The organism is Hyphomonas beringensis (assembly GCF_000682755.1).
Classification (GTDB): domain Bacteria; phylum Pseudomonadota; class Alphaproteobacteria; order Caulobacterales; family Hyphomonadaceae; genus Hyphomonas; species Hyphomonas beringensis.
In genome coordinates, this window is sequence record NZ_AWFF01000031.1 from 1 (window position 1) to 86814 (window position 86814).

General features: G+C 60.1%; 93 protein-coding genes, 1 tRNA gene and 1 other RNA gene. 40 read left to right on the forward strand and 55 right to left on the reverse strand.

Translation table 11 applies throughout. The annotated features are described in order from the left end of the window. The 6 genes from HY29_RS06300 to HY29_RS06325 form a co-directional block, all read left to right on the forward strand. Positions 1-1048 (forward strand): toprim domain-containing protein (locus tag HY29_RS06300; protein ID WP_034794330.1); only part of this gene is annotated, 1048 nt, incomplete at its 5' end. 169 nt (positions 1049-1217) lie between these two features. Beyond that, positions 1218-1502, forward strand: a complete 285-nt coding sequence (locus HY29_RS06305; protein ID WP_034794332.1) for a GIY-YIG nuclease family protein — start codon at positions 1218-1220, stop codon at positions 1500-1502. 63 nt (positions 1503-1565) lie between these two features. Next, positions 1566-1751 (forward strand): DUF3008 family protein, encoded by a 186-nt coding sequence (locus tag HY29_RS06310; RefSeq protein ID WP_034794333.1) that lies wholly within the window; start codon positions 1566-1568, stop codon positions 1749-1751. Between the two features lie 3 nt (positions 1752-1754). After that, positions 1755-2099 carry a DUF4440 domain-containing protein gene (locus tag HY29_RS06315; protein WP_034794335.1) on the forward strand — a complete coding sequence of 115 codons (345 nt, stop codon included), beginning with the start codon at positions 1755-1757 and terminating at the stop codon, positions 2097-2099. Continuing rightward, positions 2096-2308, forward strand: coding sequence for a hypervirulence associated TUDOR domain-containing protein (locus HY29_RS06320; RefSeq protein ID WP_034794336.1), 213 nt, complete (start codon positions 2096-2098; stop codon positions 2306-2308). Before HY29_RS06315 ends, HY29_RS06320 begins: the two co-directional genes overlap by 4 nt. Positions 2309-2481: 173 nt before the next feature. Then, the gene (locus HY29_RS06325) at positions 2482-3171 is read left to right on the forward strand and encodes a hypothetical protein (RefSeq protein ID WP_034794337.1); all 690 of its coding nucleotides are present in this window, start codon (positions 2482-2484) and stop codon (positions 3169-3171) included. A gap of 72 nt (positions 3172-3243) precedes the next feature. Here HY29_RS06325 and HY29_RS06330 read toward each other — a convergent pair whose 3' ends face one another. Then, the gene (locus HY29_RS06330; protein WP_034794339.1) at positions 3244-3963 is read right to left on the reverse strand and encodes a VOC family protein; all 720 of its coding nucleotides are present in this window, start codon (positions 3961-3963) and stop codon (positions 3244-3246) included. Positions 3964-4071: 108 nt separating this feature from the next. Between HY29_RS06330 and HY29_RS06335 the strand changes: the two genes are divergently transcribed. The 6 genes from HY29_RS06335 (at position 4072) to HY29_RS06360 (ending at position 10542) form a co-directional block, all read left to right on the forward strand. Further along, complete coding sequence (locus HY29_RS06335; RefSeq protein ID WP_081811260.1) at positions 4072-5076, forward strand: cation diffusion facilitator family transporter; 1005 nt, start codon at positions 4072-4074, stop codon at positions 5074-5076. Positions 5077-5164: 88 nt separating this feature from the next. Then, entirely contained in the window at positions 5165-6133 is a 969-nt protein-coding gene (gene trxB, locus HY29_RS06340; protein WP_034794346.1) for a thioredoxin-disulfide reductase, read from the forward strand. A 448-nt stretch (positions 6134-6581) separates the two neighbouring features. Beyond that, on the forward strand, positions 6582-7046 hold the full coding sequence (locus HY29_RS06345; RefSeq protein ID WP_051601206.1) for a Csu type fimbrial protein: 465 nt from the start codon (positions 6582-6584) through the stop codon (positions 7044-7046). A 12-nt stretch (positions 7047-7058) separates the two neighbouring features. Then, on the forward strand, positions 7059-7757 hold the full coding sequence (locus HY29_RS06350; protein ID WP_034794349.1) for a fimbrial biogenesis chaperone: 699 nt from the start codon (positions 7059-7061) through the stop codon (positions 7755-7757). Further along, positions 7757-10060, forward strand: coding sequence for a fimbria/pilus outer membrane usher protein (locus tag HY29_RS06355; protein WP_034794352.1), 2304 nt, complete (start codon positions 7757-7759; stop codon positions 10058-10060). The genes HY29_RS06350 and HY29_RS06355 overlap by 1 nt, the downstream gene beginning before the upstream one ends. Beyond that, entirely contained in the window at positions 10057-10542 is a 486-nt protein-coding gene (locus HY29_RS06360; protein ID WP_034794355.1) for a Csu type fimbrial protein, read from the forward strand. The genes HY29_RS06355 and HY29_RS06360 overlap by 4 nt, the downstream gene beginning before the upstream one ends. A gap of 10 nt (positions 10543-10552) precedes the next feature. On the opposite strand, the gene HY29_RS06365 is transcribed toward HY29_RS06360, so the two are convergent. Then, positions 10553-11302, reverse strand: coding sequence for a tetratricopeptide repeat protein (locus HY29_RS06365; RefSeq protein ID WP_155838227.1), 750 nt, complete (start codon positions 11300-11302; stop codon positions 10553-10555). Positions 11303-11409: 107 nt separating this feature from the next. Between HY29_RS06365 and HY29_RS06370 the strand changes: the two genes are divergently transcribed. Then, positions 11410-12138, forward strand: a complete 729-nt coding sequence (locus tag HY29_RS06370; RefSeq protein WP_051601208.1) for an endonuclease/exonuclease/phosphatase family protein — start codon at positions 11410-11412, stop codon at positions 12136-12138. 53 nt (positions 12139-12191) lie between these two features. Here the strand turns inward: HY29_RS06370 and HY29_RS06375 are convergent. The 5 genes from HY29_RS06375 to recQ form a co-directional block, all read right to left on the reverse strand. Then, positions 12192-12268: transfer RNA gene (locus HY29_RS06375), tRNA-Met, on the reverse strand. 176 nt (positions 12269-12444) lie between these two features. Further along, entirely contained in the window at positions 12445-12813 is a 369-nt protein-coding gene (locus HY29_RS06380; protein ID WP_034794373.1) for a DUF983 domain-containing protein, read from the reverse strand. An 86-nt stretch (positions 12814-12899) separates the two neighbouring features. Next, positions 12900-14534, reverse strand: a complete 1635-nt coding sequence (locus HY29_RS06385; RefSeq protein ID WP_051601209.1) for an ATP-binding protein — start codon at positions 14532-14534, stop codon at positions 12900-12902. A gap of 162 nt (positions 14535-14696) precedes the next feature. Beyond that, positions 14697-15296: an ATP-dependent Clp protease proteolytic subunit gene (locus tag HY29_RS06390; protein ID WP_034794376.1), complete on the reverse strand. Its 600-nt coding sequence runs from the start codon at positions 15294-15296 to the stop codon at positions 14697-14699. Between the two features lie 195 nt (positions 15297-15491). Next, positions 15492-17327, reverse strand: coding sequence for a DNA helicase RecQ (gene recQ / locus HY29_RS06400; RefSeq protein ID WP_034794383.1), 1836 nt, complete (start codon positions 17325-17327; stop codon positions 15492-15494). Positions 17328-17501: 174 nt separating this feature from the next. Between recQ and HY29_RS06405 the strand changes: the two genes are divergently transcribed. Beyond that, positions 17502-18041: a hypothetical protein gene (locus tag HY29_RS06405; RefSeq protein ID WP_155838228.1), complete on the forward strand. Its 540-nt coding sequence runs from the start codon at positions 17502-17504 to the stop codon at positions 18039-18041. Here HY29_RS06405 and HY29_RS06410 read toward each other — a convergent pair. After that, the gene (locus HY29_RS06410; protein ID WP_034794389.1) at positions 17931-18821 is read right to left on the reverse strand and encodes a histone deacetylase family protein; all 891 of its coding nucleotides are present in this window, start codon (positions 18819-18821) and stop codon (positions 17931-17933) included. The two genes, HY29_RS06405 and HY29_RS06410, sit on opposite strands and share 111 nt — an antisense overlap. A 136-nt stretch (positions 18822-18957) precedes the next feature. Between HY29_RS06410 and HY29_RS06415 the strand changes: the two genes are divergently transcribed. Continuing rightward, positions 18958-19653: a pirin family protein gene (locus HY29_RS06415; protein WP_034794393.1), complete on the forward strand. Its 696-nt coding sequence runs from the start codon at positions 18958-18960 to the stop codon at positions 19651-19653. A gap of 79 nt (positions 19654-19732) precedes the next feature. Further along, a complete protein-coding gene (locus HY29_RS06420) occupies positions 19733-20221 on the forward strand; it encodes a hypothetical protein (protein WP_034794396.1) in 489 nt (162 codons plus the stop codon). Positions 20222-20292: 71 nt separating this feature from the next. Here the strand turns inward: HY29_RS06420 and HY29_RS06425 are convergent, their stop codons facing one another. Next, positions 20293-20712, reverse strand: coding sequence for a 6-carboxytetrahydropterin synthase (locus HY29_RS06425; RefSeq protein WP_051601210.1), 420 nt, complete (start codon positions 20710-20712; stop codon positions 20293-20295). Between the two features lie 135 nt (positions 20713-20847). Next, entirely contained in the window at positions 20848-21555 is a 708-nt protein-coding gene (gene queC, locus HY29_RS06430) for a 7-cyano-7-deazaguanine synthase QueC (RefSeq protein WP_034794400.1), read from the reverse strand. 214 nt (positions 21556-21769) lie between these two features. On the opposite strand from queC, the gene HY29_RS06435 reads away from it, so the two are divergent. Next, entirely contained in the window at positions 21770-24739 is a 2970-nt protein-coding gene (locus tag HY29_RS06435; RefSeq protein ID WP_034794403.1) for a TonB-dependent receptor, read from the forward strand. Between the two features lie 125 nt (positions 24740-24864). After that, on the forward strand, positions 24865-26019 hold the full coding sequence (locus HY29_RS06440) for a PQQ-dependent sugar dehydrogenase (protein ID WP_034794405.1): 1155 nt from the start codon (positions 24865-24867) through the stop codon (positions 26017-26019). 27 nt (positions 26020-26046) lie between these two features. On the opposite strand, the gene recR is transcribed toward HY29_RS06440, so the two are convergent. From recR to HY29_RS06510, 14 genes are all read right to left on the reverse strand, one after another. Further along, a complete protein-coding gene (gene recR / locus HY29_RS06445) occupies positions 26047-26652 on the reverse strand; it encodes a recombination mediator RecR (protein WP_034794407.1) in 606 nt (201 codons plus the stop codon). Between the two features lie 109 nt (positions 26653-26761). After that, positions 26762-27475: a response regulator transcription factor CtrA gene (ctrA, locus tag HY29_RS06450; protein ID WP_034794409.1), complete on the reverse strand. Its 714-nt coding sequence runs from the start codon at positions 27473-27475 to the stop codon at positions 26762-26764. 136 nt (positions 27476-27611) lie between these two features. Further along, the gene (locus HY29_RS06455; RefSeq protein ID WP_034794411.1) at positions 27612-28451 is read right to left on the reverse strand and encodes a nucleotide-binding protein; all 840 of its coding nucleotides are present in this window, start codon (positions 28449-28451) and stop codon (positions 27612-27614) included. A 4-nt stretch (positions 28452-28455) separates the two neighbouring features. Continuing rightward, a complete protein-coding gene (locus HY29_RS06460; RefSeq protein WP_034794413.1) occupies positions 28456-29463 on the reverse strand; it encodes a flagellar biosynthesis protein FlhF in 1008 nt (335 codons plus the stop codon). 164 nt (positions 29464-29627) lie between these two features. After that, positions 29628-29894, reverse strand: a complete 267-nt coding sequence (fliN, locus tag HY29_RS06465) for a flagellar motor switch protein FliN (RefSeq protein ID WP_051594943.1) — start codon at positions 29892-29894, stop codon at positions 29628-29630. Between the two features lie 14 nt (positions 29895-29908). Then, entirely contained in the window at positions 29909-30310 is a 402-nt protein-coding gene (locus HY29_RS06470) for a hypothetical protein (protein WP_034794418.1), read from the reverse strand. After that, on the reverse strand, positions 30310-31251 hold the full coding sequence (locus HY29_RS06475) for a flagellar motor switch protein FliG (RefSeq protein ID WP_034794421.1): 942 nt from the start codon (positions 31249-31251) through the stop codon (positions 30310-30312). The genes HY29_RS06470 and HY29_RS06475 overlap by 1 nt, the downstream gene beginning before the upstream one ends. Then, positions 31248-31922 (reverse strand): hypothetical protein, encoded by a 675-nt coding sequence (locus HY29_RS06480; protein WP_034794423.1) that lies wholly within the window; start codon positions 31920-31922, stop codon positions 31248-31250. Before HY29_RS06480 ends, HY29_RS06475 begins: the two co-directional genes overlap by 4 nt. A gap of 107 nt (positions 31923-32029) precedes the next feature. Beyond that, positions 32030-32302, reverse strand: a complete 273-nt coding sequence (gene sciP, locus HY29_RS06485; protein WP_034794425.1) for a CtrA inhibitor SciP — start codon at positions 32300-32302, stop codon at positions 32030-32032. Positions 32303-32513: 211 nt separating this feature from the next. Continuing rightward, positions 32514-33596 (reverse strand): oxidoreductase family protein, encoded by a 1083-nt coding sequence (locus HY29_RS06490; RefSeq protein ID WP_051601211.1) that lies wholly within the window; start codon positions 33594-33596, stop codon positions 32514-32516. Between the two features lie 20 nt (positions 33597-33616). Then, entirely contained in the window at positions 33617-34273 is a 657-nt protein-coding gene (locus HY29_RS06495) for a hypothetical protein (RefSeq protein ID WP_034794428.1), read from the reverse strand. Positions 34274-34284: 11 nt separating this feature from the next. Continuing rightward, positions 34285-35094, reverse strand: a complete 810-nt coding sequence (proC, locus tag HY29_RS06500; RefSeq protein WP_034794431.1) for a pyrroline-5-carboxylate reductase — start codon at positions 35092-35094, stop codon at positions 34285-34287. A gap of 22 nt (positions 35095-35116) precedes the next feature. Then, complete coding sequence (locus HY29_RS06505; RefSeq protein WP_034794437.1) at positions 35117-35620, reverse strand: type III secretion system chaperone family protein; 504 nt, start codon at positions 35618-35620, stop codon at positions 35117-35119. 132 nt (positions 35621-35752) lie between these two features. Further along, positions 35753-36004: an accessory factor UbiK family protein gene (locus HY29_RS06510; protein WP_034794439.1), complete on the reverse strand. Its 252-nt coding sequence runs from the start codon at positions 36002-36004 to the stop codon at positions 35753-35755. An 81-nt stretch (positions 36005-36085) separates the two neighbouring features. Between HY29_RS06510 and lgt the strand changes: the two genes are divergently transcribed. Both lgt and HY29_RS06520 read left to right on the forward strand, forming a co-directional pair. After that, complete coding sequence (gene lgt / locus HY29_RS06515) at positions 36086-37042, forward strand: prolipoprotein diacylglyceryl transferase (RefSeq protein WP_241765151.1); 957 nt, start codon at positions 36086-36088, stop codon at positions 37040-37042. Then, on the forward strand, positions 37042-38097 hold the full coding sequence (locus tag HY29_RS06520) for a class I SAM-dependent methyltransferase (RefSeq protein WP_034794441.1): 1056 nt from the start codon (positions 37042-37044) through the stop codon (positions 38095-38097). Before lgt ends, HY29_RS06520 begins: the two co-directional genes overlap by 1 nt. A 32-nt stretch (positions 38098-38129) precedes the next feature. Here the strand turns inward: HY29_RS06520 and HY29_RS06525 are convergent, their stop codons facing one another. Next, positions 38130-39965: an alpha/beta hydrolase family protein gene (locus HY29_RS06525; protein WP_051601212.1), complete on the reverse strand. Its 1836-nt coding sequence runs from the start codon at positions 39963-39965 to the stop codon at positions 38130-38132. Positions 39966-40278: 313 nt separating this feature from the next. On the opposite strand from HY29_RS06525, the gene HY29_RS06530 reads away from it, so the two are divergent. Beyond that, entirely contained in the window at positions 40279-41274 is a 996-nt protein-coding gene (locus tag HY29_RS06530) for an LLM class flavin-dependent oxidoreductase (RefSeq protein ID WP_034794445.1), read from the forward strand. Here the strand turns inward: HY29_RS06530 and HY29_RS06535 are convergent, their stop codons facing one another. After that, entirely contained in the window at positions 41275-43224 is a 1950-nt protein-coding gene (locus tag HY29_RS06535; protein WP_034794446.1) for an alpha/beta hydrolase family protein, read from the reverse strand. A 94-nt stretch (positions 43225-43318) separates the two neighbouring features. After that, positions 43319-43675, reverse strand: a complete 357-nt coding sequence (gene panD / locus HY29_RS06540; RefSeq protein WP_034794544.1) for an aspartate 1-decarboxylase — start codon at positions 43673-43675, stop codon at positions 43319-43321. 266 nt (positions 43676-43941) lie between these two features. Here panD and HY29_RS06545 point away from each other — a divergent pair, with 266 nt between their 5' ends. Both HY29_RS06545 and HY29_RS06550 read left to right on the forward strand, forming a co-directional pair. Continuing rightward, complete coding sequence (locus HY29_RS06545; protein WP_155838229.1) at positions 43942-45279, forward strand: hypothetical protein; 1338 nt, start codon at positions 43942-43944, stop codon at positions 45277-45279. Between the two features lie 74 nt (positions 45280-45353). Further along, positions 45354-46019, forward strand: coding sequence for a ferredoxin reductase domain-containing protein (locus HY29_RS06550; protein WP_034794452.1), 666 nt, complete (start codon positions 45354-45356; stop codon positions 46017-46019). Positions 46020-46024: 5 nt separating this feature from the next. On the opposite strand, the gene HY29_RS06555 is transcribed toward HY29_RS06550, so the two are convergent. Then, the gene (locus HY29_RS06555; protein WP_034794547.1) at positions 46025-46444 is read right to left on the reverse strand and encodes a secondary thiamine-phosphate synthase enzyme YjbQ; all 420 of its coding nucleotides are present in this window, start codon (positions 46442-46444) and stop codon (positions 46025-46027) included. A 171-nt stretch (positions 46445-46615) separates the two neighbouring features. On the opposite strand from HY29_RS06555, the gene ypfJ reads away from it, so the two are divergent. After that, the gene (gene ypfJ, locus HY29_RS06560; protein ID WP_034794453.1) at positions 46616-47464 is read left to right on the forward strand and encodes a KPN_02809 family neutral zinc metallopeptidase; all 849 of its coding nucleotides are present in this window, start codon (positions 46616-46618) and stop codon (positions 47462-47464) included. A gap of 48 nt (positions 47465-47512) precedes the next feature. Then, the gene (locus HY29_RS06565; RefSeq protein WP_051601213.1) at positions 47513-48802 is read left to right on the forward strand and encodes an O-acetylhomoserine aminocarboxypropyltransferase/cysteine synthase family protein; all 1290 of its coding nucleotides are present in this window, start codon (positions 47513-47515) and stop codon (positions 48800-48802) included. 46 nt (positions 48803-48848) lie between these two features. On the opposite strand, the gene HY29_RS06570 is transcribed toward HY29_RS06565, so the two are convergent. The 7 genes from HY29_RS06570 to HY29_RS06600 form a co-directional block, all read right to left on the reverse strand. Then, positions 48849-49667, reverse strand: coding sequence for a transglutaminase-like domain-containing protein (locus HY29_RS06570; RefSeq protein ID WP_034794455.1), 819 nt, complete (start codon positions 49665-49667; stop codon positions 48849-48851). 129 nt (positions 49668-49796) lie between these two features. Beyond that, on the reverse strand, positions 49797-50180 hold the full coding sequence (locus HY29_RS06575) for a hypothetical protein (protein WP_199285822.1): 384 nt from the start codon (positions 50178-50180) through the stop codon (positions 49797-49799). Between the two features lie 73 nt (positions 50181-50253). Continuing rightward, entirely contained in the window at positions 50254-50991 is a 738-nt protein-coding gene (locus HY29_RS06580) for a DUF72 domain-containing protein (protein WP_034794460.1), read from the reverse strand. 61 nt (positions 50992-51052) lie between these two features. Further along, a complete protein-coding gene (gene rpoD / locus HY29_RS06585; RefSeq protein ID WP_034794462.1) occupies positions 51053-53008 on the reverse strand; it encodes an RNA polymerase sigma factor RpoD in 1956 nt (651 codons plus the stop codon). Between the two features lie 413 nt (positions 53009-53421). After that, positions 53422-55329 (reverse strand): DNA primase, encoded by a 1908-nt coding sequence (gene dnaG, locus HY29_RS06590; RefSeq protein WP_081811263.1) that lies wholly within the window; start codon positions 55327-55329, stop codon positions 53422-53424. Positions 55330-55455: 126 nt separating this feature from the next. Beyond that, positions 55456-56220: a PRC-barrel domain-containing protein gene (locus tag HY29_RS06595; RefSeq protein WP_034794465.1), complete on the reverse strand. Its 765-nt coding sequence runs from the start codon at positions 56218-56220 to the stop codon at positions 55456-55458. A gap of 76 nt (positions 56221-56296) precedes the next feature. Then, complete coding sequence (locus HY29_RS06600) at positions 56297-56779, reverse strand: GatB/YqeY domain-containing protein (protein WP_034794556.1); 483 nt, start codon at positions 56777-56779, stop codon at positions 56297-56299. Positions 56780-56937: 158 nt separating this feature from the next. On the opposite strand from HY29_RS06600, the gene carA reads away from it, so the two are divergent. Continuing rightward, a complete protein-coding gene (gene carA, locus HY29_RS06605; RefSeq protein ID WP_034794467.1) occupies positions 56938-58119 on the forward strand; it encodes a glutamine-hydrolyzing carbamoyl-phosphate synthase small subunit in 1182 nt (393 codons plus the stop codon). 34 nt (positions 58120-58153) lie between these two features. Then, positions 58154-58816: a 2OG-Fe(II) oxygenase gene (locus HY29_RS06610; RefSeq protein WP_034794470.1), complete on the forward strand. Its 663-nt coding sequence runs from the start codon at positions 58154-58156 to the stop codon at positions 58814-58816. A gap of 2 nt (positions 58817-58818) precedes the next feature. On the opposite strand, the gene HY29_RS18335 is transcribed toward HY29_RS06610, so the two are convergent. The 6 genes from HY29_RS18335 to HY29_RS06640 form a co-directional block, all read right to left on the reverse strand. Further along, positions 58819-59406 (reverse strand): TetR/AcrR family transcriptional regulator, encoded by a 588-nt coding sequence (locus HY29_RS18335; protein ID WP_051601214.1) that lies wholly within the window; start codon positions 59404-59406, stop codon positions 58819-58821. A 376-nt stretch (positions 59407-59782) separates the two neighbouring features. Further along, entirely contained in the window at positions 59783-62509 is a 2727-nt protein-coding gene (locus HY29_RS06620) for a glycoside hydrolase family 3 C-terminal domain-containing protein (protein ID WP_034794472.1), read from the reverse strand. Between the two features lie 141 nt (positions 62510-62650). Continuing rightward, on the reverse strand, positions 62651-63088 hold the full coding sequence (locus HY29_RS06625) for an EVE domain-containing protein (protein WP_034794483.1): 438 nt from the start codon (positions 63086-63088) through the stop codon (positions 62651-62653). 10 nt (positions 63089-63098) lie between these two features. Further along, positions 63099-63956 (reverse strand): heme-dependent oxidative N-demethylase family protein, encoded by an 858-nt coding sequence (locus tag HY29_RS18340; protein WP_051601215.1) that lies wholly within the window; start codon positions 63954-63956, stop codon positions 63099-63101. An 8-nt stretch (positions 63957-63964) separates the two neighbouring features. Further along, positions 63965-64591, reverse strand: a complete 627-nt coding sequence (locus HY29_RS06635) for a class I SAM-dependent methyltransferase (protein ID WP_034794487.1) — start codon at positions 64589-64591, stop codon at positions 63965-63967. Next, positions 64588-65352 carry a hypothetical protein gene (locus HY29_RS06640; protein WP_034794490.1) on the reverse strand — a complete coding sequence of 255 codons (765 nt, stop codon included), beginning with the start codon at positions 65350-65352 and terminating at the stop codon, positions 64588-64590. Before HY29_RS06640 ends, HY29_RS06635 begins: the two co-directional genes overlap by 4 nt. Positions 65353-65601: 249 nt before the next feature. Here HY29_RS06640 and HY29_RS06645 point away from each other — a divergent pair, with 249 nt between their 5' ends. Next, positions 65602-66486, forward strand: coding sequence for a DMT family transporter (locus tag HY29_RS06645; RefSeq protein WP_241765152.1), 885 nt, complete (start codon positions 65602-65604; stop codon positions 66484-66486). Beyond that, complete coding sequence (locus HY29_RS06650) at positions 66486-67253, forward strand: peptidoglycan recognition protein family protein (protein WP_034794495.1); 768 nt, start codon at positions 66486-66488, stop codon at positions 67251-67253. The genes HY29_RS06645 and HY29_RS06650 overlap by 1 nt, the downstream gene beginning before the upstream one ends. Here HY29_RS06650 and HY29_RS06655 read toward each other — a convergent pair. Continuing rightward, positions 67211-68170: a YihY/virulence factor BrkB family protein gene (locus tag HY29_RS06655; protein WP_081811265.1), complete on the reverse strand. Its 960-nt coding sequence runs from the start codon at positions 68168-68170 to the stop codon at positions 67211-67213. The genes HY29_RS06650 and HY29_RS06655 overlap by 43 nt on opposite strands. Positions 68171-68335: 165 nt before the next feature. Between HY29_RS06655 and HY29_RS19680 the strand changes: the two genes are divergently transcribed. Further along, positions 68336-68872: a low molecular weight protein tyrosine phosphatase family protein gene (locus tag HY29_RS19680; RefSeq protein WP_241765153.1), complete on the forward strand. Its 537-nt coding sequence runs from the start codon at positions 68336-68338 to the stop codon at positions 68870-68872. A gap of 18 nt (positions 68873-68890) precedes the next feature. Here the strand turns inward: HY29_RS19680 and HY29_RS06665 are convergent, their stop codons facing one another. After that, complete coding sequence (locus HY29_RS06665; RefSeq protein WP_034794497.1) at positions 68891-69442, reverse strand: hypothetical protein; 552 nt, start codon at positions 69440-69442, stop codon at positions 68891-68893. 47 nt (positions 69443-69489) lie between these two features. Continuing rightward, entirely contained in the window at positions 69490-71010 is a 1521-nt protein-coding gene (locus HY29_RS06670; RefSeq protein WP_051601216.1) for an amidohydrolase family protein, read from the reverse strand. Positions 71011-71096: 86 nt separating this feature from the next. Between HY29_RS06670 and HY29_RS06675 the strand changes: the two genes are divergently transcribed. The 3 genes from HY29_RS06675 (at position 71097) to HY29_RS06680 (ending at position 72740) form a co-directional block, all read left to right on the forward strand. Further along, a complete protein-coding gene (locus HY29_RS06675; protein ID WP_034794570.1) occupies positions 71097-71735 on the forward strand; it encodes a TetR/AcrR family transcriptional regulator in 639 nt (212 codons plus the stop codon). Positions 71736-71793: 58 nt separating this feature from the next. Further along, an RNA gene (gene rnpB / locus HY29_RS18345) (RNase P RNA component class A) lies at positions 71794-72164 on the forward strand. Positions 72165-72431: 267 nt separating this feature from the next. Then, the gene (locus HY29_RS06680) at positions 72432-72740 is read left to right on the forward strand and encodes a hypothetical protein (protein WP_034794499.1); all 309 of its coding nucleotides are present in this window, start codon (positions 72432-72434) and stop codon (positions 72738-72740) included. 33 nt (positions 72741-72773) lie between these two features. On the opposite strand, the gene HY29_RS06685 is transcribed toward HY29_RS06680, so the two are convergent. Continuing rightward, positions 72774-73121 (reverse strand): DUF1428 domain-containing protein, encoded by a 348-nt coding sequence (locus HY29_RS06685; protein ID WP_034794572.1) that lies wholly within the window; start codon positions 73119-73121, stop codon positions 72774-72776. 63 nt (positions 73122-73184) lie between these two features. Here HY29_RS06685 and HY29_RS06690 point away from each other — a divergent pair, with 63 nt between their 5' ends. Both HY29_RS06690 and HY29_RS06695 read left to right on the forward strand, forming a co-directional pair. Continuing rightward, on the forward strand, positions 73185-73730 hold the full coding sequence (locus tag HY29_RS06690; RefSeq protein ID WP_034794575.1) for an AAA family ATPase: 546 nt from the start codon (positions 73185-73187) through the stop codon (positions 73728-73730). 101 nt (positions 73731-73831) lie between these two features. Next, positions 73832-74263 carry a hypothetical protein gene (locus HY29_RS06695; RefSeq protein WP_034794502.1) on the forward strand — a complete coding sequence of 144 codons (432 nt, stop codon included), beginning with the start codon at positions 73832-73834 and terminating at the stop codon, positions 74261-74263. Positions 74264-74339: 76 nt separating this feature from the next. On the opposite strand, the gene HY29_RS06700 is transcribed toward HY29_RS06695, so the two are convergent. The 5 genes from HY29_RS06700 to HY29_RS19810 all read right to left on the reverse strand — a co-directional run bounded on the left by HY29_RS06700 (position 74340) and on the right by HY29_RS19810 (position 78047). Beyond that, positions 74340-75002: a DUF2959 domain-containing protein gene (locus tag HY29_RS06700; RefSeq protein WP_051601217.1), complete on the reverse strand. Its 663-nt coding sequence runs from the start codon at positions 75000-75002 to the stop codon at positions 74340-74342. Between the two features lie 133 nt (positions 75003-75135). Next, entirely contained in the window at positions 75136-76158 is a 1023-nt protein-coding gene (locus HY29_RS06705) for a threonine aldolase family protein (RefSeq protein WP_034794504.1), read from the reverse strand. Further along, positions 76159-76911 carry an SDR family oxidoreductase gene (locus tag HY29_RS06710; RefSeq protein WP_034794506.1) on the reverse strand — a complete coding sequence of 251 codons (753 nt, stop codon included), beginning with the start codon at positions 76909-76911 and terminating at the stop codon, positions 76159-76161. After that, positions 76908-77897: a calcium/sodium antiporter gene (locus tag HY29_RS06715; RefSeq protein ID WP_034794507.1), complete on the reverse strand. Its 990-nt coding sequence runs from the start codon at positions 77895-77897 to the stop codon at positions 76908-76910. The genes HY29_RS06710 and HY29_RS06715 overlap by 4 nt, the downstream gene beginning before the upstream one ends. Positions 77898-77912: 15 nt before the next feature. After that, the gene (locus tag HY29_RS19810) at positions 77913-78047 is read right to left on the reverse strand and encodes a hypothetical protein (protein ID WP_277813013.1); all 135 of its coding nucleotides are present in this window, start codon (positions 78045-78047) and stop codon (positions 77913-77915) included. A 112-nt stretch (positions 78048-78159) separates the two neighbouring features. Here HY29_RS19810 and HY29_RS06720 point away from each other — a divergent pair, with 112 nt between their 5' ends. Continuing rightward, entirely contained in the window at positions 78160-78633 is a 474-nt protein-coding gene (locus tag HY29_RS06720; RefSeq protein WP_034794508.1) for an NUDIX domain-containing protein, read from the forward strand. Positions 78634-78635: 2 nt separating this feature from the next. On the opposite strand, the gene HY29_RS19165 is transcribed toward HY29_RS06720, so the two are convergent. Next, entirely contained in the window at positions 78636-78794 is a 159-nt protein-coding gene (locus tag HY29_RS19165; RefSeq protein WP_155838231.1) for a hypothetical protein, read from the reverse strand. A gap of 231 nt (positions 78795-79025) precedes the next feature. Then, a complete protein-coding gene (locus HY29_RS06725) occupies positions 79026-79679 on the reverse strand; it encodes a CDP-alcohol phosphatidyltransferase family protein (protein WP_034794510.1) in 654 nt (217 codons plus the stop codon). Positions 79680-79916: 237 nt separating this feature from the next. Here HY29_RS06725 and HY29_RS06730 point away from each other — a divergent pair, with 237 nt between their 5' ends. Continuing rightward, positions 79917-80876: an ankyrin repeat domain-containing protein gene (locus HY29_RS06730; RefSeq protein ID WP_034794512.1), complete on the forward strand. Its 960-nt coding sequence runs from the start codon at positions 79917-79919 to the stop codon at positions 80874-80876. Positions 80877-80953: 77 nt separating this feature from the next. Here HY29_RS06730 and HY29_RS06735 read toward each other — a convergent pair whose 3' ends face one another. After that, entirely contained in the window at positions 80954-81892 is a 939-nt protein-coding gene (locus HY29_RS06735) for an Hsp33 family molecular chaperone HslO (protein WP_034794514.1), read from the reverse strand. 79 nt (positions 81893-81971) lie between these two features. Next, positions 81972-82907 carry a radical SAM protein gene (locus HY29_RS06740; protein WP_034794580.1) on the reverse strand — a complete coding sequence of 312 codons (936 nt, stop codon included), beginning with the start codon at positions 82905-82907 and terminating at the stop codon, positions 81972-81974. Positions 82908-83011: 104 nt separating this feature from the next. Here HY29_RS06740 and HY29_RS06745 point away from each other — a divergent pair, with 104 nt between their 5' ends. Beyond that, positions 83012-84325, forward strand: a complete 1314-nt coding sequence (locus HY29_RS06745; RefSeq protein WP_034794516.1) for an MFS transporter — start codon at positions 83012-83014, stop codon at positions 84323-84325. Between the two features lie 3 nt (positions 84326-84328). Here the strand turns inward: HY29_RS06745 and argF are convergent, their stop codons facing one another. Continuing rightward, positions 84329-85267, reverse strand: coding sequence for an ornithine carbamoyltransferase (gene argF / locus HY29_RS06750; protein WP_034794518.1), 939 nt, complete (start codon positions 85265-85267; stop codon positions 84329-84331). A gap of 220 nt (positions 85268-85487) precedes the next feature. Here argF and HY29_RS06755 point away from each other — a divergent pair, with 220 nt between their 5' ends. Both HY29_RS06755 and HY29_RS06760 read left to right on the forward strand, forming a co-directional pair. Then, positions 85488-85679, forward strand: coding sequence for a hypothetical protein (locus HY29_RS06755; protein ID WP_155838233.1), 192 nt, complete (start codon positions 85488-85490; stop codon positions 85677-85679). Between the two features lie 162 nt (positions 85680-85841). Further along, positions 85842-86814: saccharopine dehydrogenase family protein (locus HY29_RS06760; RefSeq protein ID WP_034794522.1), on the forward strand; the 973-nt coding region annotated here is incomplete at its 3' end.

Below are 86814 nucleotides of genomic sequence, written 5' to 3' on the forward strand. Positions count from 1 at the left end.
GCCCCTGCGCGGCAAGATCCTGAACGTCGAACGCGCCCGCTTTGACAAGATGCTGTCCTCGGATCAGGTCGGTACGCTGATCATGGCGCTGGGCGCCGGCATTGGCCGCGATGAGTTCGACATCAACAAGCTGCGCTATCACAAGATCATCATCATGACCGATGCTGACGTGGACGGCGCGCACATCCGGACGCTGCTGCTCACCTTCTTCTATCGTCAGATGCCGGAGATTATCGAGAAGGGCTATCTCTACATTGCCCAGCCGCCCCTCTACAAAGTGTCGCGTGGCAAGTCCGAACGCTATGTGAAGGACGTGCCGGAACTGGATGCCTACCTGATCGAGGAAGGCACGACCGGCGAAGCGCTGATCCTGCCGGATGGCAGCCAGATTGCGGGCGAAGATCTGCGTGACCGCGTGCGTCAGGCCTCCAACTTCAAGGCCAATCTGGCCCGCCTCGCCCTGCGCGCGCCGGCAGATCTGATCGAACAGGCCGCCATGGCCGGGGCGATGGCTGCAGGCGCCGGAGAGACCGAAGCCCAGCTGACGGCAGAGCGCATGAACCGCTTTGCCGAAGAGGGCGAAGACACCTGGGAAGGCCGCTTTGTCGAAGGCGCCCTGGTGCTGCAGCGTACCGTGCGCGGCGTGGACGAAACCTCTGTGCTGCCCGCCCCCCTGCTGGCCAGCCAGGATGCCGTCCGCCTGGCCGAGCGCGCCAACTCGCTGCGGGATATGTATGAACAGCCGCTGATCCTGCGCCGCGACAAGGGCGGGGAAATCACCGTTCACGGACCATGTTCCCTGTTCGCGGCCGTTCTGGAAGCAGGCCGCGACGGCATCAAGATCCAGCGCTATAAGGGTCTGGGGGAGATGAACGCAGACCAGCTCTGGGAAACCACGCTGGACGCCAATGCCCGCACCCTGCTGCAGGTGCGCGTCGACCATGCCGACGAGGCCGACGAAATGTTCACCAAACTGATGGGCGACGTCGTGGAACCCCGCCGGGAGTTCATCGAAGAGAACGCGCTGGATGCTGAGGTAGACGTCTAGCATCCACACGCCGCATCCCCGGGCTTGCCCCGGGGCCTTCTGCGGGCGGCTCCCCGCGCGTGCCGCAAAAGACTCCGGCATGCGCCGGAGATACGGACAAGAGGCAAGCCAACAGGCTTGACGCATGGCGCGCAGTATTCCCCTATCTTCTTGAAGGGGGGAATATGGCATGGCGTTTTACGTCTACATCATGACGAACAAACCGCGCGGAACCCTCTATTGCGGCCAGACAGACGACATAAACCGCAGAGCCTGGGAGCACCGCAACCGGCTCATCAAAGGGTTCACTTACAAATACAATTGCCAGATGCTGGTCTGGTATGCGGGCTTTGATACACGCGAGGCCGCTATTGATCGTGAGCGCCAGATCAAAAACTGGACACGCGCGTGGAAGATAGATCTTGTTGAGAAGACAAATCCAGAGTGGCGCGATCTCGCCACCGCGCTCATCTGACACGCGACGGAACCCCCGCCCGTTCCCCACGTTTCTTTCATTGAGATGAAAGGAACACCGCTTATGAAAGCCAAGTCCGAAGCCCAGCAGAAGGCCGCCGGCGCGGCGCTGGCCGCCAAGCGTGGGGACATGCCGAAATCGAAACTCCAGGGCGCCTCCAAGGAGATGTATGAGACCATGACCGAGGACGAGCTCGACGACATGGCCTCCACCTCTCACGACAATCTGCCCGAAAAGAAGGAGGCCTAGTACATGGACCGCAAGCAAGTCTGGGATACTGAAAAAAGCTTCTGGCTCGAAGGGCCGGATTTCTACCGTGACCGGATGGTGTCTGACGCCTTCATGGTCTATCCCGCGCCGACCGGCATCCTGATCGGGGCCGACATTCTGCACGCGCTGGAACAGGCGCCGCGCTGGGAAACGATCGACATCAAGAATCAGCAACAGCTGGATACAGGCGACACGACCGTTCTGGCCTACACGGCCACGGCAACCGTCGATGGCGCAAAGCCCTATCAGGCCCTCTGCTCCAGCACATATGTCTGCATTGATGGCCGCTGGAAACTAATGTCCCACCAGCAGACGCCCGTGTCATGAGCTACGCCAAAGGCACGCAGGTAGAGTGGGACTGGGGCAAGGGCACCGGCCAGGGCAAGGTGACAGAGGTGTTCACCGATACGGTTGAGCGCACGCTCAAGGGCGCCAGCGTGAAACGCAATGCGACAGAAGACGACCCCGCCTATCTGATCGAGCAGGAAGATGGCGACGAAGTGCTGAAAAGCCATACCGAGCTGCGCAAGGCCTGAGACCTGGGGTGCAAGAATGTCTGTAAACGTCTGAAATAAAACCCGCTTTCCGGGGGATAGGCGGCGGCCCGAATGGGCCATACCCCCCGCAACGCCGCCCCATTCCGCCCCGCGCGCCATGGGGATATCCCGCGCCCAATCCTGCGCAATGCAAGGCATGACAGGGTTGGCGCATGACGTATAAGAGCCCCGATTTCCTTATCCATGCCGGCCGGTTTACCGTGCAATGGCTGGACCATGCCACCGCCGGCTTCCGGCGCGCGCTGGGGCTCACCCTACTGCCGGCCCTGCCCTTTCTGCCACGTTGGCAATTGCAGCAGCTGACCCGCTTCCTCTCCCATGCCGAGCCGGTGATGCGCCGTATCCTGTATCTGATGGCGGCTGAGCTTGGCGCCCTTCCCGTCCGGGAACGGACATCCCCCTCTGTCCCGACAGGCGCGCCCTCCCCGGCCCGGCCTGCAAAGACACCCCGCCCGCTTTTCCCTCAGCCGCGCTTTCGCCTGACCGAACCGGAAGACCGCCCGGAGGCGACGCGCCCCCCGCCGCCGAAACGCTTTCGCACCGGCCCGCGCATCCGCCGCTTCGATGTGGAAACCCCTGTCGACCTGTCGGAATATCCGGCGCAGCCTGACGATCTTCTGCCCTCGGCGCGTCAGGTGCGCCGCCTGCTGGCGCTGGAAGATGTGTTTGAGAACATGTCGCGCTATGTCACCGCCCTGCGGCGCCTGATCGGCAAGGCACAGCCCATCTTGCGCCGCGCCCTGCCGCCCGCCTTCCGGCGTAGGCCCCTGACACCACAGCAGCAGCAAACGGCCTGTGACTTCCACGCCGAAGCCGCACGCTTGGCCTTCAATACATCCTGATACGTCTCTTGAAATCAGATGCCTTGCCGGACGGGCCCTGCCCCGCACCGGCCCTTTGTGCTGCGTGAAACATCACCCCACCAGACTCAGCCCCACGCCGGCAAAGCGGATTTCAAATCCATCCACATCCAGCCCCAGCTCCCTTGCCCGCGCCAGCACGGCGTCGCGATTGTCCACCTGTATTCCGAATGCCGCCAGCCGCTCCACCGCCCCCTTGCGGAAGATCAGGGCGCCATCCTCAACATACAGCGTCGGGCCATCCACGATCAGGCCCAGCGCCAACGCCCAGCGGCCTGCCAGGCTAAGCGGGTCCGGCGTCTCGATGGCCAGGCTGACCAGCCTTCCGGGTACAGACCGCTCCCGCCAGTCCGGACCGCCCCATCGCCAGCTGCCAGAGGGGCGCGGCTCATCAACCGAGACAATGCCCCCGCCAATATCGGCCGGATGCAGATGGCTGGCAGAAATGTCCGGCAAATCAATATTCCACACTCGGCGGATGCCCAGACTGTCCACCCGTGCGCGCAGGGATTTCAAATTCCCGGTCTGGAAGATGGCCATATAAGCGCCCTCCCCATAGCGCGTGAGGAAACGCTGCGCGGGGGCATCGTCTTTCACGGGAACAACGACTTCCAGAAACTGGTCGCCTATCGCATAGACGCGGTTTTCCAGGCCAAACTCAGCGACGCCCGGATCGACAAAAGACTCCCCCAGGCCCAGCAACTCCCCCAGCTGGTCTGCCGTCTCCAGAGTCTTCGCGGCGATCACCAATTGCCGTATGCGTGGTACCGGCATGCCATTTCCCCTATAGTTTTTTCTTTGTTAGCGGACACAATAGCATAACAAACGCAACGCTATCACACCTGAATTGACCCTTTAGCAAAGACACGCCACCAAGGGCCAATGAACGATCACACGCACGATTCCTCCGACCACGATCACGAGCATGGGCACGACCATGGCGATCATGGCCACTCCCACGGGCACAGCCACGCACATGGCCATGGCCACAGCCATTCCCATGATGCGGACATGACGACAGCGGATTCGCGCCGCCGCGTTGCCCTGGCGGCCATGCTGACGGCGGCCTTCATGGGGGCGGAGATTGCCGGCGGCCTGATCTCCGGCTCCCTCGCCTTGCTGGCGGATGCCGCGCATATGCTGACCGATGCGGGCTCGCTGGCCCTCGCCTGGATCGGCTACAAGCTGGCCGAGCGCCCGGCAGACCCGCAGCGCTCCTATGGCTTTGCGCGGACGAAAATCCTCGCCGCCTTCACCAATGGCATCCTGTTGATATTGCTGTCGATCTGGATCGTGTGGGAGGCCATTCACCGCCTGATGGAGCCGGTGGAGGTGATGGGCAATGTGCTGATGCTCGTCGCCGTCGGCGGTCTGCTCGTCAACATCATTGCCTTTGCGATCCTGCATGGTGGCAGCAAGGAAGACCTGAACCTTCAGGGCGCGCTATGGCATGTGCTGGGCGATCTGCTCGGCTCGGTCGCGGCGATTGTGGCGGCGATCATCATCATGACGACCAGCTGGATGGCGGCAGACCCGATTCTCTCTGTCCTGGTGGCGATTCTGGTTCTGGTGGCCGGTGTGCGCATTGCCCGCCAGTCAGGGCACATCCTGCTGGAAGGCACGCCGGAGGGCCTGTCCCCGGCGGAAATCCGCGCGGATCTGGTGGAAGAGATTGAAGGTGTCGCCGAAGTCACGCACATCCACGCCTGGGCGCTGACTGAGCACAAACCCCTGATTACGCTGGAGGTTTCCGCCGCCCCCGGCACGGATCTGGATCTCTTGCGCCAGCAGGTCAAAGCCCGCCTGGCAGACCGGTTTGACGTCTCCCATGCCACGGTGGAGATCGTTTCCGCCACCGCCGAGCCCAGCGGGCAGTGTTCACATTGATATGAGCGCGATAGCGCTTTAAGGCTCATGCAGCAGTCCCTATATGCGGGGCCGAGAGAACACGAAAACAAGATGGCGGAGCCTTTCCATGGCTGAGACGAAACATACCGAAATCCTCATCATCGGCTCTGGCCCCGCGGGCTGGACCGCAGCGGTGTATGGCGCGCGCGCCATGCGCGAGGTGACGGTGGTGACGGGCATCCAGCCGGGCGGCCAGCTGACCATCACGACCGAAGTGGAAAACTATCCCGGCTTCACAGAGATTCAGGGCCCGGACCTGATGGTGAAGATGCAGGAACATGCCGAGGCCATGGGCGCCAAAGTGCTGAATGATCACATCGCAGAGGTGGATTTCGACTCCCGCCCCTTCCGTGCGGTGGGTGAGAGCGGCACGGTCTACACCGCCGATTCCGTCATCATCGCGACCGGCGCGCAGGCCAAATGGCTCGGCCTGCCCAGCGAGGAGAAGTATAAGGGCTTTGGCGTTTCTGCCTGCGCCACCTGTGACGGCTTCTTCTATCGCGGCAAGGAAGTGCTGGTTGTCGGCGGCGGCAATACGGCCGTTGAAGAGGCCCTGTTCCTGACCAATTTCGCCTCCAAGGTCACCGTCGTGCATCGCCGCGACGGCTTCCGCGCCGAGAAGATCCTGCAGGATCGCTTGTTCAAGAACCCGAAGGTGGAGATCATCTGGAACAGCGTTCTGGATGAAGTGCTGGGCGAAGGCGACCCGGCCGGCGTCACCGGCGCACGCATCAAGAATGTCGAGACTGGCGAAACAACCGACATTCCTGTCCACGGCGTCTTCATCGCCATTGGCCACGCGCCCTCAACCGAGCTGTTCAAAGGCAAGCTGGAGATGAAGGACAATGGCTACCTCATCACCGCGCCGGATTCGACCGCGACCGGCATTCCCGGCGTGTTCGCGGCGGGCGATGTGACGGACGAGACCTATCGCCAGGCCGTCACGGCGGCCGGCATGGGCTGCATGGCCGCGCTGGAAGCCGAACGCTTCATGACGGAGCAGGAAGCCCACGCGGAGTCAGTTGCTGCGGAATAAAGTCTAGCGCCTGACAGGCTATGCGCGAATGCGATAGTCACACATGACCATTATGTTGGAACGCATACAATTATCGCGGCAAACATCACGCATTTCCGTTACACGCTAATCACTGTGTCCCTTGATGACACCTCAAAAAGCCACTCTTTGGCATGAGAGTGGCTTTTTTCATGCTTTACACGGCGTTTTTCCAGACAGGTTCCTAACCGCTCCGAAACGGAGTGATTTTCTGAGCCGGTCCCATTCAACCTGTAGGACGTACTGCACAGTCGCATAAGTTAACAGCAAATAAAGGCTGCGCACGGATCATCCTTAACGCCAAAAGCGTAATATGGGTTACGTAGAACTACCTATAATTGCTAACCTCCAAGTAACCTGTTTGCGCTCTCATAGCCTCATGTTCAAAAGCTTCCCATGGGGAGCGTTTTCGTTTACGGAGACGGAATTCATGTTGAGAAAAGTCGTCCTTGGCACGGCCTTGATACTCTGTACCCCAACCGCTCTGGCAGATACCGCTACAGGCAATCTTCAGGTTCAGGCCGTTGTGCTGAACACCTGCGCCGTGGCGACTCTGCCGGTTGTGTTTGCAGATGTCGGCCTGACCTCCACCACCGCGAATGGCACCATTACGGTGACATGCACCAATACGGGCGGTTTCACAGTGGCCCTGAATGGCGGAGGCTCTGGTGACATAGCCGCCCGTGAATTGAGCCACCTGACTGAAACCTCCAGTTTTGAATACCAGCTCTACACCGATGCCGGCTTCAGCACGGTCTGGGGAGATGACTCCACAGGCTCCACCGTATCCGGAACCGGCCCGCTGGATGTTCTGACCGTGTACGGCCAGACCACGAGCACGCCTGAGATAGCCGGTTCTTACAGCGACAGCGTTCAGGTCACAGTGACTTTCTAACAGGAGGCTCACATGTGGCGAACAGGTCTTGCGGCTTTCTTCGCCCTGATCCTGACGGGCCCTGCCCTGGCGCAGGGCCTGACAGTGTCACCGATCCGGATTGAGTCTCCGCCACAGGGTGGGCCGAACTCCATCCTGATCGGTTCCCAGCTGGAACAGCCGATCACCGTACAAGTAAGGGCCTTCAGATGGACCCAGACGGACGGCGAGGATCACCTTGCCCCGGATCCGGACCTGCGTCTGGCACCTGAGATCTTCACGGTTTCACCAGGCAAGGCCCAGACCATCCGCATGCTTGTGCCGAATACGGAAGGCACAGGTAATTGGCGGCTGGTAATTGACGAATTGCCCACCCCTTCTTCTGCAGGCCCTGTTCCGGCCAATGGCCCGACGCAGCTGAACATCCGCATCCGCTATGTGCTGCCCATGTTCAGCAGCACCGCTGCTCCCGCCGATGCGCTCAGCATCCGCCGGGAGGAGGATGGCATCACCCTGACCAATCACGGCAAGGGCTATCTGCGCCTTCATGATATGGCGCTGACACATGCTGGCGGCGAACGGGTCCCGACCAGCCCGCCGCTGGTCTATATCCTGCCTGGCGCCAGCATATCCGTGCGCGATGGCAATGGCAGCCCGGATGCGGAGATGACCGCCCTGCACTTCCGGATAGATGGCAATGCGCACACGCGGGACCTGAAGCCGGACCCGTGATGCGTCTGGGCCTTGTCTCTTCTTCCAGCGTGCTGGTCAGCCTGGCCGCCAGTGCCGTGGAGATTCCTGATACGCCAAACGCCGGAGCGCCTTCGGCCTCCCCTTACCTGCTGGTGGAAATGAAGGTGAACGGACAGACCAGCCAGAGCGTGGTGGAGATTGTGAAAGTCTCCGCGGCCTGTGACCAGATCGCAGTGCGCTACCTGAACCTGGCCGGGCTTTACAATGCGCCGGAGACCGCAGTCTGCCTGCAGGATGTGCCCGGCATAGACTACCGGATCGACACAGCGACCGCGACGCTGGAAATCTTCACGCGCGCCGAACCGGAATTGCTGGCCGCACCGCACCATGCTCGCCCCACTTTCTTGCGCCCCACACCCGGCCTGCTGGGAAGTTACAGCCTGTCCGGCCAGCGCGTGGAAACGGAGAATGATACGGACTGGAACAGCTTCGGCAGCCTGTCCCTCGGCTTCTATGCCCCGGCCGGGCGGCTGGAGAATGAAGTCATCGCCAGCGTCACGGAGGATCGCTCCAATGTCCAGCGTATCCGGACGGTCTACCAGAAGGACTTCCCGGACAGTCTGACGACGCTGAGCCTGGGCGATAGCTTCACCCGCGCGCCCCGCTGGGGCCGTGTCACCGCCTTTGCCGGGTTGCAGATCGGCACGGATTTCTCGATGGACCCTGAAGGCAATTACATGCCCTTCCAGATGTTGAAAGCCCTGCTGCGCGACCAGTCCGAAGTCAACATTCGCATCAATGGCGTCACGCGCCGGCATGTCGGGGTAGATCCCGGCATGACCGAATTCGATATCGCCCCCCAGACCGGCCTCAATGAAGTGGAGATGGTGATCCGGGAGGAGACCGGCCTCACCCGGATTGAGAATTTCAGCTTTTTCAATTCCCGCACGGCCCTTGCGAAAGGGCGCACGGACTATTCGGTCAGCCTGGGCGTGCCACGCCGCTATGTCGGGGCCGAGGCCGCCTATCTGGACCGGGTGATCGGCAATGCCTATCTGCGCCGCGGCCTCAGCAATGAGGTGACAGGCGAAGTCTATCTGGAAGCCAGTAATGAAGGCATGCTCGCAGGCACTGGCGCACAGCTGACCACAAGACATATCGGTGTGCTGAATGTCTCGGCTGCGCTCAGCGAGTCTGATGAGAGCGGCACCGGCGGCCTCTTCGCCGTCGGCTTTGAGCGCATCACCCGGCGCACCTCGCTGCAGCTGGAAGCGCGGTTTGCCGGCGATGCCTATCGCGATAGCGTGTCGGCCAATGGCGTGCCCTTCCCTGACCGGACAGTCCGCGCCAGTGTCGGTGTCGCCACCGGGCTTGGCTCTTTGCGGGCGTCCTATCAGGAAGAAGAGGATATTGATCTGCGCGACCGGCGCTTTGCCGCCCTGTCCTGGGAGCGCCCTTTTGAAAGCCAGAGGATCTCTGCCTTTGCCAGCGCCTATCACGATATGGAACAGGATGAGAGCGGCCTCAGCCTCGGCCTGCGCGTCCGGTTTGGCAACAACAAGACCGCCAGCCTCAGCCGCACACAATTGGACGATGACTATGCCAATGTCCTGCAGGTAAACGGCTCTTCGGGAAAGAATGACAGACTGCAATGGTCTGCTCAGGCCACGGATGGCAACCGCACCGACAGCGTTCAGGCCTATGGCACCCTTCAGGGTCGCCAGGCCGAAATGTTCGCCAATGTCGGCCTTTACGAGTCCATGAACCAGGCCTCAGCCGGCATTCGCGGAGGCTTTGCCATGGCGGGCGGCATGCTTGCGCTGCGCCGCTATGCCGGCACATCCGCCGCGCTGGTGAATGCGGACGGACTGGTGAATGTGGACGTGTTCCATGATGGCCGCCCGGCCGGGCAGACCAATAATGACGGGCGCATCCTGATCATGGATCTGCGGGCACATGAGGCCAACAAGCTGAGCCTGGAGCCGGAAGACCTGTCTCTGGACTATGCCGTCGAGACATATGAAAAATCCGTACGCCCCATGCGCGGCATCGTGCAGGTGGACTTCAAGGCCCGCCGCGCCCTGTCGCTGGCCTTCACCATTATCCAGCGTGATGGCAGCCCCCTGCCCGTCGGCAGCACGGTGCGCATCCTTGATACCGGCGAACTCTGCCCGGTCGGCTATGACGGCCGGGCCTGGTGTGAGCACATTCTGGATGACCAGACCGTGGAGGTTGTCACCCCCGAAGGGCGCTTTACGCAGAGGGCCGACCAATTGAGAGAGGAAGGCGTGATGAGACTGATCGATGCCCCTTCCCTGCGCATGGCGAGTACGGACAGATGATGAAGCGCCTTTTCTCTCTCGCGCTGGCTCTATGGCTGGCCCATGCGCCGCCATCCGAGGCGCAGCTGGGCACAGGCGCCACCTGTTCCGTCTCTGCATCGCCGATGCAGTTCATTTCCTATAATGCCTTTCTGGATCTTCCGAGCGATACGGTCTCTACCGTGACGGTCACCTGCTATGGCCTGCTGAACGTCAACATTCCCTACCAGCTGCGCCTGTCCTCGGGCCAGTCCGGCGACATCAATGCCCGCCATATGACCAGTTCCGGAAGTTCGGACCAGCTGTCCTATCAGATCTACACAAACCTGCTGCGCACCAATGTCTGGGGCAATGGCACTCAAGGCAGCCAGATCAATGGCACGATGCTGGTGCAACTCATCGCCACGTCTTCCCTGCATACGGTGTATGGCCGCGTGCCCGCCGGTCAGGTCGTGCAGTCAGGCACGTATGATGACTCGCTGCTGGTCACAGTCGTCTTCTAGGCCCGCCCGCCTACAGCATACGGGCCGCCAGCGCCTCGGCCTCTGCATTGCCCCGCTGCAGCTCTGCCTTCAGCGTGGCGGCGCGGGCCTGCATCACCTCCTGAAGTACGCTATGCGTCGGCACGGTCAGCGCCGCTTCAAGTGCGGCGGCAATTTCGTCATGATATTTGCGGCAATTGAGCGCCGCCAGCGCGCGCGCCCATTGCCAGTGGAGGGCGGCGTCTTCCGGATCGGTGGCAATCGCGGCCTCATAATGCGCGCGGCCATCCTTGACGCTGGCGCCCATGATCATCGCGCCAATGCGCCCGCCGCGGCGCACCACTTCAACATTCCAGACAGACAGGAAACCATGGGCGTAGACATTGCCGGGATCATCTTCCAGCACGCTGCGCGCCAGATCCCGCGCCTCCTCGCCCCAGCCTGTCTTGCGCGCGGCACGCGTCGACATGGGCCGCAGGATCAGTGACAGGGCAATCGCCCGCTGCAGGCGGCCTTCCACATGTTTGGGGTCTATGGCGAGCGCGGCATCGGCCTTGTCCAGCGCGGCATGCAACAGGGCTTCGGGCGGATCGGATGGTCCGGACATCGCCTCCGCCAGCAGGGCCCGCGCGCTGAAGGCCAACTCATCAGGGTCGGTCGTGTCAGACGCCTCCGCCAGGGCGGCCTGATACTCCCCCGCCGCAAACGAAGCCTCCGCCGCCCCCAGCTCCGCCGTCGCCGCCCCGGTAAATACCAGCGCGAACGCCGCAAGAAATGCCAAAAGCTTCTGTCTCATTCCCAAGAGGATAGAGCGCCTATGCCAGACTGGTAAGCCCTTGCCGCAAGTTTTAAGGTGAAAGGCCTTCTTCCTAAAAAGAGAGTCTACCCATGACACTTGCCCGTATCGCCTGCTGGAATGTGGCCTGGCATGGACAAACCAGCAAGCGCGGAAAGCTGGCCAATGCGCACCTGGAATCCACAGAATTTGATGTTGCAGTCATCTCCGAAACCAATTCCGGGAATGATCTGGGCTGCCATATGATCAGTGGCGGCGCGTCATGGGGCTACCCCATTTCTGTTGCGAGTCGCCGCAAGATCGCCCTCCTCTCGCGCAACCCCTGGAAGGACACAGTCTGCCTGGAAGGCGCACGCCCTCTTGCTGGCCGCTATGCCTCCGGAACAACCACGACGCCCGCTGGGGAGGTACGGGTAGTTGGCGTTTGCATTCCCTGGTTCGCCTGTCACGTTTCCACCGGCGCGCGAGACCGCAAGAATTGGGAAGAGTATGAAAGCTTTCTGAAGGCCGTTGAACCGCAATTGCGCGCCGAGCGCGACACCGCCCTGCCCCTGATTGTGGCGGGCGATTTCAACATGCCGATCCCACACCATTCAGGGCAGCCGCCGCAGGCGTATCATCAATTGCTTGAGCTGCTTGGAAGGGTCGGTCTTGAGGTCGTCACGTCTGCACAGGCAGTGCCCAGCGGGAAGCCGCGATTACTCAATCATATCTCAGTTCATGATCTGCAGACTCATTCTGTGACCACATGGTCCAATGTGCTGAACGATATGGAACTCACAGACCATGCCGGCGCCCTGGCCGAATTGGCCCGGCCTTGAGCCGCTTTAACCAAGCGTCCCAATCCCAACATGAATGCATTCCAGAGGATGAATGGTGGTTCGGGGGAGACTTGAACTCCCGACCTCGCGATTATGAGTCGCGCGCTCTAACCAGCTGAGCTACCGAACCGATCGCTGATGCGAAGGGCGCCTCATACACGCGGTTTCGCCGCCCTGCAAGCACCTGTCCTGCACTCGATGCAGACATTTCGCGTACATTGGCCGATGCGTCGCAGGGGCCGATGCGTCGCAGGCACGCGCGGCAGGGCCTGGCCACAGCACTGGCACGGGGGGGCCCTGCCCCGGTCAGTCCCGATTGCTGACCAGCAGCACGGCAATCACCAGAGCCTTGATCCGTGGCAGCCAGGCCAGAACCGCCCCGATCACCATGCCCGCCGAGATAGGCAACGTGACCCACATTGGCCAGCCGGACATCGAAATGAACAGGGTGAGCGCCACCAGCACAGGGCCGAGCGTCAGCACGGTGAGCCAGGCCGGGCCATCCTCGGCCGGGATCTCTCCAATAGGCTCCCCACAAACCTCGCAGGTGTCGACCTGTTTCAGATAGGCGCGGAAGATATGCCCCTTGCCACACACCGGACAGCGAAAGCGCAGGCCGCGCCAGATGGCGGTGCGCAGTCGGGGCGTCGGATAGGCATGGGCAGGCTGGGTCATGCGGCCAGCTGTGCGCCTGCCCGCGAGCCAAGGCAAGACGGTGTGAGCGCGCACCTGAACATGTCAGGAGGGCGCAGCAGAAAGGCTCAGGCGAGCTGGCGGATGTCCCGCCCGGCTTCGGCCTCGGCCTCCTTGTCGGCGATCAGGATGTCCGCCAGCGTGGCGACAAGGGCGCGCGGACGGATCGGCTTTTCGATCATCGTGGTAAAACCGGCGCGCTGGCAGGCCAGCCGACGTTCCGGGCTGACATCAGCGGTGACGGCGATGATCGGCGCGGCGGCATTCGGACCGTCTGAGGCGCGCAAGGCTTTCAGCACCTCTTCCCCTTCCGTACCGGGCAGGTGAATGTCTGTTAGAATGGCCTGATAGGGGGTAATGAGGGCGCGGTCGATGGCGCCTTCGCCCGTCTTCACGGCGTCGACCTCCCAGCCCGCTGCAGAGAGGGCGCGCGTAATGACCAGCGCGCTGACGGCGTGATCCTCTGCCAGCAGGATGCGGCCTAGATCGAACGCCCGCATGCGGGGCTTTGCCGGAAGGCTGGAAACGGCCAGGCGGGGCCCGGCCTTCTGAACCGGCAGCGTGACCGTGAAGATGGAGCCGCCCTGCGGATTGTCTGCCAGGGTGATCTCTCCGCCGAGACGGCGGGCAAGGCCCTTGGCGATGGACAGGCCCAGGCCAGAGCCACCATGCGTCTTCGCGGTTGATGGCGCGGCCTGTTCAAAGGCCTCGAACAGGCGGGCCTTGTTGGCATCACTGATGCCACAGCCGGTATCTTCCACGGTCATGCGCAGCTTGAGACTGCCAGCCGCCTCGAAGGTGGACAGCTCCACGCCGATATAGCCGCGCTCGGTAAATTTCAGCGCATTGCTCATCAGATTGAACAGGATCTGGCGGATGCGCATCGCATCGGATTCAAGACGCGGGACGGCATCGCCCGCCACCTTGATACGCAGATCCAGCCGCTTGCCCGCCATGCGCGATTGCCACAGATCGCGCGCATCACTGGCGAAGTCCCGCAGGTCAAACGGTGCCTGACTGACCGACAATTTGCCGGCCTCAAGACGGGAGAGGTCCAGGAGGTCATTCAGCAGGCGGTCCAGATGGCTGCCGCTTTCGGAGATGGTGCGCGCCAGGCGCTTGGCCTCTCCACTGGTCTGGTCCTGCACCAAATCTGCCACGCCCAGAATGCCGGTCAGCGGCGTGCGGATTTCATGGCCGACAAAGGCCAGGAAGCGGGATTTCTCCAGCGCCAGCTCTTCAGAGTCGCGGCGGGCCTTGATCAGCTTTCTCTGGGCAGACTGCATCGCGCGGGCGCGGGCGGCATTTTCCTGCGCCACAGCGGAGAGCAGCGCCTGTGGGCTGATCAAGCCAACATAGCGCCCGCCCGACAGAACGATAACGCCCGCATTCAGCGCGCTGGTCGAGCCATCAGCGGCGAGCTTTGCGACCAGGCCGACCGGGGTGCCCTCTTCCGCCATGACCGGCGCAGGCAGCATGTATTCGGTCACCGGCAGCGCAGCGATCTGCGCGCGCAGATCCGGGCGGGACATGGCTTCGGTAATCGCCTGGCGCGTCACCATGCCCAGAGCGGCGCCACTGCGCACAACCGGCATGGCAAACAGGGAGGGATCAGACAGGAACTGGCCCAGCACGGCGGACACGGTGGCGGCTGGCGGAACAGGCCGCACAGCGACCGCGATATCTTCTACACGTACCGGCATTACAGCTAGGCAGCCCCCTAGAATGGTTAAGGCCGCCACCTTGCGCCATAAACCTTTACGCGCCGCAAACACATCCCTAACCAAAAATGAACGCCCGAACCTGTAGCAGGCCGGGCGTTCATGATTTCAAAATGACTTGAAGCGTAAGGGCGCGGGAACGCGCTATTTCACGTCGCTGCGATGGTTCACGATCTTGCCGACGAGACCGTAATCGACGGCTTCTTTCGCGCTCATCCAGAAGTCACGATCCGTGTCTTCCTTGATCTGCGCCAGCGTCTTGCCGGTGGCTTCCGCAAAGATGTTGTTGAGGCGTTCGCGCATCTTGATGATCTCGCGGGCCTGAATTTCAACATCGGTCGCCTGACCGCCGACACCGCCGCGCGGTTCATGAAGCAGGAAGCGCGTATTCGGCAGCGCGTAGCGGTTTTCCTTCTTGGCGGCGGCATAGATCAGCGCGCCAGCAGACGCGACCCAGCCTGTGCCGAGGATTTTCACCGGGGCTTCGACGAATTTGATCATGTCGTGGATCATGTCGCCGCTTTCGACGTGGCCACCCGGCGAGGAGAGCACCAGAAGGATCGGCTCCTTGCTTTCGGACGACAGCGCCAGAAGGCGCTCCGACACGCGGCGGGCCTGCATGAAATCAATCCCGCCGGTCAGCAGGATAGTACGGGCCTTGAACAGCGCTTCTTCGAGAAACGCGTTCGGCTCAGTGGTTTTCTTGTCCTCATTCTCATCGTCGAGGCTGTAATTGCGAGTCATGCGGTCTCCCGGACTGGTGGAATCTGTCTTGGCTATAGGTGAGGCTCCGCGCGCGCCGGGTCAAGGTGAACACGGCTTTCCGCTGGTGAATTTCCCCCGCCGGACGGGCAATCTGTCGCAAAACCTGCTGCGAAGCCCCCAGAAACCGAGGATCGCGCCGCATCCGGGCGGCATCGGCATGTTTCCGGCAATCCGCTAGGCCGCCTCAGCAATGATCCGGGAGACATCTTCAGCATAGCGCTGGGCCTTTTTCTCGCCCACGCCGCTGATCATGCGCAGCTCGTCCGCGTCTGTGGGGCGGTCTCGCGCGATCTCCGCCAGAGTGCGGTCATGGAAGATGACATAGGGCGGCACGCCGCGCGTCTTCGCTGTCTCTGTTCGCCAAGCACGCAGTGAGTCGAACAGCGCCTGATCGCGGTCCGAGAGGTCTGCCAGCGCCTGTGTCGCGGCGGCGCTGCGGCCCTTTGTGCGCTTGCGACTGGCAGCAGGATCAGCGCGCAGCAGGATCGTCTTGTCTCCCCGGAACAATTCGCGGGCGATTTCGGCGTCCGGCACGACAACGGCCGGGCGGTTGACCTCTCCCCCCTCCGCCAGAAGGCCATCATAAAGCAGCGCATCAAAGACGCGGCCCCAGCCCTGCTTGGGCAAGTCCTTGCCGATGCCAAAGGTGGAGAGCGCCGCCATTTCCTGATCGAAATCATCACGCGCCTGCCCCAGCAGATGATTGACCAATCGTCCGCGTCCGATCTTCTGGCCGCAGCGCAGAACGGCAGAGACCGCCATCTGCGCCCAGCGCGTTGCATCATAGGGCTCTCCGCTTTCACCGCGGCAGATGTCACATGCCCCGCAAGGCTGGACATTCTCTTCGCCGAAATAACGCCGCACGGAGGCGCGGCGGCATTCATCACCATCAAAAAAGGCAAACAGCTGGCGCGTCTTGGTGATCTGTACACGTTTGATCGTGTCCGGCGCATCGCTCTCATAGGTCCAGCTCAGCGAGCGGCGCATGTCAGCCGGGCCGTAGAGCGCGATACCCTCAGCCGGTTCACCGTCGCGCCCTGCGCGGCCGACTTCCTGCCAGTAGGCCTCCAGCGTCTTGGGCGGGTCGGCATGGATGACGAAGCGCACATCGGGCTTGTCGACGCCCATGCCGAACGCGACCGTGGCGCACATGACGAGACCGTCTTCCAGCAGGAAGCGCCGCTGGCGCTCGGCCCGGACATCGGCGTCCAGCCCGGCATGGTAGGCGAGCGCGGGCATGCCGGACCGCTCCAGCGCTTCGGCCAGATCCTCGGTGGCATTGCGGGTCGCGGCATAGACGACGCCCGACAGGCCCTTGCGCGCTTTGACGAGGGACACGACACGCTGTGTGCGGTTGCCTTCCTTCGGCTCTGCGGCCAGCGCCAGGTTCGGACGGTCAAAGCTCGCGACATGCTGGGCCGGTTTGGTCAGGTCTAGTTGGGCCAGAATGTCTTCGCGCGTGCGGGCGTCTGCTGTCGCCGTGACGGCCAGGCGCGGCACACCGGGGAACAGGCCTTTCAGGCGGCCAAGCGCGCGATAGTCCGGACGGAAATCATGTCCCCACTGGCTGACGCAGTGCGCCTCGTCCACCGCGATCAGGGAAATGTTCATCTGCGACAGGCGCTGGGCGAGGCCATTACCGATGCCTTCGGGCGAGACATAGAGCATGTCCATCTCGCCGCGCGCAGCCGCCTCCAGCGCCTCGGTCCGGGCATTGAAATCCATCGAGGAGTCGAGCCGTTCGGCCCGCACGCCGACCTGTTTCAGCGCGTCCACCTGATCGGCCATCAGCGCGATCAGCGGAGAGACGACGATGCCCACCCCTTCGCGCAGGATTGCCGGGATCTGGTAGCAAAGCGACTTGCCGCCGCCGGTCGGCAGCACGGCCAGCGCGTCCCGGCCCGCCAGCACATCCTCGATCACATTCTCCTGTAGACCCCGGAACGCATCATAGCCATAAATGCGCTTCAGCAGCGCACGGGCATCATCAAGTGTGGGACGGGCAGACATGGCGCCCGTTGTGGCGGGCGAAGTGAGTCGGGGCAAGAGGCTGTGTGTGCCGTGATGCCCTCACCTCCCCCGCCCTGACGGGCGCGGGCCCCTCGCATCACCAATGGGAGGCAAGGGCCGAAAAATCTTGCGGTTGTGATCATTCCTCCATAAATTGAAAGAGGAAGGGATTGATTGATGGAGCCGGAAAAGCCGCTCGACACCAAAGACCGTGAAAGCCTTGGGCGGCTGCTGCGTCGGCGCGAACGCAGAGTAAAGGCCAGCGCCAATCCCAATACAGAGATCAAAAGCTGGGCAGAGTATGGCAGCGTCACGCTGACGCCCGGCCCAGACAGAAGCGACGCTACCCGCTGGGTTGTGATTATCTTAGCCCTTGTCTTTTTATTCGGTCTGCCGATCGCCATTGCGCTGATGCAGCCACTGGACCTGATACATCCAGGAACCTATAGCAACGACCTTCTGCTCGTTTGGTCCACGTTTTTAAAAACACTGATCTTTCTGACGTGTTTTGCCATCGCTTGCCTAGTCGGCCTTGGCTTGCTGTCCCCCTTCATGTGGCTCTACGCCAAAATGGATAGCGACACTGTGAAAGACAGGGACCGTTTAATCAGGCGTGCCGAACGCCTCAACCAGGAACGTATGGCGGCGGGCGACGGCGAGAGCGTCGCGGGCATAGCCGCCGCCGAGGACACCGCAGACGGGCACACCGGCTGACCGGCAGGCGCGGGCGACATAGGTATCGCGGGCCTTCAGGCCATCATCACTGAGAGACAACAGCCCCAGCCTATCCTCCTCATGCGGATCGACCCCGGCATTATAGAAGACAATATCCGGCGATGTGCCGAGCGCGGCATCGACCAGATCTTCCAGCGCGGACAGATAGGCCGCATCGCCCGCCTCTTTCGGCAGGCCGATGTCGAGATCAGAGGGCGGCTTGTCGCGCGGCCAGTTCTGCTCGCAATGCAGCGAGGCGGTGAAGACGCGCGGATCATAGCGGAAGATCAGCGCCGTGCCATCGCCCTGATGGACATCGCAATCAATCACCGCAACGCGTTGCACGCTCCGCTCATCCAGCAGCAGCTTTCCGGCGACGCCGACATCATTGAACACGCAAAAGCCGGCCCCGCCCTCCGGCCCGGCATGATGGCTGCCGCCTGCCAGATTCACCGCGGCCCCCTGCTCCAGCGCATGGCGCGCGGCAAGGATGGTGCCCGCGACAGAGGCCGAGGAGCGCCGCGCAATGGCGGGCGTGATCTCGAACCCGATCTTGCGGGCGGCTTTGGCATCCAGTGTTTGCGTCAGGATCGCAGTGACATAGGCCTCGTCATGGGCCAGCTGCAACTCGTCCGCGCTGGCATAGCCCGGCAGGATGAAGTCATGGCCCGCCTCGCGCAGCAGCCCTGCCACGAGGGCATATTTGCGCATCGGGAAGCGGTGGTCATCGGCCACAGTCTTCGCGTCATAATCGGGGTGGTGGACAATCGGCAGGCGCATCAGGCCCGGAACCTAGAGGGTTTTCCACTCATTTCCACTTATTCCAAGCAGGCATAAGTGAATTCAGGCGCACCCGCCTACTGGCCCTGCCAAAGCCTGCGCATATTCGCTGCAACAGATGCGAAAGGAGATCGAGATGATCGATTTCAGACCCTTCAACAAGCTTGGCCGGTTCCGGAATGACTGGCTGAACGCCAATTACCATTTTTCATTCTCTGGCTATCATGACCCCAGCCGCATGGGTGAAGGCGCCTTGCGGGTATGGAATGATGACACGATCCAGCCGCAGACTGGCTTTCCGCCCCATGGCCACCAGTCGATGGAGATCATAACCTATGTCCGCAAAGGTGCGATCACGCACAAGGATTCCATGGGCAATACCGGCCGCACGGAGGCCGGTGACGTCCAGGTGATGAGCGCCGGCAGCGGCATCCAGCATTCGGAATGGAATGCCGAGGATGAGGAAACCACGCTGTTCCAGATCTGGATTCTGCCCCGCACGCAGGGCGGCCAGCCGGGCTGGGGCGCGCGGAAATTCCCGAAGGGGGACCGGTCCGGCAAATGGGCAATGCTTGCCTCTGGCAGCGGCGAACAGGACAGCCTGGTGATCAATCAGGATGCCAATGTGCTGGGCGCAACGCTGAAAGCTGGCGAAAGCCTGACCTATGAAGTGAAAGCCGGTCGGCATGGCTATCTCGTACTGGCGGAAGGCTCTGTCAGGCTGAATGGCCAGGTCATGAATGCCCGCGACGGCGCAGCCATTACCGGCGCGGAAAGCCTGATTCTGGAAGGCATAGAGGACGCGGAAATCGTGTTTGTGGACACGATTTAAGATGCCTCACGCGGGTGTGACTTTTGGTGAGCGAGGGCCAGTGATAGGCTGCATACATAACAGATCAGGAGATACTCCGATGAAAAAACTAGCCCCCCTTGCCGCTTTTGCCCTGCTGGCCTCACCAGTGGCGCTTGCTGGCGAAATCAACGTCACCTACTCCCCCGAATTTTCCGAGAAGCTTCAGGATGATTATGGCATGCGCGAGGGAGAGTACCTCTCCCATGAAATTCAGGAAGACCTGACGCGCGAGCTGTCCAAGGCGAAACTGGATATTCCGCGCATCGATGTGACGATTATCAAGGCGCAGCCGAACAAGCCGACCTTCAAACAGCTCGGCGATACGCCCGGCTTGGATTACGGCGCATCAAAAAGCATTGGCGGCATGAAACTTTCTGCCGTGGCCTACGACGCCGATGGGAACCCGACAGGCGATCTGACGTATAAATGGTACGAAACAGATATCCGTCTGGCCGGGATCACCACTTGGCAGGATGCCCAGCGGGCCTCTGACAGATTCTCACGTAAATTCGTGAAAGACCTCACCGCAGACAAGGGCGGCAGCTAACCCCCCTCACCCCTTTGTCTGGCCCCCAAGGAGCCCCCGGATGCCTCGCATTCGGGGGTCTTCTTTTGTGTTCAGAGAACCAGTTCGCAGCGCTCGTTCAGGCTGGGCCGTGCCAGCGCCACACGCTTCAGGCCCGGCAGGCCATCTGCCAGATCCGCCGCCGCCCACAGGCAGATACGCTCCAGCGTCGGCACTTCGAGGCCCGGAACTTCGTTCAGCAGCGTATGGTCCAGCTTGGCCGCCGTGGCCTGCAGGCATGCCGTCAGATGGGAGAAATCCTCCACCCATTGCTCACCCGGCTTCACAACGCCCGCAACCGTTGCCTCCAGCTGGAATGAATGGCCGTGCATATTGCGATAGGGATGGCCTTCCGGTTTGCCGCCCATGAAATGCGCGGCCTCGAAATTCACCGATTTGGTGATCTCGAAAACGCGGCCTTCCGGGGAAAGCGACGGGCGCGCGGCGCTGGATGTTTCAAGCTTCGTAGTCATGGCGGTTTGGTTCAACGTCCGGTATCTGGCGGGCCGGAATATGCTGCCCGCACGAATTTTGCCCCCAAATGATGGAAAACAGGCAAAAAGTCCAGTTTTTAAGGCTGTTTCGGCTGCAGTAGGCTCCGTCCGCCCCTAGCGGCTGGCAGCCCATTTCTCCCAGCCTCTGGCGCGCAACTCACACGCCGGACAGGTGCCACAGCCATGCCCCCAGTCATGCAGCTCGCCGCGCTCGCCCAGATAACAGGTATGGGTGTCTTCCACGATCAGCCGAACCAGCGCGTACCCGCCCAGCTGGTGCGCCAGCGCCCAGGTTTCGGCCTTGTCGATATACATCAGTGGGGTGTCTATCTGTATGGGAACGTCGAGCCCTAGACGCAGGGTTTCAGCCTGCGCGGCCATCGTGTCGGCCCGGCAATCAGGATAACCGGAATAGTCCGTTTCGCACATGCCGCCGACCAGAACGCCGATGCCCCGGCGGCTCGCAAGCGCCCCTGCCAGCGTCAGGAACAGCAAATTGCGCCCGGGAACAAAAGTTGACGGCAGGCCTGCCTCGGTCATCTCGATGCTGACCTCATGCGTCATGGCCGTCTCGCCCAGGCTTTTCAGCACGGTGGCGTCCAGCATGTGATCCTCGCCCAGACGGTCGCCCCAAAGGGGATTTATCGCCGCGATTCCCTTGCGGACAGTCTCCCTGCAGGTCAGCTCTATCCTGTGGCGCTGACCATAGTCGAAGCCCACGGTCTCCACTCGCTCAAAGCGCGAAAGCGCCGAGGCCAGACAGGTCGTCGAATCCTGCCCGCCGGAGAACAAAACCAATGCAGAAGAAGAAGGATCAGCCATGTCTTCGCCTGTATCAGGCCGGACAGTTACGGCCAAGCTGGGCGTAACATTTTTAACACCCGCTATTTTTTCCCGATGTCTTACGCTTCGGCAATGTTGACAGACCCGTCATCCATGCAGTCTGATACAAAGTGAAGCAGGCCCGACAAGAGGCTCGCTCGGTACAAATTGCTCGAGGCCAGCAATCAAGCGGCCCGAGGGGAGGAAACAAAACATGCGACTCAAAAGACACTCGAAGTGCGTCTGGCTGGCAGGTGCGTCCGCCATGGTGATCGGCCTGGCCGCTCCCGTTGCGATTGCACAAGAGGAAACCGACGACATCCAGCGCACGCTGTCCACCGTGACGGTGACCACGCAGAAAACGGAAGAATCCATTCAGGATGTTCCGATTGCGGTTTCAGCCTTTGATGAAGCCGCCCTGGACAAGATGCAGCTCGCTGGCGGGCCGGACCTGGTCAAATCCATTCCGAACGTCAACTTCACCAAGGGCAACTTCACCGGGTACAACTTCCGTATCCGCGGCATTGGTGTGGATGCGGTCTCTACGTCCGGTGACGCCGGTGTGGGTGTACATATCAACGATGTGCCACTGACGGCCAACGCCTTCTTCGAAGCAGAATTCTACGATGTGGAACGCATCGAGACCCTGCGTGGCCCGCAAGGTACCCTGTATGGCCGGAACGCCACGGGCGGCGTGGTCAACATGATCACCGCCAAGCCTGTGCTGGGCGAATGGCAGGGCAATGTCAAAGCCACAGTCGGCAATTACAACACGCACAAATTCAAGGGCATGCTGAACGCGCCTCTGGGCGACACTGCCGCCCTGCGCATCGCCGGCTCCTACCTTGAGCGCGATGGGTATGTGGACAATCTGACCACCCAGAACGACATCGACGACCGCAATCTTTATGCGATCCGCGGTTCATTCGCATGGGAACCAACGGACCGCTTCCGCGGCTTGCTGATGGCGGAGTATTTCAAGGAAGACGACAACCGCCTGCGCTCCGGCAAACAATATTGTAAGAAAGACCCGACCAAGACCTCCTTCGGTGGCATTCCGATTTCGGCCTTTGACCAGATCATTACCTCTCAGGGCTGTGTCGAGGCAGACATCAATGATCCGGCCTCTCTCGGCGGTGTGAACACGGCAGGTACGCTGGCGGGGTCTCTCGGCATCCTGGCCGGTCTGGTTGGCGGCATTGATGCCAATGGCAACGCGGTCAATGTCGATGCGAACACCAGCGGGATCAATCCGGGCCTCCGCACACTGGAGAGCTTCATCGATCCGACATATGAGTCTGAGCAGACCCTGTATATGTGGAGAGGTGAATACGATCTCACTGACGCACTGACCCTGACCTATCTGGGCAGCTATAACGAGTATGAGTCTATCTCTCAGGAAGACTATAACGAGTATGGCGCTGACGTGAATTTCAACACGGCGGCCAGCCCGTTCATCGCCCTGAACGGGGCAACCGCAGGCGCATTTGCCGCCCTGTACCCGAGCCTGTTCCCGGGCGGCGTTGTCGCAGACCCACAAATGGGCCTGACCACAGCCCCGGTCGCAACCGACATTTCCGGGGCCTATGCCGAACAGACCACACACGAAGTTCGTCTGCAGTCTGACTTTGACGGCCGGTTCAATTTCAACCTGGGGGCCATCAAGGTTGATTATGAAACCAATACGGATCCGAAGCTTCAGGAAAGCTATTATGTGATGTTCAATGCGGCCTCCGCATTCATCCAGTTGAACAACGCAGCTTCCATGATCGCAAACGGCGTACCGGCCTTTACGATTGCGGATCCGGCAAATGCCGGTGAAACGCCGATCGACAATCTGAACGGCAATGGGCGCAACTATTTCCGCTCGATCACGCCTTATACCCTCGACAGCTTCGCAGTGTTTGGGGAAGGTTATTACGACGTCACCGACGATCTGCAGCTGACGGTCGGCCTGCGCTATACCAGCGATGACAAGGAAGTTGGCCGTATCCCAACCTTCCTGCTGGTGCCGGATGCTGTGCGTCCTGACCCGCTTGCCTATGTGCCGGTACCAGGTGCATCAAACGATCTCGGCGGCGACGGTACCTACAATGTCACGTTCGAAGAAGTCACTGGCCGGGTCGGTCTCGACTGGTCTCCGGAGCTGAGCTTCACTGAAGACACGCTGATCTACGGCTTCTACTCACGAGGCTATAAGGGTGGTGGTATCAACCCGCCGCAGCCAGCAGACACACCGGACGCCTTCCCGCAATTCTTCGATCCGGAATTCATCAATTCCTATGAGATCGGAACGAAGAACACGCTGGCTGGCGGCGCACTGCAGCTGAACGCAACTGGCTTCATGTATGACTATGAAGGCTATCAGATCAGCCAGATCGTCAACCGGTCTTCGGCCAACTTCAACGTCGATGCCAAGATCAATGGCTTTGAACTTGAAACGGTCTGGAACCCGGTCTCTACATTCGTTCTGAACGCCAACCTCGGCCTTCTGGATGCGAAGGTGAAGGATACCTACGGCATCGACGTTCTGGACCGCACCAATGGTCGGGCAGATTTGGTAACGCTGAAAACCTTCCCGTCTGCTTCCAATTGTGTGGTCTCCGCACAGGGCTATGCGACTGTGCTCGGCGCGATCCAGGGCGGCTTTCTTGACCCGGGTTCAACTTTGGGTCTCTGCACCGGCGACTTTGTCGGACAGGAAGCGGCTCTGGGCCTCGGCGGTGTGACCGTCAGCTATGTCGACTCCGATGGCGTCACGCAGACAGTTTCTGCGCTGACCCCGTTCGATGGCGAAGCCAAGAATCTGGATGGTAACAAACTGCCCGGTACGCCGGACACGACGTTCAGCTTCGGGGCTGAGTACACCTGGCTACCGAGCGGTCAGGGCACGTTGGCCGACTGGTCCGCAACGGCTCGCGTCGACTATTACTATCAGGCTGACAGCTACAGCCGCGTCTGGAATACCGGCCGCGACCAGCTGGAAAGCTGGGACAACATCAACCTGTCCATGCGCTTCGACAATGAAGCCAACAATGTCTCTGTCGAGATCTTCGGCAAAAACATTGCGGATGATGATGTCATCACCGGCGCGTATCTGACCGACGACTCCTCAGGCCTGTTCACGAACGTGTTCCTGAACGAGCCGAGAACCTTCGGTATCAGCGTCAGCAAAACCTGGTAAATCAGGCGCATTGAAACCAAGCATCGGGGGGCGGCCTGACAGGGCCGCTCCCTTTTTATTTGGCCTTGGCTGCCCCCTGCCCTATTGTTGCCCGCAAAGAAGCCGCCTTTTCAGGAGACTGCCCCATGCGAACTGCCAGCCTCGTTTCCCTCACCGCCCTGCTCGCAGCCTGCGGAGGGTCAGCCGACCAGACGCCAACCGCGACCAGCGATTTCGATGTCAAACTGACCCCCGTGGTCGAAGAGGCCGAATGGCCTTGGGGGATGGTTTTCACACCGGAAGGAGACCTGCTGTTCACTGAAAAGGAAGGTGGCCTGAAATTCGTCGCCGGCGGTGAAGGCACGGCCACACCGGTCAGCGGCCTGCCGGATGCCTATATTGAAGGACAGGCCGGATATATGGGCATTACGCTGGACCCGGACTTTGAGACAAACCGCCTCGTCTACATTTCCTATTCCAAGGGTGATGACGCCGCCAATGCGGCCGCCGTCATCAAGGGCCGCCTCAGCGAGGACAACAGCACGCTGGAAGATGTCACCGAAATCTTCTGGGCTGATCCGCGCGACACGGCCTATCATTACGGCTCGCGCCTGCAATTTGCCAATGACGGCACGCTGTTTGTCACCCTCGGCGAGGGCTTCAAATACATGAAAGCCGCTCAGGACCCGAAGATTACGCACGGCTCCATCGTCCGCATCAATTCAGATGGCAGCATCCCTGAGGATAATCCGTTTGCAGATGGAAAGGATGGTAACCCGGCTGTCTGGTCCTATGGCCACCGCAATGTGCAGGGCCTGTATTATGACGCAGAGACCGGCACACTGTATGAAACAGAACACGGCCCCAAGGGCGGCGATGAGCTGAACATCATCAAACGCGGCGCCAATTATGGCTGGCCGGTCATCACCTATGGCGTGAACTATGATGGCACGGTGATTACCGAGAAAACCGAAATGGAAGGCATGGAACAGCCCCTGACCTATTGGGTGCCGTCGATTGCCCCGGCGGGCCTCACCATGCTGACCAGCGATGTCTATCCCGGCTGGAAAGGCGATCTCTTCACCGGCGGCATGAACGGCCCGGCCGGGCTGGAGCTGACCCGTATCGACATGGAAGACGGCCAGGTGGTCGGCAAGGAATCCCTGTTCGATGGGGAATATCCGATCCGCGATGTCATTCAGGGCCCGGATGGGCACCTCTATGTCGCCACGAAGGATTTTGACGGTATCTACCGCGTGGATGTCGTTGAGGCCGTCGCTGAAGAGCCTGACACGAAGTAAGTGCCACGGGCCTGCGCCTGGTGCAGGTCAGACGTCCCGGCGAGACCGGAGCGCGGCGGCAAGCGTGCCATCATCCAGATGGTCCAGTTCGCCGCCCACTGGTACGCCATGGGCCAGGCGCGTAACGCTGGCGCCCTTCCCTTCCAGCAGGTCTGCCACATAATGGGCCGTGGTCTGGCCATCGACCGTGGCATTCAGGGCCAGGATCACCTCGCGGATTCCGCCCGCCTCGACCCGGCTGATCAGCGTCGCAATGTTCAAATCTTCCGGCGTGATACCATCAATGGCCGACAAGACACCGCCCAGAACATGATAGCGTCCGCGAAAGGCGCCGCCCCGCTCCAGCGCCCACAGGTCCGGTACGTCTTCCACAACACAGATGAGGCCGTCGTCGCGGCCATCGGCCTGGCACACCGCGCAGGGCTGCACCGTATCGAAGTTCCCGCAGATTTCGCAGCGGTCAATCTTCTCGCCCGCTTCCGCCAGCGCTGCCGCGAGCGGCTTCAGCAGCGTATCACGGCGCTTTAACAGGAACAGCGCCACGCGCCGCGCAGACCGGGGGCCCAGGCCCGGCAGTCGGGAGATGAGCTCGATCAGACGAAGTATTTCCGGGCCGGCAGAACGTTGTGACATATGCCCAATGTCAGCTATTTGCCCACTCTTGCAAGCGTGCATCTGAAAAGAAGAAACCCCGGCCAGGGGGACCGGGGTTTCTGGAGTACTCTTAAATAATGGCAGCCTGTCAGGCGGCCTCCTCGATCTCATTGGATTTCGAGCTTGGGCGAGGGTCACGCAGCACATAGCCGCGGCCCCAAACGGTTTCGATATAGTGTTTGCCACCAGTAGCCTGCTGCAGCTTCTTGCGCAGCTTGCATATAAACACGTCGATGATCTTCAGTTCCGGCTCATCCATCCCGCCATAGAGGTGGTTGAGGAACATTTCCTTGGTCAGCGTCGTGCCCTTGCGCAGCGAGAGCAGCTCGAACATCTGGTATTCCTTGCCGGTCAGGTGAACGCGCTCTTCGTCCACTTCCACCGTCTTGGCATCCAGGTTCACAATGATTTCGCCTGTGCGGATCACACTCTCGGCATGGCCTTTGGAGCGGCGCACAATGGCGGTAATACGGGCGATCAGCTCGTCTTTGTTAAAGGGCTTTGTCAGGTAATCGTCTGCGCCGTAGCCGAGCGTCTTAACCTTGGCTTCGATGTCAGGGTTACCGGACAGGATCATGACCGGTGTGTTCACACGGCCCATGCGCAGCTGCTTCAGCACCTCATAGCCGGAGATGTCCGGCAGGGAGAGGTCGAGCACGATCATGTCGTATTCGTAGACTTTTCCGAGATCGACGCCTTCTTCACCAAGGTCGGTCGTATAGATGTTGAAGCCCGCAGCTTTCAGCATCAGCTCGATTGAACGCGCGACAGCGCTATCGTCTTCAATAAGCAGGACGCGCATTATCTCGTCTCCCGAATCAACTTACGACCAAACTAGTCGCATTTCCTATCAAAGTGAATCCTACGGGCTGATCCTTTAACGAAGGTTAACGAGCCGTGCGATTTGCCTCAAAAAAGTTCTACTTTATTCACACAGATTAATAGCCAAGCTCGGCAGCGGAGCCCGCACCGATCAGCATCTGTGAGATTGCGATGGCATCCTGGATCGGCTGCGCCTGCTGATCCGTCGAGATCAGTGTTTTCTGGCAGCGGATCGCATCCCGCACTTTCGGATCCCGCATAACGGTGCCCGCAAGGTGTGGACGGAAGCCAAGGAAGGTCTGGCAGGCGCGCGCGATCGCTTCATAGGTTCTTTGCCCTGCAGCGCGCGAATCGGCCTGGTTAATACAGATCACGGGTTCTACGTTCGGCGCGTAACCTCTCAGAACCTTGATGAACGCATAGGCGTCCGTCATCGAGGTCGGCTCGTCCGTGATAACCATCAGCGCCTTGTCGGCGGCACGTGCCAGGCGCATGCAGTTCGCCTCGATGCCAGCGCCAAGGTCGACAACCACCTGATCATACTGGAGGGCCAGCGCAGAGAGACCCGCAGCAAGGCGGGCGACTTCTTCGGGCGGAAGCTCAGCGAGAGCGCCTGAGCCTGATCGGCCCGGCAGCACATCAAAACCACCTCCTGCAGCGCCGCCATCGACCGGCGTTACCGCATCATCCAGTTCAACCCAGCCTGCAATCACGGCAGCAAGGTCTGTTTCCGGGGCAATGCCCAGCTGAACGTCCACATTGGCGAGGCCAAGGTCACCATCGACCAGCAGGGTGCGCTTGCCGGCCTGCGCAAAGGCAGATGCGAGCGTGATGGCCATGAACGTCTTGCCAACTCCGCCCTTGCCGCTTGCAACAGCGATGATCGAAGCCGGAGCGACACGCGGAGCCGGACGCTGTTGCGGCCGATCCTGAGATTTTCGAAGCATGAAGCTCATGAGATTACGCAGCTCCTTTCAGGGCGATCACATCGCCCGGGGCATCTTCCATCAACAAGGCAGCGAGCCGGGAGGGCGCTGCCGGCACCAGACCGCCACCGATAAACGGCGTCACGGCCAGGTGTGAGAAGGCAATTCCTGCCGACGACAGGGCGGATATAGCTCCCCCCCTCCGTCGGGCAATGTCGAGTTTGGTCAGGATCGCGCGGCGGATGCCGGCGCGGGCAAAGGCACGGGCCGAATCGGCCTGATCTTCCGGATGGCCCTCAGCAGACATCACGAGCACGGGCTCGGCGCGCACAACGGCAATCAGGTCCTGCAGGCTGGCCATGTCATCCTGGTCAAACGGGTTGATGGCCGGCAGGTCGATGATGCAGCGATTGCCGGTCTCGCGCAGCTTGCGCAGCACATTGAACAGGGCGTCCGGCGTTTCGGCGATGCGGATCTGGCCGCGTTCCTGCTCCAGATAGGCAGCCAGCTGGTCACCCCCGGCCGTGCCGTCGAGGTCAGCCGCAACAGGCATGATCTGGGTGCGGGCCACGGCGGCGCGGCGCGTCAGCTTTGCAGCTGTGGCAGTGCGACCATGCCCGGGAGGGCCGACGAGAATGATATCTTTCTCCAGACGCGCCGGGATCGGATCGCAGGTAACGATGCGCTCCAGACCGGCAGCGATGGAATCCTCAGGGGCGCAGCTTGGCGTACTGTGGCGCCCAGCGCCTTCATTGGCCACGCGGTCTGCAAAGCGCTGGGGGGCGCCATGCCAGAGCAGCGCATCGCGCACACGGCTGTAGAGGGGGTTTTCAGAACCGCGGCCATGACCACCACGCGACTCACGCAGGAAGAGTGGCTCGCTTGGCACGACCCCTCCGCCCAGCTTGTCTGTAGCCGCGCGGACCTCGACTCCCCCGTCGATCTCGCGCTCTGACAGGATCACCGCATCGGCGCCCATCTCGGCAAAAATCATCGCCTTGGCAGCTTCGAAAGTCTCCGCGGCGAACATCTTCATGCGCATGTCTGCATGTTTCCCTTGTTACACCCCATCGCACACCACCCCATTGGCGCGACAGGACATGCTTATCGTCGGAAAACAGTTAACACCGCTAAAGGTTAACAGTTTCCTGCCCTGCGTTAGGAATTGTGAAGGATGTATGGGATTTAATGTTGGCTGCCGAAATCTCAGGCAGCTGCACGTTCATCAACGATTTCGGACAGGGTGACCCCCAATTGTCCATCAGCGATGACCAGCTTGCCGCGCGCCATCAGGCGGTCGGAAAGGTAAATATCCACCGGTTCGTCTGTCTTGCGCTGAAGGGCAATGATGTCCCCTTCGGACATGGCCATCAATTCCTCGATCGGCATGCGCACCTCGCCCAGCACCACATCCACACGGACAGGCACATCCATCAGGCTCTTTTTCAGGGCGGGGTTTTCGGAATCAGTCATGGTGGTCCTTCCGGCTATCCTCTGGATGGGTCGGATTTGAGGGATTGCTGCGCGGCGAACAGGTCCCCCTGCCCGTCTATGATGGTGCGGGCTGTCGCCCTTATTAACCGAGTGGCCCGCTCACTGAAACCCTCGTCCAGCGCGCAGGCCTCCAGATGGCCTGTCAGGGCCACCAGATTGGCCAAGGCCTCGTTGAGGGCATTCGTGACCGCCTGCAAGCGTTCCGCCTCGTCACACGCCTGCTCAGCGCGCACAGTTGCGGCGCCTTCGGCCCGTGCCTCTGCCAATAGCTGTACCAGTTCGGGCGTTGTCAGGCGGACGGGTGGGTCGTCTTCGATGACAGCAGGCGTGGCTTGCGCACCGCTGAAATCGCTGCGGAAGTCAAAAGGCGTGAGGGATTTGACCGCGCGCTGCATTATTCGACCAGTTCGTCCTCATCTTCCGGCAGACCGCCGCGAATATCACCCTGGCTGATCAGGGCGCGCGCCAGGCGCACCAGCTCACGCCGAGCCGCTTCCACTTCGCTGCGGCGCACAGGGCCCAGCATGGCGATTTCTTCACGCAGCAGGCCGCCCGCACGTTGTGTCATGTTGCGGAAGAAAGCCGCCGCCGTTTCCGGCGTCGCCCCCTTCAGCGCCAGGGTCAGCACAGTGCGGTCTGAAGAGGACAGCAAGGTCTGCAGGCCTGCCGTGTCCATCTTGGCGAGGTCATCAAAAGTAAACATCAGCGCGCGGACGCGGTCGCCGACGCCTGGCTCGGCGCTATCCAGCGCAGAAAGCAAATTCTTCTCGGCCTGGCTGTCCAGCTGGTCAAAGATCCGGGCAATGCGCTCATGCCCGCTGGCAATGGAAGGCCGCAGACTATTGTCCAGCCAGCCGGTCACGGCCGTTTCCAGCCCCTTGAGCGCAATCGGGTTCACCGGACCGATGTGCAAGAGGCGCTGCATGATATCGACAGCCTGCCTCGTGCGGATCACTTTCAGAACGCGCGCGGCGGGCTCGCCGTCCATGCGCGACAGGATCAGCGCGATAGTCTGTGGATGCTGCCCACCCAGCAACTGGACAAGATCTGCCGTTTCCATGGCAGACAGCCGCGACCAGACGCTGCTGCCCGCTGCCGGTTTGGGGGTGTAGTGCGTGTGCGCCTTCACATAGGTCTGCACGGCTTCGGCCTCATGGCCGTAATCATCCTCCAGCGCGTCCATGGCGACAGACAGCGCATGGGCCTCTTCATTGGACAGCTCTCCCCAGACAGGGGCAGCATCGGGGCCAAGCGCGCGCATCAGACGGGCAGACCTGGCCAGGCCTTCCGGCGGGCGCGCAGACGGGCCAGCCTGTTTCAGGGCGAGGGCGTTCATGCGGAGCCCCCTTCCCCATGCATCCAGCTGCGCAGGATGGAGGCTGTACGGGCCGGATCTTTCTGGACGAGCTTTGCGGCAGCGCCGGGCTCAGCGGTCAGGGCCGGTTTGGCCTTCACCCGTTTCTCGACAAGGGCAGGCTCAAGCGCGGCTTCCACCGGCTCTGCGGTCCTGGCCCGTTTTGCATCCGCCGCTGGCACATCTGACGGCTTCAGCCCAATCCAGGCCAGCATTGCCAGCAAGGCCCCATAGAGGCCAAGCTCTGTCCAGCCTGCAGCAGAGGGACGCCCCGGCACGCCGCGCGCAAAGGCGGCCTGCTCGATGACCAATTGGTCACCCTCTTCCGGATTCATCATCAGTGCGGATGTTGTCAGGCGCTCCAGTGTGGGCGCCGCTTCACTGGCGCGCGTCGCCAGCAGGATCAGGACGGAATGGGACGTACCCTTGCCAGTAACCGACAGGCGGATATTCCCCATGCCCGCAACAGGCTCAAGAATGCCCATGAGAGAGGCTTCAACGTCAGAGCCAGGCACCCACTCATCGACGGGCTGAGTGAACAGGCTTGTCCCCCGCCAACAACCGAGAAGGATCACGATCAGACATGCAAACAGCGCGACGGCCTGTGTGGAGGGCCCCGCGCTGCGCTGTGATTTTGCGAACCGAAAATCCATGAAACACTCCTGACGCCGGAAGCAGATTCCGGCATTCAGGACTATTCATAGGTCTCCGCGCGTAAATTTGTGTTTAACAGACAGGATCTCGTTAACCCTGCACCGGACTAGCCGCGATATTGCTGCAGTCGGGTCGTACGCAGCCCTTTGGTGCCGTGGCGGTTGTAGAGCTTTTCCCAGGTCTCGTATTCCTCGTCGCTCAGGCTGTAGCGATCACAGGCTGCCTTGCGGGTCAGCAGGCCACCAGACACTGCTGCAACGACTTCAGCTTTGCGACGCGTCACCCAGCGGGAGATGTTCGGGGACGGCAGGTCTGCCAGGGTCAGCGTCTGGCCGTCGGGGCCCTGTACGCCTTGGTTACGTGCATTATGTTTTTCCATGTCCACACCATTCTGGTTGCATAGTCGAAATCAGCCCGGCTTCTCCGGGAGCTGTGGACAGGAAGATACACTGAGGGGTTTAAGCCTAGACGTAAGGCAATCTGTGAGTTTTACAGCTTCGGTTAGGAGGATGTTCGTAAAGCTGTACCGCCCCGGTACAAGAGGTGAGAATCTCGTGCATTCATTACAGAAATGACAAGATTTTGGCGAATTATGGCAGCAGTTCCAGAGCGCCATTATCCCGTGCCTGGGCCGCGTGACGACGCAACATGGTCAGGAACATCTCGTCTCCACGCTCGGTCTGTTTGACCAACATCGCCGCGCCAAATGCCACCGACATGCCGTAAAAACTAAACCACCGGTAGTGGCGATAGAGGTCCTCAAACGCATAATCGGTGACGCCCTGATCCTGCAGGCAGGCATGATAATAACGCAGCAAGGCTTGCTCGTGCTTCGGCCGGTCGTCACGCGTCAGACCCGCGCCGATGAAATAGGCGACATCCCCGGCCGGGGCGCCCTTGCCTGCCGTCTGCCAGTCCACAATCGCCAGCGGCCTGGGCGCGCTGCCCTTGCCAAACAGCATATTGTCCAGGCGGAAATCATTATGGGTCAGCGCGTGCGGGCCTTCATACCCATCACTCCAGGCCGGCAGTGCAGCGGCATAGGCATCGCCGACTTCTATATCTTCGGCGCTGAGCCGTTCTCCATAGCGATCCTTGAACCCGTACCACAGTCCGACAACCTGCTCTGGCGACAAGGCAGGCGGCGGCGCCAGATCGCTACCTTGTAGCCAGGCATAAGTATCTAGCGCGGGATCATTCCAGTGCGCCGCGTGCAGCACCGCCGCAGACGCGAGCGCCTTTTCGGCCTCTTCCACAGTGCAGCCGCGCAACTGATCGCCTTGCTCTGACGGGGCCATGTCTTCCATGATCAGGGCGAACCGGTTCGTCTCCGGCTCGTAATCTGTGTAGAAAGCCTTCGGCGTGATGATTCCCGCCACTTTCGGAAAGGTGCGATAGAAGTGCACTTCCCGCTCATAATGGCCGAGCAGTTTCGCCGTCATCAGGCTGGCCTCACTGCCGGAGGGGAATTTGCCGACCAGAGTGTCCGGCGCGTTCGATCCCTTGCGATTATAATCAAACACAAAGCGGACATTCTCGCCGATCTGGCCTGTGCCGATGGATTTCGCAGTGAGGTCCTTTACTTCCGCATCAATGCCAATTTCTTCGAATAGCGCATTAAACCAGCCCGCTCCCAGGGTGAGCGGGTCTGCATCGAGGCCAGGTCGGCTCATTCATTTTCCTCCACTTATATCTAATCATCGGCAGGATTTTCCTGCTCTTTATCTTGTTGTGTATCTGTCTCTTCCGCCTCTTCCGCGCGGCGGCTGCGGCCCCAGCCGGTTACGCGCTGGAATTGCTGCATGCGGTCTTCTGCGTCCCGCAAGCCCCGGTCGAGCGCGGCCATGGTCAGGGCGAAATCTCCGCTGGTTTCCTTGCGCCAGGCCCGCTCTGCCTTGCCGATGACATAGGCGATGCCGACGGCCTTGAGAGGCACAGGCGCGCCGGACCGGCTGTCGAGCCCCGCAGAGACGAGCGCCCAGTCCGCCGAGCGCTTGCGCGCTGCCGCCAGTTTCAAAAGCAGGGACGGCATACGGTCGCGATACTTCATCAGCGACGTCAGACCGGCGCGATGGTCTTCCATCGCTTCAAAGCGCAACATGATGACATCAAACAGGCGCTCACTCGGTGTCTCGTCATGCGAGACGCCCTCTTCCGACATGAATCCATCGAAATAGGCATCGGCATGGGCGGCCAGCTCATCTTTCCCGGCAACGCCATGAAAGTCTGACAGGCTGAGGCCTGCTGCATCTGCAATGTCTGAAAGGGTCAGGTCAGCCCAGGCGGTTTCGGCGGCCAGCTCCAATGCAGCGAGCAGGCCCTTTTCAAGTATGCCTGCCGTATCACTCATCGCTGGGTCCTCTAATCCATGTCTCTGGACAGCTCCCGGTCGCGGGTTATGGCGGCCCGGAGTGCCTTGCGCATCAACAGAGGCATCCCACCGTCATCCATGAGGATGTCAAGAGCTGCCTGTGTGATGCCGCCGGGTGAAGTGACCGCTTTTCTCAACGCCCCTGGCGTTTCATCCGATGCGGCCATCAGGGCCGCGGAGCCTGTGACAGTATCCACCGCCAACCGCAAGGCCATCTCGCGCGGCACGCCTTCGGCCTCTGCCGCTTCTGCCATCACTTCAGCCAGCAGGAAGACATAGGCCGGGCCGCAGCCGGAAATACCGGTCGCAGTGATCAGCATCTTCTCGTCCATAGGGCCTTCCACACGGCCGAGCGGTTTCAGGAGGCGCTGAGCGGATCCAATATCGGTGTTGGTGACAGACGGCGCAGGCGCCATAAGCGCGACGCCCTTACCGATCGCGCCTGGCGTATTGGGCATGACGCGAATGATGCGCGGCGTTTCCAGCCTGTCCGCCAATTGGCCCAGCCTCAGCCCGCCCATAACGGAGATGACCAGTGTTTTCGGGCCGATCCAGGCCTTTACACTTTCCAGAACTCGCGGAAAGACCTGCGGTTTGACACACAGAACGACAATGCCAGCGGGCGACGGATCAGGGTTCAGAACCACTTTTCCGGCATCAGCCCAGCCCTGAACCAATTCTGAGGGCGCAGGATCAACAATCGATAAATCAGGAGAGGCCTTGCCGGACAGCCAGCCTGTCGCCAGCGCCGATCCCATTCTCCCGGCCCCAATCAGGACAATCGATTTTGCGCTGCTCATCTTTTACAGGTTTTCCAAGGCCTCAGGCTTCGCCATGCGTTTCAAACATGACCGCATCAATGGATTCACGGGGCGATTTGCCCGCCCAGATCAGGAAGTTGAACGCTGGCACAAAGCGGTCCACCGCGCTGACCGAAGCCGCGACAGCAGAGCGAATCTCGCCCAGAGATACCTCATCCCGGTCTGTCATCGGGAAAGTATAGCGGAAAATCACCACGCCTTCATCGGCCCAATAGTCAAAATGACCCAACCACAGGCGTTCATTCGCCATAATGATCAGCTCTGACAGCTGCGCACGCTTGGCGGCGACCGGCTTGATGTCCAGCGTTACGGAAAAATGGATGGCTGCGGGTTCAGGGCGGAACGCGAACAAGGCGCCCATGTCGCCCCAGCGGGTTTCCGCGACAGCCTGAATGGTCGATTCTTCATCGCGCTCATGCTGCCAGCCAGCGATTTCGAGGGCTTCCTCAACACGGTCCAGTGGATCTGCCGCAGCAAACTCATCGCGTGAAAGATCAAGGCTCATGAAAGTCTCCCCTTCTTTCAGAGTTCATGGGTGCGCGGATTCGCGCCACATGGCCAATGCCTGTTCAAGCGTGGGTAACGCTTCGCGTCCAGTACGATTAACAGGCAGGCAAGGTTAGCCTGCAGTAAAGGCTTAATCCGAAGTCACCTTCGCCTCGAGCTCTTCAAGGCGCTTTTCCAGTGTTTCGACCCGCTCCAGAGCCGTGACTGCGAGGGCCTTCAGGGCCTCGACCTCATCCCGGCCAGCCAGGTCCATATCCGCGATCATGGCCTTCACACGGCCTTGTGCGGCGGTCTTCGCCTCTTCGCCTGCAGCCCGCGCTGCGCCCATCGCTCCGGTCATCAGACCTGCAATGTCATCAAGCAGTGGATTTGTTGCGGCCATGAGGCTACTCCTTCGCGGGGTCGGGCGGACAGGTTCACTCCTAACAGATAGGCCCGGGGCAAGACAGGGAAAAGACGCCGCATGCTGGATATGATGAGTTTTGCTGCAATGGTGATGCCTGCAGCCGCGCTGACCTTTCCTGATGTCAGCCCGGCGATCTTCTCGATTGATCTCGGTTTCCTCGGGCTCGGAGAGTTTCATCTGCGCTGGTACGCGCTTGGCTATATGGCCGGAATTGGCCTCGCCTGGTGGTATGCCAGCGCAATGCTGAAGCGCCCTGCCCTGTTTGGGGGCACCGCGCCGCTGACCAAGGACCAGCTCGATGACATCATGTTCTGGATCATTGTCGGCATCATTCTCGGCGGACGCTTCGGCTATGTCCTCTTCTATATGGTGCCCTATCAGTTTGACGTGATCGCGAATGACCCGCTGACCATCTTCAAGATCTGGGATGGCGGCATGGCCTTCCATGGCGGCATTCTGGGCGTCACGATTGCACTCTGCCTGTTTGCCTACATCAAGAAGGTATCCCTCTATTCCATCGGAGACATTGCGGGCGTCGTCGCACCGATCGGCATCGGCCTCGTCCGCCTTGCTAATTTCGTTAATGCAGAGCTTTACGGCCGCCATACGGACGCCCCTATCGGCATGGTCTTCCCGGAGGGATATGTGCCCGGCTCTACCCCGCCTGCCTATAATTGGGCGACGGGTGAATGGGTCTATTCGGGACTCGAAATGGCGCGCCACCCCAGTCAGCTCTATGAGAGCGCACTGGAAGGCTGGGTTCCCCTGATTGTGCTCTCTATCCTGATCTGGCGTTTTGGCGCGCTGAAGCGTCCCGGCCTCATCGCCGGCCTGTTCCTGTTGATGTATGCAACGGCCCGCACACTGATTGAGAATTTCCGCATGCCCGACAGCTTTGTCGAGGGCCTGCCGGACTGGATCACGATGGGGCAGCTGCTCTCCATCCCGATGTGGATCGGCGGCATCTGGCTGGTCTGGAACGCGCTTAAGAAGCCCGCTGCCAAAGCAAACTGATGGCTGACATGACCCTCAAGGAACGCATCATCCGCCTGATCGAGACGGACGGGCCGATCCCGGTTTCGACCTATATGCAGCTGGCCCTGCACGATTCTACGCAAGGCTATTACGCCACACGCCCGGGCCTTGGCACGGATTTCATCACCGCCCCGGAAGTCAGCCAGATCTTCGGGGAATTGCTTGGCCTGTGGGTTGTGCATGAGTGGAAGGCGCTGGGCGAGCCCGACACTTTCCAGCTGGTCGAAATCGGCCCTGGCCGCGGCACGCTGATGGCCGATGCGCTGCGGCTGGCCTATGTCGCGGGCGGCCGCAAATTTGCCGACGCCGCCCAGTTAGGGCTGGTGGAGCCGAGCCCGGAGCTGCGCAAGGTCCAGGCCGAGCGCCTGACAGATTATGACCCTGCCTTTGCGGGTACGATGGCCGAAGTGCCCGCCGAGCCGATGATCCTCATCGCGAACGAATATCTCGACTGCCTGCCCGCGAGGCAATTCCGCAAGGATGGCGAAAGCTGGCGCGAATGCGTGATCGGCCTCGACAGTGACGGAAACCTCGCCTTTGGCCTTGCGGCAGATGAGGCCCGCGCCCCTGAAGGCAACGCGGCATCTGCGCAATGTGTTGAGGTGCAGACCGGCTTTGACCTGCTGGTGGCAGACCTTGTCACCCGCGCTGATCCATTCCGCGCGCTGTTCATCGATTATGGCCCGGCCGATGCCACGCCAGGCGACAGCCTCCGCGCCTTCAAACTTGGCGAGCAGGTCTCCCCACTGGCCTTCCCCGGAGAGTCCGATCTGACCGTGGATGTGGACTTTGGCCGCCTGAAACGCCTGGCAACCAAGATCGGCCTCGATGTGACCGGCCCGACTCCGCAAGGCATGTTCCTGATGGGCCTCGGCGCGCAGGCCCGCCTGAACCAGCTGGTCGAGGCAAATCCCGATCATGCCGAGGCGATCTACAACAACGCCCAGCGCCTGATTGACCCCAAAGACATGGGCAGCCGCTTCAAGGCCATCTGCCTCTCCAGCAAAGGCCTCTCGGCCCCTGCCGGATTCTAGAAAAAGACTGGGAAACCCGTCTAGGGCGCCCCTTATTGACCCATATGCTGGTCAACAAAATCGGCCATGGCTTGCAGGGTCGCAAGACGCGTCTCACCGGATGACAACCAGTGATCTTCGCCCTTCAGTTCAATAAAGGTGACGTCCTTACCGGCACTTTTCAAAGCATCCTCCATGATGCGGCTCTGCCGGATAGGCACCACCGTATCATCGCGGCCATGGATCAGTAGAACTGGTGCCTGAAAGGCCGCAGCTGACGTAGCCGGCGAAATGGCATCAAGGTCCACATCTTCCGAATCTGGATCTCCCATCTGGGTTTTCCAGTAATCAACGACCCAATGGTCACCCCCAGCATCCTTGACTTCCTGCCTCAGCATTGCTGGCAGATCTGAAACCCCAGCAATCGAGATCACGCATTTGTAGAGGTCCGGCGTATAGGCCCCGCCTGCGAGAGCCGAATACCCACCATAACTGGCGCCCGCGATGCAAACACGCTCTGGGTCAGCCTTTCCTTCGTTGATCAGAATCTTGACGCCGTCAGTTACGTCATCCTGCATGGCTTTGCCCCACTGGCCGTAACCAGCAGTCGTGTGCGCCTGGCCGTAACCCGTGGAGCCACGGAAGTTTGGTTGAAGGACCAGATACCCCCTATTGGCAAAGTACTGCGCCATCCAGTCAAAACCGACATAATCATACGCGGCTGGCCCACCATGCGGAATAACGACAAGAGGCGCATTCTGTGTCGTTTCAAACGTCTTTCCAGCAGGAAGTGTCAGAATGCTTGGAATCATCAAGCCGTCACGAGCCGGGTAATTGATCGCCATGATCTCACCAATAGATTCTTTGGGGATGTCAGTACGCTGATCGAGGATACGTGTCAGGCCGCCCGTTGCCCTGTCTTCCAGAATATAGCTGCCAGTCGTATCACTGCCATTGAACAGATACAGAATTTTTGACCAGTCAGACGTCCAGTCAACAATCCGGATCGAGGATGCGGGAAAAGCCGCCAATAGGCTTTGCACACTCTGGTCGATCTCCGGATCAAAAAATTTGTAGGATGGCAAGGCACCTGAGTAACGCACGCCCACGACGAACCCATTTCCGTCTGTCAGCGTACCGTCAATATCCATCCCCTCTCTTCCGAGACCGAGTGATGTAATTTCACCTGAAAAACTCAGTTCATACAGCTCATCAAAGCCCGCATCTTCGTTAGCCCCTTGTGACTTTACAAACAGAAGTCCGGACTTGTCTGACTTTACCCCTCGCAGAGAAATAGGAACCTGAGGTGCCTCGACCTCATAAAGCACTTCCTCCTTGCCATTTGCCCATGTGGTGATGCGATAGATATTCTTCCGGTTGTCATATTCTTCCCTGGCCAGAACCGTCCCGTCAGTATCTACATAGAAATTGATCGTATTGCTTGTCCCCTGCCATGCACGGCGCCCACGGCCATTGTCGAGATTTGCGCGCAGAAGCGTGTATTCAGGATCACGCGTCCCCATCCACGCCGCCATGAAGATGGTATTTTTGTTCTTTGCATCCCAGCCGATAATATGGCTTAGGCCACTTTGCGCGGGGTGAAGGCCTTTAGTCTCCCGCAATAGCGGCCGGTAATTACCCGTCTGCAAATTGTAGGAATAGGCCTGATACTTTTCGAACTGCCCCGGAATGCCGACCACGCGTTCTGTGTCAGAAGCAACAATGATCAGGTGCTCGTTATCCGCAAACCCCAGGCTACGCGTAGATAGGTCTGTCAGCTTGAGGCGATAGTTCAACTGCCCCGTTCGCGCATCATAGATCGTAACCAGGTCCGCCCCATCGGCACGTGTAATAAAAGCGACCAGATTGCCATCCGGTGAAATGGACATGGACCGGATTGCCGGCAACTCTCCATACGCCTCGATAGATGGCTGAGGAACCTCAGCACTGGCTGGCTGACACACAAACAAAAGCATAGTCGCGCAGAACGCGGCAAAGACTCTGAACATTCAAATACTCCCCTAAACCTCACAACGAAAAGCTAGTGGAGATAGAAAGACGAGGCAATCTTCTTGCTGATACTTCTCTCATCCCTTCCATGTCCGCATGCTTCCACCTCTTGGCATGGACGACGCACACCCCATCTCTGTCAGTGTGACGTGGCCGCTAACAGGTCGCAAACGCCGATCAGGGAGCAGACACTTGGCAAATCTTTCCATTCTGGAATTGGGGCGTGTGCGTGAAGGCTTTACGCGCACCGATGCACTGAACGATGCCCGTCGCCTGGCGCAGCAGGCAGAGAGTTTCGGCTACAAGCGGTTCTGGGTGGCAGAGCACCACAATATGCCCGCCGTCACGACCGCTGCCACATCGATTGTTATTTCCCATATCGCCGCCGGCACGAAAACGCTTCGCGTCGGCGCGGGCGGTATCATGCTGCCCAATCATGCGCCCTACATCATTGCCGAACAATTCGGAACGCTGGACGCGCTCTATCCTGGCCGGATCGATCTGGGCCTTGGGCGTGCGCCGGGGACAGACCAGACCACGCTGCGCGCCCTGCGCCGCGACCCGATGAGTGCAGACCGCTTCCCGCAGGATGTTCTGGAGCTGCAGGCCTATCTCGGCCCCGTCGAAGACGGCCAGCGAATTGAGGCCGTGCCCGGATCAAACTCAAATGTACCCATCTGGATCCTCGGCTCCAGCCTGTTTGGCGCGCAGATGGCCGCCGCCTATGGCTTCCCCTATGGCTTTGCCTCCCACTTCGCGCCGCAGGCACTGGATGACGCGCTGGCCGTCTATCGTCGCCAGTTCAAACCGTCAGAACAGCAGGCTAAGCCCTATGCTCTTATCGGGGTCAACATCATTGCGGCGGACACGGATGAAGAGGCGAAATATCTGGCGACCTCACAGCAGATGTCCTTCGCAAACCTGGCCCGCGGGCAGCGCAAACTGACCCAGCCGCCGATTGACGACATCAACACCTACTGGACGGAAGCAGAGAAACTGCGCGCCAGCCATATGCTGGCCGTCAGCATCATTGGCGGCCCGGACAAGGTGCGCACCGGCATCCAAAATCTGCTCGCCCGCACAGAGGCGGACGAGCTGATGGTTGTCTCCGACATGTATGATGTCGACAAGCGTATCCGCTCATTCGAGATTATCGCCGACGTGATGAAGTCCGTAAACGGAACCTGATCACTCGCCGATATTCTGGTCCACGAAGTCCGACATCGCCTTCAGCGTCTCAATCCGCGTCTCACCCTGTGACAGCCAGTGGTCCTCTCCGTCCAGCTCGATCAACGTGACATCCTTGCCTGCCTTGCGCAGCGCCTTTTCCATGGCATGGCTCTGCTCAATATCCACAACCGTGTCATGCTTGCCATGGATCAGAAGAACCGGCGCCTTGAAATTCCCTGCTGAATTTACCGGAGAGACGGAAGCCATGTCCACTTGCCCATCCTTCCCGCCGATGAACTTCGTCCAGTACGCAATCGCCGAAGACCCGCGGTCTGTTTCCTTGCGAAGGCGCCTCATCATCAAGGGAATGTCAGCCACCGGAGCAATGGCAACAACACATTTGTAGAGGTCTGGCGTATAGGCACCGCCCGCCAGGGCGGAATAGCCCCCATAGCTGCCACCGACAATGCATACGCGATCCGGATCAGCCACGCCTTGGCTGACAAGGGCGTTTACGCCATCGGTGACATCATCCTGCATCTTGCCGCCCCATTCTCCATAACCCGCCTCGACAAAGGCCTGTCCATAGCCTGAAGACCCCCTGAAATTGGGCTGTAGGACGAGATAGCCGCGATTTGCAAAATACTGGGCCATCCAGTCGAAATAGACTGGGACATTCGATTGTGGACCACCATGCGGAATGACGATCAAAGGCAGATCCGAAGCTGTCTGCATGTCGGCGCCCGCGGGCCATGTCACTATGGCGGGAATGCTCAGGCCGTCCCGTGCCGGATACGTCACCGCCACCATCTGGCCAATCGCTTCAGGCGGAATGCCTTGCCGCCCATCTGCGATAAAGCTGAGACTGCCCGTGTCGCGATCCTGCAGCACATACGTGCCAGGCGTGTCGCTACCATAAATCCGGTACAGGATTCTTGACCAGTCCTCAGTCCAGGCTTCCACATATACGGCCGCTGCTGAGAATTGTTCTGTCAGGGCACTTACCGCTGAGTCGACTTCTGGATCGAAGAATTTGTAGCGCGGCACCGGACCGGTATACCTCACACCTACGACAAAACGATTTCCATCCGTATAAACGCTACCGATATCCGTATCGCTTTTTCCGAGACCGGAAGGTTTAACGCTACCCTTGAAATCCATCTCGTAGACCTCATCATAGCCTTCTTCATTTTCACCGGATGAAACAAAGATTATGCCAGACTTGTCAGCCTTCACTCCCAAGAGAGAGAGTGGGACAAGGTCACTATCTTCTTCATAGATCTTTTCACGCTTACCGTTCACATAGGTCCAGATCGTGTAGATATCGCGTTCAACATTATAGTCTTCCCGCGCGAAGACGGTTCCGTCCATATCCGCAAACCAGTCAATCGTATGGGCGGTGCCGCGCTTGTACGTACCGCCCATGCCTGTCTCCAGGCTTACCCGCAGCAGATCCATGGTGGGGTCCGCCGGCGGCTTACCAATATAGGCTGGCATGTAAACGTGATCGGGTTTGTCGGAATAGCCAATAATTCTTCCGAGCCCGCCTTGGGCTGGCCAAAGGTCTCTGTTCCCACGCAAAAGCGGCTTCAAGCTTCCGGTCTTGAGATTATAGGAAAACGCCCCGGAATACTCGAAATCATTCTTATACCCATAAAGCCATTTCCGGTCTGATGCGAGTATGATGACATGCTCATCATCTGCAAACCAAACGCCACGCGCCGACACATCGCTGACTTTCAGCTTGTACTCGGTCTTACCGGTTTCGACGTTATGAAGGGCGAGAAAGTCAGTCCCATCATGACGCTGGATGAAACTGATCAATTTGCCATTAGGCGACATATCCATCATTCGGATGGAGGGCAGATCGCCATATTCTTCGAGGGGAGGATGAGGAACTTCTGCGTTGGCAGTGCGCCCCGCACAAGCCAGGACCAATGCCATCATCATGGCCGCAACAAAACGCATACTCAACCTCCCCTGATTTGAGGGAAGGCTATTTGAGATGGAAAATTACAGCAACCGTGAAAGTCACCAGAAAGAGTGACTTTTCGGCTCAGGATCAGGCGGGCTGCTTGATCTCGTTATTGTCGCCGAGCAGGACGACCGTTGGCGCATGCTGGCGGGCCTTTTCGGCTTCCACGCCCGCAAAGGCCGCAATGATCACCGTGTCGCCCACAGCAAAATGACGGGCCGCAGCGCCGTTCACGCCGATGGTCTTGGAGCCACGCGGGGCTTCCAGCGCATAGGTCTGGATGCGGGCACCATTGGTGACATTCCAGATATCCACGCGCTCATTCGGCAGGATGCCAGACGCATCGAGCAGATCCTGGTCGATAGAGACCGAACCTTCATAGTGCAGGTCACACTGCGTAACAGTGGCAGAGTGAAGCTTGGCTTTCAGCATATTGAGCAGCAAGGAAGGACCCTCCTGAAAGTGTTTGCGCGGCATTATGCTCACAATGAGCATATAGGTATGCCCTCCCCGCTGGGCAAGGGGCTTATTGCATCGCACCATATCCGAGTAAAGACTGTAATGGTCTTTGCAGATAATGGCCTATTTGGATTGCCAGCATCCCGCCCCGGCCCAACCAGCTGAACCGCGATAGGCCGTTTAAGACCTCGCCATGGCCTTACCCCTCTGTTAACTATCGTTAAGGCTGGGGAATATAGGGGACGCGCAAGATGAAATCATGGTCAGCAATCGGTCTGTCAGTCGTATTGGGCACTTTGGCCGGCTGTGCCTCCGGGCCAGAAGCAGGGCCAACAACAGGCACGCCGCCGCCCTCCCCTTACCCTGACAGCCCGGTGCGCGGTACACCGACACCGGATGATGACTTTCTGGGTCCCCCCACACCCACAATGCGCCGCGATATTGGCCGGGCAAGCTCAGCCGCCCAACCCGCCATGGATTACCTGCCCTTCATTGATGTCGCCATCGATGAATCCGCGGTCTATTCCGAATATGGCGAGATGCTGCAGGACCGCTATACCCGCATCCAGATCGTAACGCTGAAGCCCAACGCCTATGACATGGATGGCGTAACCAGTGGCACGCGCCAGAAGAATATGGACATGCGCAATTACAAGGATGAGAGCCGCGGCTGGTTCTCGCGCATGATGTCGTCACGCAACATCACACGAACGCTGATTGCGGAGTTCGACGTCGCAAAGCCGGACATTACCGCCACGCAGGCGCTGTTCTCTGCCAGCTTCTCCTCCAACAATCGCGAGGGCGAAAGCTGGACCACGAATGAAAACATCTCTTCCTATGCCACGCCCTATTTCAAGGTCGGTCCGAACACCACGATCGAGGCGCGCTTCCGCATGCAGCTGTCCGACGAGAAGGAAAGCTCTGCCGGTGCCAATGTGATGAGCGCGCTGACGCAGGCCGCAAATCTGATCGCGCCGACCTCAACGTTGGTCACCTATTTCAATGCGCCGCTTATGCTGGAAGCCTCAAACTTCCTGAACACATCCAGCAGCACCCTGTTCGGACAGTCGATTACCGAGCAATCCGTCAGCGCCTTTTCGGTGAAATCCTGGACAGACAAGCCGATCCTCGTCATCTCCGCCGAAATGCCGGATACGGATGACATCAAGAACACAAAGGACAAGGGCTCCATCGGCATGTGGGCCGTCTATCTGGACCAGCCAATCCCCTCCATTTTCACGGCAGGCGTCTCCGACGCAGGCTATCCGGATTTCACCGGCGTGACGTCCGGAGATATCCTGGCTTTCGATGTGGGCGAGGATTTGACCGTCTATGACTATATCTTCTCGCGTCTGGACCTGTCAGACCGGATTGCCACGCTGAATGACACGGCCGACCCAGACGTGGCAGGCCTGATCTGCAACCGGATTGAACGCGGCCTCTCCGAGATCGGCTTTACCAGCTATGACGCCGCCGCTGGCGTGTGGGCCGCTTCGGCGTCAGACCAGTTCAACAGCTCCGCCAAAACCGCCTTCCAGAGCGAAACGAGCTGTGAAGCCATGAAACGCTGGCGCATGCTGGGCGGCTGAGACGGCCCCGAAAACGGAACCATTGCCTCTGGCCAGCGTCAATCAAGGGCAACCCAGAAGAAGGGAGCCCTATCATGGCCAAGAAAGTCCGCATCCTGCACACGGAACCCATCACCCATAATGTCCGCGCCTATCGTGTGGAAAAGCCCGAAGGCTATGACTTCAAGCCCGGCCAGGCGACCGAAGTGTCGCTCGACAAGGATGGCTGGCGCGATGAGAAACGTCCTTTCACCTTTACGGCGCTGGAAGAATGGGACGATCTGCAATTCACCATCAAATCCTATCATGACCATGACGGCGTTACGCATGAACTCTGGTCGATGGAGCCCGGCGACAGTCTTCTGATTGACGACGCTTGGGGCACAATCACCTATCAGGGCCCCGGCGTCTTCATTGCTGGCGGCGCGGGCGTGACGCCCTTTATCGCCATTCTGCGCCGGCTCGCAGCAGACGGAAAACTGGACGGCCACACGCTGATCGCCTCTCACAAGACGGAGAAGGACATCATCCTGCGTGATGAATTCGAGAATATGAAAGGCCTCACCTGTATCTGGACCGTCACAGGCCAGGACGGATCAGAGCTCGACCGAGGAAAGATCAACAAGGATTTGCTGGAAAGATATGTCGATGACTACAGCCAGAAATTCTATATCTGCGGCCCGGACAAGATGGTGGAAGACATCAGGGCTGACCTTAAGGATCTCGGCGCGGATGCTGACGGCATGACGTTCGAGGAATAGACCCGCTATTCAGACCTCAGAAAGTGCGCCACCACCCGCCGCGTATGCGGGGCATCGCGATGCTCAAACAGGTAAATTCCCTGCCATGTGCCAAGCGCCATGCGCCCGCCAGAGACCGGGATGGAAAGCGAGGTCTGCGTCAGCGCCGCCTTGATATGCGCGGGCATGTCATCCGGTCCCTCAGTGCGATGTACCAGATAGCTCATGGATGGATCATCCGCTGGCGGCGCAAGCCGCTGGAAGAAAACCTGCAAATCCCGCTGCACATCCGGATCGGCATTTTCCTGAATGGTCAGGGAACATGAGGTGTGCTGGCAGAAAAGCATCAGCAGGCCATTCCCCTGCCCGCGCGTGAAGGCTTCCACATCGCTGGTGAACTCATAAAGGCCAGGGCCACGCGTCGAAAGCGTAATCGTTGTCTGCATGGCCCCGGAATATCGCATATGAGGCGTAAGCTAAAGGCCCGGTAGCTTCCCTCCTGACAAGCGGAATTGGCCCGGAGCTAAACCCATCTGTCAAACATTCTAGGGTGACGGATTGGGCCCAAGGCGCTATCCCGGATATTCGCCCAATGAGTAGGCAGGATGGAGTTAAGCATGCGCTGGCAAGGTGGACGCAGAGGCGGAAATGTCGAAGACAGACGCGGGCTTGGCCCCGGTAAAGCAGTCGGCGGCGGTGGTCTCATTGTCGTTGTCATTGCGCTGGTCGGTTATTTCGTCTTCGGCATGGAGCCGAAGGATGTCGAGCGCCTGATCGAAAGCACCAGCACGCAAACCTCTTCCCCGCAGAGCGGCGAAATTGGCACGCCGGAAGACCAGGCCGGCCAGTTTGTCGATGTTGTCGGCGCAAACATCAATGATGTCTGGAGCGGCATGCTGCCGGACTATCGCGAGCCTACCGTCGTGCTCTATACGCAAGGCACCACCACGGGCTGTGGCTATGGTCAGGCCGCCATGGGCCCGTTCTATTGCCCAAATGACCAAACCGTCTATCTGGACCTCTCCTTCTGGCAGCAGATGGAAGACCAACTCGGCGCATCCGGTGCAGACTTTGCACGCGCCTATGTCATCGCCCACGAATTCGGCCACCATGTGCAAACGCTGACCGGCACCTCACAGCAGGTGCGTCAGGCGCAGCAGCAGGCAGGCAGCCAGGCTGAAGCGAACAAGTATTCCGTCGCACTGGAGCTGCAGGCCGATTGCTATGCCGGCGTTTGGGCAGCCAATGCCGCCAAGGCCTCCAATGGCGCCGTTGCGCTGGAGCCGGGCGATATGCGCGAAGGCCTGAAGACCGCAAACGCGATCGGCGACGACATGTTGCAGAAACGCTCTCAAGGCCGCGTCACACCGGAAGCCTTTACACACGGCACCGCCGAACAGCGCATGACCTGGCTGAACCGCGGTTACGAAACTGGCGACCCACGCCAGTGCGATACATTCAACTGACCCCCTGCCCCCGCAGGACCATAAACATCATCAAGGGAGATCGCCGACATGACGGACGGCAAGCCGATGGGCTTTGAGACTATGCAAATTCACGCCGGAGCGGTTCCGGACCCGGCCACCGGCGCACGCCAGGTGCCAATCTATCAGACGACGGCCTATGTGTTCCGCGATGCAGACCACGCCGCCGCGCTGTTTGGCCTGCAGGAAGTCGGCTACATCTATTCCCGCCTGACCAATCCGACAGTTGGCGCCCTGGCAGACCGCATCGCGGCCCTGGAAGGCGGCGCAGGCGCAGTCTGCTGTTCCTCCGGTCATGCGGCACAGATAATGGCCCTCTTCCCGCTGATGGCACCGGGCCGTAATATCGTTGCTTCGACGCGCCTGTATGGCGGCACGATCACCCAGTTCAGCCAGACCTTCAAACGCTTTGGCTGGTCCTGCACCTTTGTCGACTTCGACGATCTCGACGCCGTAAAGGCCGCGATTGACGACGACACCCGCGCCATCTTCTGCGAGACCATCGCCAATCCGGGCGGCTACATCACGGATCTCGACGCGATCGCAAAGATTGCGGATGAGGCAGGCCTCCCGCTGATCGTCGACAATACGACGGCCACTCCGTATCTCTGCCGTCCCATCGAGCATGGCGCGACGCTGGTCGTTCATTCGCTGACCAAATACATGACTGGCAATGGCACAGTCACCGGCGGCGCGATCGTGGATTCCGGGAAGTTTGACTGGTCCGCCTCTGACAAGTTCCCGTCCCTGTCACAGCCGGAACCGGCCTATCATGGCCTGAACTTCCATGAAACGTTCGGCCCGGCCGCTTTCACCTTCCATGGCATCGCCATCGGGCTGCGCGATCTCGGCATGACGCTGAACCCGCAAGCGGCGCATTATACGCTGATGGGTATCGAAACGCTTTCGATGCGGATGGAAAAGCATGTCGCAAACGCGCAGAAAATTTCCAAATGGCTGGAAGGCCATGACGCTGTTGAAAGCGTCACTTATGCCGGCCTCGACTCTTCGCCCTACAAGGACCGTATCCAGAAGATCTGCCCGAAGGGCGCTGGCGGCCTGTTCACCATCCAGCTGAAAGGCGGCTATGATTCTTGCGTGAAATTTGTCGGCGCGCTGAACCTGTTCAGCCATGTCGCAAATCTGGGCGACGCTCGCAGCCTGGTCATCCACCCGGCCTCCACCACGCACCGTCAGCTGACGGAAGCACAGCAGATTGCTGCTGGCGCTGCGCCGAACACCGTCCGACTTTCCATCGGCATTGAAGATGCTGACGATCTGATTACGGATCTGGATCAGGCGCTCAACGCGGCGCTCTGAACCTGGTCTATTCTTGGCGGGCCATTCCGGGAATGGCCTGCCAGGTCTATCCGTCTGCCGGGGCAAGCTCCGTTTCCGGGTTGGCGTCGGCCACGCTTGTCACCTCCACGCTCTGACGGTTCAGAACAGCCGTGCCGAAGATGGTCATGAAGCTGATATCTGTCGCATCACGGCCGGTTGTAATGCGCACCAGGCTGCGCTCATCCGCCAACTTGGTCGGATCAATCAGCCGCCAGGCATCGTTCAGCCAGACCTCCACCACCGCATGAAAGTCCGGTGGCTCAATGCCAGGCGCATAGGCCGAAACCATGCGCGCGGGAATACCGGCGGAACGTGCAAAACTGATCAGCACATGGGCATAGTCCCGGCACACACCCTGACGCGCCATAAAGCTGTCTGCAGCCGTTGTCTCGCCATCACTGGCGCCGGGGACATAATCGAAATGCTCATAAATCCAGTCTGCCATGGCCAGCACCTGATCCCCGCCCTGCAAGCCAGAAAAGGTGCGCTGGACAAAAGTTCCCATACGGTCGGATTCGCAATACCGGCTCGGGAACAGATAGGATGTCACATCAGAGGGCAACTCATGGTGAGACGGCACGGACAGGCCCGCCAGTTCGACCGGGCCGCGCGTCACGTCGACCAATGCCTCATACGTTATGATGACGTCTCCCTGTGCGTTCATCCATTGCCGGACGCCCTTGTCATCAGGGCCATCGGCGACACTCAGATCGCAAGGCGGCGTCACCCTCAGGGCATCTGTAATCACACGCTGGTCCGGGGCGCGAGCCGCCTCCAATGCCAGCAAGACATCAGCGGGTTGGGGGAAACTGTATTCCAGATTAGCCTTGATACTGACACGCATGAATGGGGTATCCTGAAGGGTGAAAGAGGATCGCCCGGATGACGATACGAGGATAATGCCCTGCTAAGGGTTTCGTTGCCGCCTCGCAAAAACATTTCACACTGCTCCGCTACCCTGCGCCGTCACAGGTCAGCCGGGTGTGAAAAGCCCCTGAAAGCCGACAATGATTGCGATAATACCGAACACGGCAATCGCCGTGGTGAACGGATCAGCGCCTTTGGCAACCGGGTCTTGCGTATTCCGCCCTGCCCGCACCCGGTCTGTCAACAACAGTACGCCGGTAATCAGGCCGACCACTTCAAAATGGAAAAGATGCGGTCCGCTCGTCAGGTGAACGATGATATAATAACCAGCCGTCACCAGGGCGACGATACCAATCAGCCACCCAAGCTGGGCCAGCTTTGCGGCGCCTTTGGCCAGATCGTCCCCGACATTCGGGATTTTCGCGAGCAGGCCAATGGCGAGCAGGAAGCCGCCGAAAATATTGGCCAGGTCCAGAAGAAGTGAAATCATGATGCAGCTTTCCCGGTAAGGTTACACCGCATCAACCCCGCAAGACGTGCATCCGTTCCCTAAAAGGCTGTGTCTAGAGACGCTGGATCAGGGCCTGCGCGGCGGCAGGGTTGGTTTCCTTCGCCCCGGAGATAAAAAACGCGAACACCTCACGATCCGTCGCCCAGCCGCGGACAGTTTCCGCCCACTGATCGAGCTGCGCAGGCGCATAGCCCGTTTCAATACCAGACTGGCTGTTCTGCAGGCGCGCATAGGCAAAGCCTGCCGTCTTCATGTCCGGCATTGGCCAGTCTGCATCATCGGCAAATACCAGCGCGCAACCATACTTGCGTAGCATGTCTTCAAAGGCCGGCGTGTTGAAACTTTCATGGCGCACTTCAATGGCATGCCGCAGGGCCACCCCCTTACTCTCTTCTGGCAGGGCAGACAGGAAGGTGTCGAAATAGTCCGCATCGAACGTCTTGCTGGCAGCGAATTGCCAGTTGATCGCGCCCAGCTTGTCGCCCAGCGCGGTTACCCCTCCGCCGACGAACCAGTTGATCGCCTCCTCAATGGCCGAGGGCGTATTACGGCTGGTCGTCATGCGCTGCGCCTTCACTGTGAAGCAGAAGCCGTCCGGGGTCTCCCCTGCCCAGCGCGCATACACATGCTCCGGCTGATTACGGTAAAAGGTGGAGTTGATCTCAATGGCCGTCAGGCGGCGGCTGGCATATTCCAGCTCTCGCGTCTTCGGTAGATCCTTCGGATAGAAGCGCCCCCGCCAGTCATCAAAGCTCCAGCCGCCAATTCCGATATGAATGTCGTGTCCCATGACGCATATCCCCCAGCCACAAACAAAAAGGGCGACCCACAGGCCGCCCTTTGAAATTGGATCAGGTATCCAGGAAGCTGCGCAGCTTCCGGCTGCGGCTTGGATGTTTCAGCTTGCGGAGCGCTTTCGCCTCGATCTGGCGAATACGTTCGCGCGTCACGCTGAACTGCTGGCCGACTTCTTCCAGCGTATGGTCCGTATTCATCCCGATACCGAAGCGCATGCGCAGCACGCGTTCTTCCCGCGGGGTGAGCGAGGCGAGCACGCGGGTCGTCGTTTCGCGAAGGTTCGACTGGATCGCGGCATCGACGGGCAGAAGTGCCATCTTGTCCTCGATGAAGTCGCCAAGGTTTGAATCCTCGTCGTCGCCAATCGGCGTCTCCAGGGAAATCGGCTCTTTCGCGATCTTCAGAACCTTGCGGATCTTCTCCAGCGGCAGGCCCAGCTTTTCGGCCAGCTCTTCCGGGGTTGGCTCGCGGCCAATCTCGTGCAGCATCTGGCGCTGGGTGCGGATGATCTTGTTGATCGTCTCTATCATATGCACCGGAATACGGATCGTCCGGGCCTGGTCCGCGATGGAGCGGGTAATGGCCTGACGGATCCACCAAGTGGCATAGGTCGAGAATTTGTAACCGCGGCGGTATTCGAATTTGTCGACCGCCTTCATCAGGCCGATATTGCCTTCCTGAATCAGGTCGAGGAATTGCAGGCCACGATTGGTGTATTTCTTGGCGATGGAGATCACGAGGCGAAGGTTGGCTTCCACCATTTCCTTCTTCGCGATGCGGGCTTCACGTTCGCCCTTCTGCACCGTCTGAACGATACGGCGGAAATCATCGATCGGAATGCCGATTTCCTGCGCGATTTCGGAAATCTCGTCGCGCGTGCCGTTGACTTCTTCTGCCTTGCCTTCAACGAACCGTTTCCACTTGGCAGACAGGGTCTGCACGCGGTCGGTCCAGTCCGGCTCCAGTTCGCGGCCGAAATAGTTCTCCAGGAAGTCCTTGCGCGGCACGCCATAGGCGTCGGCCATGCGCATCAGCTTGCCTTCCAGGCCCATCAGCTTCTTGTTGATGGCGTAGAGCTGTTCGACCAGCGCCTCGATCCGGGCATTGTTGATGTGGATCGTCTTCAGATTTTCGACGATGGAGTTTGACAGCGCGTCATACTCTTCCTGCGCCTTCGGCGTCAGGTCCTTGCCCTCAAGACGGCGATTGACCAGCTTGTCCTGCAGCTTGCGGTACTTGGAAAAGTCCTCGGCAATCTCGTTCAGCTTGGCCAGAACACCGTCGCGCAGTTCCGCTTCCATGGCGGACATGGACATTGCCGCGGCATCATCCTCGTCCTCATCATCATCGTCGTCTTCGGACTCGTCGCCATCGGCCTTGGCCTCATCGGCTTCGTCGTCCTCATCCTTGGGCTTCGGCTCTGGCGGCGGGTTTTCCGCGCCATAGGTCGCTTCCAGGTCGATCAGGTCGCGCAGCAGGATGCGTTCGTTCACCAGTTCGTCGCGCCATACCATCATGGCTTCGAAGCTCAGCGGGCTTTCGCACAGGCCGCGGATCATCGCGTCCCGGCCGGCCTCGATGCGCTTCGCAATCGCGATCTCACCCTCGCGGGAGAGCAACTCAACGGCGCCCATCTCGCGCAGATACATGCGAACCGGGTCGTCCGTGCGGTCAGAGCCGCGCGCATTGCCTTTCTTGGCAACGACCTTCTTGTCCTCGATCTTGGTAAGGGCCTTGCCCTCTGCCTCGGCCTCTTCCTCGCTCTCAACGACGGCAATGCCCATTTCCGAGATCTGGGACATCACGTCCTCGATCTGGTCTGAGGTCATCTCATCATTGGGAAGAAGGGCGTTGATCTCATCATGAGTAATGAAGCCGCGCTTTTTCGCACGGTTCAGAACCTTTTTTACGTCGGTGGCGCTGAAATCGACCAGGGCATTCTCATTGTCCTTGTCATCATCTCCGTCACCGTCGCCGGAAAGGTTCTTTTTCTTCGTGGCTGTTGCCATTCAATTCTCTCCCGTGAGGTTCCCGACCACGCCCGTCGGATACCCTCGCAAAACTGCCTGCCTTGTAGCTTTCGCTGACTTTACCTGCTGCCTTCAAAATTCATGCGGGCCCTGGATGCCCATCGTTCTCTAACGCGCCAAAAGCCCTGCTGCCATCTCATGGCAACAGCACCAGACCCTAACTTACAGCACCTTTCGTGCCACAGGTCAGGATCAGACTCGTCTGAACGTCCGGCTGCCGTGTTTTGCTCGGGGGCTTAAAGCCAATCCCTTGCCTCGGGTTCTTTGACCGCGATTGAGGCGTCTCGGGGTAGTCGTTGAGCAAGCTGACAGCGCGCATGTTCCCTGCTTGCTGTAAATGGGCACTGATTCCTCTGCGGTCAATAGGTTTTCCTGTGTTTGAAGGACAGGAATCATGAACCGCCCGGGGTATCTCCCTTAAACCACGGGTTCTGCTCCTCAAACTGTTTCCAGAAATCGCCGATATTGGCCTTGCCCATGGCCTTCTCCTGCTGGTCCAGCAACACACGCTCCTCGAAAGCCTTGCGCCGCTCTGCCACCAGACGGCGTTTCAGTTTGAGACGGCGCACCTCATCATCCGCGGTCGGCGTCGTATCGACCGGTATGAAGGCCTCAACTGCCGCCTTCCAAGAGCGATAGGCCGGGTCAGTCAGGCGGATATTGGAGATCTTCTTCACATCGATCTGTGCGATTTCCTTTTCATGCCCCTGCCGCACCATGCTCTCCAGCACGGCGTCCAGGGTCAGATCCTCATCCTCGATCAGGAAGTCCACGATCAGATCACGCAGGCCATTGGAAATCTCGTTGCGGAAATCCGCCGCGATCAGCAATTCTTCCATGCCAGACAGGATTGACGGGTTCAGCACCGCCTGCAGCAATAACAATACGCCGGGGCGTGTGCGGCCTGCCGCCTGCACCTGCGCGACCGCCGCCGGCCCGGCCGAGCCGGTATCCGCCCCCCTGCCCTTACCCTTGCCCGGGGTGAAGCTGCTTTTGCGCTTGGCCTGGCGAATCTGCCAGAAATGGTCCCGCATGCGGGCTTTCAGATCCCGCTCATAGGCGGCCTTCACGCCGGGATGCTTGATCTGGGCGGCCGCACTCATCAGCCGCGCTTCGAGGCCAGCCTGGCGTTCCGGCGTATCGAGGGGCTCTGCGTCTCGCTCGCGCTGCCACAGCAGTTCCGATAGCGCGATCCTGCCATCCAGCGCTTCGCCCATGGCGGCGGGTCCGCGCTCGCGGATCAGATCGTCCGGGTCCATGCCATCCGGCAGCAGCACAAAGAACAGGGATCGCCCCGGCTCGACATGCGGCAGGGCCCGGTCAATCGCGCGATAGGCGGCGCCGAGGCCTGCCCGGTCCCCGTCAAAGCACAGCACAGGCTCCGGCCCCGCACGCCAGAGCAGGCTGATCTGGTCTTCTGTCAGCGCGGTGCCGAGGGGCGCGACCGCCTGGCCAAAGCCCGCTTCGGTCAGCGCGATGGCATCCATATAGCCTTCGCAGACGATCAGGCCGCCACCATCGCCATGGCCCAGCGCTTCCCGCGCCGCCTTGTAGCGGTAGAGCACACGCGATTTGTGAAACAGCGGTGTATCACCAGAGTTCAGATATTTCGGCTTGGCATCCGGCGTCAGCCCCCGGCCGCCGAAGGCGATGATGCCGCCCCGGCTGTCCGGAATCGGGAACATCAGCCGCCCACGGAACGCATCGTACGGTTCTCCGCCGCGATCACTTGTCTTGGCGAGACCTGCCTCCAGGATCTCGTCCTGCGTAAAGCCCATCTGCTTCAGATGCGCGCCGGTCTTGTGCCAATCATCCGGGGCAAACCCCAGTCGGTGACGTTTCCACGCGATCGGTTTGAGACCGCGCCCTTCCAGATACTCGCGTGCTGCGGCGCCGTCAGAGGATTGCAGCCGGTCTTCATAATAGGCCGCGGCCGCTTCGCAGACTTCCTGCAGGCGCTTGCGATGGTCATAGACTTCAGCGGACTGCGGGTCTGCCTTGGGCAGCTCCATGCCTGCCTCTTCAGCCAGTTTCTCGACAGCTTCCATGAAGGAGAGCCGCTCGGTCTCCATCACGAAGCTGATGACATCGCCGCCCATGCCGGAGGAGAAGCATTTGAAGATGCGCTTCTGGTCGTTGACGTAAAAGCTCGGAGACTTTTCATTCGTAAAGGGCGACAGGCCGACCCATTCCTTGCCCTTCTTGGTCAGCTTCACCTTGCGGCCGATCACGTCCGAAGGCCGGATGCGGGCCTTCAGTTCATCAAGGAAACCATCGGGGATGCGGACTGAGGAGGACATAGGCTGACAATGTAGCGCTTAACCCTCTTTGGTGAAACATGAGACTGCCGCCCTTCCCCAGTCAAACGCAGGCAAAAAAAGACCCTGCCGAAGCAGGGCCTTCTTTGGTGACGCATCTTTCCGACATTAGTCGTCCATCAGTTCAATGCCAGGGGCGTCGGCATATTCCTCGGACGTGACATTCAGAACGATTTCACCATCACTGTCGCCTTGGGCAATCGTGATTGCATCCGGACTAATCAGGTAACGATCAGAGGTCAGGGCATCGACGACACCATCTGCAACGACAGCGTATTTGACGGTGCCATCCTTGGCCATGATGAAGTCCGTGATACGGGCATCCTTGTCATTGAAGGCAAGAGTAGCATTCGTGCCCATCAGCTCAGATGCAAGACGATAATCATTCAAACCCTCTTGTTCGAATTCCGGCATGGACTCGAGAGTCTCGTCGGTTACAGAAAGCGTCGCGACAGGCTCTTTTTCCTCGTCCCAAGTAATCGTTGCCTGGTCGAAAGCGACCGGGTGAAGGTCTCCCGCGACACCATCGCGAATGATCAGCGTGGGCTGCGTACCGTCGCCTGAGATCATGACGTCGGCAATTTCGCCGATTTCATCGCCATTGGCATCATAGACATCTTCGTCGATCAGGTCGGATGCCATCATTTCGCCCGTGGCCGGAACATAGGCAATGCGGGTGATCTCTTGCTTGGCGTCCATATCATTGACAGATGCATCAACGACTTCGCCGCCATACATGGTGTCAGAATCATTTGTTTGGGCCGTTTCCTCAGCAGACGCTTCAGCCTTCTGCAGGTCGGTTTCGCCTTGGGAACACGCAGCGGCACCGAGCATCAGGGCAGCTGCACTGGCAGTAATCAAAAGCCGTTTCATTTCGTGGTCCTTTCTAGGTGACTAACACCCCATTAACGGACCCCGCGCCTGCTTTGTTCCTCAACCTTTCGGCGATTTAACTGTTTTGCCCTGCTCCGGTCGTCAGGGCCTTGCGCATTGCCTTGCCGGCAGCACCCGATTCGATCATGTCAGGATAGCGCTGTTTCAGGACGCTCATGCAGCGCCCCAGATCCTTCAGCTTGGACGCGCCCAGATCCTCGACAACTTCCTCGACCGCCTGGTCCAGCGCCTTACCGGCCAGAGGCACCGGCAGGAACTGCTCGATGACCTCAATCTCCTCGCGTTCGCGAATCGCATCTTCGATGCGACCGGCATCATCATATTCGCGCGCCGCAATTTCGCGCTGCGCCACCATGGTCTCCAGCACTTTGCGCACATCTGCCTCGGGACAGCCTTCGCCGTCACCTCGCCCGCGTGCGCACACATCGCGGTCCCGGATCGCACAATCGATCAGGCGAAGCGTCGCCAGACGCACCGAACTGTCGGGCTTTTCGCTCTCGACTTTCAGCGCATGCGCCACCTGCGTTTTCAGTGTCATCTTACAAGATTTGTCTTCACGGCCCATTCTAAATACGCCTTTCACACCAGCGCAGCGGCACACCGCTTGACGCCAAGGGGACTCGGCCCCATTAACCGGGCAAAATGTCGGACGATAGAGTTAAAGGTCCGACAACAGGCCCGGAAGGGAAGCGAAATATGTCCGACACAGAAAAAAAGCAAGACAAGACAACTGCCACGGGAGCTATCGCCTTGGCAGACGGGACAATTTTCCTCGGCGCAGGCGCCGGGGCTGAAGGAATCCGCGTCGGTGAGCTGTGCTTCAATACGGCCATTACCGGCTATCAGGAGATCCTGACGGACCCGTCCTACTCCTCGCAGATCGTCCTGTTCACATTCCCTCACATCGGAAATGTTGGCGCCAACGCAGAAGATCATGAAGAATCTTCAGCGCCTGCAACAGATGCAGCGCGCGGCACGATTTTCCGCGAGCCGATCACGGCGTCCTCAAACTGGCGCGCCGGTGAAGGCTTTGACGCGTGGCTGGCCAAGCGCGGCATTGTTGCCCTGTCTGGCGTTGATACCCGCGCGATCACTCGCCTGATACGCGAAAACGGCATGCAGAAAGCCGCCATCTGCAACAAGCCGGATGGCAATATCGACCTCGACGCCCTGATCGAAACGGCGCGCAGCTGGAACGGCCTGGAAGCCGCTGACCTGGCCGCTGTGGTTGATACGGACGCCTCATTCGAAAACACCGAACAATTGTGGACGACCGAGCATGGCTACGGCCAGCTTGAAGACGCCCGGTATCATGTCGTTCTGGTGGATTTCGGTGTTAAGAAGAACATCCTGCGCAATTTGGCCCAAGTCGGCATTCGCGCCACAATCGTGAACGGCGATACGAGCGCGGAAGACATCTTCGCGCTGAAGCCAGATGGTGTGGTCTTCTCCAATGGCCCGGGCGACCCGGCCGCCACAATCCAGCGCTCCGGCGACATGATCCGCGCGGTCATTGACAGCGGCCTGCCGATCCTCGGCATCTGTCTGGGCCACCAGTTGCTCGCATTGTCGCTTGGCGCACAGACAATGAAAATGGCGCAGGGCCACCATGGCGCAAACCATCCGGTCAAGGATCTTGCCACCGGCAAGGTGGAGATCGTGTCCATGAATCATGGCTTCACGGTTGACCCCAAGACGCTGCCTGATGGTGTGGAAGAGAGCCACCGCTCCCTGTTCGACGGCACCAATTCCGGCCTCGCGGTGAAAGATCGCCCGATCATTTCCGTACAGCACCACCCGGAAGCCAGCCCCGGACCGCAAGACAGCTTCTACCTGTTCCAGCGTTTCGCGGACCTGATGGCAGCTGCCGGGAAATAGCCCCGCAACAGCGCCCTTAAAAACCAGCCCCCGCATGACTGCGCCCCTCCCCCTGCCAGGCGACAACCGTCTCGGCTGCGTGATCGAAGACCTGGCCAGTAAGGGCTGGTCCTGGCAGCCGGGCTTTTTGCCGGATGCCCTGCTGATCGCCTTGCGTGAAGAGATTCATGCGCTGGAGGCAGAGGCCGCGCTGGCCCCGGCAGGGATCGGCCGCGAAGATGCCTTTCAGGTTGATCACTCCATCCGCAAGACGCGCATCACCTGGCTGGACGATTCCAGCCCTGCGCAGCTGGCCTTCTCCGACTGGGCGGAACATCTGCGTGAAGCCCTGAACCGCTCGCTGCTGCTGGGCCTCTTCGAATTCGAGGCTTGCTACGCAGTCTATCCGCAAGGCGGCTTCTATGACCGCCATCTCGACAGTTTCGAGGGGGCGAAGAACCGGATCGTCTCGCTCGTCGTCTATCTCAATGATGAGTGGAGCGAAGATGATGGCGGCGCTCTGGTCGTCTGGCCGGAAGGCGCAGGAGAGGATGACACGCCTGCCGCAACCCTGGTGCCGGAAGGCGGCGGCGTGGTACTGATGCTTTCAGAGGCCATCCCACATGCAGTGCAGCCAACCGCGAGGCAGCGCTATGGCATTGCCGGTTGGTGGCGCGTGAACCAGGCGATAGACGGACAGGTCATCCCGATCAGCTGACCCTAGCGCAGGCTTCTCAGCATGATCTCGAACACTTCGAGCACCCGCTCGACTGTGGCACCATTTCTTCCGCGCGCCAGGGCAAAGCCAGAGCCGTTCAAAGCACCCTGCACGATTATGGCCGAGGCATCGGCCCGTTCCGGGGCAATTTTTCCCTTGTCGACCAGGAACTGGATTCCAGCCCGCACATTCTGCTGGCCGAGGTCATGATCAGCCTCATACCATTCTGCAAGGCCCAGAGCCCGCGGGCCGTCCAGCAGCACGATGCGTTGATAGTCTGTCCGTATGACCCAGTTGAAATAGACGCGCGCGCCAGCAAGGAAAGCCGCATACGGGTCCTCCGCGGACATCGTATCCACCGCCGCAATGCGGGCTTCCTTGTCCATCGTGATCTGCAGATCACGCCAGACTTCATAAAAGAGTTGTTGCTTGTTCTCGAAATGGTGGAACAGCGCGCCTTTAGTGATGCCCGCCTCAACCACGATACTGGCAATGCTCGCGTCAAACCCCTCTTCCGAAAACCGGTTTCGAGCGGCTTTCAGGATCGCTGTGCGCGTTTCGCGAGCTTTTCTGGCACGAGGCTTAGGCATGGCGGCTTTTCAGTTGTCCACTTAACATACCAGTGGTATGTAAAATCACCAATGTGGACTTTTCCGGGTCTGCAAGGCCCGGAACGGCACCACCAACACCACAACAGGCTGGGTGGCTTTCCGAAACCGCATTGCCATAAGGGGACGCGGGGCGACCGCGCGAACAGGCTCCAATCCTGTACGCGCGGTCGTCTTGATTCAAAGGCGCAAAGCCAAACTGGCCATCGCTCAGAAATCGCATAGCAAACACTATCAAATTCCCTCCTAACCTGTAATTCTCACTACAGGTTAGGCGGAAAATGACAAGTCGGCAGAAGCGCCTTCTGAGGCAGATGATGCCACCGCCTGCCCCTGAAGTGCAGGCGAGGATTTTAGCCTAGTCTGCCGCCGAAAACCGTACTGTCGCAGAGGCGCCTGCCGTCTCTGCGGTATAGCCAGGCTGACCTCCACCCAGAGAGATCACGGCCTCGCCGCCGGTGGGCGTCACGAAATTGCCGTCAGTGTCATAATAGCCGAGCCGATCTGGAGACAGGTTGAACGTCACCGTCCGCGTCTCGCCCGGGTCCAGCTCCACCACGTCAAACGCGATCAGTTCCACCTTCGGCACTGAGGCGTTTGCCCGTTTTTTGTGCTGGATATAGGCCTGCACCACTTCGCACCCCGCCATATCGCCCGTATTGGTCACCGTTACGCTGACCGGCAGCGGCTGGCTCGCATCATGGCTTTCCGGCACAGACAGGCCATCATAGCCGAAGCTTGTATAGGAAAGCCCATAGCCGAACGGATACAGCGGCTCGCCTTCATAGTATTTGTAGGTGCGGTTCTGCATCGAATAGTCGCCAAAGTCCGGCAGGTCCTCGACCGATTTATAGAACGTTACTGGCAGGCGGCCGGACGGGCTGTAGTCACCCCACAGAAGGTCTGCGATGGCATTGCCCGCCTTCTCCCCCGGATAGAAGGCCTGCACGATGGCCGGCAGATTCTCGCTTTCCCAGTTGAGCCCCATGGCAGAGCCGGAGAAATTCACCATCACGACCGGCTTTCCGGTCGCATACAGATCTTTCAGTAGGCTCTCCTGGCTTTCCGGCAGTTTGATGTTCGTGCGGTCCCCGCCAAGGAAGCCGTCCAGTTCGACGCCCATTTCCTCGCCTTCAAGATTGGCATCAATGCCGCCAAAGAACAGGATCACATCGGCGTCTTCGACCGCCGCCATGGCCTCGGCCTTCATATCCCGCGAGACATCCGTCCAGTTCAGATAGGCATATTTGTCGAGTTGGTCGCGTGGCCAGCCGCTGTCGAATTTCAGCGTCATCTTCACGCTGTAGGGTTCGCCTGCCGTCATCGCGATATCGTCGCGTTCGCCAACTTCCTGGCCATTGATCTCGACCGTGGACCAGCGCGACGGCTGGAAGCGGTAGACCCCATCCGTCTCCGGAACGATCACGCCTTCCCAGGTGGCGCCGAATTCATCATTCAGCCCGCCCGTGCTCGGTGTGCGGTCCCAGTAGAAATCGATCTTGTCTTCCACCTTCTCGACCGCAGGGTCGCCTGAAAGATCCTTCTCGACATAATAGGCTGCCTTCACGCCGGGCACCAATTCGCCTGTCTCATCCTCATGGAACAGAACGGACGCCGGCACCGGCTTGTAGTTGGAATAATTGTCGCCCGCGATGGTGGAGCCGACCGCATAGGTCACATTCTCTGCGCCCACTTTCGCCGTCACGCCTTCCAGCGCCGTAACAGGCTGTGTCGGGCGGCCATAATAGTTCGCCACCAGCGTCCACCAATTGTCGGCATTCGGACCGATCACCGCCACCTTTGTCTCCGGCGCCAGCGGCAGGATGCCGTCATTTTTCAGCAGGACCAGAGATTGCCGCGCAGTCTTTTCCGAAAGGGCAAGGTGCTCGTCATTCGCCACAATATCCAGCGGCAAATTCGCCCATGGCACCATGGCCGGGTCATCATACATGCCCAGTTTGAACAGCGCCGTGTAGAGACGAATGACCGCCTGATCTATGGTCGCCTCATCGATCAGGCCTTGCGCAACCGCGTCCGGCAACGCGTCCATCTTGTTGCCAAAACCGTCTCCGCAATTCAGATCCGTGCCCATCTTCACAGACAGGGCCGCGGCCTCTGCGCGTGTGTCGACATAGTCATGCGCCACGTAAGGCGCTTCGCCGGCTTCTTTCTTGGCTTCATCATAATAGAAGTCGCCAATCGCGCCGCAATCGGAAACGACATAGCCGTCAAAGCCAAGTTCCCCGCGCAACAGATCGACCATCAGCCGCTCGCTGCCACAGGCCGGCGCGCCCCAGACGGCATTATAGGCGCACATGACAGAGCCTACTTCAGTCTCGTCAAACGCCATCTTGAAGGCTGGCAGATAGGTCTCCCACAGATCTGCATCGCTCGCATGATAGTCATCGCGGTGGCGCGACGGCTCCGGCCCGGAATGAACGGCATAGTGCTTTACCGTCGCAACGGCCTTCAGATATTTATCGTCATCGCCCTGGATGCCATTGACGAAATTCACCGCCATGCGGCCCGTCAGGAACGGGTCTTCTCCATAGGTTTCCTGTCCCCTGCCCCAGCGCGGATCGCGGAAGATGTTGATATTCGGAGACCAGAAGGTCAGCCCGCCATACATGGCGTAGACATCTTCAGACGCATAATAATGATGCTTGGCGCGGCCTTCATCGGAAATCGTCGTCGCGACATCCAGCATCAGGTCTTCATCCCAGGTCGCCGCCAGGCCGATTGCCTGCGGGAAAACCGTGGCATGGCCTGCGCGGGCAACGCCGTGCAGGGCCTCATTCCACCAATTGTATTCATGGATGCCAAGGCGCGGAATGCCGGCGGCCTTGTCATACATCTGGGCCGCTTTCTCCTCCAGAGTCATGCGGCTGACCAGATCCGTCGCCCGCTCTTCCGGGCTGAGAGAGGCGTCCATATAGGGCAGAATCGCAGGCTCAGCGGCCTCTGGCGTATCCAGCGCAGCCTCAGGCGTCTCGGCTGGCTCTGTACTCGCACAGGCCGCCATCAGCGCGAGCGAGGCTGCCGCCCCCATAAGACTGAATTTATTGAATAATTTCCGGTTCAACATGGCTATTTCCTGCTCCCTCTGGATTATCAGGAGGGCACAGAAACAGCCAGGCGCCCCCCATATTTGAGGGCATTGTTGCACGCTAACATTTTTAAGGCCAGACGCTTTTTCGCCTTTTTCGCGGGGCCCGCAACCGGTTCCCTAGACCGGCTTCAGCGTCTTCGGATTGATCCCGCCCATGCGGCAGACTTCCTTCCACTCATCGGCCTTCACCGGCTGAACGGACAGGCGGAAAGACGTCACCAGGCTCATCTCCTCCAGCGTCGGATTGGCCTTCACCTCTTTCAGCTTCACCGGCTTCGGCATGTCGGCCAGCGCCCGCACATGAACACAATCCCAGCGCTCATCATCGGTCGTGGAATCCGGCGCGCTCTCGGCGGAAATCTCGACAATGCCGACCACTTCCAGCCCTTTGTTGGAATGATAGAAAAAGCCCCGGTCGCCCACTTTCATGTCGCGCATGAAATTGCGCGCCTGATAGTTGCGGATGCCGGACCATTCCTCGCCCTCATCGCCCTTGGCCTTTTGCTGCTCCCAGCTCCAGGCGTCCGGTTCGGATTTGAACAGCCAGTATTTCATCTATCCTGCCTCACTCTGTCTGCGTGTGTCTTGACCTAATAGGATTCCGGGCCGCGTCCAGTGCTGCGCGGACAAGACGCTGATACGCCGCCCAGCCCTTATAGTCTGCCATCTCCGGCGTGATGCCCTGCCAGGCCGCCTCGAATGCATCCACGGCCCCCTCCCCCAAGAGCGCCGCGCGCAGCGGATCCATCACGATGCGGATGGTGAACAAGACCGCGCCCGTCTCTGGCAGTTTGGTGATCGTCTGGCGCTCAACTCGCAAATGCAGCACATCCAGCGCCGCCTCATCCGGCGCCTCACCGGCCAGTGCCTTCAGCGGCGCGGAGCTGGGCGTGAAGCGCGCATCGCCTGCCTGAACGGTCCAGTTGAACCGCTCAAGCATCAGACCCGGCTGCAGCCCGTCGAAGATGCGGGAGATCCTCCTCACCAGATCCGGGGTCGCACCAGGAACAGGCGCGTGCAGACCGCCCAGCGGTTCGCCAATCTTGTCAGAAAGCCGCCAGAAGGTCGGCGCGCATAGGCTTGCCGCCTGTAACTGCCACAGCCCGTCATCTCCTCGCATCATCAGGCAGAGATCATCGGACACCTCCGCAGATGCGGCCTCCAGCGGCGTCGGCCAGCTGGCTTCAGGCGTGCCCTGCCCCAGCGCAGCCAACACCAGCTGCCCCGCCTCAACCATCTCGGCCTCTGCTCCGTGGGCGGCAAACACCTCTTCGCGCCGTGCCTGCATCAGCGCCCGTTTCGGCGCCAACCAGGCGTTGGCCTCCGTATCGGGAGTCAGCCAATCCTCAGCCGCAATCGGCTTCAGGCCAGGGGTAAGGCCCGGTGGACCGCTTAGAAAAGGCAGATAGGGCGGCGCGCGCATTCCGCGTCTCAGACGGGCACTGCCGCGCCCCAGCTGACATAGCCTGCAATTCTGGGCGTAGACGGAAGATACATCGTCTCCGTCCCGTCCAGACGAAACCCGGCCGACGCAAACATGGCTTCGGTGTCGCGTGTCAGATGGCACCCGCCGCCGAGGGGCTTCCAGACCGGCTCTACCCGGCGCTGCCATTTCGCAACGCCTTCATCAGGCGCCAGGCCATGCTCTGAAAACAGGATCTTCCCATCCGGCTTCAGCACGCGGCGCACTTCGCGCAGGCTCGCCTCCCAATCCGGAATGGTACACAGCACAAATGTGATCACCACAGTATCGATGCTGTCATCTTCCAGCGGAATGGCTTCGGCGCCTGCCTGCAGGAATTCGATATGATTGCCGATGCCGAGCGCGCCCGCCTCGCGCCGCGCCTTCTTCACCATCGCTTCAGACGGTTCCAGCGCGTAGAGATGCTCCACCTTGCTGGCATCATAATAGCGGAAATTCGTGCCCGCCCCACAGCCGACCTCCAGAACCTGCCCCTCCGCCAGCGGAACAATTTTCTCGCGCTGCTTCATGATCGGTTTCGAACAGCATGCACAGGCAACGAGATGCGGAACAACGTAGCGATCCCACGGATTCACTGTCCGCCCTCCAGATCACTGGCAGGCATGTTCGTGTCGGGCGCATCTGCGGGCGCAGTGGCCGGGCTGTAGCCCGGATATTTCTGCCGCTGGATCAGGGTTTTCGTCCCCTCGGTCGGGCGCGCGATCAGGGCATCCTGCGAAATGTTGACGACATATTCGAACTTGTCGCCCATCGGCTGATAGGTGGCAGAGCCATAATCGGCATCAATGCCAAACCGCCCGCCCTGCTTCTCGGCCAGCGTATAGACATCCAGCCCGGGGTTCTGCGCCAGCGCGATGCCATTGGTCGTTGCCTCAGTCACTTCCGTCGTGGTGAAGCGACGCGACATGCGGCCCTCAATATAGTCCAGCCGGTAAATCGAATCATAGCCGAGCATATTGGCCATCGGCTTGAACTTGATGACCTGCGCGCCGACCTCGAACTGGTTGCCGCGCAACACGGGCTGAGTGCCATCGGCCTGTACGAGTTTGGTGCCGTCCGACAGGGTCATGTCCAGTGCATAGGTACCGTCCTCGCCCGGCACGGCGGCAAACTTGATATTGGCGGCGTAGCGTTCCTTGGTCAGGCGCTTATAGGTCTGCAGATTCAGGCCCGCAAAAGCGACAACCCCCGCAAGACCCAGAAATCCCACGCCAAACACGAGACGGAAAAAGCCCGATCCCGCTTTAAGCTTGGCCAGCTTCCCGAAGCCTGCAAACAGAAGCATCAGGCCAATGACCGCAGCAATTGCCGGCAGGATCCACCAAATCATTCCCATCACACCATTTCTCCTGTCTGCACCGCGCCTGCCAGCCCCACCAGGCCCGGCCGCCAAAGCCCTTATAACACCTTATTAACACTTGTTTAGCGCGTCAGATACCGCTCAGTTCCGGCGCAATTAGGGCAGAGCCTCCCCGCCCCTCTCCTGTCAGCTCGTCTACAGAGGCAATAGAGTCAGTCGCGCGCTTTTTTCTGCCCAGCCTGCAAAAATCCTGCTAACGCCACCAGCATGAACTTTCGTGACTTTATGCTGCTTTTCGCCGTCTGCCTTGTTTGGGGGCTGAATTTGGTCATCACGCGCTGGGTGGTGGCCGATCTTGGCGTGCCACCGATCTTCTTTGCGGCGACCCGCTTTGCTGGGGTTGCGCTGTTCCTGCTCGCCTTCCTGCGGCCCAAGCCGGAAGATTTGCGAATGCTGTTCCTGATCGCGATGTTCATCGGCGCGGTGCATTTTGCCCTGCTCTTCCTCGGCCTGCAGAATGCGGAGGCGTCTGCCGCCTCGATCACCGGACAGCTCGGCGCGCCCTTCTCCACGCTGATGAGCATGGCCTTTCTGGGCGAGACCATTGGCTGGCGGCGCGGTCTCGGCATCATGCTGTCCTTTGCCGGCGTTGTGCTGATTGCGTTCGATCCGGGCAGCTTCAGCATCTCCATCGGCCTTGTCTACATCACCATCGCGGCCTTTATCGGCTCAATCGGCGGCATCCTGATGAAGCGCATGGCCCCCATCAAGGCGCTGCAGCTGCAGGCCTGGGTCGGCCTGTTCAGCTTCGCGCCGCTGTTCATCACGTCCGGCCTTCTGGAAAGCGGACAGATCCAGTCCGTCATGCAGGGCGGGTGGCAACTCTGCCTGGCCTGGCTGTTTGCCGTAGTGGGCGTGTCGATTTTCGGCCATGGCGCATTCTATTCCCTGATCAAGAAATACGACATCTCGCTGCTCTCCCCGCTGACGCTGATGACCCCGGTCTGGGGCGTCATCTTCGGCATCATCCTGCTGAACGAGCCGATCACGGCGCGGCTGGTACTCGGCTCTGTTATCTCCCTGTCAGGCGTGTTCGTCATCGCCGTGCGCCAGAACCAGCGCTTGCCCGAAGCCTCCATCGTGGAGAAGATGAGCTCAGGAGGCAGCTGATGCAGATAGACCGCGTGGAGAGCCCGAACTTCAATGCCCGCCGCCAGGCGCTCGACATGCTGGTGCTGCACTATACCGGCATGGAAACCGGGGAGGCCGCGCTGCAGCGCATGTGCGACCCTGCCGCCGAAGTCTCCGCTCATTACATGGTCTGGGAAGATGGCCGCATCACCCAATTGGTGGAGGAAGACCAGCGCGCCTGGCATGCTGGCGTCTCCTTCTGGCAGGATGATGATGACCTGAATTCCCGCTCCATCGGCATCGAGATCGTCAATGGCGGGCATGATGTCCCGCTGCCGGATGGCCGCCTGCCGCCCTATCCGGACCCGCAGATAGCCGCTGTGATTGCGCTATCGAAGGACATCCTCTCACGCCACATCATCCGCCCATCCCGCATTGTCGGGCATTCGGATATCGCCCCGGCGCGCAAGATTGATCCGGGCGAGCACTTCCCATGGGCGCAACTCGCCGCAGAGGGCATCGGCTATTGGCCTGCCCTGCCCGCCATGTCAGGCCGCGATGGCGGCAGCCTTCTGCCGGGCGACACGGGCAAGCATGTCGAGCGTCTGCAAGATACCCTCAAGGGTATCGGCTATGAACTGGCTGTGGACGGGATCTATTCGGATGAAACGGCCAGCATTGTGCGCGCGTTCCAGCGCCGCTGGCTGCCCATGCGGCTGACCGGACATGCCGGCGCGGGCACGCTGGCGCGCATCGCGCAGATTCATGCGGGGCTGGAGGCCTCTTCCGGCTCACTGACCTCCTGAACTGAAATAGCGTCTTCCTCATCCTCTTCGGCGATGACGCCTTCCTTCTGCATCCGCGCGGCCCATTCCACTGCCAGCGCTGCGCCAAACAGCAGCGATGAGACGGACACGGACAGCCAGATGAAGCCCAGAATTACAGAGGCCAGCGCGCCATAGAATGTGTCGAGCGCGGTGAATTTCAGATAGAGGTGATAGCCCCACGTCGCGACCAGCCAGGCCAGAGACCCGGCCGCCGCGCCCAGCGCCTTGGCCTTGTGCCCGCTGATCCGCCCGCTCAGGGACAGCGCGATAATCAGATAGAAGATCACAAAGCACGCAATCCCCTTCCCCAGCCACAACTGGGCGGCAATGTCGGAAATCGTCTGCGCCAGGTCGAACGCGATGAAGCCGTCGCGCTCTGTCACGATGGACAGGATCAGCTGCAACGCGCCCAGAATCCACACCGACAGGATCAGCAGCGCCGTCATCAGGATCGACACGCCCTGGAAGCGGATAATCTTTGTGCGCCGTTCACTTCCCGCCACCATGCGGATGCCCGTAATAGCCGCCTTCGCACCGGAACTCGCCGTATAGAACACGACGATCACCGCGATCAGGGCCTGGAAGGTGATCACCTGCGGCGTCGATTCATGGATCGTGTCGAGGTCTGCCTTGCTGAGCGGTGCGACCGCAGAAACCAGAACCTGGTCAACCGTGTCGGCCAGATGCTGGCTGATCTCGCGTGGCAGCAGGGTGAAGAGCAGGGTCAGCGTCAGATAGACAATCGGGAAGATGGAAAACAGCGCATAGAAACTGATGCCGCCCGTCACAATGCGCACTTCCGGCTTTGACAGCCGGACCATGGCGCACCAGAGCGGTCCGATCAGCCAGTGCTTGACCGGCTGGGGGATGGGCAGCTTTCGAATATAGTCCAGCATGCACGACGCTCCGGCAATTGTGCAATATATGGAGCAATTCGCGCCGCTCTCCCACCCCTGATGGGTTAATGCGAGAATTGAACATCACCCCCGCCTGAGATATATGCACCCCACATTCCCGTGTTGCCGCGGCTGCTGACCCCACGACAGCATGAGGAATTCACCATGTCACATCCCGCAAATCGGGCGGCGCGCCGTGCGGCTGCCCGCAACCATAATGGCGACCGCAAGGCAGAGCCAACCTATCGCGGCTTTGCAGACAAGAAGTGGCGCCTGATCTATCTGCGCCATAACAAGCTTCACAGGGCGCGCCAGATCGGCAAGATCTGGCCGTACCGGGAGTGGGAGAAACTGATGGCAGATGCCGTGCCTGTAAAAGTCCTGTTCGTCTGCAGCCACAACAAATGGCGCAGCCCGACGGGCGAAGCCGTGTTTGCCAATGTGGCAGGCGTGTCCGCCCGCTCTGCCGGAACGGCGCGCAGTGCGCGTCACCAGATCAGTCTGGCCGACATCCGCTGGGCCGACCTCATCCTGGTGATGGAGGACAAGCATGCGTCACGGCTGAGGGCCGAATACCGTCAGGACATCGCCTACAAGGCCATGCATGTGCTGGATATTCCGGACGACTATCAGTTCATGGACGAGGATCTTGTGGACATCCTGCGCGCCAAGTGTGAGCCGCTGATCTTCGGGGCCGAATAAGCGCCCCTCTCGTTCGGCCTACGGGCCGCATGTCCAGACGCCCTGATAGGTCCGCTCGGCGCCATCGGCGCGCTGGACCAGCAGGTCTGCGCTGTGGCTGACCGTCTCTGTACCGTCATTCACGCGCTTTTCATTGGGCGTCAGCGTCAGGGTCATGCCCTTGCCGCCAAATTTACCGCCTTCGGTCTCCAGTGCGCTGAAGCCACCCGTCTCTACGCCGGTCAGCGTTTCGGCATAGCCATTATTGTTGATGCCGCCACGCGGGCGGAACTCATCGCCGACATTGGCCTTGGCGACGAACAGAAGGGCGTTGTCAGGCTCGGTCTGAAAGCTGCAGCCCAGTTCCCCTTCAACATCCAGATCGGTATCGGCGGTGATCGGCAGGAGCTGGATGTTCGATCCATCTCCGCCGATTGTCTCAGACGTGCCCGCCTTGTCCAGCGGCTCACCCGTCTCTGCGGGGGTCAGCGCCGGAACCGCGTCGGGCTCTAAAGGCGTGGCATCCTCCTGTGAACAGGCCGCCACAAGGGCAAGAGACAGGGCGAGCGCGGTGACAGTTGCTTTCATCATGGCGTGAAAACGAACTGCCCCGCCTTCAGTTCCCGGCGGATGGAAACTTAATCTGCCGCCAGCGCCACTTTGCGGCTCTCATCATTCGCATCGGCAACAGATTGCAGCATTGCATCCAGATCTTCCCGGTCGAACACATTGCTGCCCAGTGTCACCATCTCAATGGCCCGCGTGGCGGAAATGTCTTCCAGCGGATTCTCCCGGAGCAGCACCATGTTCGCCTTGCGCCCCGCGCTGATCTCGCCGGTATTGCTGCCCATGAAGGCGGCCGGCGTCACCGTCGCAGAGGCCAACACCTCGGCCGGGCTCATGCCTGCCTCATTGATGGCCTCCAATTCGTCATGGAAGGAAAAGCCCGGCACCATGACCGGCACATTCGCATCCGTGCCCGCCAGAATGTCGACGCCATGTTCCAGCATCGCCTCGAATAGAATGTGCTGCGCCTCGGCATAGGCCTTCCAGTAGACCAGGCTGCGGGCCTGGCGGCGCGCGTCCATGCCTTCCGGCCAGCGATAGATATTCACCTCCGGCAGCCAGCCCATGCCACGCGACGTGATCACCGTGCCCTCGGCAATGCCCGGATTTTCATATTCCAGTTCAGCGGCCTGCAGCACATCCTTCAGATGGGATTTCTGGCGATGAAAGCTGTCGACCAAACTCATCGTGGAGGTCACCATGATACCCTCCTGCACCAGATGCGCGGCCACATCATCGCTCCGCTCCCGAACGAATTCCAAAAACGCCTCTGCCTGGTCTGGCCCATAGCCGCCAAACTCCTTGTCCAGCTGCTTGACCAGTTCTTCGATGTGCGCAATCTCGGACGCGCTGCCACGCCATACAGCATCCAGATCTGTCGCCATCGGAATATGCCCGACCAGCGGCATTCCGGCCTCGGCGGCAACCTCGCTCAGCTGGTCATAATTCTCCCGACTCAGATAACTGCTGGATTTCACCGCGTCATAGCCTGCCGCCTGAAAGTCTGCGACCGCCTGCTCTATTTCTTTCCGGTTACGAACAATGGTTTTGCGCTGTGTCCAGCCGACCATCACGCCTTGAAAGCCGACAAAGGTCGCAAATTGGGGCGCGACGACGAAAATCTCCGGCCCGACCCGGCCCGCTTCGATCTCTCGCTTCCAGGCCAGATTGTTCGGCTGGCCATTCATCTCGCGCACCTGTGTCACGCCATTGGCGATATAGAGCAACAGATCATTGGCGCTTTCCCACAAATGGACATGCGAGTCGGTAAAGCCCGGCACCAGATACATGCCCTCACCGTCTATGGCGCGAATGCCTTGCGGCACCTCCCCTGCCCCGACTGATCGGATCAGGCCATCCTCGACAATCACGGACTGGTCAGGAATGAAACGGTCCGCCTCCGGCGCCAGCACACTCACATTGACCAGCGCATAGGTCTCTGCCGCCTCGGCCTCAAGCTCCGGCTCGGCCACCTCAACAAAGGCGCCATACATTCGGTTCAGTTCGCGGTCGACGAACAGATAGCTCGACACCGTCCCCAGTACCGCAATCACCCCCACGGCCAGCAGGCCCCTGATTACCCATTTCATCATGATCGTCTCGCCTATCTAGTCACTGTCTAGATTTGCTCCTACAGGCACATCTAGACAGTGTCAAGTTTAATGCTATGATCCTCCACATGACAGCTTCATCCCCCTCTGCATCGCGCGCGAGTTCAAAACGCTACCATCATGGAGACCTTGGCCCGGCCCTGCTCAAGGCGGCGGAGGAAGAACTCGTAGAAAACGGCACAGAATCCTTCTCCCTGCGCGCCGTTGCCAAGCGCGCAGGCGTCAGCCATGGCGCGCCTGCTCATCATTTCGGGGATGCCAAGGGCCTGCTCACAGCGCTTGCCGCCATCGGCTATGACCGCCTGATCGCGGCACAGGAAGCCCGCCAGGCCGCTGCCGCAAAGGATACGACATCCCAGCTGATCGCCATCGGCCTTGGCTATGTCGATTTCGGCACGGCGAATCCCGCCCTGTTCCGCCTGATGTTTTCCTCTGAAAAACCTGACCGGACCGATGAGGCCTTCGCGTCCAGCTCCCTCACCGCGTTCGGCAAGCTGGTCGATCTGGTGCAGGCCGAAGTCGGCGCGGACCCGTATGCAGACACTGCGGCCATGAAGGATGTCGTCGCCTCCTGGGCCATGGTGCACGGCCTCGCGGATCTTATCCTGTCCGGCCGCATTGAGCGTCTCATGGGCCTCAGCCAGCGCCCGCAAGCGGAAACGGATGCCATCATCACAAACATTTTGCTCCGCCCCATAGAGCGATAGGGCCTTACGCGCCTTCCATCTGGCGTGGCCCGCGACTTTCCCCTATACAGCCCCCAGACCAGACGGCCGGGCAGCCGCTGGCATGCTGGTAACGGCATGTTGGAGGAAAGTCCGGGCTCCAGGGAAACAGGGCGACGGCTAACGGCCGCCCGGCGCGAGCCGAGGGAAAGTGCCACAGAAAGCAAACCGCCCCTTCTCGAAGGGGTAAGGGTGAAAGGGTGGAGTAAGAGCCCACCGCAGGCCTGGCGACAGGACTGGCACGGTAAACCCCGCCCGGAGCAAGACCGAATAGGGGGCGCATATGGGCCGTTTTCCGCCCGCGCCCCGGGTGTGTCGCGTGAGGTGCCTGGCAACAGGCATCCCAGAGGAATGGCTGCCAGATCTCCGCAAGGGGACGAACAGAACCCGGCTTACAGGCCGTCTGGTCTTTTCTCCCGGTCGCGTAAAGCGCGGCAATTCGATCGAGGATCGAATTGAGGGAGAAAAGGCCTGAAGCGCAAGCGAAGGCTTCTCCGGTGACGCTGCGCGCCTTCACGCTTGCCATGTCCCCGAATTCCCTGGCTTGCCGGCCCAGAAGTGTGTTGCGATGCCACTCAACCAAAAGTATAAGTTCGGTAAGCGCCCTGCCATTTGCCACGGGCCATTCTGAAGACAACTATCTCGAAAGGATATGGGGTGAAGAAATCTGGATTGGCGATGATTTGGGTATCTGTTGTCGTGGTCGCGGCGGGGCTTTTCCTTTTCTCTCGGACCGGACAATACCAAGAGGCAAAGCTCGATTTCGACAAAGCCGCCGTCCAGCTTGAGCTGTGCATGAAAGTCGTTCAGTCCTGCGACACGCCGCGGGACAATTTCGAGGCGGCCTATGCGCGTTACAGCAATACGGCTCCAGATCCGGTCTATAGTTATTTTGCGCTTGGCGCGGGTGGCGTTCTGCTCCTGCTCGGCACAATCCTCTTCGCCGCTGGGCGCATTGAAGAGTCAAACAGACTCGCGGCCGGCTAATCAGACCATTGCACAACACTGCCGCCCACCAGGTCAGGTATTCAGTACAACGTCAAACCCACCAAAGATCATCCGTGAACCATCGAACGGCATCTCCATGCCGGCCATGCGCTCATCCGCCATCAGCTTTTCCCATGCCGCATCGCGCGCCTCCTTGGATGGCCAGCTGATCCAGGATAGCACGACCGTCTCCCCCTCTTCCAGCTTCACAGCCATCGGCATGGAGGTCAGCTTGCCCTCCGGCACGTCCACGCCCCAGCATTCGACCACAGACAAAGCGCCCACTTCCTTGAACAAGTCAGCCGCTTTGCGGGCATGCTCCAAATAAGCCGCCTTTTTGGCCTCTGGCACCGCCGCAAGCATTCCATCCACATAACTCATATCGCACCTGTTGCCTCTCTCGCCCCCATTCTCCAATCCTATCTTCCAGCACAGGAGCAGACCATCGAAAACTTTGTCATCCTCTCCGGCTGCTCCGGCGGCGGAAAGTCCACGCTACTTTCGGCGCTGGCGGATCTTGGCCATGTCACCATTGACGAGCCCGGCCGCCGCGTGGTGGAGGCCGAACAGGCAAGCGGCGGCTCCGCCCTGCCTTGGCAGGATATGCGCGCCTTCCTCACGCGCGTCATAGAACTTCGCCGCGCTGATCATGACGCCGCCCGCGCCCAGACCGACCCGGTCTTCTTTGACCGCAGCCTGATCGATGCCCTGACCGCCTGGCATCACTTGACCGGCTCAGCCGAGCTCGCGCCGCTGGCCGGGCAATACCGCTATGCCCGCACGGTCTTCCTCACACCGCCCTGGCCGGAGATTTATGAAACAGACACTGGCCGCCAGCATGGCCTTGATGAGGCACGCGCCGAATATGACCGTCTACTGACGGCCTATCCCGCCCATGGCTATGACACGGTCCTGCTGCCGAAAGTGCCCGTGGCAGAGCGTGTGAGCTTCCTGCTGGGCCAGATTGACATGGACGCAAAGGGGGACTGAGACGGCCTTGTCCCACACCCTTTTGCGCTGAACCTGTTGTTATCACTGGCCAGGCGAAACCTGAATCCGACACAGTCATCGCCCGCGATAGGCTACGCGCCATGGATCGTCTGTTCGCCCCTCCCACCTGCCAGCTGCCGCCAGAGATGGAGCACTTCCGTTTCTGGGTCTGGGTTCAGCTGATTTTGGTGCGGATGTATATCCGGTCGATCAAGGGCCCGGGCGTACCGTTCCGTTATACCGTGAACCGGCGCGGCGATCTCATCGTGCTATATGTTGGCAAGACGGAGGCCGAACTCGACGCGGCCCTCGCCAGGCTGAGACAGCTGGAACCAAAGAAGAAAGATCCGATCGCGTGGGAGCCGTCGAAAGCGCTCACCGCCGCGCTTGATGGCAGCGGCCTCATCTCCGCTCACCCTGGCGAAAGCCGGGGCCCAGGACAGCAGGCTATGAACGCGCAGTTCTGGGTTCCGGCTTTTGCCGTGATGAGCGCCAAGGCTGCGGGATACATGCTGCCCCCACCCGACACCTGACCCATCTCTCTACGGATGAAAACTCAGTCTCTGGAAACGAAGCGCCTTCACGGGCGTTGCACGCGCAGGAAAATGCCTACACCCGGCCTGCGGTCATTTCCTGAATGAAGGCATCTGCCTCGGCAATCGAGCGCTCCATTTCAGCAATCAGGTCGGCCACATCGGTCTCGATGTCACGCGTCTCATTGCTGAGCGCCGCAATCGCCCGCGCATTCAGATTATGCTTCAGGAACAATACGCGGTCATGGAACACGGCCAGAACCGGGTCCATGGATTCCGCAGCCTGGTCCATCTTGTTCACCAGGATACCATAGCGCTCGCGCGTATCTTCCAGCTGCTGGGCCGAGACGCGGCGCAGCTCAGGATCGGAATATTCTTCCAGTTCCTTGCGCCATTCCACGAACAGATCGCGCGACACGATCTTCATGCTCTTGATGCGGGCGCGCACCTTTTCGGCCTTGTCCTCGGCCCGGTCATACGTATTCGACAGGCGGTCATAGGAGGCTTCCAGCTCTCCCCCGTCCAGCGCGACGACAGAGCGGAAAGCTTCCAGCGCGTCATTGAACTCGACCTTCGCGTCTTCCTGCGCCGCGGCAGCCTCATTCACGCGCGAGACCAGCAGGTCGCGCTTCTGATAGCCGAATTGTTCCATCGTGCCGTAATAGGCACTGGAGCATCCCGCGACACTCGATGTGGCAAGAAACGCTGCAAGCATTGCAGAACGCAAGCGAATGGTCATGACGTCACCCCTTCCCGTGAAGACTGCTAGCCCCTGTCTGCCGTGCGCCGCCGTGTCAGTCCAGCAATCAGACGCAAAAACCTTCTCACACCCGGGAAAATGCGCCCTTCACGGCGCAGACGGCCACGTCCCGCTAGGCTTTCAGGGCGCTCAGCAGCGCGTCGACCTCTTCAGCCTGCGTGGTCCAGCTGCAAACCAGCCGCTGGCTGCCGCCCATCCAGGGATAGAACACGGCCCCGGCAGCACGCAGACGGGCGACCTGATCGTCAGAGAGCAGCGCAAACACTTCATTGCCCTCCGGCGCAAAGGCCAGCTCCACGCCCTGGCTTTGCAGCCCGTCTGCCAGTCGGCGCGCGGCCTGATTGGCCTGCATTGCCAGCTTCATCCAGAGATCGTCTTTCAGCATCGCCTCGGCTTGCGCCGCGATGAAGCGCATCTTGGGCGGCATGTGACCGGAGCGTTTTGCGCGCGCTTCCAGCTCCCGCTTTTTCTCGCGCGCCTTGCCAAACAGAAGGATGATCTCGCAGCCGATCGCGCCGGTCTTGGTCAGGCCGAAGGTCAGCACATCAATACCGGCCTTCCAGGTCATCTCTGCGGGGGCGGCACGCGTGGCGGCCAATGCATTGCCAAGGCGTGCGCCATCCATATGCACACTCAGGCCCTTCGCATGGGCCCGCTCCGCATAGTCCGCCACCTGAGCAACCGTGTAGGCGGTGCCGTTCTCAGTCAGATTTGTCAGGGACAGGACATGCGCCGGCGTCTCATGCACAAAGTCATGATTGATGCGCGCCAATGCCTCGTCCAGCTGCTCGCTGCCGATCTTGCCATCAGGCCCGCGCAGCAGCTGCAGCTTACCACCGCCGGAAAAGAATTCCGGCGCGCCGCGCTCATCCACCGCAATATGCGCGCCGGCATGGCACAGCACCGCGCCGGTCGGTGGGCAGAAGCATGACAGCGCCAGCGCATTTGACGCCGTGCCGGACGCCGTCATCCAGTAATCGAAATCATCCGTGCCAAACACATCGGCCAGACGCTGTCTCAGTCGCAGGGTGATCGCATCATTGCCATAGCTCGCCTCCAGTCCTGTATTGGCGGCGGCAAGCGCCTCCAGAACAGATGGGTGCGCCGGGGCGGACGTATCGGAAGAGAAATTCATTCAGACCTGCGTATCCGGGGTTTGCCACATCAGATGCTGCCCGCCATCGCTGGCAATCATCTGTCCGGTCACGCTGCGCGCGGAGATCAGATAGCGCATGGCGTTCACGATCTCTTCGGGGCTGGACCCCTCCCCCGTCAGCGTCGCGCGCGTTTCGGCGGCGAACTCTTCCTCACTCTGATGTTTTGAGCGAAGTGTCGGCCCCGGCCCGATGGCATTGACGCGCACAGTCGGCGCCAGTGCCTGCGCCAGTGTCTGCGTTGCCTGCCACAGCGCGGCCTTGGACAGCGTGTAGGTGAAGAATTGCGGGGTCAGCTTCCAGACCCGCTGGTCCAGCATGTTGATGACCAGGCCACGCTCGCCCTTTGGCAGGGCCTCGGCCAGGCATTGTGCCAGATGGACTGGCGCGCGCAGATTGGCGTTCATGTGCGCGTCCCATCCCTCGCGGGTATGGGTGAGGGCCGTATCATCCTCAAACAAGGATGCGGAATTGATCAGCAGCGTCACCGGCCGACCGAGCTTTTCCGCCGCCTTCAGGATCAGGTCTCCGGTCTCGGCCTCATCGGTCAGGTCGGCCTGCAGCGTGATCGCCTCTCCGCCGGCGTCGCGGATCGCGGCGGCAGTCTCTTCGGCCCCGTCAGCTGAGCTGTTGTAATGGACAATCACATGCCAGCCATCGGCGCCCAACGCTTCGGCCATGGCACGGCCCAGCCGTTTGCCGGCCCCGGTGACAAGCGCGGCGCCGGGGGTCATGCCGCAGAGGGCTGGACCAGGCCCAGCAAATTGAACCTGCTGATCAGACCATAGATATAGAGGGCATAGATCAGCAGCATCAGAACTCCCATCAGGCGGCCAAGGCGCGCATGGGTCATGATGAAGACACCGATCAGCAATGCGGCGAAGGCCATGACCCAGTGGTCATACTGCGTGAAAGTGGGCGCAATCTCAATCGGCCCGAAGAAGGAGATGATGCCGCCCGCGCCCAGAATATTGAAAATATTGGAGCCGAGTACGTTGCCGATGGCCACTTCGCCATGCCGGCGCATGGCGGCCGCAATGGCCGCGCCAATCTCTGGCAGCGAAGTGCCAATGGCCAGCAGGGTCAGGCCAATCCATTCCTGGGGCACATTGTAAAAGGTCGCGATACCGACGCCGCCAGCAATGATCAGATGCGCGCCCAGCACCAGGCCGCCAATGCCCAGCGGCACATAGGCCAGCGCGCGGGCGACGCTGATATGCGGGGCCTCTTCCAGTTCCACGCCGGGGTCTTCCCCGCTCGCCACCGCCCGGCGCGCCTGGATCAGCGTCACGCCGCAATAGCCGAGCAGGATCATCAGGAACAAGATGCCGGTCAGCGGGGTCAGCGTGGACCAGCCGGTTACGCATATCCAGACGGCCGTCGCCACCAGCATGGCGATCAGGGCCCGGCCCTGCCCGCTGCCGCCCGCGGCAAACGGCATGATCAGCGCGGGCACGCCCAGCACGAGGAAAATGTTTGCAATGTTGGAGCCGACAATATTGCCGATCGCGAGCCCTGCGCGGTCTTCCAGCGCAGCGTTCAGCGATACGATCATCTCCGGCGCAGATGTGCCGAAGCCGACAATGAATATGCCTGCGATCAGGGGGGAAACACCAAGGCGCCTGGCAATCGCCACCGCGCCGTTCACAAGGAAATCCCCTGCAAACGCCATGATAACGAGCCCCCCGATCAGGGCGGCGATCAGGGTAAGATCAGGCATTTACCAGGAAAACTCCTAGTCCAGGCGCTTGTATTCAATGAAATTCAGGATGCCGAACACGATCACAATCGCGGCAATGGCAATCAGGGAAGGATGGATCATGGCGCCGTCTCGCTGTTGTTCTCTCTCGCATTTCCATGCTTTCGCCATCCCATAGCGCGCGTTGCGCAGCTTGGCGAGAGTTAAACGGCAGGAAAATTTTACATCCTGCTGAGATATATGCCTCATTCCGGCAATAATTTACCCTATGAGGGGAGTCCGAATGCCTTCCTTGAGAACCCGCCTGTTTCATGTCTATGCCCGCCTGATACGCCCGATGACGCTGGGCGTGCGGGCTCTGGTGGAGAATGAGAAGGGCGACATTCTTCTGGTGCGCCACACCTATATTGGCGGCTGGCACATGCCGGGCGGCGGGGTTGAGCGGGCCGAGCCCTGCGAGGAGGCTCTGCGCCGTGAGATTCTGGAAGAAGGCGGCATCATCCTGACCGGGCCGCCGCGCCTGATCGGAATCTATTCCAATCACGTCTCCTTCCCGAATGATCATGTGATTGTCTACCATGTGACGCCCGATATCTGGCAGGCAGGCAAGGCCACAGCCCATGGCGAGATTGCCGAGGCGCGCTGGTGCTCGCCAGCTGACCTGCCGGAGGGCACGACACAAGGCACAAGGCTACGTCTGGAAGAAGTCTATCGCGGCGCGGCGCCTTCCCCCTATTGGGGCGGGCAAAAACCCTAGGATCAGGCTCCGGCCATTGCCAGGAAAGCCGGCAGGCACAGGAACAACAGCGCCGCCAGCAGCACAGTCACAAGCTTCATCGTGGGGGTCGCACGTGTTCTCATGCTTCCCTTGTCGCCCGCGATTGAGTCCGAACGCGGGCTGACTTCCGGAGAAATCATGGAAATGCAGCCTCAATGACGCCGCAAAATTTCGCGGGAACTTTTGTAATCGCCGGGCATTTCGAATCGCGGTGGTGGGACAGTTCTTCTCTCCTGACCCTCCATCAGACGACTTTTCCGCGGGCTTGTTCCCCCTTGCCAAGCTTCCGGAAGCGATAGCTGGAACGCTGGTTGCCTTACCCCTGGGCTGCCAGCGTTCTTTTTTGCGGTCTTCGGATTGGGAGACAGGCCTCAGCCCTTCGGGCGCAGCGCAGCCTTCATGTATTGCCAGGCCGTCTGCCAGGACAGGATCGCCGCCACCCAGAGCAGGCCCACCACGGCAAACACGATGGCCAGAACGGCCAGCGACACCTCTTCACCCTGAAGACGCTGCGGGTCTGGCGCAAAGATGGCCAGTGGCAGCATCATGCCGATAATCGCCGCCATCTCGAACCCGGTTTTCCACTTCGCCATATTGGACGGCACGATCACGGCGCTTCCCTTGGGCGTCGCCCGGAACCAGGTGATGAACACATCCCGCGCAATGATCATCGCCGCCGGAATATAGATCAGCCAGCTGCGGAACTGGATCGACAGGCAGATCAGCGCCGCCGCAATCAACAGCTTGTCGGCAATCGGGTCCAGCCAGACGCCGAACCGGCTATGCGCATCCAGCTGCCGTGCCAGCCAGCCATCCAGAAAGTCCGTCAGTGCGCCGGAGAGGAAGGCCAGAAAGGCAAACTGGTACCACAGCTGTTGCAGCGTCGTGCGCACGGCGGAATCGTCCGCGCTGAGGCCCGCCTCGGCCGGGTCCAGGCTCAGCGCCTGCCAGAAGCCGAGCAGCAAGAGGCCGGCAAAAACGCACCGCGCTATGGTCAGCGCATTGGGAAGCCATTTGAAATTCATGCCTTCCCCTCTGCCAGCGCACGCGCCCGTACGCAATGACCTACATCTGCAGCAGGCACTCTGGCCGACGGCACGCCTGATCGTAAAGCTTGTTGTTGCTTTTTGTTAATGTTGCAGTTCGTATGAGTGCTTATGGGCCGGGTGTGTGACCGGTTCTCATCGCGTTTGAATGGGTCACGGTTTTTCCCAGCGGACAGGGACCGCGACCGGAAATTTGAAAATGGGGGAGGCATCCAAATGAAATCAGCCATCCGTCTGGCTATCGCCGCTGCAACGCTCGCTTTCGCGACACAAGCCAGTGCTCACGCACAAGCCAAATACCTGGACGATAATGAAAGCCAGTTTATCAAGTTCGTGCTGCAAAGAGATTTTGAAAAAGCGAATTTCTACATTGGCCAGGGCCTTGTTGACCCCGAAAACCTGTCAACCGGGAAGCCCTTGCCCTATTACCTCTACGGGCCAGGTACGATCAGCTACACAAGCTGCCATATACCTTCCTATTCCCAGTCCAGTGATGGCGATTGCAACCCCGACAGTTACGTTACCGAGTATCTTCTGAGTGGCAATTTCGACTTGAATGCCGAAACCGAGAATGGCCGCCGTCCCATATCATATGTGTGCTGGGGCACCGATATCGGATTTATGACGACCCAAAAGTTGGTCGTGGAGGAAGGTGTCGATGTCAACTTCTATGATGATTATGGATTTACCCCATTGCATCACTGCGCGTGGCGCGGAGCTCATCGCCACAGAGAACAGAGCCTTGAGAAATATCTCAACATCATGGCCACCCTGATTGCCTATGGCACAGATGTGGATGCCCCCCTCAAAATTGAGAGGACACTTGGCCCTCATAAAGAAAAACCGATCAATCCAGGCGCGACCCCACTTATGCTGTCCCTATCGACATGGGGAGGAGACCGGGAAGAAATGGTAGGAATCAAACTTTTGATTGCCCTTGGCGCAGATACGAAAGCCAAGGATGACACCGGCGCAAGCCTGATGAACTATGTCTCCTACCCTTCAAGCAGCCGCCACTACGAGCCGACTCTGAAACTGCTGACCATGCTGCACAATAATGGCGCAGATATCATGGAGCCGCGCGGCAAGGACAAGAAGACCTTCTTCGAAACGGCGATGGCCAAGGGCGATGTTGATTTCGCCATGCAGATCATGGCCCTGACACAAGACCAGTAAGCAAGGCCAAGCGGCACCTGCCAACCGCAAGACCGAAAAAAGCCCCTCACCTTTTCGAAAGTGAGGGGCTTTTCATATCAGTCCTGGTTCGGGTTGCCGGTCACATCCTCAATCGGGATGGCATAGTGCCGGTTGCAGAACTGACAATCGATGGCCAGCGTGCCATCCGGCTCGACCATCTCCTTCAGGGACTCGTCCGGCATCTGGCGCAGCGTCTCCAGCAACCGGTCCTGATTACAGGTACAGCGATCGTCCAGCGCCTGCGGGGTCTCCATCGTCACGCCGCGTTCGTGGAACAGGCGGAACAGCAGATCCTGCATCGGCAGATCCGGATCGGCGAGTTCGGCGTCGGTCAGCGTCGCAAACAGGGCCTCGGCTTCGCGCCAGGCATCATCGGTATCTCCACGCGCATCATCATTGGCAATCTTCTGCACCATCATGCCGCCAGAGACCCAGACGCCAGGCTCGCCCTTGCGGTCCAGCTCGGCCACTGACAGCTTGATCCGGGTCGGCACCTGTTCGGACATGGCGAAATAGTCTTCCGCGCATTCAGACAGGGTGCCTTTTTCCAGCGGCACAATGCCCTGATAGGGCTGGATCGACGGATTGTCCTGAATGATGATCAGGCCCAGTCGGCCATTCGGGCCGAACAGCTGGGGCATGTGCGGGGCCGCGCCCTTGTTCACCTTGTCCAGATGCGCCCAGGCCTCGGGATCAAAGCGCGCATAGCCACGCACGCCGCCATCGGTACGGTATTCGCCGACCAGCATGGAGACCGGGCCATCGCCCTCGGCCTGTACCAGAAGGCGGCCATTGAATTTCAGCGAGGCACCTACCAGCGTGGCCAGCGTGACCGCTTCACCCAGGATGCGGGCCAGATTGGTGGGGTAGTCGTGGCGGCGAAGGATGCCCGACAGGCTGCCCTGACCCATGCGCACGGCCCGCCCGCGAACGGGACGGTCCACGATCTGGAAGTTCGTGACGAAATCGGTGACGGCATAGGCTGCGTCGGACATGGCAAATACCTCGAATTGGTGCCCCCATGTGGCAGCGCCCCGCCCCTATCGCAAGAGGTGGGTATGCCAAGCCCGGCAGCTAGGCCGAACAGCTGCCGCCGCCTAGGACACAGAAGCTGGCGCACCAGGGATGGTTCAGCTTCACCGGATCGGCTGTCGCCTCGGCCAGGGTCTCCCCCAATTCGAAGGCCGGGTCATCCACCAGCAGCGTGCAGGCGGTGACCGTGGCCCGGCCCGCGCCCTTGCGGCGGATCACCATACGCTGATTGGCGCACATGATGTCGTCCGCCGACTTGCCCAGAATGCCCCAGCAATCGGTCGTGATCTCTGGCGGATCATCGCGGGCGATCATTTCCGGGAACAGAACCAAGTGTTTCGTGTCGGCGGGGTTTAGCTTCAGACCCAGCGAAGCAGCCAGAGCGCCATAGGCGGCGCGCGCCGTGGAATCATCCTCATTCAGGGCCTGTCGGCCTGCCAGCGCGACCTGTACGCCGCGTTCACCTAGCCAGCGGAGCCCCTTGCAGGCCTCCTCAAAGGCCCCTGCTCCCCGCTCTGCATCATGGATCGCCGGATCATGGGAATCGAGCGAGACGCGCAGCACCATACGGGGGCCATATTGCGCGGCGAGCGCCTCAAGCCCCTGCTGCAGGCGTGGGCGCATCATCGGGCGCATCGCATTGGTCAGCAGCAGCAGGCTGTGCCCGCGCGACATCACGTCTTCCATGATGCCCAGGATTTCCGGGCACATGAACGGCTCTCCGCCGGTAATGCCGATCTCAACAGTGCCGTCGATCTCTTCCAGAAAGGGGCGCACATCGGCACGCGTCAGATAGACAAGCCGGTCATTGGTCGGAGAGCTTTCGATATAGCAGTTCGCGCACTCGATATTGCAGAGCGTGCCGGTGTTCAGCCACAGCGTCTTCAGGCCCGTCCAGCCAACGCTGGCGCGGGTCTCTCCCTTGGCAGTCACATCGGGATCGGAAAACTTCGCGGGGACAAAATTCGTGTCAGCCATATACAGATGTGTAGCGCGTTCGCGGCCCGCTTCCAGCGCTTTTGCCTGCCAGACACCCAATCGTGAACATTGCCGATTTTTCAGGCTGCGCTATTTAGCCCGTCATGTCTGAAAATACGCGTAAAACCGTCATGCAAATGCTCACCTCCGGCGATGATGGCCGGGTGTGCAAGGATATCCCCGAAAGCGCATGCAACGCGGAATCCGGAAACTTCCTCAAACACATTACCAGCCTGTCGGCCAGCAAGATCTCGGACGGGTTGATTGACCCGAAACTGGTGCTGAGCTGGCTGCTGACAACGCTGGGCGCCCCGGCCTTCATGATCGGCCTGCTGGTGCCTGTGCGAGAGGCTGGCGCGCTGTTGCCGCAGCTGTTCACGGCGGCATCTCTGCGACAGCTGCCCCAGCGCAAATGGGCATGGGCCGTGGGCTCTACCGTGCAGGGGCTTTCGGCTGCCTGTATCGGGCTTGCCGCCCTGACGCTGGAGGGACGCGCGGCTGGCTTTGTCATCGTCGGCGCACTGGCCGTGCTGGCGATTGCGCGGTCTGTCTGTTCGGTCACCTACAAGGATGTGCTGGGCAAGACGGTCTCCAAATCGCGCCGGGGCACGGCGACCGGAGCGGCCAGTACGATTGGCGCAGCCGCGGTGCTCGCCTATGGCGGCCTGCTCAGCCTCGGCCTGATTGACCGGATGAACATCGTCGCGACAGGCCTGTTCCTGGCAGGTGCGCTCTGGATCGCAGCGGCGCTGGTTTTCACCACGCTGAAGGAGGATCCCGGCTCTACAGAAGGCGGCGGCAACCCGATTCAGTCCTTCAAGGACAATTTCTCGCTGCTGGTTGAGGACAAACAGCTGCGCCGGTTCATCCTGACGCGCGGCCTGTTGATCTCCACCGCCCTCGCCCCGCCCTTCATGGTGGCGCTTGGCACAGACAAGGATCAGGCCGGGCAGATGTTCGGCGGGCTGGGCCTGCTGGTCATCGCCTCTTCAGGGGCGGGCCTTGTCAGCTCCTATGTCTGGGGACGGCTGGCGGACCGCTCCAGCCGGAAAGTGCTGATCCTGACGGCCACGGCGGCAACGATTGCTCTGGCAGCGACACTGGGCCTGCATCTCAGCGGCCTGCTGGAGCAGGTCTGGGCGCTGCCACTGGTGCTGTTCGGGCTGATGATTGCCTATCAGGGCGTGCGCCTTGGCCGCTCGACGCACCTCGTTGACATGGCCAGCCAGGACACCCGCGCGGCCTATACCGCCCTCTCCAACACGATCATTGGGGGCCTGCTCGTGCTGGGCGGGGGCTTCAGCCTTGTCGCGGAATATGCGGGCAATGCCGCCGTCATCGGCCTGCTGGCGGTGATGAGCGCGCTGGCCATTCCCGTCGCATTCGGCCTGGCCGAAGTGCAGCAGGACAGCGACTAGACGCTACTTATCCAGACACCAGCGCAGCACGGCCTTCTGGGCGTGCAGGCGGTTTTCGGCTTCGTCGAAGACAAGGCTTTGCGGTCCATCGATGACTTCCGCGTCTACTTCCTCACCCCGGTGGGCCGGCAGGCAGTGCAGGAATTTCGCGCCGCCATTCGCCAGCTCCATCAGTTCTTCCGTCACCGCATAGGGTTCCAGAACTTCCAGCCTGCGCTCGGCATCGGCATCGCCCATGGAGACGAACGTGTCCGCGATCACAACGTCAGCACCAGCAACAGCTTCTTCCGCCGTATCATAGAGGTCGATCTTGCCCTGCAGTTCGCGGGCGATGTCGAGATCCTCATCGTCCGGCGCGAACCGGGCCGGCGTGCCGACCGCCAGGGAGAAGCCGAATTTCGCCGCCGCATGAATGAAGCTGGCGCAGACATTGTTGCCATCGCCCACCCAGGCAAGCCGCGCGCCGCGCAGCTCCAGCCCGTTCTCTTCCAGCGTCTGCAAATCCGCCATGATCTGACATGGGTGCGAGCGGTCCGTCAGGCCATTGATGACCGGCACGGTCGCATTGGCCGCGAAGGCCTCAACATCGGAGTGGTCATTGGCGCGGATCATCACCGCGTCGACAAAACGCGACAGGACACGGGCCGTATCTTCCACCGTCTCGCCGCGGCCAAGCTGCATGTCGCTGGAGGTCGCCGTGATGGACGAGCCACCTAGCTGGCGCATCCCCATGTCGAAGGAGAAGCGTGTCCGCGTGGAGGATTTCTCGAAGATCATCGCCAGCGTGTGCCCTTCCAGAGGCGCCCCGGTATCGACGCGGCCCTTCGGCCAGCCTGCACGCGCTGTCTTCATGGCATGGGCCATATCCAGAATCTCTCGCAGTTCAGCGGATTCCAGATGCCACAAGTCAATGAAATGGCGCAGGCTCGTCTTCTCGGTCATGCAGTCTTACTCCCTATGGGGGCTTCGCGAAGCCCGGGGGCATAGCGCGTTTTCGCCCGCAGCACCAGTAAAAGGCGAAATAGGCCCTGACGCGGCTTGACCGGGCCCGGACGAGCGGGTGCGGAAAATGACAAAAAACTAATTGAGAATGACTTGCAAACTCAACTCGACTGTGAGACACAGAATTTGAGAATGACTCGCAAATCAAATGGAGAGCCTCATGTGCCTGCCGATGGATGACACTGCCATGCTTTGCTGGCTGAAAAATCAGGTCACCGTGCTGGAAGCCTGGCGTGAAGAACTGACCTGCCGGCCGGAAACATCGATCAGCATGATCACACGGCTGGAAAAGCATCGCAGCTGGCTCCGCGAGGAAATCAGCCGTCTCGATCCGGGCCTGAAAGCCGCCTGATCCCCGAATTGTCGCGGCGCAGGATGTGTGCCCACCGTTTCCTCCCCGAAACACGCCTCCTGCGTCGCGGCATGTCTCATCTCCAGACTGGCGAACCGGCCGGGATTGCCCTATGTCACAGGGCAGAACAGCCGCCCAGACAGTCAGGGAGACTCAAGCAATATGGACAATGTCCTCATCATCGGTGCCGGTGCCGCCGGATCTGTCGTCGCACAGAAATGCGCCATGGATCGCGACACATTCAAACACATCCACCTCGCCTCGCGCCGCATCGAAAGCTGCGAGAAGGTTGCCGCGCTCTGCAAAACGCCGATCGAGATCAGCCAGGTGGACGCCGACAACGTCGAAGAGGTCGTCGCCCTCATCAATAAGGTGAAGCCGGACCTGCTGATCAACATGGCCCTGCCCTATCAGGACCTGCCGATCATGGATGCCTGCCTGGAAGCAGGCTGCAACTATATGGACACGGCAAACTATGAACCGCGCGATGTCGCGAAGTTCGAATACCACTGGCAGTGGGCCTATCAGGACAAGTTCAAACAGGCCGGCCTGACCGCCATTCTGGGCTGTGGGTTCGATCCGGGCGTAACGAACATTTTCTGCGCCTATGCCCAGGAATTCCTGTTCGACGAAATCGAATATATCGACATTGTCGACTGCAATGCCGGTGACCATGGCAAGACCTTCGCCACGAACTTCAACCCGGAGATCAATCTTCGCGAAGTGACGCAGGACGGCAAATACTGGAAAGACGGCGAGTGGATCGAGATCCCCGCCCTGTCGATCAAGACGATGATCGACTATCCGGAAGTCGGCCCGAAAGCCTCATACCTCATCTATCACGAGGAAGAGGAAAGCCTAGTCAAGCACATCAAGGGCCTGAAGCAGATCCGCTTCTGGATGACCTTTGGCGCCGAATACATCAAGCATCTGGAAGTGTTCAAATCCATCGGCCTGATCGGCCTGGAACCGATCAAGCACAAGGGGATGGACGTCATCCCGATGGAATTCCTGAAGGATTTGCTGCCGCCGCCTAGCTCTCTGGCCGAAGGTTATACCGGCAAGACCTCCATTGGCATCATCGCACGCGGCACCAAGGATGGCGAGCCGGTGGCGAAGATGCTGTACAATGTCT

What these genes read in the sequence shown, in the direction of transcription:
- HY29_RS06710 (WP_034794506.1), bottom strand. Translation starts at nt 76,911, where the DNA reads ATGACCCCCGGCGCCGCGCTTGTCACCGGGGCCGGCAAACGGCTGGGC.
- HY29_RS06580 (WP_034794460.1), bottom strand. Translation starts at nt 50,991, where the DNA reads ATGGGACACGACATTCATATCGGAATTGGCGGCTGGAGCTTTGATGAC.
- HY29_RS06665 (WP_034794497.1), bottom strand. Translation starts at nt 69,442, where the DNA reads ATGATGAAAGCAACTGTCACCGCGCTCGCCCTGTCTCTTGCCCTTGTG.
- HY29_RS06525 (WP_051601212.1), bottom strand. Translation starts at nt 39,965, where the DNA reads ATGTCCATTTCACCGGATGGCAATCTGGTCGCTTTTATTACACGTGCC.
- HY29_RS06425 (WP_051601210.1), bottom strand. Translation starts at nt 20,712, where the DNA reads ATGACTACGAAGCTTGAAACATCCAGCGCCGCGCGCCCGTCGCTTTCC.
- HY29_RS06600 (WP_034794556.1), bottom strand. Translation starts at nt 56,779, where the DNA reads ATGACACTGAAAACGCAGGTGGCGCATGCGCTGAAAGTCGAGAGCGAA.
- HY29_RS06510 (WP_034794439.1), bottom strand. Translation starts at nt 36,004, where the DNA reads ATGGCCGCAACAAATCCACTGCTTGATGACATTGCAGGTCTGATGACC.
- HY29_RS06470 (WP_034794418.1), bottom strand. Translation starts at nt 30,310, where the DNA reads ATGCAGCGCGCGGTCAAATCCCTCACGCCTTTTGACTTCCGCAGCGAT.
- HY29_RS06595 (WP_034794465.1), bottom strand. Translation starts at nt 56,220, where the DNA reads ATGAAACGGCTTTTGATTACTGCCAGTGCAGCTGCCCTGATGCTCGGT.
- HY29_RS06575 (WP_199285822.1), bottom strand. Translation starts at nt 50,180, where the DNA reads ATGATTTCACTTCTTCTGGACCTGGCCAATATTTTCGGCGGCTTCCTG.
- HY29_RS06640 (WP_034794490.1), bottom strand. Translation starts at nt 65,352, where the DNA reads ATGGGAATGATTTGGTGGATCCTGCCGGCAATTGCTGCGGTCATTGGC.
- HY29_RS19165 (WP_155838231.1), bottom strand. Translation starts at nt 78,794, where the DNA reads ATGATTTCTCCGGAAGTCAGCCCGCGTTCGGACTCAATCGCGGGCGAC.
- HY29_RS06695 (WP_034794502.1), top strand. Translation starts at nt 73,832, where the DNA reads ATGGATCGTCTGTTCGCCCCTCCCACCTGCCAGCTGCCGCCAGAGATG.
- HY29_RS06390 (WP_034794376.1), bottom strand. Translation starts at nt 15,296, where the DNA reads ATGACTCGCAATTACAGCCTCGACGATGAGAATGAGGACAAGAAAACC.
- HY29_RS06715 (WP_034794507.1), bottom strand. Translation starts at nt 77,897, where the DNA reads ATGCCTGATCTTACCCTGATCGCCGCCCTGATCGGGGGGCTCGTTATC.
- HY29_RS06730 (WP_034794512.1), top strand. Translation starts at nt 79,917, where the DNA reads ATGAAATCAGCCATCCGTCTGGCTATCGCCGCTGCAACGCTCGCTTTC.
- HY29_RS06475 (WP_034794421.1), bottom strand. Translation starts at nt 31,251, where the DNA reads ATGAACGCCCTCGCCCTGAAACAGGCTGGCCCGTCTGCGCGCCCGCCG.
- HY29_RS06370 (WP_051601208.1), top strand. Translation starts at nt 11,410, where the DNA reads ATGACACTTGCCCGTATCGCCTGCTGGAATGTGGCCTGGCATGGACAA.
- HY29_RS06345 (WP_051601206.1), top strand. Translation starts at nt 6,582, where the DNA reads ATGTTGAGAAAAGTCGTCCTTGGCACGGCCTTGATACTCTGTACCCCA.
- HY29_RS06325 (WP_034794337.1), top strand. Translation starts at nt 2,482, where the DNA reads ATGACGTATAAGAGCCCCGATTTCCTTATCCATGCCGGCCGGTTTACC.
- HY29_RS18335 (WP_051601214.1), bottom strand. Translation starts at nt 59,406, where the DNA reads ATGCCTAAGCCTCGTGCCAGAAAAGCTCGCGAAACGCGCACAGCGATC.
- HY29_RS06700 (WP_051601217.1), bottom strand. Translation starts at nt 75,002, where the DNA reads ATGACCATTCGCTTGCGTTCTGCAATGCTTGCAGCGTTTCTTGCCACA.
- HY29_RS06385 (WP_051601209.1), bottom strand. Translation starts at nt 14,534, where the DNA reads ATGCCGGTACGTGTAGAAGATATCGCGGTCGCTGTGCGGCCTGTTCCG.
- recR (WP_034794407.1), bottom strand. Translation starts at nt 26,652, where the DNA reads ATGTCACAACGTTCTGCCGGCCCGGAAATACTTCGTCTGATCGAGCTC.
- ctrA (WP_034794409.1), bottom strand. Translation starts at nt 27,475, where the DNA reads ATGCGCGTCCTGCTTATTGAAGACGATAGCGCTGTCGCGCGTTCAATC.
- HY29_RS06545 (WP_155838229.1), top strand. Translation starts at nt 43,942, where the DNA reads ATGAAATCATGGTCAGCAATCGGTCTGTCAGTCGTATTGGGCACTTTG.
- HY29_RS06650 (WP_034794495.1), top strand. Translation starts at nt 66,486, where the DNA reads ATGCAGATAGACCGCGTGGAGAGCCCGAACTTCAATGCCCGCCGCCAG.
- recQ (WP_034794383.1), bottom strand. Translation starts at nt 17,327, where the DNA reads ATGTCTGCCCGTCCCACACTTGATGATGCCCGTGCGCTGCTGAAGCGC.
- HY29_RS06725 (WP_034794510.1), bottom strand. Translation starts at nt 79,679, where the DNA reads ATGAATTTCAAATGGCTTCCCAATGCGCTGACCATAGCGCGGTGCGTT.
- HY29_RS06495 (WP_034794428.1), bottom strand. Translation starts at nt 34,273, where the DNA reads ATGAGTGATACGGCAGGCATACTTGAAAAGGGCCTGCTCGCTGCATTG.
- HY29_RS06610 (WP_034794470.1), top strand. Translation starts at nt 58,154, where the DNA reads ATGACTGCGCCCCTCCCCCTGCCAGGCGACAACCGTCTCGGCTGCGTG.
- HY29_RS06565 (WP_051601213.1), top strand. Translation starts at nt 47,513, where the DNA reads ATGACGGACGGCAAGCCGATGGGCTTTGAGACTATGCAAATTCACGCC.
- HY29_RS06520 (WP_034794441.1), top strand. Translation starts at nt 37,042, where the DNA reads ATGGCTGACATGACCCTCAAGGAACGCATCATCCGCCTGATCGAGACG.
- HY29_RS06655 (WP_081811265.1), bottom strand. Translation starts at nt 68,170, where the DNA reads ATGCTGGACTATATTCGAAAGCTGCCCATCCCCCAGCCGGTCAAGCAC.
- queC (WP_034794400.1), bottom strand. Translation starts at nt 21,555, where the DNA reads ATGGCTGATCCTTCTTCTTCTGCATTGGTTTTGTTCTCCGGCGGGCAG.
- ypfJ (WP_034794453.1), top strand. Translation starts at nt 46,616, where the DNA reads ATGCGCTGGCAAGGTGGACGCAGAGGCGGAAATGTCGAAGACAGACGC.
- HY29_RS06505 (WP_034794437.1), bottom strand. Translation starts at nt 35,620, where the DNA reads ATGAGCCTTGATCTTTCACGCGATGAGTTTGCTGCGGCAGATCCACTG.
- HY29_RS06380 (WP_034794373.1), bottom strand. Translation starts at nt 12,813, where the DNA reads ATGACCCAGCCTGCCCATGCCTATCCGACGCCCCGACTGCGCACCGCC.
- carA (WP_034794467.1), top strand. Translation starts at nt 56,938, where the DNA reads ATGTCCGACACAGAAAAAAAGCAAGACAAGACAACTGCCACGGGAGCT.
- HY29_RS06410 (WP_034794389.1), bottom strand. Translation starts at nt 18,821, where the DNA reads ATGCGCCTGCCGATTGTCCACCACCCCGATTATGACGCGAAGACTGTG.
- fliN (WP_051594943.1), bottom strand. Translation starts at nt 29,894, where the DNA reads ATGACTGATTCCGAAAACCCCGCCCTGAAAAAGAGCCTGATGGATGTG.
- HY29_RS06355 (WP_034794352.1), top strand. Translation starts at nt 7,757, where the DNA reads ATGCGTCTGGGCCTTGTCTCTTCTTCCAGCGTGCTGGTCAGCCTGGCC.
- HY29_RS06415 (WP_034794393.1), top strand. Translation starts at nt 18,958, where the DNA reads ATGATCGATTTCAGACCCTTCAACAAGCTTGGCCGGTTCCGGAATGAC.
- HY29_RS06480 (WP_034794423.1), bottom strand. Translation starts at nt 31,922, where the DNA reads ATGGATTTTCGGTTCGCAAAATCACAGCGCAGCGCGGGGCCCTCCACA.
- HY29_RS06755 (WP_155838233.1), top strand. Translation starts at nt 85,488, where the DNA reads ATGTGCCTGCCGATGGATGACACTGCCATGCTTTGCTGGCTGAAAAAT.
- HY29_RS06625 (WP_034794483.1), bottom strand. Translation starts at nt 63,088, where the DNA reads ATGAAATACTGGCTGTTCAAATCCGAACCGGACGCCTGGAGCTGGGAG.
- HY29_RS06570 (WP_034794455.1), bottom strand. Translation starts at nt 49,667, where the DNA reads ATGCGTGTCAGTATCAAGGCTAATCTGGAATACAGTTTCCCCCAACCC.
- HY29_RS19680 (WP_241765153.1), top strand. Translation starts at nt 68,336, where the DNA reads ATGTCACATCCCGCAAATCGGGCGGCGCGCCGTGCGGCTGCCCGCAAC.
- HY29_RS06330 (WP_034794339.1), bottom strand. Translation starts at nt 3,963, where the DNA reads ATGCCGGTACCACGCATACGGCAATTGGTGATCGCCGCGAAGACTCTG.
- HY29_RS06675 (WP_034794570.1), top strand. Translation starts at nt 71,097, where the DNA reads ATGACAGCTTCATCCCCCTCTGCATCGCGCGCGAGTTCAAAACGCTAC.
- HY29_RS06490 (WP_051601211.1), bottom strand. Translation starts at nt 33,596, where the DNA reads ATGAGCCGACCTGGCCTCGATGCAGACCCGCTCACCCTGGGAGCGGGC.
- HY29_RS06685 (WP_034794572.1), bottom strand. Translation starts at nt 73,121, where the DNA reads ATGAGTTATGTGGATGGAATGCTTGCGGCGGTGCCAGAGGCCAAAAAG.
- lgt (WP_241765151.1), top strand. Translation starts at nt 36,086, where the DNA reads ATGCTGGATATGATGAGTTTTGCTGCAATGGTGATGCCTGCAGCCGCG.
- HY29_RS18340 (WP_051601215.1), bottom strand. Translation starts at nt 63,956, where the DNA reads ATGCGCGCGCCGCCCTATCTGCCTTTTCTAAGCGGTCCACCGGGCCTT.
- HY29_RS06455 (WP_034794411.1), bottom strand. Translation starts at nt 28,451, where the DNA reads ATGAGCTTCATGCTTCGAAAATCTCAGGATCGGCCGCAACAGCGTCCG.
- HY29_RS06320 (WP_034794336.1), top strand. Translation starts at nt 2,096, where the DNA reads ATGAGCTACGCCAAAGGCACGCAGGTAGAGTGGGACTGGGGCAAGGGC.
- argF (WP_034794518.1), bottom strand. Translation starts at nt 85,267, where the DNA reads ATGACCGAGAAGACGAGCCTGCGCCATTTCATTGACTTGTGGCATCTG.
- HY29_RS06670 (WP_051601216.1), bottom strand. Translation starts at nt 71,010, where the DNA reads ATGATGAAATGGGTAATCAGGGGCCTGCTGGCCGTGGGGGTGATTGCG.
- HY29_RS06360 (WP_034794355.1), top strand. Translation starts at nt 10,057, where the DNA reads ATGATGAAGCGCCTTTTCTCTCTCGCGCTGGCTCTATGGCTGGCCCAT.
- HY29_RS06555 (WP_034794547.1), bottom strand. Translation starts at nt 46,444, where the DNA reads ATGCAGACAACGATTACGCTTTCGACGCGTGGCCCTGGCCTTTATGAG.
- HY29_RS06680 (WP_034794499.1), top strand. Translation starts at nt 72,432, where the DNA reads ATGATTTGGGTATCTGTTGTCGTGGTCGCGGCGGGGCTTTTCCTTTTC.
- HY29_RS06460 (WP_034794413.1), bottom strand. Translation starts at nt 29,463, where the DNA reads ATGCGCATGAAGATGTTCGCCGCGGAGACTTTCGAAGCTGCCAAGGCG.
- HY29_RS06720 (WP_034794508.1), top strand. Translation starts at nt 78,160, where the DNA reads ATGCCTTCCTTGAGAACCCGCCTGTTTCATGTCTATGCCCGCCTGATA.
- HY29_RS06745 (WP_034794516.1), top strand. Translation starts at nt 83,012, where the DNA reads ATGTCTGAAAATACGCGTAAAACCGTCATGCAAATGCTCACCTCCGGC.
- dnaG (WP_081811263.1), bottom strand. Translation starts at nt 55,329, where the DNA reads ATGTCCTCCTCAGTCCGCATCCCCGATGGTTTCCTTGATGAACTGAAG.
- HY29_RS06420 (WP_034794396.1), top strand. Translation starts at nt 19,733, where the DNA reads ATGAAAAAACTAGCCCCCCTTGCCGCTTTTGCCCTGCTGGCCTCACCA.
- HY29_RS19810 (WP_277813013.1), bottom strand. Translation starts at nt 78,047, where the DNA reads ATGGCGAAAGCATGGAAATGCGAGAGAGAACAACAGCGAGACGGCGCC.
- HY29_RS06310 (WP_034794333.1), top strand. Translation starts at nt 1,566, where the DNA reads ATGAAAGCCAAGTCCGAAGCCCAGCAGAAGGCCGCCGGCGCGGCGCTG.
- HY29_RS06740 (WP_034794580.1), bottom strand. Translation starts at nt 82,907, where the DNA reads ATGGCTGACACGAATTTTGTCCCCGCGAAGTTTTCCGATCCCGATGTG.
- HY29_RS06350 (WP_034794349.1), top strand. Translation starts at nt 7,059, where the DNA reads ATGTGGCGAACAGGTCTTGCGGCTTTCTTCGCCCTGATCCTGACGGGC.
- HY29_RS06305 (WP_034794332.1), top strand. Translation starts at nt 1,218, where the DNA reads ATGGCGTTTTACGTCTACATCATGACGAACAAACCGCGCGGAACCCTC.
- rpoD (WP_034794462.1), bottom strand. Translation starts at nt 53,008, where the DNA reads ATGGCAACAGCCACGAAGAAAAAGAACCTTTCCGGCGACGGTGACGGA.
- HY29_RS06435 (WP_034794403.1), top strand. Translation starts at nt 21,770, where the DNA reads ATGCGACTCAAAAGACACTCGAAGTGCGTCTGGCTGGCAGGTGCGTCC.
- HY29_RS06440 (WP_034794405.1), top strand. Translation starts at nt 24,865, where the DNA reads ATGCGAACTGCCAGCCTCGTTTCCCTCACCGCCCTGCTCGCAGCCTGC.
- HY29_RS06705 (WP_034794504.1), bottom strand. Translation starts at nt 76,158, where the DNA reads ATGAATTTCTCTTCCGATACGTCCGCCCCGGCGCACCCATCTGTTCTG.
- HY29_RS06550 (WP_034794452.1), top strand. Translation starts at nt 45,354, where the DNA reads ATGGCCAAGAAAGTCCGCATCCTGCACACGGAACCCATCACCCATAAT.
- HY29_RS06645 (WP_241765152.1), top strand. Translation starts at nt 65,602, where the DNA reads ATGCTGCTTTTCGCCGTCTGCCTTGTTTGGGGGCTGAATTTGGTCATC.
- proC (WP_034794431.1), bottom strand. Translation starts at nt 35,094, where the DNA reads ATGAGCAGCGCAAAATCGATTGTCCTGATTGGGGCCGGGAGAATGGGA.
- sciP (WP_034794425.1), bottom strand. Translation starts at nt 32,302, where the DNA reads ATGGAAAAACATAATGCACGTAACCAAGGCGTACAGGGCCCCGACGGC.
- HY29_RS06535 (WP_034794446.1), bottom strand. Translation starts at nt 43,224, where the DNA reads ATGCGTTTTGTTGCGGCCATGATGATGGCATTGGTCCTGGCTTGTGCG.
- HY29_RS06620 (WP_034794472.1), bottom strand. Translation starts at nt 62,509, where the DNA reads ATGTTGAACCGGAAATTATTCAATAAATTCAGTCTTATGGGGGCGGCA.
- trxB (WP_034794346.1), top strand. Translation starts at nt 5,165, where the DNA reads ATGGCTGAGACGAAACATACCGAAATCCTCATCATCGGCTCTGGCCCC.
- HY29_RS06335 (WP_081811260.1), top strand. Translation starts at nt 4,072, where the DNA reads ATGAACGATCACACGCACGATTCCTCCGACCACGATCACGAGCATGGG.
- HY29_RS06315 (WP_034794335.1), top strand. Translation starts at nt 1,755, where the DNA reads ATGGACCGCAAGCAAGTCTGGGATACTGAAAAAAGCTTCTGGCTCGAA.
- HY29_RS06735 (WP_034794514.1), bottom strand. Translation starts at nt 81,892, where the DNA reads ATGTCCGACGCAGCCTATGCCGTCACCGATTTCGTCACGAACTTCCAG.